This window comes from Paenarthrobacter sp. NCHU4564, assembly GCF_052156435.1.
Taxonomy (GTDB): domain Bacteria; phylum Actinomycetota; class Actinomycetes; order Actinomycetales; family Micrococcaceae; genus Arthrobacter.
Genome location: NZ_JBQLIS010000007.1, coordinates 112,740 through 218,081, shown reverse-complemented (window position 1 = coordinate 218,081; position 105,342 = coordinate 112,740). Strand labels below are relative to the sequence as shown.

Below are 105,342 nucleotides of genomic sequence, written 5' to 3'. Positions count from 1 at the left end.
AACCGATCCCTGACATGGGAAAACGCTGCATGACAGCTTTGGACGAGTTATCTCATCTACTTCTACTCGTCTCACTTTAACGCCGATAATCTACATTATGTAAAGTTGAACACTGAATCCCGGCAGCTGAATCACTTCACCGGTCCCCTGACTCCGGCGAGGAAGTTCTGGGCGCCATTTCCCCGTCGCGCTAGAATGAACCGGTCATGACAGGCAGCCCAACCCGTCTCCTTGCATGGTTCGTCGTTCTGTCGAGCCTGCTTGCAGGGTGCACTGCCGCGCCCGGCGCAGAAACACAGCCAACGCCATCAAGCACCATGACCCTGCCGGCAGCGGGGCAGATTGATCAACCGCTGCCGACCCCATCTGCGCTGCCCGCAGGCGAAAGTACCCCGGCGCCACCTCCGCCGACACAGCCGGCACCTGCCCCTCCCCCTCTCCCGGGGCCGTTTGCTCTCAACCTTTACCAAGAGGGCGACTTCGTACCGCAGTACACCTTCGACTGGTGTGTCGCTGCAAGCATTCAAATGGCACACAACCTGATGGACGACACCGGCGGTGCACAGTGGGCCGGTCGAGCCCAGCAGAACGAACTGTGGGACATGGCGCGGGCGCGGTCATCCAACTCGTTCAATGGCGCCAACCCGCTGGGCTGGGCACAGGTGCAGACAGAGGTGGGGCTGGGTCCCTACGAAGTTGTCAGCATCCCGGATTACCAGGACGCATTGCGGACGGCAGCGCGCGCCATCACCGAAACCGGGCGTCCCGTGGGCCTGGTGATGTGGAGCGGCCGCCACGCATGGGTGATGAGCGGGTTTGAATCCGTGGGCGACCCGGCCCTTTTCACCGACTTTTCCGTGACCGGCATCCACGTCCTGGATCCGCTGTACCCCCACGGCAGTGGCCAGTGGGGCCCATCCCCCGCCCCAAACAGTCTTTTGACGCCGGAACAGCTGTCCACCCAGTTTGTGGTCCGCGAGCCACGCCGATGGAGCAGCGGACTCCAGGCGGGCTATCTGCTGGTGCTCCCCCGTCAGGCCTAGGATCGCCAAGGGAATGCCCCGCCACTGGAGGGCGGGGCATCCGGGCGTTGACCCTACTGCTGGGCCTGGTGCTCCCCCGCGATATTGACCAACCATGCGATGCCGAATTTATCGACGCACATGCCAAAGCTGTCGCCCCACGGCGCCTGCTCCAGCGGCATGGTGACCGTCCCGCCGTCGGAAAGCTTGTCCCAGTAGCCGCGCAGTTCGGCTTCGTCAGCCGACTCACCGCTGAGTGAGACCGACATGTTGTTGCCAGGGTTGTAATCCATGCCGTTTGGCGTATCGGCAGCCATAATGGTCAGTCCGCTTGGAGCCACGAGCATGGAATGCATGACCTTGTCCGCTTCGGCGGGATCGTCGCTGACCTGGAAATCGCCGAACGTGCTCAGCGTGAGTTCCCCGCCGAACACCGATTCGTAAAAGTTGATGGCGTCCCTGGCATTGTCCCGGAAGGAAATGTAGGGGTTGAGCCTGGTTGTCATGACTTCTCCTTAGGGTTGTTTCGTTGTTGTACCGCCGCTGTCGTGCCAGCACGTCGAGGTGCCATGCCCCGCGAAGCCGTTAGCCGCCGTCGTAAGCCTTTTGCAAAACGTTCACGTCCAGTTTCCGCATCGTCAGCATCGCTTCCATGGCCCGCCTTGAGCCTTCGGGGTCCGGACCGTTCAACAGCTGCGGGAGGGCCGTGGGAACAATCTGCCAGGACAATCCGTATTTGTCCTTCAGCCATCCGCACTGGCTCTCCTCTCCCCCGCCCTCAAGCAGCGCATCCCAATAACGGTCAACCTCGTCCTGCGATGCGCAGTTCACTACCAGCGACACCGCTTCGGTGAAGGAGAAGGCAGGCCCGCCGTTGAGGGCCATGAACTGCCGGCCTTCGACTTCAAATTCAACGGTCATGGGAGATCCGTCCGGCCCTGGCATGGAACCGAGGATGGCCGAGTTGTCGAAAATCGATGTATAGAAGCCGGCCGCTTCAGCGGCCTGGCCGTCGAACCACAAACAGGTAGAAATCTTCTGCACGAGCCACCTTCCACAGTTTGATGGAGGGAACCAGACGTCCCCCGTCCGAGGCTAGTCGCGTGGGTTTCCGTACACAACGCCCGACGGCGGTACGCCCGGTTCCGATCGACGCTTCGCCTGCGCGGGGCGAGGGAGGATAACCTCGAAACCATGCAATCCTCACCACGCACCTGGGTCCCGGCTGCCATCGGCGACCTCGTCCTGATTCTCGTCTTCGCAGCCATAGGCCGCGACGCCCACGCGCGGGGTGACATCATCACGGGCGCCTTCGCCACAGCTTGGCCTTTCCTGGCCGGCGCGGCAGGGGCGTGGCTGCTCCTTCGCGTCTGGCGGCAGCCGTTGGCTCTGTGGCCATCCGGCGTGGGCGTATGGCTCGTCACTGTCGCTGTGGGAATGGCGCTGCGGGCGATCACCGGACAGACAGTAGTGGTGCCGTTCGTCATCGTGGCCCTCCTGAGCCTCGGCGTCTTCCTCCTGGGCTTCCGGGCCGTGGCTGCCCTGATCAGACGGGGCCGCCGGCAACGGCAACGCCGGGCGTGAAGGGCCTGCCGCCACCCCCATGCACTAGGCTAAAGAGCGTCCGCAATGACGCTATTCACGAAAGGCCCCACGTTGATCACTGCTTTCGTCCTGATCAAGACCGATGCGTCGCGCATACCGGAAACGGCCGAGCAGATCTCGGCGATCCAGGGCATCAGCGAGGTCTACTCCGTCACGGGGGAATGGGACCTCATCGCGGTGGCCAGGGTCACGCAGCACGAAGACCTGGCAGACGTCATCGCCGACCGTCTCTCAAAAGTACCTTCAGTGGTTCACACCACCACGCACATCGCCTTCCGGGCTTACTCGCAGCATGACCTGGACGCTGCCTTCGCCCTGGGCTTCGAATAAGCCGGCACCCCCACGACGCCGCCCCATGGCGACGGCCCGGCCTGCGGACGGTGGCCTACGGCCCGTTGGCTGCGCCCGGTTGGCTGCGGGCACTAGCTACGACTCAGGGCCGTCCACTTTTGAAGGACGGCAGCCGCCTTCCCGGAGTCGACGGCGTCGGCAGCCTTGGCATACGCCGCCTGCATCCTCCCCAGCAACGGGCCTTCCGCCGTGAGGTCAGCGGCCACGAGGCCTGCGGCTGCATTCAGGAGCACGGCGTCCCTCACCGGTCCGGTCTTTCCGTCGAGGATTTCCCTGACGACTGCGGCATTGGCAGCAGCATCTCCTCCCCGCAGGTCAGCCACCGTTGAGGGCGCGATGCCGAGTTCCGCGGGCGAGAACACCTGCTCGGTCACAGCGCCGTCGCGGATTTCCCAGACAGTGGAAGGTCCGGTAGGCGTCAACTCGTCCAAACCGTCATCACCACGGAACACCAGGCCCCGGCTGCCGCGGCGTGCGAGGACACCGGCCACCAAGGGAGCCATGCGTGCATTGGCCACACCCACGGCTGACGCCTGGACATGCGCGGGATTGGTCATGGGACCCAGGAAGTTGAAGGCGGTGGGAACAGCAAGCTCCCGCCGAGGCACGGCCGTATGGCGGAACGACGGGTGGAATACCTGGGCAAAGCAGAACGTGATTCCGGCCTCTTCGGCGTTCCGCGCGACCTGCTCAATGGTCAGGTCCAGGCGGACGCCAAGTGCTTCCAGCACATCGGCCGATCCGGAAGTGGACGAGGCGGCCCTGTTGCCGTGCTTGACCACCTTGGCACCGGCTCCGGCAGCAACCAGCGACGCCATGGTGGAGATGTTGACCGTATTGAGGCGGTCCCCACCCGTTCCCACGATGTCCAGCTTCTCGCCCGTGATGGAAATCTCATTGGCGTTCTGAAGCATGGCAGCCACCAGCCCGGCGAGTTCCTCCACGGTTTCACCCTTGGCCCGGAGCGCGACAAGGAAACCTGCGATCTGGGCAGGCGTCGCATCGCCGGCCATGATGGTATTCATGGCCCACTCCGTATTGGCGGCCGCGAGATCGTCGCCGTCGATGAGTGCAGAGATGAGGCCAGGCCAGGTATTGCTGGCCACAGGTGCCGATGCCGGAGAAGTCACCTCCTGATGCTATCGACCGAGCCGCGCCCCTGACCAATGTGAACCGGACCGGGAACTTTTCCGCGCGATTTCGCGTCTTTGTAGAAAAAGTCTCCCGAATCGGTGGTTTGCATTGGGAACTCTGGACTTTTACAGACATAATGTCCTTGTGACATCTGCGACCCATGCCCCCAGTACCCCGGCGCACCCGACGCTGAACCGCCCTAATCTGGTTTCTGTTGGAACCGTAGTTTGGCTGTCCAGTGAGTTGATGTTCTTCGCCGGCCTCTTTGCCATGTACTTCACCCTGCGCTCCACCTCCGGAGTGATGTGGGCCGAGGAGACGGCCAAGCTCAACTTCCCGTTTGCGCTCGTCAACACGATCGTCCTCGTGGCAAGTTCATTCACTTGCCAGATGGGCGTCTTCGCCGCCGAGAGGCTTGAACCGCGCCGCACGGGCGGTCCGCTGCAGATCAGCCGCTGGGGCATGAACGAATGGTTCATCCTTACGTTCATCATGGGCGCTTTCTTCGTAGCCGGCCAGACCACCGAATACGCGATGCTCGTCTCCGAGCACGTTTCCCTGTCGTCCAATGCGTACGGTTCTGCCTTCTACATGACCACGGGCTTCCACGGCCTCCACGTCCTCGGCGGCCTGATCGCATTCCTCTTCATCATCGGCCGCGCCTTTGCTGCCAAGAAGTTCGGGCACTTTGAAGCCACCTCCGCGATCGTCACCTCGTACTACTGGCACTTCGTCGACGTCGTGTGGATCGGCCTCTTCCTGGTCATCTACGTCCTCAAGTAGCCCGGCTTTGACTCTTTTTCTACAAGAGGCAGAATTTCAAGAAGCGGCTCACGGAGCCGACGCAGGATCGAATAAAGGAACCACCACGTGAAGGCACTCTCGCAGAAGCGACGTCACCCACTGGCAGCCATAGCGCTGCTGCTGATGGGCCTCCTCCTCACTGGTGGGCTTTACGCCGTTGCCACATCTGTCAACCAGGCCAAGGCCGACACCACCAGCTACAGCGCCAGCGACGTAGAAGAAGGCGGCAAGCTCTTTGCCGCCAACTGCGCCACTTGCCACGGCATGGGTGCCAGCGGAACCCAGGACGGGCCCTCGCTGGTCGGCGTTGGTGCCGCTGCTGTTGACTTCCAGGTTGGCACCGGCCGTATGCCCATGCAGATGAATGGCCCGCAGGCCCAGAAGAAGCCCCTCCAGTTCAACGAAGAGCAGACCACGCAACTGTCCGCCTATGTTGCATCCCTCGGCGCGGGTCCGGCCATTCCGGAAGAGCACCTCCTGGACGAAAAGGGAGATGCAGCCAACGGTGGCGAGCTCTTCCGGGTCAACTGCGCCATGTGCCACAACGCAGCAGCCGCCGGCGGTGCACTGACCCGCGGCAAGTTTGCTCCCGCCCTTGCCGATGTCACCGGCAAGCACATCTACGAAGCCATGGCCACGGGTCCGCAGAACATGCCCGTGTTCAGCGACTCCAACGTCACCCCGGAAGACAAGCGCGACATCATCACCTTCCTGAAGACGATTGAAGCGAACGGCTCTCCGGGCGGTGCCGACCTCGGCTCCCTGGGCCCTGTTGCTGAAGGCCTGTTTGTCTGGGTCGCCGGCCTCGGTGTCATCATCGCCTTCACCATCTGGCTGACGTCCCGTACGTCCTAGTCCGGACGGACAAAATTTTCTGCTGCACGGTCAGCAGTTTGGAACTGAACATTAACTCGGCGAAGGCCGAGACAACGAGAGAAGGATGAGGCGAATTATGGGCAACCATAGTGACGGCAGTCCGAACCACTCGGGCACCGTAGCTACGGCTGGTCAGAATGAGGTGGAGAAGTTCCAGGATCCTGGTCTTCCTCCGCATCGTTTGCGCCTGGCTGACACGGACCCGGTAGCCGCAAAGCGTGCCGAGCGTCAGGTAGCCATTCTGTTTGGCACTTCCGTTATCGGAACGCTGGTCTTCCTGGTGGCGTACTTCGCCATCGATCTTGGCGATGACTCGAGCATCGCCACCATCCGCACGCAGAACCTGCTTCTGGGTCTGGGAACGGCCTTCGCCATGCTGGGCATTGGTACCGGCATCGTGCACTGGGCCAAGGCCCTGATGCCCGATCACGAGGTCTCGGAAGAGCGCCACGCAATCCGTACCGAGGACGACCGCCAGGCTGCAGTCCGGATCGTGGACGACATCGTCGAGGAAACCGGTATCAAGCGCCGTCCGCTGATCCGCAACACCCTTCTCGGCGCAGTTGCCCTGGCCCCCCTGCCGGCGCTGGCCATCTTCGGTGACCTGGGTCCCCGCCCGGACGACAAGCTTGCCCACACCATGTGGGCACCCGAGGGCGGCAAGCTCAAGCGCCTGACCCGCGATCCTGATGGCACCCCCATCAAGGCCTCGGACGTCACCATCGGTTCGGCCTTCCACGTCATTCCGGAAGGCCTGAACGAGCTCCATGAAGGCAAGCTCAACGAGAAAGCCAAGGCAGTCGTGTTGTTGATGCGCCTTGACCCCAACTCGCTGAACCCTTCACCGGGCCGTGAAAACTGGGGTTACAACGGCATCGTTGCCTACTCCAAAATCTGCACCCACGTTGGTTGCCCTGTCGCTCTGTACGAGCAGCAGACGCACCACCTGCTGTGCCCGTGCCACCAGTCCACGTTCGACCTCACGCAGGAATGCAAGGTCATCTTTGGACCGGCAAGCCGTCCGCTCCCCCAGCTGCCCATCGCAGTTGACGCAGAGGGCTACCTGGTCGCCACCAGCGACTTCAAAGAACCTGTAGGACCGAGTTACTGGGAGCGTGACGAGCATGAGCGCCTCATCAACAGCTGAAGCCCCCTTCGTAGCGAAGACCAAGGTAGGACGTTTCACTGACTTTGTTGACCAGCGCGTGGGTGGCTCCGGCATCCTGCGTGAGTTCGGCCGCAAAGTCTTTCCCGACCACTGGTCATTCATGTTCGGTGAGGTGGCGCTGTACTCCTTCGTCATCCTGCTGCTGTCGGGTACATTCCTGACGTTCTTCTTCGATCCGTCGATGGCGGAAACCCACTACCAGGGTTCCTACACGCCGTTGTACAACGTCGAAATGTCCGTGGCCTACAGCTCTTCGCTGAACATCTCCTTCGATGTCCGCGGCGGCCTCTTCATGCGCCAGGTCCACCACTGGGCAGCCCTCCTGTTTGTTGCTTCCCTCGGTGTGCACATGCTGCGCGTGTTCTTCACGGGCGCATTCCGCAAGCCGCGCGAAATGAACTGGGTTGTGGGCGGTGTCCTGCTGATCCTGGCGATGGCAGCAGGCTTTACCGGCTACTCCCTCCCCGATGACCTGCTGTCCGGCAACGGCCTGCGCATCATCGACGGCGTCATCAAGTCCATCCCGGTGATCGGCACCTATATCTCGTTCTTCCTCTTTGGCGGCGAGTTCCCGGGTACGGCCATCATTGGACGCCTCTACGTGCTGCACATCCTTCTGGTGCCTGCCCTCATCCTGCTGATGATTGTCATCCACCTCTTCATGGTTGTTGTTCACAAGCACACCCAGTACCCCGGCCCGGGACGCAATGACGGCAACGTCGTCGGCTACCCCCTTGGCCCGGTCTACGCGGCGAAGGCCGGCGGCTTCTTCTTCATCGTGTTCGGTGTGGTTGCCCTCATGGCTGCAGCCTTCACCATCAACCCGATCTGGAACTACGGACCGTACGACCCCTCCCCGGTGTCTGCAGGTACCCAGCCTGACTGGTACATCGGTTTCGTCGACGGCGCCTTGCGACTCATGCCCGGTGTCATCAACGACTTCCACTTCGAGTACGTGATCTTCGGCTACACGCTGACGCTGAACGTCCTCCTGCCGGCACTGGTTCCCGCAGGCATTATCTTCACCGTCCTGTTCATGTACCCGTGGATCGAGCGCTGGGTAACCAAGGATGACCGTGAGCACCACGTGCTTGACCGTCCGCGCAACGCTCCTACGCGTACTGCGATTGGTGTAGCAGGTTTCACCTGGTACTGCGTGATGTGGGCTGCTGCAGGTTCCGACCTCATCGCGACGCACTTCCATGTATCCCTGAACGACGTCACTTACTGGCTGCGGGCTTTGTTCTTCATTGGCCCGGTCATCGCGTTCGTTGTCACCAAGCGCATTGCCCTGGCTCTCCAGCGCAAGGACCGTGAGATCGCACTCCACGGCCGTGAGACCGGTCGCATTGTCCGGCTCCCCCACGGTGAGTTCATCGAGGTCCACGCTCCGCTGGACGAGTACAAGCGCTACAAGCTTGTGGGCTTCGAGTCCCCGGCTCCGATCCCGGCACAGCCGAACGAGCACGGCGTCGTCACCCGCAAGGAGAAGCGTCGGGCCGCACTGTCCAAGTGGTTCTTCGAGGACCGCGTCGCTCCCGCCACCCCGGCGGAGCTGGAAGCGGCACACGCCCACGGACACGGCCACGACGAGGCCGTTGAGGCTGGCGAAAGCCAGAAGACCCTCAGCCACTAGGCACCGCCAGGCAGAAGAAGGGCCCGGTGTTTGGATCTCATCCAAACACCGGGCCTTTCCCGTTTAACCCGTCCAAGGGCAAGTGAGCCTGGAGCGCTGCCCCTGAGGTCCTACTGGCTCCGGTAACCCGATGAGTAGTTGCGTGTTGGCCTCACTCCTGGACGCTGCAGCGGGACCCACAACTTGTACCGGTCGGCCCGATAGTAGGACACCGAGTAGTCGACCATGGCACGGGCAACAAACGCGTGCCGCTGGATCTTGAGCAAGGGCGAGCCAACGTCAACGTTCAGCAGCCGTGCCGTCGAAGGCGAGGCGGCGGTGGCCTCGATCATGTCTTCGCCCCACTCCATGACGAGCCCGAACCGTTCGCTGAGGACGTTGTACAGCGACGTCGGCGGGGCTTCGTCCAGAAGCCCCGGAACGCGGTGGGCAGGAATGAAATTCTCATCCACGCTCATGGGTTCATTGTCGGCCAGCAGAAGCCTCCTGAAGCGGACCAATGGCGTCCCCTCATCCAACTGCAGTTCGCGCGCCAGGAAGGCACTCGCAGCGATTTGCTCGAAGCTCAGCACCTTGGCCGCAGGCACCATTCCGCGGCGTTGCATTTCCTCGCTGTAGGAGGTCAGTTTTACCTGAAGGTCCAGCTTGGGCTTACGGACGAAGGTCCCAAGCCCGACGACCCGCTCGATGACTTCTTCGCCGACCAGGGCATCAATGGCCTGGCGGACGGTCATTCGGGCGAGGCCAAAGCGGAGCGACAGGTCGCGCTCCGAGGGAAGTGACGAACCCGGAGGGCAGGACTCAGCGATGAAGGCCCGCAGGATCTCGCGGAGCTGGATGTAGATCGGAACGTTGCTGGAACGATCGATGTCCCCCACGATGCTTGTTGCTTCAGCCATGGCAGGACCCGTCATGAGGCGTGGTGGTCATACATCAAGATTAGGACAGAGCCGACCGAGGTCTAGACCAGTAGGAGCTGCTATTACGACGGAAGCTTGCAGGCCGCTACGCTTGAAGGGATTAAATCAAGGACGGCTCGACCGTCGTACTAGAGGAGCCGGTTTGCCGGAGTTGAAATCCTTTGTTGCCGCAGACATCGGACTGCATGCCCGAGCTGCGGCAGCCTTCGTCCGCGCAGTCAATGAAGCAGGGTTCGCCGTAACGATCCGGAAAGTGGACGGTGACGCGGTCGATGCAGGATCTCTGCTGGAGGTCATGACCGAAGACTTCGGCCACGGCTGCGGAGTCCTGCTGGAAGTCCCTTTGGAGGCCCTTGAAGAGCATCAAACCATCGAAGAGGCCCAGAGGGTACTCCAGCAGCTTTCAGCCGTTCTGGAAGCCCCTCAGGGGCGCTGAAGCAGCAAGCTGAATCAACAAAAGGGATGGGCCCCACCGAAAGGTGGGGCCCATCCCTTTTGATTTGACGCTGCTGCTAGTGGGCGTGGTCGCCGCGGCTGTATTCGAAAACCCAGCCAACGAGTGCAACCAGGGCCAGGCCACCGGCAACGTAGGTTACCCAGAAACCTACTGCCAGGCCCAGGAAGCCACCGGCGCAGGCAAGGCCGAGAACCAGCGGCCACCAGCTCCAGGGGCTGAAGTGTCCCTGCTCGCCGGCGCCTTCGTGAATCTCAGCGTCGGGACGGTCTTCCGGGCGCATGCCTACGCGCTTCCCGGTGAAGCCAAGGTAGGCACCGATCATGCCTGCGAGTCCACCGACCAGCAGGATGCCCAGGATGCCGACCCATTCAGCCCATTCGGTCAGGAACCCATAGGCGATGGCGACGGGGACGAAGAAGAAGACTCCGGCTCCGAAGAGCCACGATTCGATTTTCACTTGCGGACGTCCTTCTGGTCAGCGTTACCAAGCAGCACTGCTGCCGGGTCCGGGGACTGGGCGGTGTGGACCTGGGCCAGCTCCGGGTGGTGGAGGTCCAGGGCCGGCCGCTCAGAGCGGATACGGGGCAAGGAGGTGAAGTTGTGGCGCGGCGGCGGGCAGGACGTGGCCCACTCCAGCGAGGCACCGAAGCCCCACGGGTCATCCACTTCCACCTTCTTGTTGCTGCGCCACGTGATGTACACGTTCCAGAAGAACGGGAGGAGCGAAGCACCCAGGACGAAGGAGGAGATGGTGGAGAACTGGTTCATCCACGTGAAGTTGTCCTGCGGCATGTAGTCCGCGTAACGGCGGGGCATACCTTCAACGCCCAGCCAGTGCTGGATAAGGAACGTGCCGTGGAAGCCAAGGAAAAGGAGCCAGAAGTGGATCTTGCCCAAGCGCTCGTTCAGCATCTTTCCGGTCCACTTGGGCCACCAGAAGTAGAAGCCGGCGAACATGGCGAAGACAACCGTACCGAACACCACGTAGTGGAAGTGGGCCACAACGAAGTAGGAATCGGAGACGTGGAAGTCAAGCGGCGGGGATGCAAGGATGATGCCTGTGAGGCCACCGAAGAGGAAGGTCACCAGGAAGCCGATGCTCCACAGCATGGGGGTTTCGAAGGTGATCGAACCCTGCCACATGGTGCCGATCCAGTTGAAGAACTTCACGCCGGTCGGAACAGCGATCAGCATGGTCATGAAGGCGAAGAACGGCAGCAGGACAGAGCCCGTGACGTACATGTGGTGTGCCCATACCGTGACGGACAGAGCGGCGATGGCGATCGTTGCGTAGACCAGGCCCTTGTAACCGAAGATCGGCTTGCGGCTGAAGACCGGGAAGATCTCCGAGACAATACCGAAGAACGGCAGCGCGATGATGTAGACCTCGGGGTGGCCGAAGAACCAGAAGAGGTGCTGCCAGAGGACGGCTCCGCCATTTTCGGGATCGAAGATGTGGGCACCAAAGCGGCGGTCCGCACCGAGGGCGAACAGGGCTGCTGCCAGCGGCGGGAAGGCCATCAGAACCAGGATGGCCGTGACCAGCGTGTTCCAGGTGAAGATGGGCATGCGCCACATGGTCATGCCCGGGGCACGCATGCAGATGATCGTGGTGATGAAGTTCACCGCGCCAAGGATGGTGCCAAAGCCGGACAGAGCCAGGCCGAAGACCCAGAGGTCACCGCCAACGCCGGGGCTGAACGTGGTGTTTGACAGCGGTGCGTAGGCGAACCAACCGAACGAAGCAGCACCCTGCGGGGTGATGAAGCCGGAAACGGCGATGGTGGAGCCAAACAGGAAGAACCAGAATGCCAGTGCGTTCAAGCGCGGGAACGCAACGTCAGGGGCGCCGATCTGCAGCGGCATGATGACGTTCGCAAAGCCGGCAAACAACGGCGTTGCGAACATCAGCAGCATCACGGTGCCGTGCATCGTGAACATCTGGTTGTACTGTTCCTTGGTCTGCAGGATCTGCATGCCCGGTTCGAACAGTTCAGCACGGATCAGCAGCGCCATGACGCCGCCAAGGCAGAAGAAAACGAACGACGCAATCAGGTACATGTACCCGATCGTTTTGTGGTCGGTCGAGGTAATCCAGTTGACGACGATGCGCCCCTTGGATTTAGGAACTACGGGAGTCTCGAGGACTCCGGCGGTTTGAGTGTACGTAGCCACGTCGCTTCCCTTACTTGTTTTCGTTCAGGTTCGGGTTGCGGTCATATTCCGCACCGAGCAGGCCCGTGTTGCCTTCCTGGCGCAGCTTGTCCATGTGGGCCTGGAATTCAGACTCGGAGACAACCTTTACGCGGAAAAGCATTTCGGAGTGGTATTCACCGCAGAGTTCAGCACACTTGCCATCGAAGGTGCCTTCCTTGGTGGGCGTGAACCTGATGTAGTTCGTCTTGCCGGGGATCATGTCGCGCTTCTGGAGGAACGCCGGAACCCAGAAAGAGTGGATGACATCGCGGGAGTTGAGCTCAAGGTCAACCGACTTGCCGACAGGCAGGTAAAGGGTGGGGAGCTGCTCAAGGTCGACTTCGGCACCCGTCAGGTGCGCCTGGACGCCGGCCTCGTGGACGTCCTCCGTGATGACGTCGCCCTTCTTGTAGTTGAAGTCCCAGGCCCACTGCTTGCCGCGGACGTCAACAACGACGTCGGCAGGCTGCGATCGGTCATCGATCGCGCGCTGGTCCTGGTCCGTGAAGTAGAAGAACACCAGGACCATGAAGAGCGGAATGGTCAGGTAAAAGACTTCAAGCGGCAGGTTGTAGCTGAGCTGCTTGGGGAAACCCGTGGTGCCCTTGCGGCGGCGGTAGGCAATGATGCACCAGACCAGCAGGCCCCACGTGATGATACCGACTGCCAAGGCGGCGATCCATGAGTTGACCCAGAGGTCCATGATCCGGTCAGTGTGGTTGGTGGTGCCGCGCTCTGTAGGCAGCCAACCCTTCTCTACCTCTGGTGAACATCCGGTCAAAACCAACGCGCCGGCTAGTGCCAAGCCAGTGATCGAGGTGATCTTTTTGCGTCGGCTGCCGGTTCGGTTCTGCGAACTCACAGACGGCCCTTCCTCTTGTTGCTGTCTCCCGGCAGGCCAAAGGCCCACCGGGCACACTAAAAAGTTTTACTACCCGATGTAGAGCTTACCGCTATGAAGCGGTTTTCGCGCACATGTCGGCGCCGTGGCTCGGAATGCGCGGGGACGCACCGTGCCAGGCGCCGACATGAGGCGGAGGCTCCCGTCAGTGGAACGAATCGCCACAGGCGCAGGACCCGCCGGCGTTCGGGTTGTCGATGGTGAAGCCCTGCTTCGAAATGGTGTCCTCGAAGTCAATGCTTGCGCCACTGAGGTACGGGACGCTCATCTTGTCGACAACCACCTCGACGCCGTCGTAGTCACGCACGGCATCTCCGTCCAGCAGGCGCTCGTCAAAGTAGAGCTGGTAGATCAAGCCCGAGCAGCCGCCCGGCTGGACTGCAACGCGCAACCGCAGGTCGGTGCGGCCTTCCTGTTCCAGGAGGCTGCGGACCTTGCCTGCTGCGACGTCGGTCAGGTTGACCTCGTGCGTGGGAAGCTCGTCGCTGGGGGCGAGCTGGGCTCCGGTGCTGTTTTCGTTGGTTGCAGTGCTCATTGGCCTACCTTCTTATGACGCTTTCGGCAGCAGCGCCGGAACGCCGCTTACCCTGACCCAATAACGTACGGGTTATAGCTCCATGCTACGTCGCGCAGACACCCAGCTATAACTCCAGACGTAACCAGTCCCGGCTTTTGATTGTTCCCCGTAGCCGGCGTGCCCGGCAGGACCCTACCCACGGAGCGAAGTGCCTCAGGCTTCCAGTCCGTCGGCGTTGAGCCGGGCCAGCATCAGCGCCTCGGCGAGAACCGCATTCCGGAAATCGCCGATGTGCAGGGATTCGTTGGCGCTGTGGGCCCGTGAGTCCGGGTCTTCCACCCCGGTGACCAAAATACTGACGTCCGGGTAAACCTCGGTCAGGTCCGCGATAAAGGGGATGGACCCACCGATTCCCATCTCCACGGGTTTCACGCCCCATGCCTCTTCCAGCGCCCACAAGGCCACCTTGGCGGCCGCGGACGATGTATCGGTGGAGAAAGCGTCGCCCCGCTCCCCCGGCGTAAACGTTACAGCGGCACCGAAGGGCACGTTGGACTCGACATGCAGCCGCAGGGCCTCCATGGCAGCGTCAGGGTCCTGGCCGGGCGCAAGGCGCATGCTGAATTTGGCCTTGGCAGCAGGAATCAAGGTGTTCGAGGCAACCGCCACCGCAGGAACATCGATGCCAATGATCGAGAGAGCGGGTTTGGTCCAGAGCCTGGAGGCGATGGAACCGCTTCCGGCGAGCTTCACGCCGTCGAGCACTGATGCATCGGCGCGGTATTCCGCCTCGGTGAGGTCGACCGCTACGTCATCCCGGGCAACCAGCCCTGCGACTGCAACGTTGCCGTCGTCGTCGTGCAGGGTGGCAATCAGGCGTGCCAGCACGGTTGGCGCGTCCAGCACGGGACCGCCGAACATGCCTGAATGCACGGCGTGCTCGAGGACCCGGACCTCAAACGTTCCGTCCACCAAGCCACGCAGGCTGGTTGTCAGCGCCGGTACGCCGACTTTCCAGTTGCTGGAGTCGGCCACCACGATGACGTCGGATCGAAGCAGCTCCCGGTGCTCCTCGAGGAAAGCACGGAACGTCGGCGACCCGGCTTCCTCTTCACCCTCGAAGAAGAACGTCACCCCGGTTCCGAACGCATCACCGAAGACTTCAGACACCGCGCCAAACGCAGCCAGGTGGGCCATGATGCCGGCTTTGTCGTCGGCAGCTCCCCTGCCATAGAGACGCCCCTCCCGTTCTTCCGCAACGAACGGCGCCGAATGCCACAGGGAAGCATCTCCCGGGGGCTGGACGTCGTGGTGGGCGTACAGCAGGATGGTCGGCTGCCCTTCCCTGGCGGGACGGCGCGCGACGACGGCAGGTCCACCGGGGGTACCGTCCGCTTTGTTGCACCGCAGGATCCTGACGTCTTCCATACCGCTCTTGCGGGCCAGGGCAGCCACGGCCTCGGCACTACGGTCCAGGTGCGCGGGATCGAAACTGGACCAGGCAATGCCCGGTATGGCCACCAGGTCCTTCAGGGTGGCAAGCGTTGAGTCGAAGGCGCTGTCCACCGCGCGGGCAAGTTCCCCTGCACGCACAGTGTCGTGCAAGGAACCGGCCGGGGTATCGCCTGGATTCTGTTGCTGTGTATGCGGGGTATCCGCATGCTCTGGAGTCATGCCCAAAACTCTACAGCCGGCGCTGCGGTGCGGTATGCCGTGATGGCCTGCGGCCACGTGCAGCCCGCTACTCCGGGAGCGTCAGGACTTCCACCCCGTCGGATGTAATGGCCACGGTGTGCTCGCTGTGCGCCGTCCGGCAGCCGCTCGCACTGCGCAGCGTCCAACCGTCGGGATCGGTCACCAACTGGTCGGTGTCCGCCATCACCCACGGCTCCAGGGCCAGCAGCAGCCCGGGGCGGAGCTTGTAACCACGGCCCGGCCGCCCAAGGTTGGGTACGTGCGGGTCCTGGTGCATGGTGGAACCAATGCCGTGGCCGCCGTATTGGGTATTGACCGAATAGCCTGCCCGGGTAAGGACTGAGCCGATGGCGTAGGAAATGTCGCCAATGCGTGCCCCGGGTCCAGCAGCAGCTATGCCTGCGCGCAGCGCCTCTTCCGTGGCGGCGATCAGGGGATCGCCGTCCGGGGACGCCGGGTCCCCCACCACGAAGCTGATGGCCGAGTCTGCGGCGACTCCTGCCAGGGAGACCGCCAGGTCCAGCGACACGAGGTCACCAGCGGCAAGGGTGTAGTCGTGGGGCAGCCCATGCAGCACTGCGTCGTTCACGGACGTGCAGATGTAGTGCCCAAAGGGCCCCCGCCCAAAAGACGGCGCATAGTCCACATAGCAGGACACGGCACCGGCCTCTTTGATCATGGCCGCCGCCGCGCGGTCAAGGTCCAGCAGATTTGTGCCCGGAGTGCTCTGCTGCTTCAAGGCTTGCAGGATGGCGGCAACCAGGGCTCCCGTCCGCCTGGCCCGGGAAATTTCGGCAGCCGACAGTATTTCAATCATGGATGGCTTCTTCCTCGCTGGCCAATAACTATCCCGGCCATATTATCCCGGTACTATAATTGGGGCCATGGTCAGGTTGCCTTTGACACCGGATGAAGTTGAACGCGGACAACGGCTCGGAGCCCTCCTCCGCAATGCCAGGGCAGGGCGCTCCATGCTCGAAGTCGCACTCGAAGCGAACGTCTCACCGGAAACGCTCCGCAAAATCGAATCGGGCCGGGTGGCAACACCGTCGTTTCCCACGGTCGCGGCCATCGCCGACGTCCTGGGCCTTTCACTGGATGCCGTATGGACAGAGATCAGCCCAGGTCCCGCCGGGCCGCACGCAACGCATGCCCGTCTCGCTTCCTGACCCCGCGTAACCTGCGCCACCCCCTTGCGGGTATTCTGTTGTGGTGTTCGGACGCAAAAAGGAAGAGCCCAGCGCTCAATCAGCAGTAGACCAGCCCCAGGCCACGCAGCCGGTTGTCGGCAAGGGCACTCCCACGCCCAGGCGGAAGGACCAGGAAGCCGCCCGCAAGCGGCCCCTCGTTCCGACAGACCGGAAAGCTTCCAAGGAAGCCGAACGCATTGCCATTCAGGACCAGCGGCAAAAAATGCGCCAGGCCTTGGATACCGGCGACGAGAAGTACCTGCCGCTCAGGGACAAAGGGCCGCAGAAGAGGTTCACCCGGGACTACGTTGACGCCCGCTTCAGCCTCGGCGAATACCTGATGTTCGGCGCCTTGCTCTTCGTCATCATCTCCCTCGTTGTTCCCTCCACCAGCGAACAGATCACCTACGTGCTGGTGGGCTTCTGGATCATGTTCCTGGCAGTGTTCGTGGACGTTTTCATTCTCTCCCGCAAGCTTAAGAAGCGCCTGGGGGAAAAGTTCGGAGAAGTGGAGCGCGGTACGGTCTGGTACGGCTGCATGCGCGCTCTGCAGTTCCGCAAGCTCCGCCTGCCCAAGCCCCAGGTCAAGCGCGGCCAGTACCCTTCGTAGCCCCCAACCGCAAGGTTCCCAAGACCACCAAGAAAGCCCCGGACCTGGCGGTCCGGGGCTTTCTTGGTGGGCCTTAGGTCACGCGGCCCGGTTGCGACGAAGCTTCACCAGGCCCTTGTTGATGCGGGAGGCCCAAAAAGGTCCCTCGTAAAGGAAGGCCGTGTACCCCTGGACGAGCGTGGCGCCGGCATCCAGCCGGTCCTGGACATCGCGGGCAGTTTCAACACCACCTACGGCAATCAGGACCAGCTGGTCGCCAACTGCTGCCCTGAGCTGCTTCAGGACCTCCAGCGAGCGTCGCTTCAGGGGTGCTCCCGAAAGGCCTCCAGCGCCCAGCGATTCAACTTTCCCCTGATCGGAGAGCAGGCCGTCCCTGCTGATGGTTGTATTGGTGGCGATGATGCCGTCAAGCTTCAGGTCCAACGCAAGGCGCGCGACGTCGTCGATGTCCTCATCGCTGAGGTCGGGCGCTATCTTGACCAGGAGGGGCACGTGCCGCCCGGCTGCTTCGTCTGCAGCGTCCCCGACGGCCCGCAGGAGCGGCCGAAGCGTTTCAACGTTCTGGAGCAGCCGCAGACCGGGAGTGTTGGGAGAACTGACGTTGACCACCAGGTAATCCGCCGCGGGAGCGAGATTGCGTGCGCTCACCAGATAGTCCTCCACAGCGTCTTCCAGCTCGACCACCTTGGTCTTGCCGATATTCACTCCGATGACCGGCCGCACTCCCGCGTGCCGCCGCTGCAAAGCGGCCTTCGCCGACTTCAGGCGGGGAGAAACCGCAACTGCGCCGTCGTTATTGAAGCCCATCCGGTTGATGACCGCGCGGTCCTCGATCAGGCGGAACAGGCGTGGCTTTTCGTTGCCCGGCTGGGCCTGACCCGTAATGGTGCCCACCTCAACATGCCCGAACCCCAATTCTGTAAGGGCTTCGATGCCGTGGCCTTCCTTGTCGAAACCGGCAGCCAGGCCAAACGGCGATGGGAAGGTCAGGCCCAATGCTTCGGTCCGCAGCACGGGGCTCGGCGCCGTCAACCTCGCCAGCAGCCGCCCGGCACCGGTACGGTTGGCGGCCCGGATCGCCTGGAAGCCTATCTTGTGTGCTTGCTCGGCATCCATCCACGAGAAAGCCAGTTTGAAAAAGGTGGGGTAAACACGCATGGTCCTAGTTTTCCGGTTCTGCCACTGCTCGCCAAACCGGCGACCTGGCGTGCGGCTATGTGTAGGCCACGGGGAACACCATGATGACAAGGATCAGGTGGGCTGTGGCCGATTATGCCTAAGCTGATGGCATGGAGTGGTCTACTGACATCCTGGGACCCGACTTCCAGTCCTGCAGTATCGAAGCAGCGGGGCGGGACGGTACTGTGCGCCGCGCAACCCTGGTCCGCCACCGTCCGGCCGACACCGATCCGCCAGCAAGTCCGCCAGGTGACTTCCCGGCCGGAAAAGAGCGCTCACGAGGCTCGGTGCTGTTCCTCCACGGCTGGAGCGACTACTTCTTCAACGTGGACCTGGCCAGGTTCTGGACCGCCCGCGGGTACGGCTTTTATGCGCTGGATATGCACAACCACGGACGCAGCCTCACCGACGGGCATCCCGGGGGCTATGTGGCTAACCTGGATGACTACGACGCGGAAATCAGCTGCGCGCTTGAGGCCATGGAGGTGGACCGGCCGGCAGGTGCAGGAACAGGTGCAGCCCTGATGGGGCATTCGACAGGCGGGCTGGTCGCCGCGCTGTGGACCAGCCGGCATCCAGGCCGCGTGAAGCACCTGATCCTGAACAGTCCCTGGCTGGAGATGCACGGCAGTTCCTTGGTCCGCCGCGCCGCCCAGGCCATGGTGGGACCTCTGGCACGGGTGCGCCCCGAGGCGGTCCTTCGCCTGCCTGAGCGCGGCTTCTACTTCCGTTCCATCAGTAACACCGCCGAGGGTGAGTGGCCGCTGGATGAACGATACCGTCCCCCTTTAGCGTTTCCTGTCAGGGCAGGCTGGCTGAGCGCTGTGTTGGCCGGTCACACCCAGGTCGCCCGCGGACTGCGCCTGGAAATCCCCGTGCTCGTCCTGACCTCGTCCACCAGCGCCAACGGCATGGTGTGGCAGGAAGCCATGCGTCGCTCCGATGCCGTCCTGGACGTGGATGTCATTGCACTTCGGGCGATGGCCCTTGGACACAGCGTGACGCTGGAACGCATCGAGGGGGCACTGCATGATGTGTTCCTGTCCGCGCCGGACGTTCGGGCGGAGGCCTATGCACGCCTTTCGCGCTGGATCCGGGGATACATGGATGCGCCGGCGCACGGGGAGAAAGGGACGCATGACCACAACGGATGAATCAGTCAGCTGGCGGCCGGACATCCTGGGACCAGGGTTTGAATGCAGGGACCTGCCGCTGCCACCGGACGACGAGGGGGACGTCAGGGCAACCCTGATCCGCCACGCTCCCCCGCCCGTTCCACCCGCTTCAGCTACCGGGCCGGGCTTTCTTTCCACAGTCTTCCGACGCCGGAACCGCGGTTCAGCGGCGGCTCCGGCAGGACCCCCACGTGTAGTCCTCTACCTGCACGGCTGGGCGGACTACTTCCTGCAGACAGAACTGGCCGAGTACCTCACGTCATCAGGATTCCACTTTTATGCTCTGGACCTGCGGAAATTCGGGCGCAGCCTCAGGCCCGGCCAGACACCCGGATACACCTCCGACCTATCAATCTACGACCAAGACATCGCCGCGGCCCTGGCCGAAACAGGCAAGGACGTCGCGGCCAGGACCGGTAACAGTGCACCAGCCCGTGTGCATATCGTGGCCCATTCCCTCGGGGGTCTTATTGCCTCGCTTTGGGCAGACCGCCATCCCGGTCGCATCGGGACGCTCGTTCTCAACTCCCCTTGGCTGGAACTTCAGGGAAGCAGCCTGGTCCGCAGCATCGCCATGCACCTGGTAGAGCCTTTTGCCCGCACTGACCCGAAGCGGCCTTTCCGGTTCCCGGAGATGCCCGCTTACTGGGAAAGCGTCAGCAGTGAAGCGCACGGGGAATGGTTCCTGGACCCGTCGTGGCGGCCGCGCGCCTCTTTCCCTGTCCGCGCAGGCTGGACCAAAGCCGTGCTGGCCGGGCATGCTTCAGTGGAGCGCAAGCTCACCATCGATGCGCCCGTCCTGGTCCTGTTGTCCGGCCGCACCCGGATTCAGGCCGAATGGACGGAAGATCTCATGCGGGCGGACGCCGTGATCGATGTCGAAGAAACGGCCAGGCGCGCCTTGGGCTTGGGCCGGCGGACGGCAGTCTTCCGATATCCGGGTGCCCTGCACGATATTTTTCTGTCCCGGCGGACGATCAGGGAGCAGGCATACCGGGACGTTGCTGCGTGGTTGGCTGCCTATCCCGATTGAATGGCACAGGCGTGCTACGTCCCTGCAGGCGCGGCGTCCACGGCTCCACCGTAGCGTCTGTCCCGCTTGGCATAGATTTCCACAGCCTCCCAGAGGGTGCGGCGGTCGACATCCGGCCACAGGGTGTCCATGAAAACGAACTCCGCATACGCTGACTGCCACAGGAGGAAGTTGGAGAGCCGTTGTTCGCCGGAGCTCCGGAGGAAGAGGTCCACGTCTGGCAAATCGGGCTCGTCCAGATACTTCTGGATGGTCTTTTCCGTTACAGAGCCGGGCTTCAGCCGGCCGGCAGCGACGTCTTGCGCAATGGCCGACACAGCGTCGGCCAGCTCGGCCCGGCCACCGTAATTAACACACATGGTCAACGTGCAGGTGTCATTGGCGCGTGTGTAGTCTTCGGCTTCTTCCAGCTCTTTGATTACCGACCCCCAGAGGCGGGGTCTGCGCCCTGCCCAGCGGATGCGGACACCCCATTCGTCAAGCTGGTTCCGCTGGCGACGCAGCACATCTTTGTTAAATCCCATGAGGAACCGGACTTCCTCGGGAGACCGCCGCCAGTTCTCCGTGGAGAACGCATAAACGCTCACGTACTTTATCCCGAGCTCAATGGCACCGGCCATGACGTCAAGGAGCGCGGGTTCTCCGGCCTTGTGTCCTTCAATGCGCGGCAGTCCCCGCTGGTTTGCCCAACGGCCATTGCCGTCCATCACGATCGCCACGTGGCGGGGAATCAATTCACTGGGGATGCTGGGGGGCACTGCTCCGGACGAATGGGGATAAGGTGCCTGTACCGGCGCTGTCCTTGCCGGGGGTGTCTTGCTCTTCTTTCCTAGTGCCACAGTCAGCTTCGCTCCACGTGTTTGAGTGATTTCAAGGCCCGTTCAAGATGCCACTGCAGGTAGCTGGCCACCAAACCTGCAGCCTCCCGGCGATGCCGGGAATCGGACACATCCGCAACGGCCCAGTTTCCCGTGAGGAGCGCGGCCAGCAGCACGACCGTCTCCGCTGCAGGCGCCGGCGACCCCGGGGGCCGGCAGTCACCACAAACCATCCCTCCGAGGGGAGCAGCAAATGCGGTGTGCGGTCCGGGTGTGCCGCACCTGGCACAGTCCGTGAAGCTCGGCGCCCATCCTCCTGTGGCTAACGCCCTCAGCAGGTAGGAATCGAGGATAAGTTCCGGTGGATGCTCCGACCTGCTGAGCGCAGCCAAAGCGCCAACGAGCAGGTTGTACTGGGCTGTCCCCGATTCGGCGTCGGCGTCGGTGAGTTTCTCTGCAGTTTCCGTCATGGCAGCTGCCACGGTGAACCGTCCGTAATCGGAAGCGATGCTGCTGCCGTATGCCCCTTTGGCGACGGCCTGCGTCACGATGTCCAGCGTGCGGCCTGACACCAACTGCAGGTCCGCAACCATGAACGGTTCCAGCCGGGCTCCAAAGCGGCTGCTTGTACGCCGTACGCCCTTGGCTACGGCCCGCACCTGGCCATGGTGCTTGGTCAACAGCGTAATGATCCGGTCAGCTTCACCCAGCTTGTGGGTACGGAGCACCACGGCGTCATCCCGGTAGGAGCGGGCTGCAAAAGACGATGGGTTGGCCACACCTAATCTTCGCATCAAGTTGACGCCATGCATGGACAGCGCGCTGCGTGTGGTGGCCCACCGGGGGCCACCACACGCAACAGCAGTTACGCCTGGGCGTCCCGAACGGCGCGGTTGACTGCCGAGATCAGGGCCTTGAGCGAGGCAGTGGTGGTGCTGGGGTCTATTCCGACACCCCAGAGGACACGTTCGCCCACGGCGCACTCCACGTAGGCGGCTGCACTGGCGCTGCCGCCTTCAGAGAGAGCGTGTTCGCTGTAGTCCAGGACACGCACGTCCACACCGTCGTGGTGCAGGATGTCCAGCAGGGCCGCAATGGGTCCGTTGCCATGCCCGGTCCGGCGCACCTCGGTACCGTCAATGCGAAGGTTCGCGTTCATGGCCATGGCACCGGTTTCATCGGTCTCCGTGCTGACACTGCCCAGCGAATACCGGCCCCACTGGGCCTGTTCCTCGTCCGAGGGCAGGTATTCGTCCTGGAAGATCTGCCACAGCTGGGAACCGCTGACCTCGCCGCCCACCGCATCTGTCCTGCGCTGGATGACCCCGGAGAACTCGATCTGCGCACGGCGCGGCAGATCCAGGTTGTGCTCGTTCTTCAGCAGATACGCGACGCCGCCCTTGCCCGACTGGGAATTCACACGGATTACAGCCTCGTAGCTGCGGCCGAGGTCCTTCGGGTCGATGGGCAGATAGGGAACCTGCCACGTGAAGTCCTGGACGGGAACCCCGGCAGCGGCGGCATCCTTCTCCAGTGCCTCGAAGCCCTTCTTGATGGCATCCTGGTGCGAACCGGAGAAAGCCGTGAAAACGAGGTCCCCACCATAGGGAGCACGCTCGGGGACTGGCAGCTGGTTGCAGTATTCGACCGTGCGGCGTACTTCGTCGATGTCCGAGAAGTCGATCATCGGGTCGATGCCCTGCACAAACATGTTCAGGCCCAGCGTGACCAGGTCCACGTTGCCCGTCCGCTCACCGTTGCCGAACAGGCAGCCCTCGATGCGGTCCGCCCCTGCCAGGTAGCCCAGTTCAGCTGCCGCAACACCCGTGCCACGGTCATTGTGGGGGTGCAGGGAGATGATGATGCCTTCACGCGGGTGCAGGTTCCTGTGCATCCACTCAATGGAGTCCGCGTATACATTCGGCGTTGCCATCTCCACGGTCGCCGGCAGGTTGATGATGACCTGCTTGTCCGCGGATGCTTCGAAAACGTCCGCGATTGCATTGCAGACACGGGCTGCGTACTCGAGCTCGGTTCCCGTGAAGGATTCCGGCGAGTATTCGTACGTGATGTGCGTGTCCGTCAGGGTCTCTTCGTACTTCTTGCACAACCGTGCTCCCTGCAGGGCAATATCCAGGATTCCGTCCTCGTCCTGGTTAAAGACCACCCGGCGCTGCAACACGGAAGTGGAGTTGTACAGATGCACGATCGCCTGCTTGGCACCAACCAGGGACTCGTACGTCCGCTCGATGAGGTGCTCGCGCGCCTGCGTCAGCACCTGGATGGTGACGTCGTCCGGAATATGCCCGCCTTCAATCAGTTGGCGGACAAAATCGAAGTCGGTCTGCGAGGCCGAGGGGAACCCGACTTCGATTTCCTTAAAGCCCATTTTCACGAGCAGCTGGAACATCTTCAGCTTGCGGGCCGGGCTCATGGGATCGATGAGCGCCTGGTTGCCGTCGCGCAGGTCCACCGCGCACCAGCGGGGAGCCTTGGTGATGACTTTGTCCGGCCAGGTCCGGTCCGGGACCTCAACGGTGATCTGGTCCTGGAAAGGCAGGTACCGGTGGATCGGCATACCGGAGGGCTTTTGTGCATTGCGCATGTCGTGTGGCCTTTTCTCTAAGTAATCAGTGAAAGCTTAGCCGGGCACAACGAAACTCCGCGGCGAGGGTGGCCCAGCGTCAGATAGCTTTCAGGCCTCGCCGCGGCAGCTAAGAAGAAGCATTCCCGCACGCACAGATTCACCCTAGCACGGTGCGTATGATGACAGTGCAACACCATATGCAACGTCCACTATGCAGACGCCGCGACGGTGGCAACGCCGGCGGCAGCGTCCACCCAAGGAGCCACATTGCCAGAGTCGGGGATCACACTTTCCAACATCGATCACAGCGTCAGGCCGCAGGACGACCTCTACCAGCACGTCAACGGGGCCTGGCTGAACAGCACCACCATCCCTGACGACCGGCCGCTGGAAGGTACCTTCACCGCATTGCGCGACGAGGCCGAACTTGCGGTCAGGGCCATCATTGAGGAAGCCGCTGCCAAGGGACAGGACGCCTCCGGCGTCGAACAGCAGGTGGGCGGGCTGTACGCCAGCTTCATGGACGAAGCCGCTGCCGAAACCAAGGGCCTTGATCCGATCCGTGGCCGCCTGGAGGAGATCAAAGCCACCTCGTCCGTGACGGAGTTCGCCTCACTCATGGGGCGGCTGTTCCGCTCGGACGTGTCCGGCTTGTTCTCCATCTACCCTGCCCCTGATGCAGGCAACCCGGAACGGGTCCTCCTCTACATTGGCCAGGGCGGGCTGGGGCTTCCCGACGAGTCGTACTACCGTGAAGAAAAGTTCGCGCCCATTGTGGCAGCCTACGGCGGATACATCACCAAGCTCTTCGACCTGGCCGGAATTCCCGACGCCGATGCCGCCTCCGGGCGTATTGTCGCCTTGGAGACCGCACTGGCTTCCCACCACTGGGACAAGGTCACGCTCCGCGACCCGCAGAAGACGTACAACCTTAAGAGCGCGGAAGAAGCAAAGGCACTCTTCCCGCTCCTGGAAACGTGGTTTGCAGCAGCGCGGGTCGAAGCATCCAAGCGAAGCGAACTCGTAGTCAGCACTCCGGATTTCTTTACCGGCGCCACAGCCCTGCTCGAATCGGAAAGCCTGGAAACCTGGAAAGAGTGGCTTACGCTCCGCGTCCTGAACTCGGCTGCGCCCTACCTGTCCTCTGACTTCGTGGACACCAACTTCGAATTCTACGGAACCACCCTAAGCGGCACGCCCCGTAACAAGGAACGCTGGAAGCGTGGCGTCGCCGTCGTCGAAGCCGCCTTGGGCGAGGCCGTTGGGCAGATCTACGTGGAACGCCACTTCCCGGCCGGCCACAAGGCACGGATGCAGACACTGGTGGCCAATCTGATCGAGGCTTACCGCCAAAGCATCACCTCCCTTGAGTGGATGGGGGAAGAAACAAAGGCCGAAGCCCTCAAGAAGCTTGAAGCATTCCGCCCCAAGATCGGTTTCCCGGAAAAGTGGATCGACTACTCGGGCGTGAAGATCGATCCCCAGGATCTCCTGGGCAACGTCGAACGGGCCCACGATGCCGACGTTGAACGGCATTTGGATGAAGTGGGCAAGCCGGTCGATCTCGACAAGTGGCTCATGACGCCCCAGACGGTCAACGCCTACTACCATCCGATGCTCAATGAGATCGTTTTCCCGGCTGCCATCCTGCAGCCACCGTTCTTTACTGCCGACGCCGACGACGCCGTCAACTACGGCGGCATCGGTGCTGTGATTGGCCATGAGATCGGCCACGGTTTTGATGACCAGGGCTCACAGTTCGACGGCAGTGGAGCGCTTCGGAACTGGTGGACCGAGGAAGACCGCACTGCCTTCGAAGCACGCACTGCAAAGCTGGTGGAACAGTACGACGCGTTGTCTCCGTACGCTGCGCCAGACCACAAGGTCAACGGCAAGCTCACCCTCGGTGAGAACATCGGCGATCTCGGCGGCCTGACCATTGCGTACAAGGCGTACCAGCTCAGCCTGGACGGCAAAGAACCGGAAGTGATCGATGGTTTCACCGGGGAGCAGCGTTTCTTCATGTCTTGGGCCGCTGGCTGGCGTCAGGTGATCCGGACGGAGGAAGCCATCCGCCGTTTGGCCACGGACCCCCACTCCCCCAATGAATTCCGGACCAACGCAATAGCGAGGAACCTGGACGCCTTCCACCAGGCTTTTGACGTGCGCGAGGGAGATGGCATGTGGATGGACCACGGCGAACGGGTCAGCATCTGGTAACCCTGGGCAGCAAAAAGGGCCGGGAGCCTGTGAAGTGTTCACAGGTTCCCGGCCCTTTGTGGTTTCTACAGGTATGGAACCGGACTCGCTACTGCGTGATGTACAACGGATTCACCTGTTGACACACGGCGTCGTTGGCGGTCTGGTTGACGACATCCGGGGGAACCGAGGTAGCTCCGTAGGCCGTGCCGGAAGCAAAATCCGTACCTACATAGAGCTGCACACCCGAGACCCCGGCCGCCTGCTGAACCTGGGCTGCCGGAATCCCGAACAGGGTGGCTACGTCTGTAGCTACGTCGGCAAACCCTGGCCCGTAGTAGACGGCTGTTTGTTCCACGGGATTGGCGAGGTAGGAAACGGCCTGCGAGAAGCCGTTGCCCGTCAGTACGGACAGGATCTCCTGCGCCCGGGTGCCCACTCCGCTGCCGTCGGCAACGGCTACGGGCTGGATGGCCTTGTTGTAGGCGGGAGCTGCGGGGGCCGCAGGGGTGGCCGGCGCTTCGGTCCCGGCACCCGGAGCGGGTTCGGACGCGGTAGGGCTGGACGTCGCACCTGGATTCGTCAGGTCGAGGTCGGCCCGCAAGGCTGCAAACAACTGCGATGCCTGCGGTTCCACCAGTTCCAGGCGGTTGGGGTCCAGGGCGGCTGCCTGCGTGGGAACAGAAACGAACGCAACCTTGGACACATCGATGTCCTTGAGTCGACCGCCGATGGTCAACAACGTGGGGACGGATGCGAGGCCTTCGTCGACAGTAAGGTTCTGGGTAATGACGTCCGCGATCTGCAGCAGGCGTTGCGGATTGCCCAGGGTGCCCTCGGACTTTAGTTTGCGCGTAAGGGAGGACAGGAACGCCTGCTGGCCCTTAATGCGGCCAAGGTCGCCGCCATCCCCGAAGGCGTGTCGCGTCCGCAGGAACGCCAAAGCTTGCTCGCCTTCGACCTGCGAGTTGCCTTTCGCCAAACGCAGTCCCGAGTCGGGGTCGAACACCGGGTCGCTGACGCAGACGTCCACGCCGCCCACGGCCATGGACAATTCCTTGACCGCATTGAAATCAGCCATCATGAAGTGGTCGATTTCCAACCCCGTCAGCTTGTTGACAGTGTCAACAGCGCAGCCGATGCCGGCTTCGGCCATGGCTGCGTTGATCATCACACCGCTCCTGGCGGGAAACGACTGGTTGTTGGTGTGGTCGGTGCACTCGGGCACGTCCACCAGAAGGTCCCGGGGGAAACTCATGACGCTCACGCGCTTGTTGTCCGCTGAGATGTCCAGCAGCATCATGACATCCGAGTGTCCGTATCCCGTTGAGTCTTCGACGCTGCCGTACTGGGCATTCTTGCCGTCGCGGGTATCCGAACCGAGGATGAGGATCTGGAGGCGGTCGGACTTGTCGTTAACCACGGCATCGCCGGTATCCCTGGTTTCACCGGCGCTCAGGGGTGCCTTGGTGATGTTGCTTTGGAGCCTGATGTACCAAAACGCAGCAAACGCGACACCTGCGACCAAGGCCACCGACACGACACCGGTCACGATCTTCAACCACAGGGGAAGCCCCTTGGGCGCATTCATATGGCGTGGGGTGTTCAGAGCCTCCCCGCCATGGCGCGCCGCATCGGAAGCGGTGCCGGGGCCCTCTGGGCGGGCGTCACGACGTCGCACTATTCGGTTACCTTTCCTCAAACACGTGGATCTCCGCAATCATAGTGGCCGATTCTGGGAAGTTCCTTATCGACCCCCCAGCCACGCCGTTGTGGAGATACCGGTCAGAAGCCGAGCTTGACCAGCTGTTTGGGATCCCGTTGCCAGTCCTTGGCCACCTTGACGTGCAGATCAAGGTAGATCCGCGTTCCAAGCAGGGTCTCGATGCCCTTGCGGGCATTCGTGCCGACTTCCCTGAGCCGGCTGCCGCCCTTGCCGATGATGATTGCTTTTTGCGAGGGACGCTCAACATAGAGATTGACCCGGACATCGAGCAGCGGATTGTCCTCCGTGCGCCCTTCCCTGGGCACGATTTCCTCAACCACAACGGCCAATGAATGGGGCAGCTCATCGCGGACGCCTTCCAGTGCCGCCTCCCGGATCAGTTCGGCGATCATCACCGCCTCGGGTTCATCCGTCAGCTCGCCGTCGGGGTACAAAGGTGGCGACGGCGGCATGTGCTTAATGAGGACATCGGCCACCGTGCCCACCTGGAAGCCATCTGCCGCCGAAACCGGGACAATGTCGGCCCACCCCTGGCCCCCGAGGACCTCGCGGCCCAGTTCTGCAACGGCCAGCAGTTGTTCGGTCAGGGCCTGCCGGTCCACCAGGTCTGTCTTGGTGACGATTGCCACGATCGGCTTCTTCCCGACGGCGGCGAGCTGGGCTGCGATGTACTTGTCGCCCGGACCAATTTTCTCGTTGGCCGGTAGACAGAACCCGATGGCGTCAACCTCGGCGAGGGTGTCAGCCACCAACTCGTTAAGCCTCTTGCCCAGCAGGGTCCTCGGCCGGTGCAGCCCCGGAGTGTCAACCAGGATCAACTGCGCGTCCTCGCGGTGGACTATCCCGCGGATGGTGTGGCGCGTGGTCTGCGGCTTTGCGGAGGTGATGGCAACTTTTTGTCCAACCAACGCGTTGGTCAAAGTCGACTTGCCCGCATTGGGACGCCCCACCAAAACCGAGAATCCGGCGTGGAAGCCACCGTAAGGCTCTTCGGCGCCGTGCGTCTTATTTTGCTTGCTCACGTGGAACTCCCTGTTGCGTTGTATCGGCCTCATCGAAGAGGTCCTCAAAGTCAGTGTCTTCCTTTGGCATGGCCGCCGCAATGATGTGGCTGACCCTGTTGCGCCGGCCTTCCAGGCGGTCGGCCCGAAGGCTGATGCCGTGCACCTCGACGGTGCTGCCAACGATGGGGACCTGCCCCAGGGCCTTCGCCAGCAGGCCACCTACCGAGTCGACCTCGTCGTCATCAAGGTCCATGTCAAAGAGTTCCCCGAGGTCGTCGATGCTCATCCGGGCACTGACGCGGAAGCTTCCGTCGCCCAGGTCAACAGCCTCTTCGGCGGCGGCGTCGTATTCATCGACAATCTCACCCACGATTTCCTCAATGAGGTCCTCCAGGGTTACCAGGCCGGCAGTTCCGCCATATTCGTCGATAACGATGGCCACATGGGTGGACTCCTGCTGGAGCTCCTTCAGAAGATCGCTGACAGGCTTGGACTCGGGAACGTAGCGTACTTCCCTTGCCAGCGAATCGACGTCGTGTGGCGGGAGCCCGGGTTCGGTGCGGTGCATGGCCGCAGCTACATCCTTGAGGTAGAGGATGCCGCGGATCTGGTCAGTGTTCTCTCCGATGACCGGGATACGTGAGTACCCTGAGCGCAGGAAAAGTGCCATCGCGGCTTCCAGGTCCGAGCCCGTGGAAATGCTGACGATGTCCGTGCGGGGAACCATGACGGAGCGGACCAGCGTGTCGCCAAAGTCAAAGACGGACTGGATAAGCTCGGCTTCGTTGTCTTCGATCATGTCTGATTCCGCGGCACGGTCGACGAACTCGCGGAATTCCTCTTCGCTGACGAACGCATCGTCACCGGCCGGGGCACCCGGTGCCACCGCAGTTCCCAGGGCAACCAGCCAGCCGGGAATGGGACCCAGAACCCAGCAGAGGAACCTGATCAAAGGAGCGGTGAACCTCACCACCGGACCGGAGTGCGTCCTGCCCAGTTGCCGGGGCGAAACACCGACGAGGACGAAGCCGATGACTGCCATGATGCCTGTGGCTGCGAGCCCTGTGAGCCACACATTGTCCAGCAGGCTGTGAAGGACCAGCGCCACAGCAACAGCGGCAGCCATCTCGAACCACACCCGCCAAAACCGCAGCGCCCGCGTGTGCGCTACAGGGTCCTTCAGGATGCTTGCAAGGGCCCTTCCCTTGCTGCGGAGGACGGATTGCTCGGCCTCGTGCCGCGGCAGGAAATTGAAGGCTGCCTCGGCGGCAGTCAACAGGGCGACAAAGCTGAGGAAAACCAGAGCCATGCCGACCAGGATCAATAAGGTCACTGCATGGTCTCCATGGGGGCGTCCTTGCCGAGGAACCCGGAGAGAAGCTCGCGCTGCAGCCCGAACATCTCTTCCTTTTCTTCGGGCTCGGCGTGGTCAAACCCCAGCAGGTGGAGGATGCCGTGCGTCGTCAGCAGGAGCATCTCCTCCTGGGTGGGATGACCGGCATTGCGGGCCTGGACCTCTGCCACCTGGGGGCAGATGGCGATGTCTCCGAGCATGCCCTGCGGGGCAGGCTTGTCCGGCGTTCCGGGGGTCAGCTCATCCATGGGCACGGAGAGGACATCCGTGGCGCCGGGTTCGTCCATGAGTTCGATGTGCAGCTTCTCCATGGCCGGCTCATCCACCAGGAGAATCGACAGCTCCGCCTGGGGATGGATGTAGAGGCGTTCGAAGATGTAGCGGGACAGCGTCACAAGCTGCTCTTCATCCACTGCCACACCGGACTCGTTGTTGACCTCAATGCTCATTTTCGTTCTCCACGTTTGTGATGGGCGTCCCCCGAACGGTGGGCGTCGTCCCACGTGCTGTAGGCGGACACGATGTCTGCCACGAGCCGGTGGCGGACAACGTCCGAAGCTTCGAGGATCGAGAAGTTGATGCCGTCGATGCCCTTGAGGATTTCACGGACGATCCGGAGGCCCGAGGTCGCGCCGAAAGGCAGGTCTACCTGCGTGACGTCCCCGGTGACCACCATCTTGGAACCGAATCCCAGGCGGGTCAGGAACATCTTCATCTGTTCCGGGGTTGTGTTCTGGGCCTCGTCGAGGATGATGAAGGCGTCGTTCAACGTGCGTCCGCGCATGTACGCCAGCGGTGCAACTTCGATTGTTCCGGCGGCCATGAGGCGCGGTATGGACTCAGGGTCCATCATGTCGTGCAATGCGTCGTACAGGGGACGCAGGTACGGATCGATTTTGTCGCTGAGGGTTCCGGGCAGGAAGCCCAGCCGCTCCCCTGCCTCAACAGCGGGACGGGTGAGGATGATGCGGTTGACTTCCTTCAATTGCAGGGCCTGCACGGCTTTGGCCATGGCCAGGTAGGTCTTGCCGGTACCGGCCGGACCGATTCCGAAAATCACTGTGTTGTCATCGATGGCATCGACGTAGTTCTTCTGGTTCAACGTCTTGGGGCGGATGGTCCGGCCCCTGCTGGAGAGGATGTTGTGGGTCAGAACATCCACGGGGTTCTGGGCCGACTGCGACCGCAGCAGGGACACGAGCTGCTGCAAGACGTCAGGGGTGACTACGGTGCCTTTGGCGACCAGTCCGCGGACTTCCTCCAGAAGCCGCATGATCCTGGGGATAACGGTCGTAGGGCCCGTCATGGACAGCTCGTTGCCGCGGACGTGGAAGCTGACATCCGGGAACTGCTCCTCGATGTATCGCAAGGCCTCGTCGTGGCTGCCCAGCGAGTGAACCATCTGATCGGAGTTGTCGAACGTGACGATTTCCGTGCGCGTACCCGGTAAGGTGTGCGGGAACTCTGTGGAGGCCGGGTTCCCGTTGCCGGTCCGCTGCCGCCCATTCAGGGATTCACTCATAGTGGTGGCCGTGTGGCCTGTTCTCCTCGGGTTGGTTCTCAGTTGCCTTCAATCCTACGCCAGCCCGCCCTTCGGCGGACGCCTTCTGTCGCCCCGGCCGGGCAGGCAGGCGCCCTGCGACATTTTGTCTCAACTCGGCATCGGGCCGGTATCAATACTGTTTCAGTTGCGGCGCATGCCCGGAAATCCCCGGTGACCGCCGCCGCCGATGTGCCAAGCTGGCATGGCGGCAGAAACAACGCCACGTGAAAAACTTCCGGCGGACACCGCCGAAACCAAGGCAAGGACCCCCCATCAAGCAGCCGGCACACACCCAGCATGGCGCACCACAACGGAGGAAATCCGTGGTGGCCGCGCCGGCAATGCTTGCTGTCCTCCTGTTGACGGGCTGCATCGCCAACGGTGGTTCCACTCCGGAGTCCACCAGCCCCCCGGCGGCCAGTCTCCAGGAGGCCCCGGCCAGCAATGCACCGCTGGAAACAACCCAGGCTTCCACCAAGATTCCCGTGTACTGGATCGGTCGCAGCAAGGACGAGGTGTACCTCTACCGCGAGTTCCGGGACATTTCGGGTGATGGGAACCCCGTGACCACAGCCCTGCGGATCATGATGGCCGACAAGCCGCTGGACCACGACTTCTTCACGCCGTGGCAGGAGCCCGGCAGTTTGGCCACCTCGATTTCCGGCAAGAACGTCATCACGGTTGACGTTTCCCGTGATGCCTTCAACTCCAACCTCGACGCCGGCATGGCGCAGCGGGCAATCCAGCAGCTCGTCTATACGGCTACCGCGGCTGCTTCGTCGTCGGGACTGATCAATTCCGGGCAGCAGATCCAGGTAGTCATCCTGGTGGACGGACATACGGATTTCATGGCCTTCGGCCAGGTCCGCCTCGGCCAGCCCATGTCCCGGGATGCCTCCTTGGTGGCCCCCCTGTGGATTATCGATCCCCAGGAAGACAACGCCCTTCCGCCCGGAGCCGTCAAGTTCAATGGACGCACCACCAACAGCTCACTGCCCGTGGCCTGGCAGATTCTGCAGGACAATGGCAACGGGGACCGGGCCAACCTGCTGACCGGCCAGACGAAAGCTTCCGGCGAGGCCGGGCAACTCGGCGTCTTCTCCTTCAGCGCCACGCTGAAGCCCGGGAAGTACGAGGTTCGTGTTTCGCAGGTGGACGCATCCGGCCAAACCGATGAAAGCACCACCGATACCCGGCTGTTCCGCGTCCAATAACCCTGCCGGGCGGTACCCGGGCGGAGCTGTCGGCAGCGCCTACCAGCGTCCCAGGACATCGCTGGCAAGAACGACGGCGGCAGGACCCGCCGTCGACGACCGCAACACGTGGTGACCCAAGAGCGCCGTAACGGCCCCCGCGTCACTGAGCCGGGTAACTTCCCGCGGTGAGATGCCGCCTTCCGGTCCCACGATCAAAAGCACTTCAAGGGGTGCTTCTGTCCCGTCAGCCACCAGGCTTGCCGCTTCCAGGACAGACCGCAGGGAGTTCCTGGCGTCCTCATGCAGGATGATGGCCATGTCTGCTGCCGCGACCGCCTTGGACAGGCCGGCCGAGTCCGCCACAGGACGAACCTCGGGTATCCAGGACCTGCGGGCCTGCTTGGCCGCAGCTGCCACCACGGACTGCCACTTGGCATGGGCCTTGGCTGCCCGGTCGCCCTTCCACCGGACAATGGAACGTTCGGCCTGCCACGGCACCACCGCATCAATTCCAAGCTCGGTAGCCGTCTCAATGGCCAGCTCGTCGCGGTCGCCCTTGGCCAAGGCCTGGACAAGCACCAGACGGACCGCAGGGCGCTGCTCGAAGGAAACCTCACCGGCCTTAACGGACAACGACCCCTGCCCGGCTTCAACCACCGTCCCGGTGAGGCGGGTCCCGGCGCCGTCGGTGATGTCCACGGATTCACCGGCCACGATCCGCTTTACCGTGACAGCGTGCCGGGCTTCCTGTCCGTCCAGGACGAACACCGAGCCCGGCCCGACGCCATCCAGCGCACCCGGCGAGGCGAAGAAAACGGGATTGCTCACCGCTACAGGTTACCGAGCTTGTCCCGGAGCTTGGCGAACATGCCGCCGCTGGCCACCAGCTTGCCCTCCGTGAACTGTTCCCCGCGCAACTTGGCGAGCTGCCTTAGCAGGTCTTCCTGCGCCGCATCCAGCTTGCTGGGCGTCTCAACATGGAGGTGCACTTTTAGGTCGCCGCGGCCATACCCACGCAGGTGTGTCACACCGAGACCACGCAGGGTGATGATTTCACCGGATTGGGTTCCGGACTTGACGTCGATTTCCTGCGGGCCGTCAAAGGTTTCAAGGTTCAATTCGGTGCCGAGCGCGGCTGCAGTCATCGGCACGCTCAACGTTGCGTGGAGGTCGTCGCCTTCCCTGACGTACGTGGGATCGTTGTTGACCCGGATCTCCACGTACAGGTCGCCGGCCGGACCACCTGCAGGACCGGCCTCGCCCTGGCCGGAGAGCTGGATACGGGTTCCTGTGGCTACACCCGCGGGGACCTTGATGGTGAGCGAACGGCGGCTGCGGATACGTCCCTGGCCGCTGCACTCGTTGCACGGATCCTTGATGATGGTGCCGAAGCCCTCACAGGAACCACAGGGTGCCGTGGTCATCACCTGGCCGAGGATGGACCGGACCGCGCGCTGTACCTGGCCGCTTCCGCCACAGATGTCGCACCGCTCCGGATGCGTGCCCGGGCGGCAGCAACTGCCGTCACAGGTGGGGCATACGACGGCGGTATCTACTTCAAGCTTCTTATTGACACCGAAGACGGCATCCTTGAGGTCGATCCTGACGCTGATGAGGGCGTCCTGTCCGCGGCGTACACGGGAAGCCGGGCCTGCGTGGCCGCCTGCGCCACCGCCGAAGAAAGTATCGAAGATGTCCTGGAACGCGAAACCCTGGCCGGAGTAGCCGCCACCGAACCCGTTGTCGGTACCGTTCTCGTTGCCGGTTGCATCGTAGACCCGCCGCTTCTGGGGGTCGGACAGGACTTCGTAAGCATGGGTCACTGCTTTGAACTGTTCCGCGACGTCCTCGCCCGGGTTGACGTCCGGGTGAAGCTTTCGTGCCAACTTTCGGTACGCCTTTTTGATCTCTTCTCCGGTCGCTTCCGGGGAGACTCCCAAAACGTCATAGTGGCTGCTCAAAGTCGGTATCTCTTCCTTGTTGTACTGCAGTTCTTTACCCCGGGGCTGCTTCAGCCACCGAGAATTCGTGACAGGTATCTGGCCACGGCGCGTACCGCGGCCATGGTGGTGGGATAGTCCATCCTGGTGGGACCAAGGATTCCGACTTTGGCTCCCGAGCCGTACCCGGTAGCCACCACCGATGCTTCCGCCAGCCCGTCGTAGGGGTTCTCGCGCCCGATGCTGACCGTTACACCCCGTGGGTCGTCGCCCATATCCGACAACAACCGGAGCATGACCACTTGTTCCTCAAGGGCTTCAAGAACCGGGCCGATGCTCAGGGGAAAGTCGACGTTGGAGCGGGCCAGGTTGGCAGTTCCGGCCAGCAGAATCCGCTCCTCCCTGCTGGTATCGCTCAAAGTTTCGAGTCCGTGGGCAAGTCTCTGCGCCAGGCCCCGGAGCTCGGGACGGCACAGCGCGACCACCGAGGGAAGAACCTGGGGCAGGAGGGACAACTGCGTGCCGGCAATGCTGCCAAGGAACTTGGAGCGCAGAGCCATCAGGGCGTCGTTGGAGACCTCAGATCCGGTCTCGATGACTTTCTGGCCCACGCTGCCGGTGTCGGCGATGAGGACTGCCAGTACCTGGGTTGGGCCCAGGAGGACGAATTCCACGTGGCGTACCAGGGCTTGCTTGGAGTGGGGATACTGCACCACGGCCACCTGGTTGGTCAGCTGGGACAGCAGCCGTACGGTCCGCTCCAGGATGTCATCAAGATCATCCGGTCCTTCAAGCAGGGAATGGATGGCGCGCCGTTCCGCAGCAGACAGAGGCTTGACCTGTGAGATCCGGTCCACGAACAGGCGATAGCCCTTGTCCGTGGGAATGCGCCCCGCACTCGTGTGCGGCGCTGCGATGAGGCCTTCCTCTTCCAGGACCGCCATGTCGTTCCTGATGGTGGCACTGGACACGCCAAGATGGTGCCTCTCCACCAACGCCTTTGACCCCACGGGCTCCCGGGAGTGTACGTAGTCCTCAACGATGGCACGGAGCACTTCAAGCTTGCGTAGCTCACTCATTGCAACACCTCCTGACGACTTTCCCCGGTCCCGCCGACCACTGATCGCGGGACAGACGGCTCACACCGTTTTTAGCACTCAACATGCCCAAGTGCTAATAGTCTAGTATGCGCCCCGGCGTTGTTAGCATGGAAACCGCCCGCCGGGATGTCGGGCGCGGGCCGCGCACCCTTGCCGTCCTGCTAATCCCGCCCAGCTACGAGAGGCAGGCCCTTGGCCTTTGACACGTGGGGTCCCACCGATCTCTCCGCCCCGGCCAAAACCGGGCTCCCTGAGGTCGCCGTCCAGCGGGGCATGGTCCTGGAGGACGTGCAGTCCGGCTGGGTGGGAGAAGTCACGCGCGTGGAGAAATCCGGCGGAATGCATATCGTGTCGCTGGAGGACCGCCGGGGCAAGACCAAATCCTTTCAGCTCGGTTATGGCTTCCTTCTGGAAGGCCAAGCCATCCGGCTCATGCCGCCCGCGGCGAAAGCGCCCGCCTCGCCGGCAGGTGGCCGTACAGCATCCGGCTCGGTGCGGGTGGAGGGCCAGCGGGCCCAGGTAGCCAAGGCGAGCCGCATCTGGGTTGAGGGCAAGCACGATGCCGAACTCGTGGAAAAAGTCTGGGGTGACGACTTGCGGGCCGAGGGGATCGTGGTGGAACCACTGCACGGCGTGGATGACCTTAAGGCCGCGATTGCCGCCTTCAAGCCTGGTCCCGGGCGTCGGCTTGGCATCCTGGTGGACCACCTTGTGGCCGGCTCCAAGGAATCCCGGATCGCTGCGGAGGCGATGACGTTTCCCGGTGCCACGGGAAACGTACTGATTGTCGGGCACCCTTATGTGGACGTATGGCAGGCGATCAGACCCAAAGTCCTCGGCATCGAGCAGTGGCCCTCAGTTCCCAGGGGCATGGACTGGAAAACGGGAATCCTGAAGGCTTTTGGGTGGCCGCACACCACCGCCGAGGACATCGGCCTGGGCTGGCAGCGGCTCCTGGGGGCGGTACGTACCTACGCCGATCTCGAGGCCTCGCTGTTGGGGAGGGTGGAAGAAGTCATCGACTTCCTCACGGTCCCTTAGCGGAAATTCCCGGCGCGGGTCACGGCACCGTGGTCCCGGAACCCGGCCGGGACACAGTATTCTGGGACAGCAAGACCGCAGCACCTCGAAGCAAAGGGAACACACCGTGGCAGACAACGCACCTGATGAGCCGGGCCGGGCCGCTGGTCAGCCCCAGTACCATGGCGCACCTGCGAACGCACTCCCCCTGACCGCAGGCGAAGACCGCCAGTGGGCCACCTTGGCGCACTTCGGCGGCATCCTGGGCTGCATTCCCTCCCTGCTGATCTACCTGATCTTCAAGGACCGCGGGCCCTTCACGGCCCAGGAATCCAAGGAAGCACTGAATTTCACGCTTCCTCCCACCATTGCCGCCGCAGTGGCGAACATCCTGGTGCTCCTGCCGGTGGTGGGCAACATCTTCGCGGTCATTGCCACAGCCATCTGGGTGGCCCTGACCTGCTTCTCCGTCTCAGCCGGTATCCGCGTCAACCACGGGCAGCCGCACCGCTACCGGTTCAACCTCCGCTGGATCAAGTAGCTCACTCCGGCAAGATCCTGCGGACAACAGCATCGGCAAGCAGCCGCCCCTTGAGGGTGAGCTGCAGACTGCCCCGGAAGGCAGCCGCCGGGTCCACCAAACCATCGGCGATCAGCCCGGCCATGGCGTGCCGGCCGGAGCCACCCAGGGCATCAACGAGCAGACCCGAGGCGAGCCTCGCCTCCAGCATGATGCGCTCCACTTCCCGGGTTCCGGCGTCGAGCGTTTCGCGCCCGGCGGCCGGTGAGCTCCCAGCGGCCAGCCGCGAGGCGTAGGCCACAGGGTGCTTGACGTTCCACCAACGGACGCCGCCCACATGTGAGTGGGCGCCGGGGCCGATTCCCCACCAGTCGTCGCCGCGCCAGTACGCGAGGTTATGGCGGCAAGCCTGGTCCGGGGTCCGCGCCCAGTTACTGACCTCGTACCACTCCAGGCCGGCCTGGGAGATCAGGGCGTCGGCGAGTTCGTACTTGGCCGCGTGATCGTCGTCGTCAATACCCGGCACCTCACCGCGGCGGATTTGGGCGGCAAGCTTGGTGCCGTCTTCAACAATCAGCGCGTAGGCACTGATGTGGTCGGGTTCGTAGGAGAGGGCAGTTTCCAACGAGGTCTGCCAGTCCTCCATCGATTCCCCCGGTGTGCCGTAAATGAGGTCAAGGCTGACCGCCAGGCCTGCTTCCCTGGCCCATTGCACCACCTGGGGGACTTTACTGGGAGTATGTGTGCGGTCGAGGACCTTGAGCACATGCGGCACGGCCGACTGCATTCCGAAAGAAACCCTGGTGAACCCCGCGTCGGCCAGCACCTGCAGGGACTCCGGAGTAACGGAATCCGGGTTGGCCTCAGTGGTGACTTCGGCACCGGGCGCAAGGCCCCACTCCGCGACTGCGGCACGCAGTATCCGGGCGAGGTCCCCGGCAGGCAGCAGCGTGGGCGTTCCGCCGCCGAAGAACACAGTGCTCAGCGGGCGGCGCGGCACTCCGGAAGCGTCCAGTGCCGATGCCGCGAAAGCGACTTCGGCAACCGCGGTGCCGGCGTACGCATCCTGAGACGCGCCTCCACCCAGTTCCGTGGCAGTGTACGTGTTGAAATCGCAGTACCCGCACCTGACGGCGCAGAACGGGATGTGGACATACAGCCCGAACCTGCGGTGTTCGACGCCGGACTGCACCTGCGGGGGCAGCAGGCCGTCCGCAGGTGCCGGGTCGCCCAAAGGAAGGACGCTGGGCATGACTACTTCTTGGCCTTGTCCTTGGACTCGTCGGTGGTCAGCGCCGCGATGAACGCCTCCTGCGGCACCTCCACGCGCCCAACCATCTTCATGCGCTTCTTGCCTTCCTTCTGCTTTTCCAGCAGCTTGCGCTTACGGGTGATGTCGCCGCCGTAGCACTTGGCAAGAACATCCTTGCGGATGGCCCGGATGTTTTCACGGGCGATGATGCGGGAACCGATCGCAGCCTGGATGGGAACTTCGAACTGCTGGCGCGGGATCAGCTCGCGCAGCTTGGACGTCATCATCACACCGTAGGCGTATGCCTTGTCGCGGTGCGTAATGGCGCTGAAGGCATCCACCTGTTCGCCCTGGAGAAGGATGTCCACCTTGACAAGGTCGGCCACCTGCTCGCCGTCGGCCTTCCAGTCCAGCGAGGCGTAGCCCCGGGTCTTGGATTTGAGCTGGTCAAAGAAGTCGAACACGATTTCCGCCAGCGGAATCCAGTAGCGCATCTCGACGCGGTCCTCGGACAGGTAGTCCATGCCCCGCATTTGACCCCGCCGGTTCTGGCAGAGTTCCATGATCGCGCCCACGAACTCGTTCGGCGCAAGGATGGTCGCCGCCACCATGGGTTCGCGGACTTCGTTCACCTTGCCCGTGGGGAACTCGGACGGATTGGTCACAGTGGCGATCGACTTGTCCTCGAGGGTGACCTCGTACACCACGTTGGGAGCGGTGGAAATGAGGTCCAGGTTGAATTCGCGTTCCAGCCGTTCGCGGACGATCTCCAAGTGGAGGAGGCCGAGGAAGCCGACACGGAAGCCGAAGCCGAGGGCCGCGGAGGTTTCCGGCTCGTAGACCAGCGCAGCGTCATTGAGCTTCAGCTTGTCCAAGGCCTCGCGGAGGTTGGGGTAGTCCGTGCCGTCCAACGGGTAGAGGCCCGAGAAGACCATGGGCTTGGGATCCTGGTAGCCCCCAAGGATCTCCTGCGCAGGCTTGGCGTGGTTGGTCACGGTGTCGCCTACCTTGGACTGGCGCACGTCCTTCACGCCGGTGATCAGGTAGCCGACCTCGCCGACGCCCAGCCCCTTGGACGGGACCGGCTCCGGCGAGCTGACGCCGATCTCCAGCAGCTCATGGCTCGCCTTGGTGGACATCATCTGGATCCGCTCCCTCGGCGAGAGCTGGCCATCCACGACACGCACATAGGTGACGACACCGCGGTAGGTGTCGTAGACGGAGTCGAAGATCATGGCACGCGCAGGAGCATCGGCGTTGCCCACCGGGGCGGGAATGTCACGGACAATCCTGTCCAGCAGGGCCTCGACCCCCACTCCGGTCTTGCCGGAGACCTTCAGGACTTCCTCCGGGTCGCCGCCAATGAGGTTGGCAAGCTCCTCCGCGTATTTTTCGGGCTGTGCTGCCGGAAGGTCGATCTTGTTCAGGACCGGGATAATCGTGAGGTCGTTCTCCATGGCCAGGTACAGGTTAGCCAGGGTCTGGGCCTCGATGCCCTGCGCGGCGTCCACCAGCAGCACGGCACCCTCGCACGCGGCCAGTGACCGGGAGACCTCGTAGGTGAAGTCGACGTGCCCGGGAGTGTCGATCATATTGAGGGCGTAGGGCGTGCCCTCAACCTCCCATGGCATGCGGACTGCCTGGGACTTGATGGTGATTCCACGCTCCCGCTCGATGTCCATGCGGTCCAGGTACTGGGCCTTCATGTCGCGCTGTTGTACGACGCCGGTGAACTGCAGCATGCGGTCGGCCAGGGTCGACTTGCCGTGGTCGATGTGGGCAATGATGCAGAAGTTCCGGATGATGGCCGGATCTGTTGCGGCGGGCACCGGTGCGGTGCGGGCCATGGGAGACACGCAGGATCCTTACTGTCGACACTCACACGGCTTTTCCACCGGCTTTGCTATGGCTGGCCGGGACGCGCCGTATCTCTGATCCTCTAGTCTCCCATGAACCAGTGCTCCGCCGTACATCCGGGACCGGACAGGTGCTATGCAAGGTAGCTTTGGTGCATGGCTTTTGACTTGCGCCCTCTTGGCAGACTGGTATTGCGTTCACTCAAAGCACTGGGTGCCGGGTCAAAGCCGGGCACCCCCGCACCTTCCGCCCAAAGGCATGGCCGGGCGCCCGGCGCCGGAAAACAATCCATCGCCTATCCGGGCGACTTCACCGGCACGGCCCGCATGAACTATGCGCCAAAGCCGGACGGGCAACCGGATCCCGGGGAGATTGTCTGGAGCTGGGTCCCTTACGAAGAGGACCACTCGCGGGGCAAGGACCGTCCGGTCCTGGTGGTGGGACGCGACGGAGGCTGGCTGCTGGGCCTCATGCTGACGTCCAAGGACCACGACAACGGATACCGTGCGGGCGACTACGTTGATATTGGAAGCGGACCATGGGACCGCCAAGGACGACCCAGCGAGGTGAAACTGGACAGGGTCATCCGCCTGGATCCACAGACTGTCCGGCGTGAGGGTGCGGTCCTGGGCCAGTCGCGGTTCAATGCCGTGTCCAAGGCCATGAAGGAACGGCATCAGTGGAACTGACCACGGCTCGCAACGCCGCCGGTCTTTCTGCTAGTATTTGTAGCTGTGTGTCCGTGCAGGTCGACGGTCACGCATGGTTGGCTGCCATAGGCATCCCCACGCCGCTCAGTCGATGGCCAACCTGATAACCCTCTAGACCATTTCCGCATTAAAAAGAGAGTTCATACGTGGCTAATATCAAGTCCCAGAAGAAGCGCATCCTCACCAACGAGAAGGCTCGCCTGCGTAACAACGCCGTCAAGTCCGAGCTGAAGACTGCCATCCGCGCCGTCAACACCGCCGTTGCGTCTGCTGACAAGGATGCTGCTGCAACTGCACTTGTTGCTGCCAGCCGTAAGCTGGACAAGGCTGTCAGCAAGGGCGTTATTCACAAGAACAACGCTGCAAACCGCAAGTCGGCGATCTCCAAGAAGGTCAACGCACTCTAAGGTTTTCCAGTTCGACTGAGCTGATGAGAGGCCGGTACCCCGCGGGGTACCGGCCTCTCGCCGTCTGCCGCGCCAACGGGGCTGCCTCGCGCGTCAACGGCGCTGCCTCGCGGGTCAACGGCGCTGCGCGGACGTGGCAATCACTGTGACCGCATGTTCCACTGCATAGACAGGGTCCCTGGACAGCCCCTTCACCTGGGCATCAGCCTCGGCAACAACCTGGATTGACCGGATGAGCCCCTCGGGGGTCCATCGACGCACATCGCGCTGGGCCTGTTCAACAAGCCACGGCTGCATGCCGAGGTTCCTGGCGATGGACGCAGCAGAACCCTGTGCGCCCGCTACCTTGGCCAAGGTCCTCAGCTTTGCGGCCAGCGCTGCAACAAGCGGGACAGGGTCGACGCCCGTGGACAAGGCGTGGCGCAGCGTCGACAGGGCCAGCGGCCCGTTGCCGGCCATTGCAGCGTCCGCCACCTTGAAAGCGGTCGCCTCCACCCTGCCGCCGTAGTACCGCTCCACTGTCGCCGCGTCCACCGTAGTGGTGGCGTCAGCAATGAGCTGGTTGCATGCGGCCGCCAGTTCGGAAAGGTTGGCCCCCACGGCATTGACCAGCGCCTGGACGGCTTCTCCCTCTATCCGGCGGCCTCCGGCCTTGAATTCCGAGACGACGAAGGCCGTCTTGTCCGAGTCCTTCTTCAGTGGCTGACAATCGACGAGGGGCCAACCCGCTGATTTGACCGCGTCCAGCAGCTTCTTTCCCCGGGTTCCGCCCGCGTGCCTCAGCACCAGGACGACGTCCTCTTCAGGGTTGGAAAGGTATGCGAGTCCGTCGGCCAGGAAAGCATCGTTCATGGCTTCCAGGCCGTCCACCTCGATGAGCTTCCCTTCGCCGAAGAGCGAAGGGGCTACAGCCATGGCCAACGATCCGGCCTCGTAGGAGCCCGCGGACAGCCTGGTGAGCTCAACATCGGGAGACGAGGATCGTACCTGCGCCCGGATACTGTCCATGGCACGGATCCCGAGGTACTCTTCCGGGCCGCTAACCAGCACTACCGGAGCCGGCGATGCGTCCCGCCAGGTGATCTGGTTCGCTGCTGCGCTCCTGGCCCGCGTGTTTTGGGCAGCCACTGGTACTTCCTTCCGGACGTTTTGGTGCAGATACCAAGTTTGCCATGCCCAGGGCGCGCATCGCGCCGGTTCGCGGGGGCAGCTCTGCGTGACGGCCGGTTGCCTCCGGCCCTCTCCAGGGCAACCACCAGCCGGTGATGAAGGGCAAGAACTCCGGTCCGGACACCACGCGGATGCAGCACGGCCCACACCACCATGACGGTCATTACGGACAACGTACACATCGCCAGGACACCCACCGGCCCTTCAGCCCAGGGCAGCGCGGCCCCAGGAAGCGCTGCAAAGAACCTGGCGATCCCGGCCACCACACCGGCGCACGCTCCCGCGACAGCCAGCGGCACAACCGCCAGTCCGGGATGGACGGCGCTCAGGGGAACGGCAATGGTTCCAAGGATGGTTATGGGAGCTACGAAAAGACCGGCAAGAAGATTCGCAGGCAGCGCGTAGGGAGACAACTGGGGCTGGAGCATGACGATGACCGGTCCGCACAGAACCTGTGCGGACAGCGGAACAGCGAACCCTGTGGCCAGCCATGCAGGCAAGCGTCCCGGGAGCCACGAACCGATCCGGGTGGCGAGGAGCACGATACCCAGGGTGGCGAGGACCGATAAGAGGAAGCCTGGGCTGCCGGCCAGGGCAGGCTCTGCAGTGAGGAGGACAATGATGGCCGCGAAGAGAAAAGACAGTGACGTTCCCCGGTGTCCACCCATGAGCGGCACCAGCCCCGCACAGCCCATAAAGGCGGCCCGAAGGACACTGGGTTCCGTCCCCACCAGCACGACGAACGCCGCCAGCCCGCCGGCAGCGAAAGCGGCGGCCGGTGGCCTGGGGAGGCGAAGGGTCCTGGCCAGAACGATGAAACCGCCAAGAACCAACGAACAATTAGCGCCGGAAACGGCCGTCAGATGCGTCATGCCTGTGGTTTGCATGTCGAGTTCCAGAGGTGCCGGCAAGGACGTGGTGTCTCCCGTGACCATTCCCGGCAGCAACCCGGCGGCATCGGGGGGCAGCCACGCCGCCGACGTGCGGAACTGCGCCCTGAGCCGGGCAGCTGCGTTCACAAGGCTCCACTCCTGTCCCACCAGTTGCGGCTTGGTGGAAGCAGACAGGACCATGGCCCCGGCGCTGCCCGGCCCCGGCTCTTTGAGCCTGCCTATGGTGCGGACGCGCGTGCCGGGCCGGACACTGCTCCACTCCCCGGTCCCCAGCACCACCAGCTGCGCGGCTCCTTGAACCACCTGCCCCTTGGCGGTCATCCTGACCATGGTTGCCGGCACCCGCCATAGTCCTCCGTCTCCCCGCCCCGGAAACGGCAGGGCCGTGGGTACGCCCGAGATCTCCACCTCGGCCACGACTGCGCCGCCATCCTGCGGTGCAGCTGCCAGTGGTCCGTCCTGCCGCTGGACAGCATCCGCGGCAGCGTGCCCGGTAGCTGCAGCTGACACGGCACAGGCCAACGCCATCGTGGCCCACATGGTCCGGCGGCGGTGTCCGCCCCTGCGCCGCAGGCCTGCCGTACCCCAGAGAACAAGCGCCAGCACCAACAGGGCAGCACACATCACAAATGCCTGCATGGCGGGAACGGCAGTGGCCACAAGTACTGAAAGCCACGTGGTGGTAACGGCAGGCAGCAAGCGCAGATCAAGGCGGCGCGGAGAATCTGCGGACTGCACGACTTCACCCACCCTGCACCGTCACCAGGTCCCGCAACTGCTCCATGAGTTTGGGACCGACCCCGCTGATGGCATCCAGCTCGTCCACGGAAGAGAACGGGCCGTGTTCCTTGCGCCAGTCAACGATCCTCCGGGCCATGACAGGCCCCACTCCGGGCAGGGTTCCCAACTCCTCAGCTGATGCGGAATTAAGATTGATGCCGTTTCCCGGACCGTCCGCAGGCGTCGGACCTGTTGATCCGTCCTGTACACCAGCAGGAGGAGCTTCCCCGGCCACCGGAACGTGGATTTTGGCACCGTCCGCCACGGTTGCCGCGAGGTTGAGCTGGTCCAACCGGGCACCGGGCGCCGGTCCTCCCGCGGCCTCAATGGCCTGGAATACCCTGCTGCCCTGGGGCAGGGACACGACTCCCGGCTTCGGCACGGCACCTGAAACATGGACCAGAAGCTGGGCGGTGGGCGTGGTGGTGCCGGGCGTGGTGGTGCCGGGCCTCTCCCCTTCCGGCCCGGAGACTTCCGTTGCAGCGGGCGGTTGGCTGACTGGCTCTGTGACCATCTGCCCGGCACGCGCCTGCCAGAAGAACCAAACCAGAAGCAGTACTCCACCCAGCAGGACCACCACGACGGCCCGCCATGGAGTCCGCCAGCGCAACCGGGGAGGCGAGGCGGCATGATCCCCTGCCATGCGGTCCTCTTCCGGAAGGTCCAGAAGCGGTGGACTCCCTTCAGGGGCCAGTCGGGAGGCAAAGCGCTGCCGGACAGCCTGGGCTGCGGCGTCCTGGGACGCATCCGGATTCCAGCGGGGCATGGATCGAGCCTATGCGGGATCGACGGCGCGCCGTGCGGCCGTATTTGCCTATGTGGAAAAGCAGGATCAGGGTTCCTGCGCCGTGCTGCCTTCCCCCACGATGACTGCCAGGACACCCAGCCCTGCGTGGGCTGCCAGAACGGCCGGCAATGCGCTGATTTGCGGAGCAGGACAACCAGGCAAAGCCTCCTGCAACCTTGCCACCAGGGTTTCCGCTTCCCCCGGGTTTCCAAAATGATGCACCGCGAGCCGGGACCGGCCGTCCGGCCGGGAACGGACCTCAGCAGCGACGATTTCCTCGAGCCGCGCGACTGCCCGTACCGCGGACCGGACCTTTTCCAGCGGCACGATCCTGCCGCCGTCGACCGCCAGGATCGGTTTGATGGACAGGACGGTCCCCAACAGCGACGCGGCGGCGCCGATCCGGCCACCGCGCCGGAGCTGTTCGAGGCTCGGCACGTAGAAGTAGACCTTGGTCTTGTCCATTTGCTGCTGCGCATAGTCACGGACTTCAGGCGCAGCCTGTCCGGCCGCCGCGGCGACCACGGCCCCTTGGACACCCATCCCCTGCGCCATCCCCACGGTGCGGGAATCAACGACTTCCACCGGAATCGTCACGCGGGCAGCAGCGAGGCGGGCGGCGTCGGCGGTTCCGGAAAGTTCAGACGAGATATGGATGGAGACGACGGCCTCAAATCCACGGCGTTGGGCGGCCAGGTACGCCTGTTCAAATTGCCCGGGTGAGGGACGCGATGTCTTCACCGAGGCGCCGGAAGCGAGTGCCAGCGACAACGTCCGGGTGATGTCGTCTTCACCTTCGCCATAGATCTCGTTCCCCACCATCACGGGCATGGGAACAACGGCCAAACGACCGTCGGCTGTAAAAGCGGATACCCACTCAGCGGGCAGTGCCGCGGCCGAATCGGTGACCACAGCAGTCTTGACGACGGCGGCAAGCGGCTCGTCAGCGACAGGAACCGGCGCCGCTGGTTGCCGGAGGCGCGCCACCCTTTCCTTGAGCCACATCCAGGCGGGTGGTTCTCGCTCAGGCACGCAACCTCCAAAGACGATGGCCGGCCGCCGGCACAGTGCCGGCGGCCGTGCAATCCCTGCTAGGCAGGGACGATGTTCACCAGTTTAGGTGCCCGCACGATCACGGTGCGGATGCCACGGCCGTCCAGGGCGCGCTGGACGTTCTCCGAAGCCAAAGCGAGTTCGCGGAGCTCGTCTTCGGCGATGTCCGGGGACACCTCCAAGCGATCACGGACCTTGCCCTGGACCTGGACAACGGCGGTCACCGTCTCCTGGACCAGGAGCGCTTCGTCGTGCGACGGCCATCCTGCGTTGGCCACCGATGCGGGATGGCCCAGGGCGCTCCAAAGGTCCTCTGCCGTGTACGGCGCGAAGAGGCTCAGGATCACTGCCACGGCTTCGACGGCCTCGCGCACAGCGGGGTCGGCTGCCCCCGCACCGGAGTCGATGGCCTTGCGCGTGGCGTTGACGAGTTCCATCAGTCTGGCCACAACGACGTTGAACTTGTTGTTGTCCAGCAGTTCGGCAGAGTCGGCGATGGTCTTGTGCGTGACCGTCCGCAGCGCCCGGTCACCGGTGGCCGGATCAGTACCGGGTTCGCTGGTGACGTCCTGGCCCAGGCGCCACGCCCGCGCCAGGAACTTGGCGGATCCGGACGGCGATACATCCGCCCAGTCGACGTCGTCTTCCGGCGGGGAGGCAAAGACCATGGTGAGGCGGACGGCGTCGACGCCGAACTTGTCCAGCTGCTCGCCGAGGTCCACACCGTTGCCGAGGGACTTGCTCATGGCCTTGCCGCCATTGAGGACCTGGCCTTGGTTGAGGAGCGCGCTGAACGGCTCGTTGGCCTCGATCAGGCCGAGGTCCTTGATGACCTTGGTAAAGAAGCGGGCGTAGAGCAGGTGCAGGATGGCGTGTTCCACGCCGCCAACATACTGGCCGACGGGCATCCAGTCGTTGATCTTCTCCGGATCGAACGGTCCCTCCGTGTAGTCCGGGGAAACGAAGCGCAGGAAATACCACGATGAGTCGACGAAGGTGTCCATGGTGTCGGTGTCGCGCTGTGCAGCGCGCCCGCAGTTGGGGCACTCGACGTTGACCCACTCGACGGCCGCCGCCAGCGGTGAGGTGCCCTTGGGAGCCAGGGCTTCGCCCCGCAGGTCGTCCGGGAGCCGGACAGGCAGTTGCTCATCAGGAACCGGAACTTCACCGCATTCGGCGCAGTGGATGATGGGGATGGGCGTGCCCCAGAACCTCTGGCGGCTCAGCAGCCAGTCGCGGAGCCGGAAATTGACGAACTTTTCGCCCGTGCCCAGCTTCTCCAGGATGCTGATGGCTGCGGGAATTGCCTCGGCCTTGCTGAGGCCATCCAGTTCGCCGGAGTTCTTGAGGATGCCCTCGCCTGCGGTGGCGGTGCCGCTTTCTGCCGGGTCGTCGTCGCCGGTTTCGAGTACGGCACGCACGGGAAGCCCGAATGCCTTCGCAAAGTCGAGGTCGCGCTGGTCATGGGCCGGAACGGCCATGATGGCGCCCGTCCCGTAGTCGGCCAGGACATAGTCAGCAGCCCACACCGGCAGTTTTTCGCCATTGAGCGGGTTGATGGCGTAGCGACCGGTGAAGACACCGGTCTTTTCACGTTCCGTGGACTGGCGCTCGATCTCGGAGAGCGCCTTGACCTTTTCCCGGTATGCCATGAGTTGGTGATGCTGTTCGGGCGTCACCAGGTCAAGGGCCAGGTGTGCGTCGGCGGCCACCACGAAGAACGTTGCACCGTACAGGGTGTCGGGGCGGGTGGTGAAGACGGTGACTTCGCGCTCGGGGCGGTCTTCCGTTGCCTCGATGACGAACCTGACGTGGGCACCTTCGGAGCGACCGATCCAGTTCCGTTGCATGGCCAGGACACGTTCCGGCCAGTGTCCCTGCAGCTGGTCCATGTCATCCAGCAGGCGATCCGCGTAGTCGGTGATCTTGAAGTACCACTGGTTCAGGGACTTCTTGGTCACAGCGGTGCCACAGCGTTCACAGGCGCCGTTGACTACCTGCTCGTTGGCCAGGACGGTGAGGTCCTTGGGGCACCAGTTGACGGGCGAGTCCTTGCGGTAGGCCAGGCCGCGCTCGTAGAAGCGCTTGAACAGCCACTGTGTCCAGCGGTAATACTCCGGGTCGGAGGTGTGGAGCCGGCGCGACCAGTCGGCGGAGATGGCATAGCGCTTGAAGGATGCGGCCTGGGTGTCGATGTTTGCGTAAGTCCACTCACTGGGGTGGGCGTTGCGCTTGATGGCCGCGTTTTCTGCGGGCAGGCCAAACGAGTCCCAGCCGATGGGATGCAGGACATCAAAGCCCTTCTGGCGGAGGTACCGCGCAACAACATCGCCCATGGCGAAGGCCTCGGCGTGGCCCATGTGAAGGTCGCCGGAAGGGTAGGGAAACATGTCCAGCACGTAGCGGCGCTCCCGGGAGCCGTCATCCGCAGGGGTGAAGACCTTGAGGTCTTCCCAGACCTGCGGCCACTTCGCTTCCAACGCAGCAAAACTGTAGACGCCTTCTTCAGGCGCTCCAGCTGCGGCTGCCTGTGCTGTTCCGGTCTCTGTCTCCGGCTGAACGCTCACTGCTGCCCTCTTCTGTTCTCTGATGGCGGTTGCTCCTGCTATGGCCCGGTACACCCCGGACACACAAAAGCCCCTCGACAATGGAGGGGCGGCCGCACGGCTGTAGGTGCCGGGCGGCTAGCTAAGCAGAAGGATCGCACGCATAGATCTACAATAGCGCACCTTACTAACTCTCCAGTCGCCACGAGCGGCTTGAGCAGGCCGGCAAACAGAGATGCCGTGCCGATAAGGGGGCCCGGGAGCGGCTGCGGGCGTCCGCGAAGCGGGCGGGGCCCCCTTATCGGCTAAGGCATGGTTACCCTGGACTACTTAACGTCCTCGTCCACCCAGTCCATGGACTTGGTCACGGCCTTCTTCCAGAGCCGCAGTTGCCGGTCCTGCTCTTCTGCAGGCAATTGCGGTTCCCAGCGCTTGTCCTCGCCCCAGTTGGCGCTGAGCTCGCCGAGGTCGTTCCAGAATCCTACGGCGAGGCCGGCCGCATAGGCGGCACCCAGCGCCGTCGTTTCGATGACTTTGGGCCGGACCACGGGTACGCCGAGGATGTCAGCCTGGAACTGCATGAGCGCATCGTTGGCGACCATGCCGCCGTCGACCTTCAACTCGGTGAGCGGGACGCCGGAGTCGGCGTTGACGGCGTCCAGCACCTCGCGGGTCTGGAACGCCGTTGCCTCGAGCGCGGCACGGGCAATGTGGCCCTTGTTGGCATACCGGGTGAGGCCAACGATCGCACCGCGGGCATCGGCACGCCAGTACGGTGCAAAGAGGCCGGAGAAGGCCGGAACGATGTACACGCCGCCGTTGTCCTCCACACTGGCTGCGAGTTCCTCCACCTGGGGCGCGGAGCTGATCATTCCCAGGTTGTCACGCAGCCACTGGATCAACGAGCCGGTGACGGCGATGGAACCCTCCAGTGCGTAGTGCGGCTTGTCGTCGCCCAGCTTGTACCCGAGGGTGGTCAGCAGCCCGTTCTTCGAGTGGACGATTTCTTCGCCGGTGTTGAAGATCAGGAAGCAGCCGGTGCCGTAGGTGTTCTTTGCCTCACCCGGCTGGAAGGCAGCCTGGCCGAAGGTTGCTGCCTGCTGGTCACCCAGGATGCCGGCCACGGGAGTTTCACGCAACAACTGCGACGTATGCACGTTTCCATAAACCTCCGAGGAGGACTTGATGGCGGGCATCATGGACGCAGGAACGCCAAAGATGTCAAGGATTTCCTGGTCCCACTGCAGGGTTTCGAGGTCCATGAACAGCGTGCGGGAGGCGTTGGTGACGTCCGTGGCGTGGACACCGCCGTCGGTACCGCCGGTGAGGTTCCAGAGAACCCAGGCGTCGGTGTTGCCGAACAGGAGGTCACCTGCCTCGGCACGTTCGCGGGCCCCGTCCACGTTGTCCAGGATCCACTTGATCTTGGTGCCGGAGAAATAGGTGGCCAGGGGGAGCCCGACTTTTTGTTTGAACCGGTCTCCCCCGCCGTCCCTGGCGAGTTCATCGACGATGGGCTGGGTACGGGTGTCCTGCCAGACGATCGCGTTGTAGACCGGCTCGCCGGTGTTCTTGTCCCACACCACGGCCGTTTCACGCTGGTTGGTGATGCCGACGGCGGCAATATCGTGGCGCGTCAGGTTCGCCTTGGACAGGGCGGAGGCGATGACCTCGCGGGTGTTGTCCCAAATTTCGACGGCGTTGTGTTCCACCCAGCCGGCCTGCGGGAAGATCTGCTCATGTTCCATCTGGCCCGAGGAGACAATGCTCCCGGAGTGGTCGAACACGATGGCGCGCGTGCTGGTGGTGCCTTGGTCGATGGCGATGACGTATTGGTTCACGGTGACGTCCTTGTCTTTGTCCTGGATGTTTTGCTGTTGAGATTTGTTGTGCTGGAAAGGGTGGTGCGTGTCAGCCCGCAATGGCGGGCATGATGTCCGGGACCCACAGGGCGATGAGACCGGCGAGGGCGCCGCCCACCAGGGGCCCGACGACAGGAATCCACGAGTATGCCCAGTCGCTGGAGCCCTTGCCCTTGATGGGCAGGACTGCGTGGGCGATGCGCGGCCCGAGGTCGCGGGCCGGGTTGATGGCGTAACCGGTGGGACCACCGAGCGAAACGCCGATGCCGACCACCAGAAGGGCTACAGCCAACGGCCCCAGACCGGAAGGGGTGCCGCCGAAGGTCAGGATCACGAAAACCAGGACGAAGGTGCCGATGACTTCGGTGACCAGGTTCCAGGGGGTGGACCGGATGGCGGGACCGGTGGAGAAGGTACCCAGTTTGTTGGCGGCCAGGGGCTCGGCATCGAAGTGCTGCTTGTAAGCGAGCCAGCAGGCAACGGCGCCAAGGAATGCACCGAGGAGTTCGCCGCCGAAATAGACCAGGGTGGAAGCGAAGTCCACAGCTACTCCGGGTGCGTATTCAGGCTTCCCGTTGACGAGCAGGCCCAGCGTCACGGCCGGGTTGAGGTGTGCGCCTGACTTGGCAGCCACGAAAACGCCCGCGAAAACTGCAACGCCCCAGCCCCACGTCACCATCAGGAACCCACCGTTGTTGCCCTTGGTGCCTTTGAGCGCAACGTTGGCCACGACGCCGCAGCCCAAAAGGGTCAGCATCGCGGTTCCGAATACTTCGGAAAGGAAAACTATTCCAAGAGACATCTTTGACTCCTCATTGTTCTGTTGTCAGTTCCCTCCTGCGTGAAGGAACCGTCGGAACGGCACCGGGCGCCGGTGCCGTTCCTGGTGGCCGGTCCGGTGGGGACCGGCCATCCCCTTGTCCTCCCGTTGCCGGGACGAACGGGTTCAGGGTCGCCGGGTCAGGCGACGAGGCTGTGGACCTCAACCTTGTGGAACCGCTTCAGCACCTCCTCGGCGTGACGGATCTCGGCTTCCGTTGCCGCGGCGTCCCAGCCCATTGGGCCGGCCAGAACGGCTGCGGCCTCATTGAGCAGTTCACCGGTCACCAGTCCCCGGAACGCCAGTGACGTGCGGCGGATCAGGACGTCCACCAGGTGTCCAACCTGCTCATGTGCGGCCATGAACTGGAGTTCCCTGACGCTGAGTTCACGGGTGGAACGCAGCGGACTGTCCGTTCCTGCGTTGAGGTACTCGATAACGGCACCGGCCCTTGTCCCATATCGGGTCAGGAGACCAGCGACGCGGTCAGCATCCAGGCCGGGACCCATGTGCTTCTTGATCCATTCCTGTTCACCGTGCGGGGTAGCAGGGAAGCCGGCGCCGCCCCCGATGGCGAGCTTCGCCGTCGAGACCTTGCGTTCCTTGCCGAGCTCGCGCAGGATGTCGTTGGTCATGTGTTCAGCCAGCGCCCGGAACGTGGTCCACTTGCCGCCCACCAGGCTGAGCACGACGGCGGCCTTGCCGCCGGGGGTCGCAACCGCACCTTCACCGGTGCGGACACTGCGTTCGATCCTGTAGTCCCTGGATACAAAGCCAGGTTGGGTAGCGTCGTGGCGCGGCAGCGGACGGACACCGGAGAAGGTGTAGACGATGTGGTCCCGGTTCACGCTGACCGTGGGAAAGACATGTCCAACCAGGTCGAAGAAGTAATCGATCTCAGCCTCGGTGCAGACTGCATCTTCTGCCATGTCGGCATCCACATCCGTGGTGCCTACCAGGACCCTGTCGCCCATCGGGTAGATCAGCACGATCCGGCCGTCTGTGTGCTCAAAAAAGATTTCGCGTCCATTGCAGGCGGCCAGGAGTTCGGGGTGGTCGAGGACGATGTGGGAACCCTTGGTGCCGCCCATGAAGCGGCTGGCGGAGCCCATGGCCTGGTTGGTGAGGTCGACCCATGCACCGGTGGTGTTGACGATGACATCGGCGGCAAAATCGAATTCTTCACCCGTCAGTTCATCCCGGAGGCGCGCACCGTTGGGCCCCATGGAGACCAGGGAGACGTAGTTGCTGGCACGGGCACTGCCGCCCGGAAGGCTGCCGCTGCGTCCGGCCTTTTCACCGTCCTGGAGTACGTCAAGGGTCAGCCGCTCCGGATTGTGGACCGAGGCGTCGAAGTAGGTTGCGGCGTACTTGATTCCGGGATGCAGGCGCGGAAGTTCGGCCAGGGCCTTGTCACGCCTGCGGAATTGGTGCCGTGGCACGGTGCCGCCGTCACGCGAGAAGAAGTCGTACATGGTCAGGCCGGCCTTGATGAGGAAGGCGCCGCGTTCCTTGGGCTTGCCCTGCTTGTGGGTCAGGAAACGCATCGGTGCGGACAGGATCCCGGAGAACGTGCTGAAAATCGGAATCGTGGTCTGCAGGGGCTTGACGTAGTGCGGGGCTATGCGCAGGAGGCGGTTGCGTTCAACCACCGACTCCTGGACGAGCCGGAATTCTCCATTTTCCAAATAGCGGATACCGCCGTGGATCATGTGGGAGGAAGCGCCGCTGGCACCTTGGCAGTAATCTCCACGCTCCACGAGGGCGACGTCGATGCCCTGCAGTGCGAGGTCGCGGAAGGTCCCGACACCGTTGATCCCGCCCCCGATGATCAGCACCTGCGCTGAAGGCCGGTTGCGCAAAGCAGCCGCGGATTCACGCGGTTGTGCAGCACCTGGATTAACGGAATGCCTGTTGTGTCCCAAAACTGCTCCTTTGGGCTTGGTTTGTGCGCGGCGCTGGCCGCCGGTGCACCTTTCACCACCTAATCTGGCGAAGGTGGAAAATGGAGTCAAGCTATTTGCACAAACGTGCAGGAAGGAAGTGAGATGGGACGCTCACGTCACTCAGACGCGCTCAGGGCCGCACAAATGTATTACTTGCAGGACCTGACCATGGATGCCATCGCCCGCGAACTCAGGACCTCGCGCTCAACGGTTTCGCGTCTCCTGTCCTCTGCAAGGGAGACCGGACTGGTCCAGGTACAAATCCGAAGTCCACTGGATACTGCTCCTGAGTTGGAAGGCCAGATCCGGGACAAGTTCGGCGTCGACGTCCATGTGGTTCCCGTGCTGGATACCCTCAACGAAGCCGAAACGCTGGACCGTGTGGCCATGCAGGCGGCCCGGACCATCGCCCCGCTGGTCGACTCGAATGCCATTATCGGGGTCGCCTGGGGCGCCACGCTCAGCGCCGTGAGCCGGCACCTCACCCGGAAACTGACGCACGACAGCATCGTTGTCCAGCTCAACGGAGCAGGGAACATGCAGACCACCGGCATCACCTATGCCAGCGACATCATGCGGCGTTTCGGCAATGCCTACGGGGCGAGGGTTGAACAGTTTCCCGTGCCGGCGTTCTTCGACCATGCCTCCACCAAGACGGCCATGTGGAAGGAACGCAGTGTGCAACGCATTCTGGACCTGCAGGCCAGGATGAGCATCGCCATCTTCGGCGTCGGGTCGGTCGACTCGGACTATCCCAGCCACGTCTATGCAGGCGGGTACCTCGATGAGCACGACCTCAGCCTGCTGGCGGCCGACGATGTGGTGGGCGACGTTGCGACAGTCTTCTTCCGCAGCGACGGATCCTCCGACGGCATCACCCTGAACGAAAGGTCCACCGGTCCCAGCCACGAGCAGCTGCGCCAGGTACGCCGGCGGATCTGCGTGGTCTCCGGCGCCTCCAAAATCAATGGACTCCAGGGTGCCTTGGCCGCGGGGTTGGCCACCGACCTCATCCTCGACGAGGCTTCGGCACGCCGCCTGGTGAGTTTCACCAGCCAACCCTGAAAGATTCTGCCGGGGAATGGGTAGAGTCGTTGCTATGACTTTCCCAGCCCGGCTGACCCTGAACAACGGCGTATTAATGGACCAACTGGGGTTTGGACTCTATAAGGTGCCGCCCCGGGACGCAGAGGCCCTGGTCCGCACAGCGCTGGGCGAAGGCTACCGGCGGTTCGACACCGCAGCCATGTACGGCAACGAGACCGGCGTGGGGCGGGCCATCGGAGGAGCAATCGGGGACGCCAGCGAGGCCAATGCGGGTACCGGCGGATCCGGTGAATCCTCGCATGTACTGACCCGCGAAGACGTCTTTGTCACCACCAAGGTCTGGAATGACGACCACGGCTACGACGCCACCCTCCGCGCGTTCGACTCGTCCATGGCCAACCTCGGCCTGGATTATCTGGACCTCTACCTCATCCACTGGCCTTGCGCCGGGCGGGGCCTCTTCCTGGAAACGTACAAAGCCATGGAAACGCTCTACCGGGAGGGCAAGGTGCGTGCGATCGGCGTGTCCAACTTCCAGCCCGGCCACCTGGAGCAGCTCATGGAGAAAGCCGAGGTTGTCCCTGCCGTCAACCAGATCGAACTGCACCCCTGGCTGCAGCAGACCAGGCTGCGGACCTTGCACGACCAGCTCGGTATCCGCACCGAGGCATGGAGCCCCCTGGGGCGCGGACAGGTTCTGGCGGACCCTGCGATAGCCCTGATCGCGGAAAAGCATGGGCGCACACCTGCCCAGGTCATCCTGCGTTGGCACCTCCAGCTGGGCAACCTGGTCATTCCCAAGGCCAGCTCACCCGGGCGCATCAAGGAAAACTTCGGCGTCTCAGGCTTCCAGCTCACCCCGGAAGACATGGACGGCCTGGCCGCCCTGGAACGCCACCACCGTACGGGTTCGCACCCTGACAACGTGAACTAGGAGTTGTGGATGGAAACCGTGGACACCACGCACAATCCCGGCGCCGAGTCCGGCGGACGATTCTTCAGCCCGGGCCTTGCCGCAAGAACCTCTGCGTCCACCGTGGAAATCAACGGCGGCGCAGTTGCGTACTGGACCTACGAACCCGTCAAAGCAACCGCGGACACGCGGACCATCCTGGTCATCCACGGGTTCCGTGGTGACCACCACGGGTTGCTGCGCGTTGCGGACCAGCTACCGGACATGCGCATCATCATGCCGGACCTGCCCGGGTTCGGGAGCTCAGAACCTTTCACGGACCACGAGCACTCCGTTGCCGGTTACGGCCGGTTCATCTCCGGGTTCATGGAAGCCCTGGACCTCGGCCCAAGCACGGTCCTGTTGGGTCATTCCTTCGGATCCATCGTGGCGAGCCACTTTGCCGCCGCGAACCCAGGGAAGGTCTTCCCGCTGATCCTCATCAACCCCATCGCGGCACCGGCGTTGGAGGGCCCCAAGGGCATCATGACCAAACTGGCCGTCTTCTACTACCAGGCATCTGCCCGGTTGCCCAGGGCACTGGGGCTGGCCATCCTCAGGAACCGGCTGATCGTCCGCGTCATGAGCGTCACCATGGCAAAGACCAAGGACAGGGAGCTGCGCCGCTTCATCCACGGCCAGCACGATGCCTACTTCAGCGCCTTCGCCAACAGGAACAGCCTCCTGGAATCCTTCAAAGCCTCCGTTTCAGGGACCGTGGCCGACGTTGCCGGGGAACTCCGGCTGCCTGTGCTTCTGGTGGCCGGTGAAAAGGACGAAATCGCGACCCTTCCCAACCAATACAAACTCATGCAGCGCCTGCCGGACGCGAGGCTGGAAGTGATTTCCGGCGTCGGACACCTCATCCATTACGAGACACCGGCACCGGCCGCTGCCGCCATCCGCACCTTCCTGGAGGACCACCCGGCGTGAAAATTGTCATCGATGCCCGCTTTACCCGAACGGACCACCACGATGGCATCAGCCGCTATGGTTCGAGCCTCATTGCTGCGACGGCAAAGATTGCCGACGTCACCATGCTCATCAACGACAAGAGGCAGCTCGCCCTGCTCCCCGATGTCCCTTGGGTGATGGTCAACAGTCCCTTGTCCCCGCTGGAACTCTTTGTGGCCCGGAAGGTCAACTCATTGGGTGCCGACGTGGTGGTTTGCCCCATGCAGACCATGGGAACCATCGGACGCAAGTACGGCTTGATCCTGACCCTCCATGACCTCATCTACTACGAACACCCCACTCCCCCGGGCTTTTTGCCGGCTCCGGTGCGGTTGCTCTGGCGCCTGTACCACAAGGCTTTCTGGCCGCAAAGGGTGCTCCTGAACCGTGCGGACGTGGTGGCCACCATCAGCCGGACCACTGAAGCGCTCATGGCCAAGTACCGACTGACCCGCCGCCCGGTGCGGATTGTGGGCAATGCACCACAGCCGGGTCAAACTCCGCGCGATCCTGCAAGCGGTACCGACAAGACGCTGTTGTACATGGGATCCTTCATGCCCTACAAGAATGTGGAAACCATGATCCGGGGCATGGACGGTTTGCCGGACCACACGCTGCACCTGCTGAGCAGGATTACGCCGGAGCGCCGGGCTGAACTCGAAGCACTGGTGCCCCCCGGCGCCAGGGTGGAGTTCCACAACGGCGTCTCCGATGAGGAGTACGAAAAGCTCCTCAACCGCGCCACCGCGCTGATCAGTCTCTCCCGGGCCGAAGGCTACGGTCTTCCCCTGGTGGAAGCCATGGCACTCGGAACCCCCGTCATCGCCAGCGACATCCCCATCTTCCGGGAGGTCGGCGGTGATGCCGTGAGTTACGTCGATCCCGGCTCGCCGGAAGCGTTCGCCGCAGCCGTCATGGAACTGAGCGACGAGGCGCTGTGGCAGGAACGGAGCCGCCGTTCGGTGGAACGGGCCTCAGGCTTCGATTGGAATGAATCTGCCCGGCAACTCCTTGCCGCAGCCGAAGAAGCCGTGGCCCTCCACAGCAGGCAGCGCTAGAGGACGTCCACGCCGTCCAGCCGCAGTTGCACGGGACCGGACAACCGCTTGGCCGCTTGGGCTGCCTTGACCGCACGCATGGTCCTGGTAGCGTCCGCAGCTTCTGCATACGGAAGGAAGAAGAGCGTGCGGGCCTCGGTGTCAGCTTCGGGAGAAGCGGCGGAGGCGGGTGCGGCAGCACTCGGCACGGCAGCAAGCTGCAGCGGAGCCGGACCCACGCTGCGCAGCCTCCGATCGGAGGGGACTGCCGCCTCCAAGGCCGCCGTGAAGGCCACGACGTCGGCCCGCGGACCTGTGACCGAAGCTACCCGGACCGCGGGTGGCAACTGCAACTCTTTGCGAAGCGCCAGTTCGCGGGATGCGTAGCCTGGCGCATCCCAGCGGACAAGGGCTCCAGTGGCCGTGGTGTCGTCCGCTGTGACGACCACCAGCCCTCCCTGGCCGGAAGGGCGGACCAGTGCGGCGGCATTGAACCAGCGTCTGAGGGTGTCCTCCCCCGCCCGCAGGTTTTCCCGCCGCAGCAGTGAATTCCCATCCAGCAGCAGTGCCGCAGCGTAACCGCCGTCGGCCACCGGCTCAGCACCTACGGTGGCCACCACCAGGGCCGGGGCATCGGTGACCGACGCTTTGATGTTGTCCCCGGATGACGTGATCACCGCGGTACCGGGAAACGCACGCCCAAGCTCTTCAGCGGTACGTACCGCCCCCGCTGTTCCCCGGCCGAGACGTGTGCCACGGCAGTTCCGGCACCGCCACTGCGGCGCCGGTGTGGAACACCACCGGCAGGCAGGAATCGCAGAGCTGGCTGCCAACGCCAAGGGACCTTGGCAGGCACTGCACCGGGCCGGTTCCCTGCACGTCCCGCACACCAGGGACGGGGCGTATCCGGCTCGTGCCACCTGTACGAGGACCGGGCCACGCTCCAGCCCCTCTTTGGCTGCACGCCAGGCTACGCCGGGCAAGCGGGCGATGCCGGCCAGGGGATCACGTTCCTGCTCATAGCTGTCCGCTGAGTTCACCACCCGGGGCATGGTGGATCGGATCACTTGCCGCGGCGCTTCGATCGGCACGGCCCACTGCACCTCCACGAGCCGCTGCAGCTCGGTGCTGCGGCTGTGCGATGCCAAAAGGCAGGCAGCATTCTCCTGCGATGCGCGCAGCAGCAGAACCTCCCGGGAGTGGGCATAGGGTGCACGTTGGTCCAGATGCAGGTCATCGGCGTCGTCCCAGCAAACCACCAACCCCAGGTTCCTGACGGGTGCGAACGCTGCGGAGCGGGTTCCGATAGCCACCGACGCTTCGCCCGTGAGCAACCGCATGAAGCTCCGGTACCGCGGTGTCTGGCCGTCGTCTGCTGTCAGCCGGGCGATGTCACTGGCGGGCAGGAGTTCGCCAAGCGCCGCCTCCAGGCGTGCAAGGTCGCGGTAGTCGGGAACCACCACCACGGCTCCGCGGCCTGATGCCCGTACTGCGGCAACCGCCGCGGCGACGACCGCGGGCCAGCCCTCCGACCCAAAGCCCTGCAAGGCGGTCAGGACTGCCTTGGGTGCTCCTCCCCCTGCCACGTGCTGCAGGAATGCCGGACCGTTGACATAGGACGACCATGCCGTGGGATCCAAGGCTCCGTCCGTTGTGCCCGGACGGCCGGCCAGGCCGGTGGCCTCGCTGGAAGCGAACTCCTTCTCCACTTTGGCCACCCGGGGCGGAACGGCTGTCCTGAGGACATCGCTGAGTGTTCCTGCGTACCGTGCGGCCACGGCACCAGCAAGTTCCAACACCGCGGGCGTTAAGACCGGAACAGCGGAAACGACCTTGTGCAGGGGGATCAGTGGATGTCCGGCATCGGAGTCTGCCTGCCGGCCGATCACAAAACCGTTGAGGTCCTGGCCATTGAACTTCACCTTGACCCGGACGCCCGGCACGGCGAGGTCTTCCAGGTCCCGGGGCACGCTGTAGTCAAACGGCCTGTCCAGATGCGGCAAGGGAGAGTCCAGCACCACCCTTGCTACGGGGTCGGAAGCCGCAAGCGGCGGCCCGCCGGTAGCCGGCTTGGCCGGAAATCCCTGAAGCAGGGAGGGCTGAAGCAACGCAGGCTGCGTCTCGTGTGCTGCCACTGCTCCACCTCCGACTCGTACTGATGGTCCCGGCGCCTCACCGGCCGGCAGGCGCCAACAAACGAAAGGTGCCCGCAGCGGCACCAAACCGCTGCGGGCACCTCCGGAACAAGTAGACCGTGCGCCACTGACAATATTGCCCGGTCGCCGGCGGTCAGGCGTTGAAGAATTCCTTCAGGTCGGCGACCCGGTCAAGCCGTTCCCAGGTGAAGTCGGGCTCGTCCCGGCCAAAGTGCCCGTGGGCTGCGGTCTTGGCGTAGATCGGGCGCTTCAGGTCCAGGGCATCGATGATGGCACGGGGGCGGAGGTCGAAGATCTCGTTGATGGCCTCGCTGATGCGGGCTGGATCCACGGTTTCCGTACCGAAAGTCTCCACGTACGTGCCCACGGGGCGGGCCTGTCCGATGGCGTAGGCGATCTGGATTTCAGCACGCTTGGCAAGCCCTGCTGCTACCACGTTCTTGGCCACCCAGCGCATGGCGTAGGCCGCCGAACGGTCCACCTTGGACGGATCCTTGCCGGAGAACGCACCGCCGCCGTGGCGGGAGAACCCACCGTAGGTGTCGACAATAATCTTGCGGCCGGTGAGTCCGGCGTCACCTACCGGACCACCGATCACGAAGGCACCGGCAGGGTTGAGGATGTTGGAAACCTTGGAAATATCCAGGTTGGAAGCCGCGAGGACCGGATCGATCACGTGGCTGGCAAGATCCGCCCGCAACTGCTCCAAGCCGGTTTCTTCTGCGTGCTGGCTGGAAATGACGACCGTCTGGACGGAAACCGGGCGATCGCCGTCGTACCCGACCGTGACCTGGGTCTTGCCGTCCGGACGCAGGTACGCAAGCTCGCCGTTCTTCCGCACCTCGGTGAGCCGCTCCGACAAGCGGTGGGCCAACCAGATGGGCGTGGGCATGTAAGACGGCGTCTCATCACTGGCATAGCCGAACATGATGCCCTGGTCACCGGCGCCCTGGAGGTCGTAATCGTCCTCCTGGCGGCCTTCACGGGCTTCCAGGGAATTGAAGACGCCCCCGGCGATGTCATTCGACTGCTGGCCGATGGACACGGAAACGCCACAGCGGGCGCCATCGAATCCGTTGGCTGACGAGTCATAGCCGATACCCAGGATCGTTTCGCGCACAATCTGCGGGATTTCAACGTAGGCGTCCGTGGTGACTTCACCGGCCACGTGCACCAGACCCGTGGTGGCCATGGTTTCGACCGCGACCCGGGATTCGGGGTCGGCAGCCAGCAGGGCATCAAGGATGGCATCGCTGATTTGGTCGCAGATCTTGTCCGGATGCCCCTCAGTCACCGACTCGGAGGTGAAGAGCCGGAGCTTGGACGGGGTGCCGTGGTGTTCATGGTGCAGCGGTAAAGTCACTAGACCACCTTACTGTGTTGCGGGACGGCGGCTTTCGCCGTGTGTCCGATTGCTAAGAATTCCAACCGCCACGCGGCTACGGGGCCGGGGAAACCAACGGCAGTTCGCTGGCCACCCGAACGATCACCGCAGCGGCAACCTCCGCCTTTGATCCCGAAGCCTGCTCAGGTTCAGCTCCGCGCCCGGACAGGATCACCACGGAATTTTCGTCCTGGCCGAAGACCCTGCCGACACCCACATGGTTGACCACCAGCAGGTCGCAGCCTTTGCGCTTCAGCTTGGCGGCCGCGTGCTCCAGGACGTCTCCCTGCTCATCGCCTGTTTCGGCAGCGAATCCCACAATCAACTGTTGGGCCCCACCGGCATCGCGCTGTTCAACCAACTCCCGCAGGATGTCCGGGTTGCGGACCAGGTGCACGACGGGAGCGTCTTCGCCGTCGACCTTCTTGATTTTGGTGTCGGAAACCTCCGCCGGACGGAAATCGGCAACGGCGGCGGCCATAATCACGACGTCGGAGTCCACTGCCGCTTTCAGCGCAGCTTCCCGCAGTTCCAGCGCAGATTCGACACGGACGAGTTCGACGCCGGCCGGCGGCTCGACGTCCATATGGGCTGCCAGGAAACGGACCTCGGCACCCGCCGCCAACGCGGCAGCAGCCAGGGCGGCGCCTTGCTTGCCGGAGGAGCGGTTTCCGAGGAACCTCACTGGATCCAGGGCTTCGCGCGTGCCGCCAGCTGAAATCGTGACGGTACGGCCGGCCAAAGGGCGTTCCCGGCCGGCTCCGGTTACCAGAGCCATGGCGGCCTCGAAGATCTCCTCGGGGTCGGGAAGGCGGCCGGGGCCTGAGTCGGCGCCGGTGAGGCGGCCCGAAGCCGGTTCCAGCACTGCCACTCCCCGCTCGCGAAGGGTGGCCACGTTGGCCCGCGTGGCGGCGTGCTGCCACATCTCCGTGTGCATGGCAGGTGCGAACAGCACCGGCCCGTGAGCCATCAGGAGGGTGTTCGTGAGCAAATCCCCGGCCTGTCCCGTAGCCGCTTTGGCCAGGAGGTCCGCAGTGGCCGGAGCTACGACAATGAGGTTGGCCTCGTGCCCCAGACGGACATGGTTGACCTTCTCAACGTCATCGAAAACGCTGTTGCTCACGGGGTTCCCCGACAGGGCTTCCCACGTGGCTACACCGACAAAACGGGTGGCGGCCTCAGTGGGAATGACCGTGACCTGGTGTCCGGCTTCAGTAAAAAGCCGGAGGAGCGATGCAACCTTGTAGGCTGCGATCCCTCCCCCGACTCCGAGGACTATGCGCACGTGACCTCCGTCAACAGGCAGTCGTGTTTTATTCTGCAGGCTCGATCGGCGTGGAAACGAGCAGGCCTTCGTTGATCTCGCGCAGGGCGATGGAAAGGGACTTCTCGTTCAGCTTGGTGTCGACGAGCGGTCCGACATATTCGAAAAGGCCCTCGTGCAGCTGGGCGTAGTACGCGTTGATCTGGCGGGCACGCTTGGCGCCGAAGATCACCAGGCCGTACTTGGAATCGGCAGCCTCAAGCAGCGAATCGATCGGCGGGTTGATGATGCCTTCAAGGTTGGTGGACACGAATTCTCCAAATTCTAGCGGGCCGACAATGCAAGCGCTTAGCGCCCGTGCGGGGTAAGCCCCATGAGTGAAACAAGCTCGTCCGCTGCCCGGCGAACGTCGTCATTGATGACGGTGTGGTCAAACTCCGGTTCAGCAGCAAGTTCAAGTTTAGCGGTTTCCAGCCTCCGCTGCTGTTCCTCGGCAGTTTCCGTGCCGCGGCCCACCAGCCTCCGCACCATTTCGTCCCAGCTCGGCGGGGCGAGGAAGACGAACTGGGCATCCGGAACGGCTTCCTTGACCTGGCGGGCTCCCTGCAGGTCGATTTCCAGCAGGACGGACTTTCCCTCGGCAATCGCGGCATTGACCGTACTGCGGAGTGTCCCGTAACGGTTGTGGCCGTGGACAACAGCCCATTCCAGAAGTTCGCCGTCCTCAACCAGGGAATCGAATTCCTCGGCGGACTTGAAGAAGTAGTGGACGCCGTCCTTCTCCCCTGGCCGGGCGGCACGGGTGGTGGCGGAAACTGAAAGCCAAACCTCCGGATAGTTGTCCCTGATGTAGGTGGATACGGTTCCCTTGCCTACAGCAGTAGGGCCTGCAAGGACAGTCAGTCCAGGTTTCTTGCTCACGGATTCCTTAGGAGAGTTGCTTTTATGCGCTTGGCTGGTTTCCCATAAAATCTACCAGCGCCTTGGCCTGGTGTACGCCCAGGCCGCGGATACGGCGGGAACCGGCGATGCCGATTTCCGCCATGATCCCGGCAGCACGCACCGGACCAATGCCCGGAAGCGCTTCCAGCAACTCGACGACGCGCATGCGGGCTATCGCGTCATCCGAGCCGCCACTGGCTATGAGTTCGGCGACGCTGACCTCGCCACGCTTCAGCTTTTCCTTGGCCGCGGCCCTGACGGCACGCGCCTTGGCGGCCTTCTCCAATGCGTCGGACCGCTCCTTCGGTGTCAGCTCTTTAAGGCCCACTGCCAAACCCCTGTCAGCTCCGATGTGTGATCCAGATCATGAGAGAACTGTTCCTGAACCTACCTGCAGCCACTGCGGAGCGCAATGCGCTTGCGTAATCAGTCAGCCAGCAGTCCGTCCAGCGTTTGGCGCGTTGCCTCACGCAGACCTGCCACAGTGGGACCTGCGGCCAGGATGCCACGGCTGGAGGTCGCCAGGACAGTCGGATAAGCAGCACCAAAAGTAGCCCGAAGGTCGGCCGGAGTAGCGCCCTGGGCGCCCAGGCCCGGGGCCAGGATCGCACCCCGCACCGGGGCGAGGTCAATGGCCAGGTCCTCCAGTGCCGAACCGATGGTGGCCCCAACAACCAGGCCCACCGATCCCAAGGCACCGGAATACCGCTCGTTTTCCCTGGCGGTTGCCGCGACAATCTGCCGGGCCACTGAATCGTCGCCGCCAACGTGCTGGACGCTTTTGCCCTCAGGGTTGGATGTCAGCGCGAGGACAAATACTCCCCTGCCATACTCCGCGGCAAGGTCCAGGGCAGGACGCAGGGACTCAAAACCGAGATAGGGGCTCAGTGTCACCGAATCGGCCGCCAACGCCGAACCGTCCCTGAGCCATGCATCTGCGTAGGCGGCCATCGTTGAACCAATGTCTCCTCGCTTGGCGTCTGCGATGCTCAGCACGCCTGCATCCGCAGCAGCAGCCAAAGTGCGCTCCAGGACAGCCATGCCGGCAGACCCGTGACGCTCGTAGAGGGCCACCTGCGGCTTGACGGCGGCAGCGAGGGAAGCCACCGTCTCGACCACGGTGAGGGAAAAGCGCTCCAACCCGGCGGCGTCGTCGTTCAGTCCCCAGTCCGCCAGCAACTGCGGGTGCGGGTCGATCCCAACGCACAGCGGACCCCTGTCAGCCATGGCCGCAACCAGCCGGGAGCCGAAAGACTCCCGGACCGGCTGCTGGACTTCCTGTGCCTCAGGCATTCGCTGCTTCCAGCGATGCAGTCAGGTTTGCTGAATGCTCCTGCAGGCTGGTGACCGACCATTCGTAGGTCCGCAGGGCCTCGATGGCCTGCACTGCGGCATTGAACTCGGCCACGGTGGTGATGCAGGGGATGCCGATCGATGTCGCGGCAGCGCGCAGTTCGTAACCGTCGCTGCGGGCCTCGCCACCGGACGGGGTGTTGAACACCATGTCGATTTCACCCGCGACCACGAGGTCGGCAATGGTGCCTTCGCCTTCGGCGCTGCTGCCCTCGGCAACCTTCCGAACGGGAGTTGCCTGGATGCCGTTGCGGCGCAGGACATCCGCCGTGCCGCCGGTGGAGACAATCTCGAAGCCGAGGTCGGACAGGCGCTTGACGCCCATGATGACAGAACGCTTGTCCCGGTTGGCTACCGAGACGAAGATTTTGCCACCGGTGGGCAGCGCGTTGTTGGCCCCGGACTGGCTCTTGGCGAACGCGGTATCGAAGTGCTTGTCGATGCCCATGACCTCACCCGTGGAGCGCATCTCCGGGCCGAGCAGCGAGTCCACCACCTTGCCTTCCGGAGTACGGAACCGGCTGAACGGCAGGACTGCTTCCTTCACGGCCACAGGAGCATCCAGCGGAAGAGTGGAGCCGTCACCGGTTTCCGGCAGCATCTTGTAGGCAGTGCGGAGTTGGTTGATGGTCACGCCAGTGCCGATCAGCGCGGCAGCCTTGGCCATCTGGACGCCCGTTGCCTTGGAGACGAACGGGACGGTGCGGGAGGCACGCGGGTTGGCTTCCAGGACGTACAGGACGTCGGAGGCCAAGGCGAACTGGATGTTGATGAGCCCTCGAACGCCCACGCCCTCGGCGATGGCACGGGTAGCCGTGCGCACGCGTTCGATCACGTTGTTGCCCAGCGTGATCGGCGGCAGGACACAGGCCGAGTCACCGGAGTGGATACCGGCCTCCTCGATGTGCTCCATGATGCCGCCCAGGTACATGTCGTTGCCGTCGAACAGCGCGTCAACATCGATCTCCACCGCATCTTCGAGGAAGCGGTCGATCAGCACCGGGTGGTCCGGCGTGATTTCCGTCGCGTTGGCGATGTACCGGGAAAGGTTGGCCTCGTCATAAACGATCTCCATGCCGCGACCGCCCAGCACGTAGGACGGGCGGACCAGGACCGGGTAACCGATCTCGTCGGCAATCTTCTTGGCGTCCTCGAAGGAAACGGCCGTACCGTTCTTGGGCGAGGTCAGGCCGGCTTCATCCAGCACGCGGGCGAACGCACCACGGTGTTCGGCGAGGTCGATGGCTTCCGGCGAGGTACCGAGGATCGGAACACCGGCATCGGCCAGCTGCTGGGCGAGCTTGAGCGGAGTCTGGCCGCCCAGCTGTACGAAGACACCCATCACGCCACCGGTGCGCTCTTCGGCAGCGATGACTTCCAGGACGTCTTCGAGGGTCAGCGGCTCGAAGTAGAGGCGCGTGGAGATGTCGTAGTCGGTGGAAACCGTCTCCGGGTTGCAGTTGACCATGACGGTCTCGTAGCCGGCCTTGCGGAGCGCCATGGAGGCGTGGACGCAGGAGTAATCGAACTCGATGCCCTGGCCGATGCGGTTGGGGCCGGATCCGAGGATGATGACCGACGGCTTGGCGTGCAGGCCCACTTCGTCTTCCTCGTCGTAGGCCGAGTAGTGGTACGGCGTGTAGGCCGCGAACTCGGCAGCGCAGGTGTCCACGGTCTTGTACACGGGGCGGATGCCCAGTGCCTGGCGGACACCGCGCACCACGGCTTCGGAATTATGGGTCAGGGCACCGATCTGCTCATCCGAGAAGCCATGGCGCTTGGCGTTGCGCAGCATGTCTTCGCTCAGGACGCCGGCCTTGCGGATTTCCTGGGCGGTTTCGTTCAGCAGCTGGAGCTGGTCCAGGAACCACGGATCGATCTTGGTGGCTTCGTAGAGGTCCTCCACGGTGGCACCTCCGAGGAGGGCGCGCTGCACCTGGTACAGGCGTTCCGTGGTGGGACGCTTGGCCTTTTCGATGAGGCCGGCAACGTCGTATTCCGGCACCGGCGTGAAGTCCAGCTGCGAACCCTTCTGTTCCAGGGAGCGCAGGGCTTTCTGCAGGGCTTCGGTGAAGTTGCGGCCCATCGCCATGGCCTCGCCCACCGACTTCATGGTGGTGGTCAGGGTGTTGTCGGCTGCGGGGAACTTCTCGAAGGCGAAGCGCGGGACCTTGACCACCACGTAGTCGAGGGTCGGCTCGAAGGATGCCGGCGTCTTCTGCGTGATGTCGTTGGGGATTTCGTCCAGCGTGTAGCCCAGGGACAGCTTGGTGGCGATCTTGGCGATCGCGAAGCCGGTGGCCTTGGATGCCAATGCCGATGACCGGGAGACGCGCGGGTTCATCTCGATGACCACCACGCGTCCGGTGTCCGGGTTGATGGCGAACTGGATGTTGCAACCGCCCGTGTCCACGCCGACTTCGCGGATGACGGCGATGGCGACGTCACGCAGCTTCTGGTATTCGCGGTCCGTCAGGGTCAGGGCCGGCGCAACGGTGATGGAGTCGCCGGTGTGCACACCCACGGGGTCGAAGTTCTCGATGGAGCAGACAACAACGACGTTGTCGTTCTTGTCGCGCATCATCTCGAGTTCGTATTCCTTCCAGCCGAGGATGCTTTCCTCGAGAAGGACCTCGGTGGTGGGGCTGTATTGCAGGCCCTGGCCGACAATACGGCGCAGGTCGTCCTCGTTGTACGCCAGGCCGGAGCCCAGGCCACCCATGGTGAAGGACGGACGGACCACCATGGGGTAGCCCAGGTCCTCGGCAGCCTTGAAGGCCTCGTCCATGGTGTGGATGATGTGGCTGCGTGCCGACTCCGCACCGCAGCGTTCCACCACGCCCTTGAACTTCTCCCGGTCTTCACCAAGTTCGATCGCAGCGATGTTGGCGCCGATGAGCTCGACGTTGTACTTCTCCAGCACACCGTTCTTGTCCAGGGCGATCGCCGTGTTCAGCGCCGTCTGTCCGCCCAGGGTGGGCAGCACGGCGTCAGGACGCTCCTTGGCGATGATCTTTTCGACCACTTCCGGCGTGATGGGTTCGACGTAAGTGGCATCGGCGAATTCGGGATCCGTCATGATGGTGGCCGGGTTGGAGTTCACCAGGATGACGCGCAGGCCTTCGTCCTTGAGGACGCGCAGCGCCTGGGTCCCGGAGTAGTCGAACTCGGCCGCCTGGCCAATGACGATCGGACCCGAACCGATGACAAGGACGCTCTTGAGATCTGTACGCTTGGGCATTACTTCTTGTCCTCAGTCTTGGATTCGGTGGAGTTGTGGTTGGCTGCCTTGGCATCGGCCATGAGGTCGATGAAGCGGTCGAAGAGGTAGGCAGCGTCGTGCGGGCCCGCGGCAGCCTCCGGGTGGTACTGGACCGAGAAGGCAGGGATGTCGAGGCACGCAAGGCCTTCGACGACGTCGTCGTTCAACGAAACGTGGCTGACCTCGACGCGTCCGTAACGTTCCTCCGGCGCCACAGTGGCACCGTTCAGCGGCGCGTCGACGGCGAAGCCGTGGTTCTGGGAGGTGATTTCCACCTTGCCGGTGCGGCGGTCCATGACCGGCTGGTTGATGCCGCGGTGGCCGTAGCGCAGCTTGTACGTGCCGAAGCCGAGGGCACGGCCCAGGATCTGGTTGCCGAAGCAGATACCGAAGTACGGCAGCTTCTCGTCCAGTACGGAGCGCAGCAGCGTCACCTGGTGGTCAGCCGTGGCAGGGTCGCCCGGTCCGTTGGACATGAAGAAACCGTCCGGCTTCACGGCGTTGACGTCCTCGACCGTGGAGGTAGCCGGAAGGACGTGGACCCGAACGCCGCGCTCGGCGAAACGGACAGGCGTCATGGCCTTGATGCCGAGGTCGACGGCGGCGATGGAGAACCGCGGTTCGCCCTCCCAACCGTGGTCCTTGGGATCCACGACATAGGCTTCGTCGATGCTGACCTCTTCGGCCAGTGCTGCGCCTTCCATTGGTGCGCTGGCCAGGACGATGTCCAGAAGTTCCTTATCGGATGCTTGGGCAGCCTCGCCGGAGAAGATCCCGGCGCGCATGGTCTTGTGTTCACGCAGGTGCCGGGTAATGGCGCGGGTGTCCACGCCCTGGATGCCCACGATGCCCTGTTCGACCAGTTCGTCGTCGAGGCTTCGTTCCGAGCGCCAGTTGGAGGGGCGGCGTGCGGCGTCGCGGACGATGTAGCCTGCCACCCAGATGCGGCGGGACTCAGCGTCTTCGCTGTTGACGCCCGTGTTGCCGATGTGCGGAGCGGTCTGAACCACGAGCTGGCGGGCGTAGGAGGGGTCGGTGATGGTCTCCTGGTAACCGGTCATGCCGGTAGCGAAGACGGCCTCACCAAGGGCAGTTCCCTGGGCGCCGTAGCTGCGGCCGCGGAACATGCGGCCGTCTTCGAGCACCAGTACTGCTGCTGAGGATGAGGTTGCGGTGGCTGCGTTACTGTCCGTCACTTTATTTCTTTCCACTATCGGCATCTGCCTGGGGGGCTGCGGAGATCAATTCCTGGATGGCTTGGAGCAAGGGCTGTCTGTCGGCGCTGTGCCTGGACCGGAAGCCGGTGTCGAGTTCCTGTTGGCCCAGCTTCCAGCTGATGACCAAAAGGCCGTCCTTTTCGACGAACTTTCCTGCCATGCCGCTGGTTTCCCGGGTTTCCACCAAGGCTTCCCGGGGGATGAACACCGGCGCAACACCTGCCCTGTCGAACAGGATGCCTTCGGCGTGGACGCTCAGCTCCGCGGTGGTCCTGATGCCCAGTCCCTGCACGGCGATGCGGTCCAGCCAGTCACCGGCGGTTGTGGTGGCGACATACTGGCCGTCGGCCACCAGTGAGGCCGGAGTCAGTTCGCCCGGCACCTGCGGAAGGCGTTCGACGCCGGCCTGCCGCCTCAGCCTGCTGCGCCAACCAAACCAGATCATCGCCAGGACGGCGATGACCAGCACGGCCGTGATGACAGCCGTCAATGTTTGGGTGCTGTCCATCACGTACCGCTGACTGCCCCGGCGGCCGGGGTTGCGTCGTCGGTGTATCGGTATGGGGTGTTCAGCTGGCCGTTGAGCACTGTGGGGTGTCCCTTGAAGAAGGTAGCCACCACAGATCCGGGCAGGTCTTTGCCCTTGAACGGTGAATTGCGGCCCATGGTGGCCATCTTATGGGGGTCCACGGTCCAGCGCGCAGCCGGGTCGACCAGGATGACGTTGGCGGGCTCTCCTGTTTCGAGGGGACGTCCCTGGTCGGCCAGCCGGCCGATCGTTGCCGGGCTGAAGGACGTGACCCTTGCGAAGTCGGCCCACGTCATGAGGCCCGTCTCGATCATGGTCTCCTGGACCACGGACAAGGCGGTCTCAAGGCCGGTCATGCCCATGGCCGCCTGTGCCCACTCGCATTCCTTGTGCTCGCTCGGGTGCGGCGCATGGTCCGTTCCAACGACGTCGATCGTGCCGTCGGCAAGCCCTTCGCGGAGTGCCTGGACATCGTGGTTGGTGCGCAGGGGCGGGTTGACTTTGTAGACGGGGTCGTAGCTGCGGACCAGTTCGTCGGTCAGGATCAGGTGGTGCGGGGTCACCTCTGCCGTGACGTTGATGCCCCTGGCCTTGGCCCAGCGGATGATCTCCACCGAACCTGCCGTGGAGACGTGGCAGACGTGCAGGCGGGAACCGACATGCTGTGCCAGCAACACGTCCCGGGCAATAATGCTTTCTTCGGCGACCGCCGGCCAACCGGCGAGGCCCAATACCGCGGAGACAGCGCCTTCGTTCATCTGTGCCCCGGCAGTCAGGCGCGGTTCCTGCGCGTGCTGGGCCACCACGCCGTCGAACGCTTTGACGTATTCCAAGGCACGGCGCATGAGGACCGGGTCGTGGACGCAGATACCGTCGTCGGAGAACATCCGGACCTGGGCGCGTGAATCAGCCATGGCGCCCAGCTCGGCGAGCTGCTCGCCTGCGAGCCCCACGGTCACTGCCCCAACCGGCCGGACATCCACCCACCCGGAAGCACGGCCCAGGCTGTGGACCTGCTCCACAACGCCGGCGGTGTCCGCCACCGGGTTGCTGTTGGCCATGGCGTGGACGGCAGTGAATCCGCCCAAGGCGGCGGCACGGGTTCCGGTCTCCACCGTTTCTGCGTCTTCGCGACCCGGTTCACGCAGGTGGGTGTGCACATCAACCATGCCCGGAAGGGCAACCAGGCCGGCAGCGTCGATAACGGTAGCGTCGTCGTCCCTAAGGTCCTTTCCCCGCCCGGCGATGATGCCGTCACGGATCAGCAGGTCCTCGGAGTCGCCACCAAGAATGGCGGCGCCACGGATCAGGTACGTGTTTTCGGCCATCAGTTGCTCTCCTTGGTGGACTGGTGCGAAGCGGTGGATGCGGTGTCGCGGGTGTCGCCGGACAGCAGCAGGTAGAGGGCCGCCATCCGCACGGAGACACCGTTCCGGACCTGTGCCAGGACGGTGGACCGCGGTGAATCGGCGGCAGCAGACGAAATTTCCAGGCCGCGGTTCATGGGGCCCGGGTGCATGATGATCGTGTCCTTCATGCCGAGGTCGTCCAGTGTCCGCAGGCGGGCATCGTCAAAGCCCCAGCGGCGGGAATACTCCCGGGTGGACGGGAAGAAGGAAGCGTTCATGCGCTCACCCTGGACGCGCAGCATCATCATGGCGTCAACTCCCGATTCGAGGGTCTCGTCCAGGTTGTAGCTGACCTTGCAGGGCCAGTGTTCGACGCCGATCGGCAGCAAGGTGGGAGGCGCCACCAGGGTGACTTCCGCCCCGAGGGTCCGGAGAAGCCACACATTGGAACGGGCCACGCGGGAGTGCAGGACGTCCCCTGCGATCGCCACCCGCATGCCACTCAGGTTGGCGCCGGTGGAGGCGGTTCCGTTGACCCGCGACCAGTGCCGGCGCATGGTGAAGGCGTCCAGCAGGGCCTGGGTGGGGTGCTCATGGGTTCCGTCTCCGGCGTTGACCACTGCGGCATCGATCCAGTCCGTGGCCGCCAACCGATGGGGAGCCCCCGAAGCCCAGTGCCGGATCACCACAGCGTCGGCGCCCATGGCGGCCAGCGTCTGGGCAGTGTCTTTGAGCGACTCACCCTTGGACACCGAGGAGCCCTTGGCGGCAAAGTTGATGACATCGGCCGACAAGCGCTTGGCCGCGGCTTCGAAGGAGATGCGGGTCCTCGTGGAGTCCTCGAAGAAGAGGTTCACCACGGTGCGGCCGCGGAGGGCCGGCAGCTTCTTGACCTCGCGGTCCCCCACCGCTGACATTTCCTCGGCGGTATCAAGGATGCGGATAGCGTCCGCGGCGCTGAGGTTTTCGGTGGAAAGTAGGTGCTTCACTTACCCGCCTCGATCACTACTTCGTTGATGGGTTCACCGTTCACTGCATCTGTCTCTTCAAGGCGCACGCGGACTTTTTCGGCCGAGGACGTGGGCAGGTTCTTTCCTACGTGGTCTGCACGGATGGGGAGCTCACGGTGGCCCCTGTCCACCAGGACCGCCAGCCGGACGATACGGGGACGGCCCAGATCCACCAAGGCATCGAGGGCGGCGCGGATGGTGCGGCCGGAGTAAAGGACATCGTCAATCAGGACGACCACTTTGTTGTCGATGCCGGACAACGGAAGGCGTGTGTGGTGGGGAGGGCGCGTGGGCTGGTGGGAAAGATCGTCACGGAACATGGTGACGTCCAGCTGGCCGACTATGGTCTCGGCGTTGACTGCGGGATCGGCGGCAGCGATCTTGTTGGCGAGGCGCACTGCCAGAGGATAGCCGCGACTGGGGATGCCCAGCAGGACCAGGTCCTGGGAGCCCTTGTTGGCCTCGAGGATCTCGTGGGCGATACGAGTGAGCGCACGGTCAATGTCCGCCTGGTTGAGGACAACCCGCGGAGGAACCTGTGCTGAAGCAATATCAGACATTCGCTCGTCTCCCCTTTCCCCGCCTCACAGGACGGAATTAAAAAAGGAATATTTGCGCTTCAAAACTACCACAGGCCCTCGCCCCGGCCTCACCGGCCAGGCAGGACACCGGTGAGTTTAAGCTCACATTCCGGCCGGTGGAATAGGGTCTTATCCATGAGCAGCAACCATCCTGGCAGTCCCGGCGGCCACAACCCCTACCATCGCCCCTCCTTGGACCCGGCGACGAATCCCACGTGGATCGGGCGCGTCCAGCCAGTGAACTACCAGCCCGCCCCGGGGAACCCCGGCCGGCACCCGCAGCAGGACTGGATGCTCCCGCCGGTGTCCCGCCCACGACGCTCCCCGGGCCTGCTGCCCCTCCTGCTCACAGGAGCCGTACTGGTCATGGGCAGCCTGTTGCTGGTGGTGCCTTTCCTGCTGGGGAACACCGGTGTCACCGGCTTCGTGGTGGGATTCATCGCGTCCTTGATCCCCCTGGGTGTGGTCCTGTTGACGGTCCGCCTCATAGACCGCTGGGAACCGGAACCGCCACGCCTGCTGTGGTTCGCCTTTACCTGGGGTGCCGCCGTCTCCATCGCCGGCACACTGCTGATCCAACCGCTGTTCGCCGTGGCCGCACCGACCACCAGCGAGGAGGCCTTCACCTATTTCATGGCCACGGTCCAAGCCCCGATTGTTGAGGAATTCACCAAATCGCTGGGCCTCCTGGTGCTGCTGCTGGCCGCGCGAAAGTACTTTGACGGACCGGTGGATGGCGTGGTTTTCGCCTTCACCATCGCTGCGGGCTTCGCATTCACGGAAAACATCCTGTACTTCGGCCGTGAGATTGCCTCTTCCACGGATCCGGGGGCGGACTTCGTGCGGATCTTCATCCTTCGCGGCCTCATGTCGCCGTTCGCCCATGCCATCTTCACGGGCACCACAGGCTTGGTCATGGGATTCGCGGCACGCAAGTGGCACGCGGGCTACGCAGTCCTTGCTTTCATCATTGGGCTGCTCCCCGCGATGTTCCTCCACAACCGCTGGAACAGCATGGGACAGGACTTCCTGGTGGAGTACTTCGTTGTCCAGGTGCCCATCTTCATCCTGGCCGCGGTCGGAATCATCCTCCTGCGCGTCGCGGAAGGGAAGCTCACGCGCCAGCGGCTCATGGAATATGCCCGTGCGGGGTGGTTCACCCCCGCCGAGGTCGACATGCTGGCCACGTCCGCGGGCCGCCGCCAGGCTATCCGGTGGGCGGGGTCCCGTGGCAGGGCTGCCCAGATGCGTGCTCTCATCAAGGAGGCAACGGCACTGGCCTTTTCGCGCCAACGGATCCTCAGCGGGCGGGACGTCCAGCATCACCAGCATGACGAGCTGGAACACCTCAGGACCATCCCTGCCCTTCGAGCAGCAGTACTGCAGTAGGCCCGGAGACAGAAAATGCCCCGGGAACTTGAACACGTCAAGCTCCCGGGGGCATTTCCACGATCTGCGCGCTAGGCCAGAAGCGACGGCTTCAGCTTCTGCAACCTGCCCAACAGTCCGTTGACGAAGGCGGGTGATTCGTCAGTGGACATCGTCTTGGCCAGGGCCACAGCCTCGCTCACCGCAACACCATCCGGGACGTCGTCGTTGTACAGCAGTTCCCACGCCCCGATCCGCAGGATAATCCGGTCCACGGCCGGCATCCGTTCCAGGGTCCACCCTTGGGCGTACGTCTGCAGGAATTCATCGATGGTGGGCTGCATGGAAACTACGCCCTCAACGATTTCCACCGTGTAGGGGTTGACGACCAGGTCAGTCTTCTCACGACGGGCTGACAGGGCATCGAAAGCCGAAACCGAACGCTGTTCAGCTTCGAAAAGAACTTCAAGGGCCCTGTTACGGGCCTTACCGCGGGCACTCACTAGTCGTTGACCCGGCCCAGGTAGCTGCCGTCGCGGGTGTCGACCTTGACCTTCGTGCCCTGCTCGACAAAGAGCGGCACCTGGATTTCGTAACCGGTCTCCACGGTTGCAGGCTTGGTGCCGGCAGAAGAGCGGTCGCCCTGCAGGCCCGGCTCAGTGTAGGTGATTTCGAGGACAACGCTCGGCGGCAGTTCGATGTAGAGCGGAGTGCCCTCGTGGATCGCGATGTTGACCATCTGGTTCTCAAGCATGAAGTTGGTTGCGTCGCCAACAGTGGCACCGGAGACGTGGATCTGGTCGTAGTCCGTGGTGTCCATGAAGACGAAATCCTCGCCGTCCTGGTACAGGTACTGGTAGTCGCGGCGGTCCACCGTGGCGGTTTCGATCTTCAGGCCGGCGTTGAAGGTCTTGTCGACAACCTTGCCGGACATGACGTTGCGCATCTTGGTGCGAACGAATGCTCCGCCCTTGCCCGGCTTGACGTGCTGGAACTCAAGGACGTTCCAGAGCTGGCCTTCGAGCTTCAGTACGGTGCCGTTCTTGATGTCGTTTGTGGTTGCCACTTGTATCCTCTGGTTTCTCTCACTGGGTCCGGCTGCGGTGTGCAGCGTCCAGCCGTGTATGCCGAGCCGGCGGGCCGGCTGTCTTTATCAAAAATCCAACAACCATTCTACCGGCAAACCGGCAGTGGCCCGTCCCCGGTCCCGGAGCCGGGATCAGGAAGCCAGTTCCAGGACGTTCCGGGCACGCTGGAGAGCCACTGCCGAGGAGTAGATCAAAGCGGCATCGGCGGCCATGGCCACCCGGAGGTCGAGCGCCTTGGCGAACTCTTCCGAGGCGGCCAGGGCGTTCCCGCTGACGAAGTAGGCGCGACCCAGGTATTGGTGGACCACTGCTTCCTTGGAGCTTCCCTGCACCTCCTGCAGGAGCTGGCGGAACAACTGCACCGCCCGGTCAGTACGGTTGGTGGCCCGGTGGACCTCTGCCTCAAAAATCCTGAGCCGGAACGACTCCGGATCCTTATAGCGTGCCTCGGCCAGGAGCTCCGCGGCCTCCTTGGGCTGGTTGTCCAGGAGAAGGGCCATGATGCGGTCGGCGGGGTCCTCCGATGCCTCCAGGGCGTTCTCCATGGCGTCTTCGTTGACGATGACCGGAAGGAGGGTATCCGGGTTCATGCGCACGCCCGGGAAACCCGCAGTTGGCCAGTCGCTGATGCCTTCGGTCATGGTGGCCGTCATGATGCGATCTCCTGGTAAGCGGCGAACAGCAATGAGGTATCCGGCACATCGAGGATGCCCGGCTTGGCAATTCCGTCCAGGACGACGAAGCGCAGCAGGTCGCCCCTGGATTTCTTGTCCCTGCGCATGCCGTCAAGCAGCCCCTGCCAACGGTCATTGCGGTAGGTAGTGGGAAGTCCAAGGCTTTCAAGGATTGCCCGGTGCCGGTCGGCGTCGGCGTCCGCGAGGCGTCCAACGCTGCGTGAGAGCTCTGCCGCAAACATCATGCCCACCGAGATTGCCGCGCCATGGCGCCAGGAGTATCGCTCCACCAACTCGATCGCGTGGCCCAGCGTGTGACCGTAGTTCAGGATCTCCCTGAGCCCGGATTCCTTGAGGTCCTGGGAGACTACGTTGGCTTTGACGCTGATGGCGCGTTCGATGAGTTCCCGCACCACAGCGGAACCGGGATCCGTAACAGCGTCGGTGTTCTTCTCGATCAGGTCCAGGATGGCCGGATCGGCGATGAATCCGCACTTGATGACTTCGGCCATGCCGGAAACGAGTTCGTTCCGGGGCAGGGTCTGCAAGGTATCCAGGTCCGCGAGCACCGCTGCCGGCGGGTGGAAGGCGCCCACGAGGTTCTTGCCCTCGGCAGTGTTGATGCCTGTCTTGCCGCCCACTGACGCATCAACCATGCCCAGGAGGCTGGTGGGCATATGGATGACCTTGACTCCCCGGAGCCAGGTGGCGGCGACGAATCCGGCGAGGTCGGTCACGGCACCACCGCCAACGGCCACAATGGCGTCGGACCGGGTGAAGTCGTTCTGGCCCAGGACCTGCCAACAGAAGGCGGCGACCTGGATGTGCTTGCCTTCTTCGGCGTCGGGAATTTCCGCCGTCAGGGCCGTGAAACCGGCCGTTTCGAGCTCATCCCGGACGGTGTCGCCGGTCAACCGCAGGGCACGGGGATGGATCACCAGGACCCGGCGGACCCGCTCACCCAGCCGGGCCGGGAGGCTCTCGAGAAGACCCCGTCCCACCACGACGTCGTAGTTTTCAGCAGCGGACTGCCCGGTCACCTTGATGACAGTTGCTTCGGTGCTCACTTTTCAACTTCCTCTTTCAGGGCTGCATGCTCGCGCAGCCGCTCCTCCAGGAGGAGCCCGATTTCTGCCACAGACCCGGACCGCACGTCCAGGACAATGTCAGCCAGACGTTCGTAGATGGGTCGCCTGGCGGCGAACAAGGTCTCCCAGCGGGACATTGCGTCGCCCTGCAGCAACGGCCTGCCGGTGTTCCGGGCAATGCGTTCAGCCACGGTCCCGGCATCACATTCGAGGTAAACCACGGTGCACTCCCCCAGCAACTGCTGGGTGCCGGAGTCCAGTACGGCGCCCCCGCCCAGCGAGATCACGCTGGCCTGGGTCCTTGCTGCCTCAATGGCCTGGGCCACTGCCCTCGCTTCGATTTCCCGGAAAGCATGCTCTCCCCTGCCGGCGAAGATATCGGCGATACTGCCGTGCGCTGCCACGACCATGGCATCCGTATCAACGAATGCCAGGCCGAGTTGCTGCGACAGCTGCTGGCCAATGGCGGACTTGCCCACTGCCATCGGCCCGACAAGCACAACGGGACGGCCCGGCAGGCCGCCCATGTCTGCGCGGGCCACTACCGGCCGACCGTGTCCAAAGCAGCCGGGATGTTGTCCAGATAGGTTTGCAGGTTCCGTGCAGTTTCCTGGACGGAGTCGCCGCCAAATTTTTCGGTGATCGCTTCGGCCAGGACCAAGGCAACCATGGCTTCTGCAACAACGCCCGCTGCCGGAACGGCACAGACATCCGAACGCTGGTGGTGGGCTTTGGCAGGTTCGCCCGTGCTGACGTCGATCGTCTGCAGGGCCCGTGGCACCGTGGCGATGGGCTTCATGGCGGCACGGACGCGGAGCACCTCACCAATGCTCATGCCGCCTTCGATACCACCGGCGCGGTTGGTCCTGCGGATGATCCGGCCGTCTTCGTCCTTGACGATCTCGTCATGGGCAGCCGACCCGCGGCGTGCCGCGGTCAGGAATCCGTCGCCGACCTCCACGCCCTTGATGGCCTGGATGCCCATGAGTGCCGCGGCAAGCCGTGAGTCAAGGCGGCGGTCCCAATGGACGTAGCTGCCAAGGCCGGGAGGAAGCCCGTACGCGAGCACCTCGACGACCCCGCCCAGGGTTTCACCTTCTTTGTGGGCCGCGTCAACTTCGGCCACCATGGCATCGGATGTTTCGCGGTCAAAGCAACGCAGCGGGTCTGCATCGAGGGCGATTACATCGGCGGGACCCGGCAGCGGACGACCCTCCGGCACGGACACGCTGGCAATGGAGACGGTGTGGCTCACGAGTTCCACACCCAAGTGCCTAAGGAGCTGCGCGGCAACGGTGCCAAGGGCAACGCGGGTGGCCGTTTCACGCGCGCTTGCCCGCTCGAGAACGGGGCGCGCCTCATCAAAGCCGTATTTCTGCATGCCGGTGAAGTCAGCATGGCCGGGACGCGGCCGGGTGAGCGGGGCATTGCGGGCCTGGTCAGCCAGCAGCTCCTCGTCCACCGGATCGGCGGCCATGATCTGCTCCCACTTAGGCCATTCGGTATTGCCCACCTGGATGGCAACGGGTCCACCCTGGGTGATTCCGTGGCGCACACCCCCAAGGATGGTGACCTGGTCCTGCTCGAACTTCATGCGGGCTCCACGGCCATAGCCCAGGCGCCGGCGCGCCAGGGCGTCGCGGATCTGCCCGGTGGTGAGTTCAACACCGGCGGGCACGCCTTCAAGTATTCCAACCAGTGCCGGACCGTGGGATTCACCGGCTGTCAACCAACGCAACATATAACCAATCCTGCCATGTAAGGCTTCTAGAAGACCCGTCGGGGAAGCCCGACTGAGTCGCACATCACATCTATGACGGCGGCATCCACGTCACAGCCAGTAAAGAGGCGGATCTGTTCGGCAGCCTGGTACATCAGCATTTCAAGGCCGGGAACCACCGCCCCACCGCGTCCTGCCCAGACATCGGCAATCCGGCTTGGCCAAGGATCGTACGCAACGTCCAAGAGGACGCCACCGGTGCCGGAAACGGGGATCGACTCCAGTTCATCGGCCAGGGCATCGGCGGCACGGGGCGGGAAAGTGGAGATCACGAGGTCGGAACCGGCAATCGTCCGGGCCGCCTCCCCCAGCGGGCGAACCTGCAGGTCAATCCCGACGGCGGCAGCGGCAGCTGTGGCTTCAGCGGCGCGGGCCGTATCCCGGACGAAAACGTCAGCGCGGCGCGCACCGAGGGCGGCCGCGGCAGCCAGTGCAGCAGCCGACGTACCTCCGCCACCAAGAATCGCTGCCGCAGGAGTGGAATCAAGGCCCGCGTACCGGACGGCTTCGACGATACCGGCCACATCGGTGTTGTAACCCACCCGGCGCACAGCGCCCTGCTGCCCTTCAAAGGCCACGGTATTGATGACACCCAGTGGTTCGGCGGCGCCACGGACTTCGTCAACCTCAGCCACCATGGCGGACTTCAGGGGCATGGTGACGGACAGGCCGCACCAGCTGCCATCGGCGCGCACGGCCTCCATGAAGGCCGGCAGCGTGCCAACCGTGACATCGATCGCTGTGTACTGGATGTCCACGCCGAGCTTGGCATACGCGGCGGTGTGCATCGCAGGAGACTTCGAGTGCGAGATGGGATGCCCCAGGACCGCCGCGCGGCGGCTCACACGCACCGCCCTGCATTGGCCTGGCACCAGGCGTTGTACTGCTCCACGTAGGTGCTGTGCTCAGCCAGCGTCTTGGAGAACTTGGTCTCCTTGGTGTCCAGGTTGATGGTGACCCAGTACAGATAGTCGTTTTGCGTCGGCTTGGCTGCGGCGTCGATGGCTGTCTTGCCCGGTGAGCCAATGGGTCCGGCGGGGAGGCCGACGTTGGCGTAGGTGTTGTAGGTGTTGGACTTGTCGGCCTTCTCTTCCTCCGTGAGGTGGAAGGACTTCTTCCCCAACCCGTACGTCACCGTGGCATCGGACTGGATCAGCCCGTTGGTTTCGGTGTTGTTGGGCTTGAGCCGGTTGTAGATGGCACCGGCCACGTTGCCGTAGTCCGCCTGGCCACCCTCTGCCTGAACGATGCTGGCAATGGTGACGGTGTCGTACTGTTTTGCAGGATCAGTGATGCCTTGGGCCTTGAGTTCATCCAGGGTGGTGGTCACCAGCTTCTGGATAATGTCCTGGCCGGAGGTACCCAGGGGGAAGCGGTACTCACCGGGCGCCAGGAAGCCTTCAAGGTTCTTGGCCTTGGAGGGAACCCCGAATTGGGCCGGGTTCTGGTTGAAGCTGTTCAACTGGGCCATCGGGATGCCTGAGCCCTTGGAAATCGCATCCAGTGATTCGTTGATGCGCAGCCCTGCGCTCAGGGCGAAGTAAATGACCTTGGATGCATCCTTATTGACCAGGACGGCCACCGCATCCGAGTTCTTCATTTCCTTCTTGAAGGTGAACTCGCCGGGCGACAGTTCACCGCCCTGGCTGAGGAACTCCTTGACGAAGGAATCGGCATCGGCGACGACCTTGTTGTCCACCAGCGCCGTTGCCACAGCCTTGGGACCGGTACCTTCGGGAACCGTGATACTCACCGAACCGCTGCCCGGGCCCGGGTAATCGCTGACTTTATCCATACCCAGCAACGGTTTGAGGAATTGCGCACCCACCGCTACCGCGGCAACAAAAACACCCAGCGTGATCAGCAATGCAAGCACACGACGGCGGCGCCTCGCCTTCCGCGCGGCCGCCTTGGCGGCCTTCGATTCAGGCCCGGCCAGCAGCGGGTGGGGCCCGTCATGGAATTCCGTGTGGTCGTCCTCGTGGTGGGGATGCCCGTCATAACCAAGGTGGTCGTCATGGTGGTCATCGTGGTGCTGCACCAGGCCTGCGTGGGAATCACCGGCATCAGCGAAGGATTGGTGGTGTCCGTGGTCTGCGTGGCCATGCCCGGCAAGGACGGGGACGGCGGCAGTGGCAGGAGCGATCGGCTCATCCGGTGTTGCTGCATCTTCCCTGGCTTTTGCTGTTTCCGCAGCCTCTGCCGGTTCGGGCGTGGCGGGATTGCCTGAGTCTGCTGGAGCATGCTCCTGCTTTTGCGTCGTCGAACCGGCGTCCGGCACCACGGAGGGGGCCGCTGCGGGAACAGGCGGGACAGGCACTGACGGTGCCTGGACAGGCGCCGCGGGCACGGCCGGCACAGGACGGGGCAGCGCCGGCCCGGCGTCGGGCGCGGGAGGCGTCTCACCGGGGGTGGCCTCAGGAACGGGTACGACGTTCTGGTTCTGTGTGGCGAGGAACCGCTCGCGCGCCCGCAGCTCTTTGCGGGTCAGCGGCATACCGCCTCCAGCGGTTCCACCGGAGGGGTCGTTGTTGACCGGGCTCACAGTTGCAGTCCCCTCGTAGAAGAATCTGGTTCACTGCCAGAGGCGTCCTGCAGCGTTGGGGCACTGCTTGGCATCCCGGACGGCGCCGGTGCCTGCACGCGGCGGCCTGCGTCCGTTCCTCTGGCTTTTTGCATGTCGATCGCTTGCTGCAGTATTCCAGCAGCAGCAACCTGATCAACCACTTTACGGTGGTTCTTGCTGCTCATGCCAGCTTCGCGGAGGTTGCGGTGCGCCGAAACGGTGGAAAGCCGCTCGTCCACGAGGTTGACGGGAACGTCCACGCCCTTGGCGGCCAGCTCCGCCGCCAGGAGCCGGGCGTACTCTCCTGCCATCTGCGCGGAGGCGCGCTCTTCACCCTTCATGGTGCGTGGCAAGCCCACGAAGACCTGCACAACCCCGAGCTCCAGGACCAGTTTCGCCAAGGCGCGGACATCGGAGTTCTTTTTGGGGTTCCTGCCGAGCGTTTTCAGTGGCGTGGCAAGGATGCCGTCCGGGTCGCAGACGGCCAGGCCCACGCGGACCGTGCCAACGTCTACCCCCAGTTTAATTCCCTGGGGGTAGACGCCGCTGTTTGTTTCCGAAGCCACCGTCAGCGCTTGGCGATCGCGTCCACTACCGCTGTGAGGGCCTCGGCGACCTTCCCAGCGTCCGTACCGCCACCCTGGGCGACGTCGTCCTTCCCGCCGCCACCACCGCCGAGGATGCCGGCAGCCAGGCGGACGAGGGCGCCTGCCTTGACGCCCATACCGCGCGCAGCGTCGTTGGTGGCGATGAGGATGATCGGCCGCTCATTGCTGACACCTGCCACGGCGACTGTGGCAGCTTCCGAGCCGAGGCGGTTGCGCAGGTCCAGGGCAAGGTTGCGGAGGTCGTCTGCGCCACCCACCTGGCCGGCGTCGTGGGCTATGACGCGCACGCCTCCAGCATCGCGGGCCGTGCCCACCAGGTTCGCTGCTGCGGCGGCGAGCTGTTCCTTGCGGAGGCGGTCGAGTTCCTTCTCAGCAGCCTTGAGCTTGTTCAAGGTGCTGGAAATGCGGTCGGCCAGCTGGCCCGAGGGGACCTTCAGCATCTCGGTCAACTCGGTCACGAGCGCCCGTTCGGCGGCCAGGTGCCGGAATGCGTCGAGGCCGACAAAGGCTTCCACGCGCCGGTTGCCCGAGCCAACGGACTGCTCGCCGAGCAGCGACAGGCTGCCAATCAGCGAGGTATTGGCCACGTGGGTTCCGCCGCACAGTTCACGGGACCACGCGCCGTCGATCTCCACGACGCGCACTTCGCTGCCGTAGTTCTCGCCGAACAGTGCCATGGCGCCCAGGGCCTTCGCTTCGGCGAGTCCCATGACCTTGGTGTCTACCCGGAAGTTGTTGCGGATGGCGATGTTGGAGACTTCCTCGATCTCCGAACGGGTGGCGGAGCTCAACCCCTCACCCCAGGCGAAGTCGAAGCGCAGGTAGCCGGCCTTGTTGAAGGAGCCCCTCTGCGTTGCCTCCGGTCCGAGGATCTGGTGCAGTGCGGCGTGCACGATATGCGTGCCGGTATGCGCCTGCTCGGCAGCATGGCGCCGTTCACGGTCGACGGCGGCGCGCACCAAAGCGTCGGAAGCAATCTCGCCTTCACGGACGATCGCCTTGTGCACGCTCAGTCCCTTGAGGGGACGCTGAACGTCCAGGACCTCGACGACGAATCCGTCACCGGTGATGAGCCCGGTGTCGGCGGACTGGCCACCGGCTTCGGCGTAGAAGGGGGTTTCGTTCAGGACGATTTCGATTTCGTAACCTGTAGAGGCGTGGGCAACCCGGTGGCCGCCGCTGACGATCCCGCGGACCCGGGACTCCCCTTCGAGCTCGTCGTAGCCGGTGAACACAGTCTCCCCGTCGCCCAGCAGTTCCTGGTAGGCCGTGACGTCCGCATGGCCGCCCTTCTTGCCTTTGGCGTCTGCCTGGGCGCGCTGGCGCTGTTCCTGCATGAGGGCACGGAAACCCGCCTCGTCAACCTTCAGGCCGGCCTCTTCGGCCATCTCCAGCGTGAGGTCGATGGGGAAGCCGTAGGTGTCGTGAAGAGTGAAGGCATCCGCGCCGGACAGCGGAACACCGGCTGCCTTGGATTCCGCCACAGCGTCCTCCAGGCGGGCAGTGCCGGAGGCGATGGTCCGGAGGAATGCCTTCTCTTCGGCATAGGCGATCCGGCTGATCCGGGCGAAGTCTGTCTCCACCACCGGGTAGACACCCTTCATGGCGTCACGGGACACGGGCAGCAGATCAGGCAGGCAGGCCTTTTCCACGCCAAGCAGCCGCATCGCTCTGACAGCGCGGCGGATCAGGCGGCGAAGGACGTAACCCCGGCCTTCGTTGGAGGGGGCCACGCCGTCGGCAATCAGCATGAGTGCGGACCGGATGTGGTCGGCCACCACGCGCATCCGCACGTCGTCCGTGTGGTGGGGGTCGTCGTCGGACTCCGCGGACGTGTATTCCTTGCCGGACAGCTCCGCGGCTCTGTCGATCACTGGACGGACCTGGTCGGTCTCGTACATGTTTTCCACACCCTGGAGGATCATCGCCAGGCGCTCCATGCCGAGGCCGGTGTCGATGTTCTTGTTGGGCAGCTCACCCACGATGTCGAAGTCCACCTTGGACCGGACGTTCTCGATCTGGTACTGCATGAACACAAGGTTCCAGATCTCGATGTAGCGGGTTTCGTCGGCAAGGGGACCGCCCTCGATACCGTACGCCGGACCGCGGTCATAGTAGATCTCCGAGCAAGGCCCGGCCGGACCCGGCTGGCCGGTGTGCCAGTAGTTGTCCGACTTGCCCATGCGCTGGATGCGCTCTTCGGGGATGCCGGTGTTCTTGAGCCAGAGTTCCTTGGCTTCGTCGTCTTCCTCATAGACCGTCACCCAGAGGCGTTCGGCTGGAAGTCCGTAACCGCCGTCGTCCACGCTGCGGGTCAGCAGTTCGAAGGCGAACTTGATGGCATCTTCCTTGAAGTAGTCCCCAAAGGAGAAGTTGCCGCACATCTGGAAGAAGGTGCCGTGCCGGGCGGTCTTGCCGACTTCCTCGATATCCCCTGTGCGGATGCACTTCTGGACGCTCGTGGCGCGGCTGTACGGCGGCTCTTCGCGCGCGGTCAGGTACGGAATGAACGGCACCATGCCGGCCACAGTGAAAAGGAGCGACGGGTCGCTGGAAACGAGCGACGCGGAGGGGACGGCGGTGTGGCCCTTGCTGACAAAAAAGTCCACCCAGCGCTTGGTGATCTCCTGCGACTTCATTAGCTGATTACTTACCCTTCCAATTCACTGCACACGGTGTGCACGGAACCTGCTGATGCCGTTCCGCAGCTTTCTATTCTGCCCTGTCACGGGCACGGGGGCGAACCTGGTCCGCTATTTCCGACCGGCATCGGGGGCCTCGACGCCCAGCGCGGAGCGCAGGTCGGCCTCGCGCTCGTGCATCCCGGCACGGACGGCATCGGCAAAATCGAAGAGGCCGTCAGCGAGGCGCCCTACAGCACGGTTCAGGCCGTCAGGTCCGATGTTCGCCTGCGCCTCGGTGAATTTGCGGAACGCGATGACCCCGATGGCCACGCCGATTCCCATCCATACAATTCTCTTCATAACGGGCTTCTCCAGTAAGTCAGCGGCTGCGGCGGCCGGATGAGGGGGCGCGGTGGCCTGCGAAGGCCGAACGTACGCCATAGCTGAAGGCCGCCACCTTGATCAGCGGAGATCCCACCGTCGCGGCCACCAGGGAAGACAAAGCCGAAATGTTGGCCGACGCGTCTGAGACGTTGGACGCGATGCCGTCCACCTTCTTCAATTGCTGGTTGGTGGTGGAGACCGTTGCCGTGACCTCGTCCATGAGGGGCGTGGCGCCGTCGCTGAGGGACTTGATGGTGGTCCGCACTTCATCGAACACCCCGCCAAGCTTCAGGATCGGCACGGCCAGCAGCAGGACCAGGAGTGCGAACACTCCTGCTGCGATCAGGCCTGCGATGTCGCCACCGGACATAAGACTCATCTCCTAGGGTTGATTCGGCGCCTTGCACGCACTGCTTTTCCGGCAGCGGCCAAGGCCTCCCCAAGTACCTTATCGGGAAACAAAGAAGCCCGTGGCAGGTGCCACGGGCTTCTTGTAACGCTGCTGAGATTTAGCGTGCGTAGAATTCGACGACGAGCTGCTCTTCGCAGATCACGGGGACCTCGGAGCGCTTCGGGCGGCGAACCAGCTTTGCCTGCAGGGCGTCGATCTTGACGTCCAGGTACGGCGGGGTGGTGGCGAGGACGTGTGCACCGGCAGCTGCTGCCTGGAACGGTGCCATGACCTCGGAACGGCTGTGGACGTGGATGAGCTGGCCTTCGCCGACGCGGAAGGACGGGCGGTCCACGCGGACACCGTCAACCAGGATGTGGCGGTGCACAACCAGCTGGCGGGCCTGGGCGATGGTGCGGGCAAAGCCTGCACGGAGAACCAGGGCGTCCAGACGCATTTCGAGCAGTTCAACCAGGTTTTCACCGGTCAGGCCCTTGGTGCGGCGTGCTTCTTCGAAGGCACGGGTCATCTGGGCTTCGCGGATGCCGTACTGGGCGCGCAGACGCTGCTTTTCGCGCAGACGAACGGCGTAGTCGGAGTCCTGCTTCTTGCGGGCACGGCCATGCTCACCGGGGCCGTACGGGCGGCGCTCCATGTACTTGGCGGCCTTGGGAGTCAGAGCAATGCCGAGTGCACGCGAAAGGCGTGCGGTACGGCGAGCACGAGTGTTGTTAGCCACTTGTGTCCTTCCAAATTACTGCGGTGTGTCAGTTTTACTGGCCTCCATCAGGGAGAGCATCGGCCAACCGCTGCCACTTGCTACTGGCCCGGCGCATGGCCCATGAAGGAAAACCTTTAAGGGAGGGTGCGTCGGGTCATGCCAGACAAGGAACCATCTTAGCACGGGACCATGCCGCACCGGCGTGCTGGAGCAAGCCGGTACCCTACTGCCCCCGCACAATCCTGCGGAGGCGTTCCAACCGGGGGGCGATGTCACGCTCCGCGCCGTTGCCCGTGGGCAGGTAGTAGTCCTTGCCGACCAGGTCATCCGGCGGGTACTGCTGCGTGGCCACACCGTGCGGCTCGTCGTGGGCGTATTTGTAGCTCTTTCCGTGGCCCAACTGCTTGGCCCCCGGATAGTGGGAGTCACGCAAATGCATCGGAATGCTCCCGCCGTACCCTGCCCGCACGTCGGCGATGGCGCTGTTGATGCCCATGTAGGCCGCGTTCGACTTGGGGGCTGTAGCCAGATGGACCACAGCCTCGGCCAGGATGATCCGCCCTTCCGGCATGCCGATCAACTGCACTGCCTGTGCTGCCGCCACGGCTGTCTGCAAGGCCGTAGGGTCGGCCATTCCGATGTCTTCGGCTGCCGAGATGACAATCCGCCGGGCCACGAACCGCGGGTCCTCCCCCGCCTCCAGCATCCGCGCCAGGTAATGCAGGGACGCGTCCACGTCCGAGCCCCTGATGGATTTGATGAAGGCGCTGGCCACGTCGTAATGCTGGTCGCCGGCGCGGTCGTACCGGACCGCGGCAGCGTCAAGGGCCCTTTCGGTGTGCCGCAGTTCCACCAGTACCGGAGCGTCCGGTGCGCCGTCGTCCGCAAGGCCGGGCTCGCCGTCGTCGGTAACGTTGCCTTCGGTTTCGACGGCGGTGCTGTCGCCGAAAGCGACACCCGCGGCCGCTTCCAGTGCCGTCAGCGCCCGGCGGGCATCGCCGCCGGAGAGCCGCACCAGGTGGTCCAAGGCCTCCGGGGCGAGTTCCACCCTCCCGGCGAGCCCCCGGGTATCGGCAACGGCACGCTGCAGCAGACCGGCGATGTCGTCGTCTGTCAGCGGCTTCAGCGTCAAGAGCAAGGACCGCGACAGCAAGGGCGAAACCACCGAAAAGGAGGGGTTTTCCGTGGTCGCTGCAACAAGGACGACCCAACGGTTCTCCACCCCGGGCAACAAAGCATCCTGCTGTGCTTTGTTGAACCGGTGGATCTCGTCGAGGAACAGCACGGTGGTCTTCTTGTAGAGGTCCCTCGCGGTCAGGGCCTCGTCCATCACGCGGCGGACGTCCTTCACGCCGGCAGTAATGGCGGACAACTCAACGAACTTCCGCCCCGGCCCGCGGGCAATCACGTGCGCGAGCGTCGTCTTGCCGGTCCCCGGAGGGCCCCACAGAATGACCGAACTCGGCCCGGCAGGCCCCGCGGCCTCGACCCCCGCAGCCAGTTGGCGCAACGGAGACCCGTAACCGAGCAGATGCTGCTGGCCCACCACGTCGTCGAGGGTGCGCGGACGCATGCGTACTGCCAAGGGACTGCGCTGGGACGCCAGCCACGCAGCGTCCGCACCGGCATCCGGAGCATTTACCTCCTCCGACTCGTCGTCGACTGCCCCGGCACCAAAGAGATCTTCCACATGGATAGGCTACTCATAGATTCAACAAAGGAGGCATTGCCGTGGACCGCCCCACCACCAATCCGCAGCGGAGGGCCGCCAAACCGGGCAGCCGCAACGCCCTGGTGGCGGCCTCCCGCCTGCATGGCTGGGTGGAACGCTTTGCGACAAGTCACGGGGGGCTGTCCGAAGAGCAGTGGACAGGGGACGGCGCGCTGCTTCTCTGCGCCAACGACGGCGCGACTGCCGCGCTGCGGGCACCATGGCCCGAGGATGGCAGGCCCGGCCGCGGCAAGACCAGCCTTGACCGCCTGGCCTCCGCGGCCAGGCAGGAGCGTGGGCTGGGGATCCTCCTGGTCCGCCGCGGCGGGTATGCAGTGGCAGCAGCCACAGGATCGACGGTGCTGGAATCCAAGAGCGGCAACCGCTACGTCCAGTCCCGGTCCGCGGCGGGAGGCCAATCCCAGCAACGTTTCGCCAGGAGGCGCACACACCAGGCCGATGCCCTGGTGGACACTGCGGCCGAACATGCTGCCAGGATCTTCGCGGCCCACACCGTCGAATACATCGTGCCAGGCGGTGACCGTGCCTTGGTGGAGCAGGTTTTGGACCATCCGGCGATGCGTTCCATGGCCAGGCGGCCCCGGCTTGCGTTGCTTGACGTTCAGGAGCCCAAAACTGCCGTCCTGGCCAAGGCCGCCGCCGACGCCTGCGCTGTCCGCATCACCGTCACCGACGCACCTGCGTAGCGGCTACGTAACCACTAACAACCCGACAACGCCCTTTGCAGCGGTGCCTGACGGTAGACGTAGCTGCCGGAATCGGTGAAACCGGCCCTCCGGTACAGCCCCTGCGCGCCGTGGTTTGCGGCCGTGACAAGCAGCCAGAAGCCCTGAAGGTCCAAGCGACGGCCTTCAGTGAGCAAGGCCGCCAACACCCGGGAAGCATATCCCTGCCTCCGGTGCGCGGCCGACGTCGCCATGCTGTAGATGCCACCCCAGCCAGCTGCCAGGGCAAGACGCCCGACGGCGGCCGGTTGCCCGTCGTCGTCCCTCACCAGCGCGTACACGGACGGACAGCCGGAAAGGATCGCCCGTGCGGTTTCAAGCTCACGGTCGCCGCCGCGGCCGTCGATTGACCACCACAGGTGAAGCCACTCCTTGGACGGTTCCGGTGCCAGTTCCACTGGCGTGACCGGTGGCGCCCCTTGCAGGTCCCGGGTCCCCCGGACCATGATCAGGGTCTCGGACTGGCGCGTGAACCGCGCGCGGTCCAGCACGGCGTTCAAGTCCGCGCTCCGGGCGTCGTCGAACACTTGGAAGATCAGGGGCAACCGCCGGCGCCGGTACCACTCAGAGGCTGCCCTGACGGCCGCGGAAACATCCCCATCAGCTCCGGAAGGATCCCTGGGCCACACCGAATTTGCCCGTTGGGTGACACCATGGGAAGCCCGCAGGACCCAGGTTCCCGTGTCCTCCCGGTCACATGCAGGCCAGGCCCGGTCCATCAGGCCCTCCAACAACTGCCGGTCCACCCGGACCCCTCCTTTCCCAAAGACCGAAGGCCCTCCGCTTGACGCGGAGGGCCTTCGGTAACGCACTTACTCGGACTCTGGCTTGACGGCCGGCTTGGCTTCCGGCTTGAAGTCGACACCGGCTTCCTTGCGCTGCTGCGGAGTAATGGGAGCCGGCGCAGCCGTCAGCGGATCGAAACCACCGCCGGACTTCGGGAAGGCGATGACATCCCGGATGGAGTCCACGCCCGCAAGCAACGAGACCACGCGGTCCCAGCCAAGCGCGATGCCGCCATGTGGAGGTGCGCCGTACTTGAAGCCTTCAAGCAGGAAGCCGAACTTGGTCCGGGCATCTTCCTTGTCCAGGCCCATGAGCTGGAAGACACGCTCCTGCACGTCACGCTGGTGGATACGGATTGAACCACCACCGATTTCATTGCCGTTGCACACGATGTCATAGGCATAGGACAACGCAGACTCCGGATCCTGGTCGAACGTGTCCAGGAATTCAGGCTTGGGCGAGGTGAAGGCGTGGTGCACGGCAGTCCACTGGCCCGAACCAACCGCTACATCGCCGGACGCCACGGCAGCGGCGGCGGGCTCGAACATTGGAGCGTCGACAATCCAAACGAAAGCCCAGTCCTTGGGATCGATCAGGCCAGTGCGGTGACCGATCTCTACACGGGCAGCACCCAGCAGCGAACGGGAGGCGTTCTTCTCGCCGGCGGCGAAGAAGATGCAGTCACCGGGCTTGGCACCGACAGCGTCGGCCAGTCCGGCACGTTCCTGTTCCGTGAGGTTCTTGGCGACAGGGCCTGCAAGTTCGCCGTCCTCCTTGTACAGGACGTACGCCAGCCCCTTGGCGCCACGCTGCTTGGCCCATTCCTGCCAGGCGTCAAGGGCGCGGCGGGCCTGGGAAGCACCGCCGGGCATGACAACCGCGCCAACGTAGGGGGCCTTGAAAACGCCGAAGTTGGTGTCCTTGAAGAACTCCGTCAGTTCCGTCAGCTCCAGGCCGAACCGCAGGTCCGGCTTGTCCGAACCGTACTTGGCCATGGCGTCCAAGTAGGTCATGCGGCGGATCGGCGTCGGAACCTCGACGTCAATCAGCTGCCACAGAGCCTTGACGATCGCTTCACCCAGTTCAATGATGTCGTCCTGGTCCACGAAGCTGGCTTCAATATCCAACTGAGTGAACTCGGGCTGGCGGTCTGCGCGGAAGTCTTCATCGCGGTAACAGCGGGCAATCTGGTAGTACTTCTCGAAGCCGCCGACCTGGAGAAGCTGCTTGAAGAGCTGCGGCGACTGCGGCAGCGCGTACCAGGAACCGGGGGCCAGGCGTGCCGGGACCAGGAAGTCACGGGCGCCTTCCGGTGTGGACCGCGTCAGCGTGGGTGTTTCGATCTCGACGTAGCCACGCTGGTGCAGCAGGTCGCGGGCCACGCGGTTGGCCTCGGAGCGAAGGCGGATGTTACGGGCCGGGCCCGGGCGTCGCAGGTCAAGGTAACGGTGCTTGAGGCGCGCTTCCTCCCCCACCTCCACGTGCTCGTCGATCTGGAACGGCAGCGGATCGGACGTGTTGAGAATGACCACCTTGTCCGCGATGACCTCGATGTCGCCCGTGGCCAGCGCAGGATTCTCATTGCCTTCGGGGCGCTTGTTGACAGTTCCCGTTACCTGCAGGACGTATTCGTTCCGCAGGCCGTGGAAGACCTCTTCCTCACGGACGACCACCTGTGCGACACCGGACGCGTCACGCAGGTCGACGAATGCCACGCCACCGTGATCACGGCGGCGGCCCACCCAGCCGGCCAGGGTAACGGTCTGTCCAATGTGCTCGGAGCGAAGTGATCCGAGGTCATGTGTGCGCAGCACAGCATTCCTTTCAGCATGAATTTTCGAGGGATCTCTGCAAAGACGATCCCGTCCGAGTTTACCCGCCCCGGCCGCGGCTCCCATGACGGGAGGTCAGGCAGTGACGACCCGCACGTGGAGGTCTTCTTCTGCCGGAGTCCAGGTTTCCGGATCAGCATCCACCTGGACGCCCGACCTGATGTCCTTGACCTGGTGCTTGCCGTCCTCGTCCGTGAACCAGACAAACGGAATTCCGCGGCGGTCCGCGAACTTGATCTGCTTGCCGAATTTCTCGGCTTTGGCGGCGACTTCCGTGGCAATTCCGCGACCGCGCAGCCGGGCCGCTATGTCCTGGGCTGCCGACCAGCTGTCGTCATGGTTCAGGGCCACGAGGACAGCCGTGGGAACGGAGCGTGTTGCCGTGGCGAGTTCCTGGCTGAGGATGCGGGAAACGAGGCGGGTGACGCCGATGGAAAGTCCCACGCCCGGGAACTTCCGGTTGCCCTTGCTGGCCAGTGCGTCGTAACGGCCGCCCGAGCAAATGGATCCAAGCTGCTCATGGCCAACAAGCACTGTTTCCACGACGGTCCCGGTGTAGTAATCCAGCCCCCGGGCGATGCTGAGGTCGGCGATGACCTTGCCCGGAGCCCGCTGGACTGCGGCCTCGATGACCTGCCGCAGCTCATCAAGCCCCTCCTCCAGATGCTCATGGGTGACGCCCAGCTCCCGGACCTTTTCCACGAACGATGTGTCCTCGGTCCGGATCGTAGCCAGCCGCAGCGCCAGGTCCGCCTGAGCATCGCTTGCTCCGAGTTCGCTCTTCAAGAGCCCGGCGACCTTTTCAGGTCCGATCTTCTCGAGCTTGTCGATGCTGCGAAGGACGCCCGCCGTGTCATCCAGCCCGATACCGCGGTAGAAGCCCTCGGCGAGCTTGCGGTTGTTGACCCTCAGCCGGAAGTCAGGAATGGGAAGGGCACTGAGGGCCTCGGCGATCACCAGCGCGATTTCCACGTCATAGCGGAACGGCAATTCACCGTCGCCCACCACGTCGATGTCAGCCTGGGTGAATTCCCGGGCGCGTCCCTCCTGCGGGCGTTCACCGCGCCACACCTTCTGGATCTGGTAGCGCCTGAAGGGGAAGGAAAGATACCCGGCGTTCTCGACGACGTAACGGGCAAACGGCACAGTGAGGTCAAAGTGCAGGGCAAGGGCGTTCGGATCCGACTTGCCGGAAGCTGCGTCGTCGTCATCTTCCTGGAGCCTGCTCAGGCCATAGACTTCCTTGTCGATTTCACCCTTGCGGAGGAGCTGCCCGACGGTCTCCACGGCGCGCGTCTCAATGGAAGAGAACCCGTGGAGCTCGAAGGTCTTCCGCAGGGTGTCCAGGACATGGAGCTCCACCAACCGTTCCTGGGGAAGCCACTCGGGGAATCCGGACAGGGAGGCGGTACGTGCCATGGTGGATGAACTCCTTGAAGAAAGCAGACCGGAAACGGCACCAGACTCAAACCGGCCATTCGGCGTTTGGGGAGCGGGCGTCCAACAGGTCATGCATAAACTATGTGCGGCAGCCAGTTTATGCTTTCCGCGCGTGCACATCTAATACAGCACGCCGGTCCTGCAGGCAGCCGTGGACGTGGACACTTTCAGGAGGACTCTTGGCAACAAGGTCGCGGGATGACCGCGAAGCAAGACGGCGTATCCGGCAGATGGAAGCCAAGCGGGCACTCCGGCAGGAGCAAGGCAAGCGCCGGAAGCGCGACAACGTCCTTGCAGCCAGTGCAGCCGGCGTGGCAGTGGTTCTCGCGGTGGTGCTGCAACTGACCGTTTTCAGTTCCAACCCCACGGAGGCTGAGTTTGCCGCCGCCGAAGCCGGCCTGAACACCACATCCGCGTCCCCTTCAGCGTCCAACAGCGCCGGAATTCCCGGGCCGGAAACAGCAGCCGGCAAGACCTTCACGGGAGAACTCTCCCTGAACGGTGGCGCAGTGGGAGTAGAGCTGAACGGCACCGCAGCTCCCCAGGCCGCCGCAGTCTTCAAGTCATTGGCAGACAGCAACTACTACAGCGGGGCGTTGTGCCACCGGCTGACCACGGCAGAGACCTTTGGGCTTCTGCAATGCGGGGCAAAAGATGCCAGCGGCGCCGACGACCCCGGCTATCGTTGGGGCCCCCTCGAGAACACCCCTGCAGACAATCTCTACCCCGCGGGGACCATTGCCGTAGCCCGCACCGGCAACGACGCATACGGTAACGGGCACCAGTTCTTTATTGTCTACAAAGACACCACGATCCCGGCTGACAACGCCGGCGGCTATACCGTGGTCGGCAAGGTCACCAGCGGCCTTGACGTGGTCACAGCGATTGCTGCCGCAGGGCTCACGCCGGGCGAAAACACCACGGACGGCGCCCCTGTGGCACCTGTCACGATAGACTCGTTTTCTCTGAAGTAACCAGCTCAGGGCCCCGGCCCGGGGCGTATTACCTTAGCAGTCCCTCCAAGCGAAAGACTTTTAGCGGTGACAGACAGTCAGAAATCCGACGAATCAGCAGTAGTGGCCAACGAGGAAGCTGCCTCGGCAAACGGCAGCGCCGGCACCGAGGCAGCAACCGCTGCCGGGTCCGGCAAGCCCTCCGCGCCCCGCCCGGCTCCTTCCCCCGCAGCTTTCGCTGCCCGTCCCAAAACTCCTGCCGCCGTCGTGCCGGCAGCGCCGGCAGTGTCTGCTTCCTCACTCGCGGAAGCCGCAAAGTGGGGCCGCGCCGAGGGCGATGGACACGTTTTCCTCACCTTGGACGGGGAAGAGATTGCCGTGGGCCAATACCCCGGCGTAACGCCTGACGAGGCCCTGGGCTACTTCGCGCGCAAGTTCGACGACGTCATCGCCCAGGTTGTCTTGTTGGAGCACCGCGTGGAATCCAAGGCGCCTGCCACCGACATGCAGAAGACCGTCAACCACCTGCGCGAGCAACTGGCAGAGCGGAACATGGTGGGAGACATCCGTTCCGCCGAAGCCCGGCTGGACACCCTCTCCGGGCAGATCGTTGAACTCGAGAAGTCGGAGAAGGCCGCCCATGACGCGATCCGGGCGAACGAGCTTGCAGCCCGGGAAGCAATCGTGGCTGAAGCCGAGTCCATCGCCGGCCAGGATCCTGCCCAGATCCAGTGGAAGACTTCCAGCGCCCGGATGAACGAGCTCTTCGAGAGCTGGAAAGCCGCGCAGAAGAGCGGCGTCCGTTTGGGTCGCAGCAACGAGGATGCCCTCTGGAAGCGGTTCCGTTCCGCGCGTACGGTCTTTGATCGCCACCGCCGCGCCTACTTCTCCCAGCTGGACAGCAACAACTCCGCTGCGAAGGCCGCCAAGGAAGCCCTGATCGCCGAAGCCGAGGCCCTGTCCTCGTCCACGGAGTGGGGCTACGCAGCCGGAGAATACCGCCGGCTCATGGACCAGTGGAAGGCCACCCCGCGCGCCAGCCGCAAGGACGACGACGCGCTGTGGGCACGCTTCCGCGCCGCCCAGGATGTCTTCTTCACCAACCGCCAGGCCGCCAACGAGCAAATTGACCAGGAGTACGCTGCGAACCTGACGGTGAAGGAGCAATTGGTCGCCGAGGCACAGGCGCTCCTGCCTGTCACGGATCTCAACGCCGCCAAGAAGGCCCTGCAGTCCATCCGCGACCGCTGGGAGGACGCAGGCAAGGTTCCCCGCGCCGACATGGGCCGCATCGAAGCCGGCCTCCGCAAGGTCGAGGATGCTGTCCGCGAGGCCGAAGACGATCAGTGGCGCCGCAGCAACCCGGAAACCAAGGCCCGGACCAACAGCGCCTTGTCCCAGCTTGAGTCTGCCATCGCGGGACTCAAGGACGATCTCGCCAAGGCTGAGAAGGCCGGCGACCAGCGACGCATCAAGGCAGCACGCGAGGCACTGGAGGCACGCGAGGCTTGGCTGGACCAGATCCAGCGCTCAGCCAGCGACCTCGCCTGATCCCCGCCGATCCAGCAACACCCGCAGGCCCCGTAACGGTTTTCCACATAGCCGCTGCGGGGCCTGTACCCGTTCTGCGCGCTCAGGGAATGATCATTGAATGGCTCTTCCCCGCATCTCCCCGTCTCCTCCGGCGTACCCCGCTTCGGCCACGGTGCAAATCCTGCAGGAACCGACTCTTCAGGAGCTCTATTCGCCCGGCCGCATCTTTACGTGGCATGAGCTCCAGGGCATGTCGGTGGACGGTGTCCTCCGGCCGGTCTACGGCAAAAGCTATGCCGCCCCCGGCGTTGACGTAACAGCCCGGCTGCGCGCCCGCGCAGCGTCGCTGACTGTCCCCGGGAAAATACGTACCAAGGTGGTCGCCGGGAGACTCACGGCCGCATGGATCTATGGCTGCGCGAGCCCCCCAAAGGACCTGTCGCTGCTTGTCGATGCCAAACACCGCATCTCCAGCCTCCGGGGCGCCAAGGGATGCAATCTCCATGAAGTCCGGCTGGGTCAGATGGACGTCGTCAGCATCGGGGGGATGCTGGTCAGCAGCCCGTTGAGGACAGCTGCGGACATAGCCCTGCACGTGGACCAGCGGGAGGCGATTCCGGCCTTGAGGGGCCTGCTGCAGGACCCGGAGCTTGGGGTCCGGCTGAGGCTGCTCCTCCTTGCCGTCGAGTCCGCGCCACGGGTTCCGCACAAAAAGCGCGCCCTGGCTACCCTTGGCAGGCTTGCCTCCTCCGGGGCGGGCCGGCCGTCCCCCTAGTTGCTGGTTGCGAGTTGCTAGTTGCGCCGCCGGTTGCCTGTAGTGCGGTACACGTCAAAGACACCATCGATCCGGCGAACCGCGTTCAGGACATGGTGCAGATACTTGGGGTCGCCCATCTCAAACGCGAACTTCGAGATAGCCACGCGGTCGCTGGACGTGTGCACCGAGGCGGCGAGAATGTTCACGTGGTTGTCGGACAAAACGCGGGTAACGTCGGAGAGCAGTGACTTGCGGTCCAGTGCCTCGACCTGGATTTCCACCAGGAACACACTGGATTGCGTAGGAGCCCACTCAACCTCCACGATCCTGTCAGGCTGGTCGCGAAGCCCGGAAACGTTGGTGCAGTCAGTCCGGTGGATCGACACACCGGAGCCCCGGGTGACGAAGCCAAGGATCGGATCCGGTGGCACGGGCGTACAGCATCGGGCGAGCTTGACCCACACATCACCTACACCGCGCACAATGACACCGGAGTCGGAGAACTTGGTCTTGGCCACCTGGGTAGGAATGCTGACCTCATCGAGGTCCTCATCAGGCGTCTCATGGCCGCTCAATTGCTCCATGAGCTTTTCCATGACCGACTGGGCCGAGGTATGGCCATCGCCCACGCCGGCATACAGTCCGGAGATGTCGACGTAGTGGAAGTCCTCGGCCACTGTCGACAAGGCGTCGTGGGTCATGAGCCGCTGAAGGGGCAGGTTCTGCTTCCGCATGGCGCGGGTCAGCATGTCCTTGCCGCGGTCGATCGCTTCCTCGCGGCGTTCCTTGGAGAACCACTGGCGGATCTTGTTCCTGGCCCGGGCGGACTTAACGAAATGCTGCCAGTCCTGGCTGGGACCTGCACCTTCGGCCTTGGACGTGAAAATCTCCACCCAGTCGCCGTGATTCAGCTCGCTGTTGAGCGGGACGAGCTTGCCGTTGACGCGGGCGCCAATGGTCCGGTGCCCCACTTCCGTGTGCACGGCATAGGCAAAGTCCACCGGGGTGGAACCCGCCGGGAGGGCCATGACCTCCCCCTTGGGCGTGAAGACGAAGACTTCCCGGGCGTTGATCTCGTAGCGGAGGGAATCGAGGAACTCGCCGGGATCGGAGGTCTCCTGCTGCCAGTCCACCAGCGACCGCAGCCAGCCCATGTCGCCGTCGCGGGGACTGCCCGGACCCACGGCCGTACGGTTGGGCTGGTCCTTGTACTTCCAGTGCGCAGCCACGCCGTACTCGGCACGGCGATGCATCTCGTGGGTGCGGATCTGGATTTCCACCGGTTTACCGCCAGGGCCAATCACTGTCGTGTGCAGCGATTGGTACATGTTGAACTTGGGCATGGCGATGTAATCCTTGAACCGCCCTGGCAGGGGGTTCCATCGCGAATGGAGGGTACCGAGCGCCGCGTAACAGTCCCTGACCGAATCGACCAGGACGCGGACACCCATGAGGTCGTTGATGTCGTCGAAGTCTTTGTCCCGGACGATCATCTTCTGGTAGATGGAGTAGTAGTGCTTGGGCCGGCCCGTAATGGTGGCCTTGATCCGCGCGGTCCGGAGGTCGTCCGCGATCTGGTTGCGGATGACGCTGAGGCTCTTCTCGCGCTCCGGGGTGCGGTCCCCCACCATCCGCACGATTTCCTCGTAGACCTTGGGATAGAGCGCAGCGAAGGACAGGTCTTCCAGTTCCCACTTGATGGTGTTCATGCCCAGCCTGTGCGCGAGGGGTGCGAAAATCTCCAGCGTCTCCCGCGCTTTCCGCGAGGACGACTCTGCCGAGACAAAACGCCAGGTCCGGGCGTTGTGGAGCCGGTCCGCGAGCTTGATCATGAGGACCCGGATGTCCTTGGCCATGGCCACGACCATCTTGCGCACGGTCTCGGACTGGGCGGCCTCGCCGAAGCTCACCTTGTCCAGCTTGGTGACACCGTCCACCAGCATGGCCACTTCGGGGCCGAAATCCCGGGTGAGGTCAGCCAAGGTGTACGGCGTATCCTCCACCGTGTCATGGAGCAAAGCGGCAGCCAGCGTGGTGCCGGTCATGCCGAGTTCGGCAAGAATCGTGGCAACCGCTACCGGATGGGTGATGTATGGGTCACCGCTCTTGCGCTTCTGTCCCTGGTGGCTGCGCTCGGCGACGGTAAACGCCCGCTGGATGAGGTCGAAGTCCTCTTTGGGATTATTGGCTCGGACGGTGCGCAGCAAGGGTTCAAGAATGGGCGAGTACGGTGCGACACCGCGTCCCGTCAGGCGGGCCAGGCGGGACCTGGTCCGCTCGCGCCGCCCCGGGAAGGTGGGCCGCGAGCCCGCAGCGTCCACGGGGACAGCACCAAGAGCCCGCCCGGCAACGCTGGTTGCCGGAACCGTCACGCTGCCGTGACCGTCTTCCCCGCCCGCCGGTGGTGCCGACGTCGCACGTTCTTCCACAGAAGTACCCCTCACGACCGATTTAATTATCCCAGTCTATTCCTGTCACCGAATGCTTCTCCAACCGGGGAGCACACCAGCGGCAACCGGGCAAGTCAAAGAGCCGGCCTCCGCGTGATGACAGAGGCCGGCCCAAGGGACGCTGAATGCTGCGGAACCGCTTTAGACAGCGGCCGCGGAACGACGGTGGTGGACCCTCTTGGCCTGCTTGACCAGTTCCGGTTCTCCTTGCCGCAGCCAGGCATACAGCGGCGCAGCAATAAAGATCGTGGCGGCCGTACCGATGAGGATGCCGACGAACAGCGCCAGGGAAAGGTCGCGGAGTGTTCCGGCACCGAGGAGCCCGGCACCGATGAAGAGAATCGCGGCCACCGGCAGCACGGCAACCATCATGGTGTTGATGGAGCGGACCAGGGTTTGGTTCACTGCCAGATTCACTTCCTCGCCGAACGTGCGGCGGGTGGACGTAGCGATGTCCGAGGTGTTTTCCCTGATCTTGTCGAACACCACCACAGTGTCGTACAGGGAATAGCTGAGGACCGTCAGGAAGCCGATGATGGCCGACGGCGTCACTTCAAAATCGCTCAGGGCGTAGACACCCGCCGTGGTGAACATGGTGACCACCATTCCCACCAGGGCTGACAGCGACATTTTCCAGGTCCGGAAGTACAAGGCCATCAGTACTGCCGCAAGGCCCACGAACACAGCCAGGCCGATCAGCGCCTGGCGGGTTACGTCCTGGCCCCACGTGGGGCCAACAAAGGTGGACGTCACCTCGTTGTCGGAGACACCGTACGCACTGGTCAAGCCCTCTTTGATCCGGAGAGTTTCCTCGTCAGTGAGTTGGTCGGTCTGGATGCGCATGGTGTTACCGGCTACATTCGCCACACGGGGTACCGCGCCGGCAACCACATCATGGACTGCCTTCTCCCCCAGCGAGGCGTCCGTGGTCTTGACATTGGAGACGGTGAATTCGGAACCGCCGCGGAACTCGATGCCCAGGTTGAATCCACCCTTGAGCAGGGGAATCAGGATGGACAGCGCCACGGCAGCAGCGGCGACGACAAACCAGATCTTCTTGGCGCCGACAAAGTTGTAGGACCGCTTGCCTGTGTAAAGCTCGTAACCGAAGGTGGCAAAGCTCGTGGTCATTACTTCTCCTCCTTGGTGCCCTGGGAAGTACCGGTCAGTTGGCCCTTCGCAGCAAGGCGCCGTTCGGCAATGGTCATGCGCCGCTCGGCCTCGGCGGAGGCACCGGCATTTCGTGTCCGCACGGGAACGGGCTTTTCGTCAGGAGTACGCAGCCGACCTGCCCCGCGGTAGAGCGGAACGGCGCCGAGCCGGTCAGGTGAAAGACCAGAGAACCTGTGGCCTTCGCCAAAGAACTTGGTCCGGGCAAGGAGCTGGAGCGTGGGGTGCGTGAACATGAAGACGACGATCAGGTCCGCCACGGCCGTCAGGCCCAAGGTGAAGGCGAAGCCACGCACGTTGCCCACTGCCACGAAGTACAACACCAACGCAGCCAGGAGGTTCACGGCCTTGGACGCAAGGACCGTCCGCTTGGCGCGCTTCCAGCCATTCTCCACGGCCGAGACCAGTCCACGTCCTTCGCGAAGCTCATCGCGGATGCGTTCGAAGTAGACAATGAAGGAGTCGGCGGTCTGGCCGATGGCCACGATCAAGCCGGCCACACCTGCCAGGGACAGGCGGTAGTTCTCGGTCCAGCCCAGAATGGCGATTGCCAAGTACGTCAAAACACCTGCCACCACGAGGGAGGCGATGGTGACCAGCCCCAGGGCACGGTACTGGAACAACGAGTACACCACTACCAGCAGGAGGCCGATCACGCCGGCAAGGAGGCCCAGCCGGAGCTGGTCGCTGCCGAGCGTTGCCGAGATTTGCTCCTGCGACTGGATCTCGAAGGAAATCGGCAAGGCGCCGTAGCGGAGCTGGTCGGACAATGCCTTGGCAGATGCCTGCGTGAAGTTGCCGGTGATCTGGGGACGTCCGTCCGTGATCACTGCCAGGGAGCGGGGAGCTGAAATTACCTGGTCGTCAAGGACAATTGCGAACTGCGCCTTGGGATCCTCGGTGCCCTGTGCCTGGGCCGCTACGTAGTACTGGTTGAGGCGTTCGGTGACCTGCTTGAACTTCTCGGTGGCATTGCCGTTGAAGACGATGTTCACGCCCCAGGAGTTCGTGACGGAACCCTGGGCACCCTGGACCTGCGTGAAGTCGGAGTCGGCGATGTCCTGGCCTTTGACTTCCACCGGGCCAAGAATGTACTTGATGGCCGGTGTCTGGGCAGTGGCAGCCTCGCACGTCACCAGGGGCTTGGCGGGGTCGGACCGTTCCCGCCTTTCCGTGGACGGGTTGACGCAGTCCAGCGCCTCGAATTCCTTGTAGACCTCCGGTGTTACCCAGTTGGTGTCACTGGCATTGGCCGGCTCAGCCGTTGGCTTGGGCAGTTGGTCATCCGGCGTGCGGGATTCCTCAGGAATCGCCGAGGGGTCCGCCGCGGCAATGACAGGACGGAAGTTCATGTCGGCAGAGGCCTGGATCAGGTCCCGGGTCTCCTTGGACGGAGTTCCGGGAAGGCTGACCACCACGTTGCGTCCGGACTGGGTGCTGATCTCGGCTTCGGCAACACCGGAGCCGTCCACGCGCTGGCGGATGATGGCAACAGCCTGGTTCAGCTGCTCCTCATTGATTTCGCTGGAGCCCTCAACCCGGGGCGCCAGGATCATCTGGGTACCGCCTTCGAGGTCCAGTGCAAGCTTTGGCGCCCAGCTGGCGTTGCCGGTCAGGACGCCGCCACCGAGGACGGCGGTGAGTACAACGAATATTGCGCCTAGCCAGGTCAGCACCCTGCGGGCTGAGTTTTTAGGGCCGGTCCGTGCCATGTTCGATCTTCCTGTTATCGCCGGACAGCCGCCGGCGGACGCCTGTAAGCGCCTGCCGGCGGCTCTCCGCTGCCGTAGAAGTTTTCTTGCGCGGTGTTGCCGCGACTGACGGTGCTAGTTGTCCTTCTTGTCCTCTTTGTTGAGGCGCGCGATGGTTTCCTCCGGCGTCTCGTTCGCTGCAGGAGCGTCGGCATCCGCGGCCGTGAGGGAAGAAGCATCGTTCGGAACCACCGGGGCTTCTTCTTCGACCTTGTCAAGGATCTTGGTGACGGCCTGGCGGTGAACCGTGGCCTCGTTGCCGGGAGAAAGCTCAAGAACAACCTTGTTCTCGGCGTCATCGATGGACACGATGCGGCCGAAGAGACCGAAGCTGGTCATGACGTCGACACCAGGAGCAAACTTCGACTGCATCTCAGCCTGCTGCTGCTGGGTCTTCTTGTTTTTGCGGAACATCATGAAGACAAAGAGTCCAAGCATGACGAACAGCAATATGGTCATTGGATCCACAGGGAAGTTCCGTTCTGTACTTACGTTCTGGTCCACGGCAACGTCCCCGACGATCCAGCAAGCACGCATGGATCAAGGACTCGAACGTGCCGAGCGTCATACCAGTCTAGAGGGTAAAGCTGAACGCATCATGTCAACCGGAGCGATTCAAACGATCGGCGTGGTCTGGTCCTCGTCAAAAAGGCTGAGGGTTTCCTGTCCGAAGACCCCGGCCGGCACAGCGTAGCCCAAGTGGGTCCAGGCAGAAGCCATGGCAATGCGGCCCCTTGGAGTCCTCCCCAGCAGGCCCTCCCTGACCAAATAGGGCTCTGCCACAGTCTCCACGGTCTCGGGCTCCTCCCCCACCGCAATCGCCAGGGTGGAAAGGCCGACCGGTCCACCATTGAATTTGGTGATGAGGGCTTCCAGCACAGAACGGTCCAAACGGTCCAGGCCGCGTTCGTCGACTTCGTACATATCCAGTGCCGCCGATGCGGAACGGGCGTCGATCTGGTCGATGCCGTGAACCAGTGCCCAGTCCCTCACCCGCCGAAGCAGCCGGTTGGCAATACGCGGCGTCCCCCGGGAACGCCCGGCGATCTCCGTAAAACCTGCCGAGTTCACCTTCAGGTCCAAAAGTCCGGCAGAGCGCCGAAGAACCAGTTCCAGTTCCTCCACGGCATAGAACTCGAGGTGGCCCGTGAATCCGAAACGGTCCCGCAGCGGCCCGGGGAGCAACCCTGCCCTGGTGGTGGCACCCACAAGGGTGAACGGCGGAAGTTCCAGTGGAATGGCTGTGGCCCCGGCACCCTTGCCGACCACGATGTCCACCCGGAAATCTTCCATGGCCATGTACAGCATTTCTTCCGCAGGCCGTGACATACGGTGGATCTCGTCCAGGAAAAGCACTTCGCCCTCGGACAATGAGGACAGAATGGCCGCAAGGTCTCCGGCGTGCTGGATGGCCGGCCCGCTGCTGATCCGCAGCGGTGCGTTCATTTCCGCCGCGATGATCATGGCCAGTGTGGTCTTGCCCAGACCCGGCGGACCGGACAGGAGCACATGGTCGGCGCTCCGCCCACGCAAGCGGGAGGCCTCCAGAACCAGGGAGAGTTGCTTCCTGACCCGGTGCTGCCCCACGAAATCATGAAGATTCTTGGGTCGGAGGGCCGCCTCGATGACCCGTTCTTCCGGCTCCTCGCCTCCCGCGACGAGTGACTGCTCAGCCACGGCTGCCTACGCGGTTGCCCGCACGCGCGCCATCCTGCCCAAGCCAGCGCAATGTTGCGCGGAGGATCTGCGCGACGTTTCCGGAGTCCACCAACTCCGGGGAATCCGCCATGGCTTTGTCGATGCTTCCCGTGGCGTCTTTTTCCGACCAGCCAAGGCTGGTCATGGCGGCCACTACCTGGGGCTTCCAGTCCGGTCCCGCCGCCACGGCGGGAGACGCAACGGCACCGGTGCCATGTGGGACCAGCTTTCCGGCAAGTTCGAGGACGATCCTGCTCGCGACCTTGGGCCCGATTCCCGGCACTTTGGTGAACGCCTTGTTGTCACCAGTGTGCGCTGCCATGCGGATGGCCTCAGGCTCATGGACGGCCAGGACGGCCAAGGCCAGTCGAGGTCCGACGCCACTGACGCTGAGCAGGACCTCGAACACCTCGCGTTCGTCGTCGTCGGCGAAACCAAACAGGGTCAGGGAATCTTCACGCACGATCATCGACGTGAAGAGCTTTGCTTCGGAGCCGACTTTGAGGTGGCTCAAGGTCTGCGGCGTGGCATACACGCTCATCCCCGCACCGTTGAGGTCGATCACGGCGGTGGACAGACCAACATGGGCTACTGTCCCGCGGAGAAAACTGATCAAAACCCGGCTCCTGACATTTATTGCGCCGGCCCGTGGGACTGGACCGCCACATTATCCGAACATATCTACGAATACCCTAGCAAGGGCGCCGGACAATCACCGCGACCGCCGCGCTTTTGCCTCAGCCTCCGCCCAGGCACGTTGGGCGGGGGTGAGCGTCCCTTGGCCGCCCGTTCCCGGTGCAGCCACACTGCCTGCCCGCCACGCGTGCGTCAGGGCCAAGGCCAGGGCGTCGGCGGCATCGGCCGGTTTTGGCGGCGCATCCAACCGAAGAATCTTGGTCACGAGCTTGGTCACGGCCTCCTTGTTGGCACCGCCGCTTCCCGTCACAGCCGCCTTGACCTCGGAGGGGGTATGCAGGGCTACGGGGATATTCCTGCGCGCCGCGGCTGCGATCACCACACCCGAGGCCTGGGCGACTCCCATCACGGTGCTCACGTTCATCTGCGAGAAGACCCGCTCCACCGCCACAACGTCCGGCTTGTGAAGGTCGAGCCATTCGTCGATCGCCTGCGCAATGGCGAGCAGCCGCTTGTCCAGGGAAAGATCCGCGGACGTTCCCACGACACCGACAGCAACCATGGTGGCGCGGCGGTTCCGTTCGATATCCACCACACCAATGCCGCAACGGGTAAGGCCCGGATCGACTCCCAATACACGAAGAGTCAATTCCGGGCCTTCCTGTCAGCGGTAGAGATTCCTTGGTGCCTACTCGGCGTCGAGCGCGGCCTGGACGTCGTCGCTGAAGTCCGCGTTGCTGTAGACATTCTGCACGTCATCGAGGTCTTCCAGGGCGTCCACGAGCTTCATGAACTTCTTGGCGCCGTCCAGGTCCAGGTCCACCTGCATGGAGGGGACGAACTCGACTTCATCGGAGTCGTACTCGATGCCGGCGTCCTTCAGGGCGTCGCGGATGGCCTGGATGTCCGACGGTTCGGAGTGGATCTCCCAGTTGTCGCCACTGTCCTTGACTTCCTCGGCTCCTGCTTCCAGGACCGCCATCAGGATGTCGTCTTCGCTGAGCCCGTTCTTGGGAAGGACCACCACGCCCTTGCGGGTGAAGAGGTAGCTGACCGACCCGGGGTCGGCAATGGTTCCACCGTTGCGTGAAATGGCGAGGCGGACTTCGGAGGCCGCGCGGTTCTTGTTGTCCGTGAGGCATTCGATCAGCAGCGCCGAGCCCTGCGGGCCGCGGGCTTCGTACATGATTTCGGTGTAGTCGACCACTTCGCCGGTCAACCCGGCGCCACGCTTGATGGCACGGTCGATGTTGTCGTTGGGGACCGAGGTCTTCTTGGCCTTGGTAACGGCAAGCTCGAGGCCGGGGTTGCCCGAAAGGTCGGGACCACCCATACGGGCGGCAACTTCGATGTTCTTGATCAGCTTGGCGAACGACTTTGCACGGCGGGCGTCAATGACGGCTTTCTTGTGCTTGGTGGTCGCCCATTTGGAGTGGCCTGACATGCTTTACGCTTCTCCTCTGATCATTCGAATAAAGAGTTCATGCACGCGCTTCTCGCCCGTCACTTCCGGATGGAAGGAGGTGGCCAGCAGGTGGCCGGAGCGCACTGCAACAATTCTAGCCAATCCGTGCAAAGTGGCCGTGTGGGTGGCATGGTCCGGATCGACCTGGGCGAGTACTTCAACGCCAGGTCCCACCCGCTCTACCCACGGACCGCGGATGAAGACGGCGTGGACAGGATCCACGGTTCCGCCCTCCGCCGCGCTGAATTCCAGTCCTTTGAAGTCGAGGTCGGTTTCGAAGGATTCGCGCTGGCGTCCAAAGGCGTTGCGGCGGACCGTGATGTCCAGGCCACCGAAGGTCTGCTGGGGATTGCCCTCGAGGTCGGTGGCGGGATCGGCAATCTGGTCCGCCAGCAGGATCATGCCTGCGCAGGATCCGTACACCGGAAGGCCGTCGGCAATCCGTTTCCGAAGGGGCTCCGCGATCTCGAAGATCCGGGAAAGTTTATCGATGGTGGTCGACTCGCCGCCCGGGATGATCAGGCCA

General features: G+C 63.7%; 98 protein-coding genes (1 of these 98 cut by a window edge). 27 read left to right on the top strand and 71 right to left on the bottom strand.

Going from position 1 to position 105,342, the window contains the following annotated elements:
* Window positions 1-206 precede the first annotated feature (206 nt).
* On the top strand, window positions 207-1,043 hold the full coding sequence (locus ACSVIE_RS10135; RefSeq protein ID WP_442423709.1) for a hypothetical protein: 837 nt from the start codon (window positions 207-209) through the stop codon (window positions 1,041-1,043).
* A 53-nt stretch (window positions 1,044-1,096) separates the two neighbouring features.
* Here the strand turns inward: ACSVIE_RS10135 and ACSVIE_RS10130 are convergent, their stop codons facing one another.
* Entirely contained in the window at window positions 1,097-1,528 is a 432-nt protein-coding gene (locus ACSVIE_RS10130; RefSeq protein WP_442423708.1) for a VOC family protein, read from the bottom strand.
* A gap of 79 nt (window positions 1,529-1,607) precedes the next feature.
* On the bottom strand, window positions 1,608-2,066 hold the full coding sequence (locus ACSVIE_RS10125; RefSeq protein WP_426002741.1) for a VOC family protein: 459 nt from the start codon (window positions 2,064-2,066) through the stop codon (window positions 1,608-1,610).
* A 150-nt stretch (window positions 2,067-2,216) separates the two neighbouring features.
* Between ACSVIE_RS10125 and ACSVIE_RS10120 the strand changes: the two genes are divergently transcribed.
* The gene (locus ACSVIE_RS10120; protein ID WP_442423707.1) at window positions 2,217-2,606 is read left to right on the top strand and encodes a DUF3054 domain-containing protein; all 390 of its coding nucleotides are present in this window, start codon (window positions 2,217-2,219) and stop codon (window positions 2,604-2,606) included.
* A 72-nt stretch (window positions 2,607-2,678) separates the two neighbouring features.
* Complete coding sequence (locus ACSVIE_RS10115; RefSeq protein ID WP_426007537.1) at window positions 2,679-2,957, top strand: Lrp/AsnC family transcriptional regulator; 279 nt, start codon at window positions 2,679-2,681, stop codon at window positions 2,955-2,957.
* A 92-nt stretch (window positions 2,958-3,049) separates the two neighbouring features.
* Here ACSVIE_RS10115 and trpD read toward each other — a convergent pair whose 3' ends face one another.
* Window positions 3,050-4,108: an anthranilate phosphoribosyltransferase gene (gene trpD, locus ACSVIE_RS10110; RefSeq protein WP_442423706.1), complete on the bottom strand. Its 1,059-nt coding sequence runs from the start codon at window positions 4,106-4,108 to the stop codon at window positions 3,050-3,052.
* A gap of 148 nt (window positions 4,109-4,256) precedes the next feature.
* Between trpD and ctaE the strand changes: the two genes are divergently transcribed.
* From ctaE to qcrB, 4 genes are all read left to right on the top strand, one after another.
* On the top strand, window positions 4,257-4,895 hold the full coding sequence (gene ctaE, locus ACSVIE_RS10105) for an aa3-type cytochrome oxidase subunit III (protein ID WP_442423705.1): 639 nt from the start codon (window positions 4,257-4,259) through the stop codon (window positions 4,893-4,895).
* 87 nt (window positions 4,896-4,982) lie between these two features.
* Window positions 4,983-5,771 carry a cytochrome bc1 complex diheme cytochrome c subunit gene (gene qcrC, locus ACSVIE_RS10100; RefSeq protein WP_426002745.1) on the top strand — a complete coding sequence of 263 codons (789 nt, stop codon included), beginning with the start codon at window positions 4,983-4,985 and terminating at the stop codon, window positions 5,769-5,771.
* 97 nt (window positions 5,772-5,868) lie between these two features.
* Complete coding sequence (qcrA, locus tag ACSVIE_RS10095) at window positions 5,869-6,939, top strand: cytochrome bc1 complex Rieske iron-sulfur subunit (protein ID WP_426002746.1); 1,071 nt, start codon at window positions 5,869-5,871, stop codon at window positions 6,937-6,939.
* Window positions 6,917-8,596, top strand: coding sequence for a cytochrome bc1 complex cytochrome b subunit (qcrB, locus tag ACSVIE_RS10090; RefSeq protein WP_442423704.1), 1,680 nt, complete (start codon window positions 6,917-6,919; stop codon window positions 8,594-8,596). The genes qcrA and qcrB overlap by 23 nt, the downstream gene beginning before the upstream one ends.
* Before the next feature lie 110 nt (window positions 8,597-8,706).
* Here the strand turns inward: qcrB and ACSVIE_RS10085 are convergent, their stop codons facing one another.
* The gene (locus tag ACSVIE_RS10085; protein ID WP_426002748.1) at window positions 8,707-9,495 is read right to left on the bottom strand and encodes a GntR family transcriptional regulator; all 789 of its coding nucleotides are present in this window, start codon (window positions 9,493-9,495) and stop codon (window positions 8,707-8,709) included.
* 163 nt (window positions 9,496-9,658) lie between these two features.
* On the opposite strand from ACSVIE_RS10085, the gene ACSVIE_RS10080 reads away from it, so the two are divergent.
* Window positions 9,659-9,952, top strand: a complete 294-nt coding sequence (locus ACSVIE_RS10080) for an HPr family phosphocarrier protein (RefSeq protein ID WP_426002750.1) — start codon at window positions 9,659-9,661, stop codon at window positions 9,950-9,952.
* Between the two features lie 76 nt (window positions 9,953-10,028).
* Here ACSVIE_RS10080 and ACSVIE_RS10075 read toward each other — a convergent pair whose 3' ends face one another.
* The 6 genes from ACSVIE_RS10075 to map form a co-directional block, all read right to left on the bottom strand.
* Window positions 10,029-10,430 carry a cytochrome c oxidase subunit 4 gene (locus ACSVIE_RS10075; RefSeq protein ID WP_426002751.1) on the bottom strand — a complete coding sequence of 134 codons (402 nt, stop codon included), beginning with the start codon at window positions 10,428-10,430 and terminating at the stop codon, window positions 10,029-10,031.
* Window positions 10,427-12,148, bottom strand: a complete 1,722-nt coding sequence (gene ctaD, locus ACSVIE_RS10070) for an aa3-type cytochrome oxidase subunit I (RefSeq protein WP_426002752.1) — start codon at window positions 12,146-12,148, stop codon at window positions 10,427-10,429. The genes ACSVIE_RS10075 and ctaD overlap by 4 nt, the downstream gene beginning before the upstream one ends.
* Before the next feature lie 10 nt (window positions 12,149-12,158).
* Entirely contained in the window at window positions 12,159-13,031 is an 873-nt protein-coding gene (gene ctaC, locus ACSVIE_RS10065; protein WP_426002753.1) for an aa3-type cytochrome oxidase subunit II, read from the bottom strand.
* A 184-nt stretch (window positions 13,032-13,215) separates the two neighbouring features.
* Window positions 13,216-13,605 carry a HesB/IscA family protein gene (locus ACSVIE_RS10060; protein ID WP_347107546.1) on the bottom strand — a complete coding sequence of 130 codons (390 nt, stop codon included), beginning with the start codon at window positions 13,603-13,605 and terminating at the stop codon, window positions 13,216-13,218.
* A gap of 195 nt (window positions 13,606-13,800) precedes the next feature.
* Window positions 13,801-15,261, bottom strand: coding sequence for a dipeptidase (locus ACSVIE_RS10055; RefSeq protein ID WP_442423703.1), 1,461 nt, complete (start codon window positions 15,259-15,261; stop codon window positions 13,801-13,803).
* 67 nt (window positions 15,262-15,328) lie between these two features.
* Entirely contained in the window at window positions 15,329-16,099 is a 771-nt protein-coding gene (gene map, locus ACSVIE_RS10050; RefSeq protein WP_442423702.1) for a type I methionyl aminopeptidase, read from the bottom strand.
* A 67-nt stretch (window positions 16,100-16,166) separates the two neighbouring features.
* On the opposite strand from map, the gene ACSVIE_RS10045 reads away from it, so the two are divergent.
* Window positions 16,167-16,451 carry a helix-turn-helix domain-containing protein gene (locus ACSVIE_RS10045; RefSeq protein ID WP_426002756.1) on the top strand — a complete coding sequence of 95 codons (285 nt, stop codon included), beginning with the start codon at window positions 16,167-16,169 and terminating at the stop codon, window positions 16,449-16,451.
* 43 nt (window positions 16,452-16,494) lie between these two features.
* Window positions 16,495-17,082, top strand: a complete 588-nt coding sequence (locus tag ACSVIE_RS10040; RefSeq protein WP_426002758.1) for a DUF3043 domain-containing protein — start codon at window positions 16,495-16,497, stop codon at window positions 17,080-17,082.
* 78 nt (window positions 17,083-17,160) lie between these two features.
* Here ACSVIE_RS10040 and ACSVIE_RS10035 read toward each other — a convergent pair whose 3' ends face one another.
* Window positions 17,161-18,240 carry a quinone-dependent dihydroorotate dehydrogenase gene (locus ACSVIE_RS10035; RefSeq protein ID WP_426002760.1) on the bottom strand — a complete coding sequence of 360 codons (1,080 nt, stop codon included), beginning with the start codon at window positions 18,238-18,240 and terminating at the stop codon, window positions 17,161-17,163.
* Between the two features lie 131 nt (window positions 18,241-18,371).
* Here ACSVIE_RS10035 and ACSVIE_RS10030 point away from each other — a divergent pair, with 131 nt between their 5' ends.
* Window positions 18,372-19,415 (top strand): alpha/beta hydrolase, encoded by a 1,044-nt coding sequence (locus ACSVIE_RS10030; RefSeq protein ID WP_442423701.1) that lies wholly within the window; start codon window positions 18,372-18,374, stop codon window positions 19,413-19,415.
* Window positions 19,399-20,469, top strand: coding sequence for an alpha/beta hydrolase (locus ACSVIE_RS10025; protein WP_442423700.1), 1,071 nt, complete (start codon window positions 19,399-19,401; stop codon window positions 20,467-20,469). Before ACSVIE_RS10030 ends, ACSVIE_RS10025 begins: the two co-directional genes overlap by 17 nt.
* Before the next feature lie 14 nt (window positions 20,470-20,483).
* Here the strand turns inward: ACSVIE_RS10025 and ACSVIE_RS10020 are convergent, their stop codons facing one another.
* From ACSVIE_RS10020 to leuA, 3 genes are all read right to left on the bottom strand, one after another.
* Entirely contained in the window at window positions 20,484-21,308 is an 825-nt protein-coding gene (locus ACSVIE_RS10020; protein WP_426002765.1) for an isoprenyl transferase, read from the bottom strand.
* Window positions 21,309-21,310: 2 nt separating this feature from the next.
* Window positions 21,311-22,081, bottom strand: coding sequence for a DNA repair protein RecO (recO, locus tag ACSVIE_RS10015; protein WP_426007539.1), 771 nt, complete (start codon window positions 22,079-22,081; stop codon window positions 21,311-21,313).
* A gap of 71 nt (window positions 22,082-22,152) precedes the next feature.
* A complete protein-coding gene (gene leuA / locus ACSVIE_RS10010) occupies window positions 22,153-23,892 on the bottom strand; it encodes a 2-isopropylmalate synthase (RefSeq protein WP_442423699.1) in 1,740 nt (579 codons plus the stop codon).
* A 249-nt stretch (window positions 23,893-24,141) separates the two neighbouring features.
* Between leuA and ACSVIE_RS10005 the strand changes: the two genes are divergently transcribed.
* Complete coding sequence (locus tag ACSVIE_RS10005; protein ID WP_442423698.1) at window positions 24,142-26,094, top strand: M13 family metallopeptidase; 1,953 nt, start codon at window positions 24,142-24,144, stop codon at window positions 26,092-26,094.
* 88 nt (window positions 26,095-26,182) lie between these two features.
* Here the strand turns inward: ACSVIE_RS10005 and ACSVIE_RS10000 are convergent, their stop codons facing one another.
* From ACSVIE_RS10000 to ACSVIE_RS09980, 5 genes are all read right to left on the bottom strand, one after another.
* On the bottom strand, window positions 26,183-27,664 hold the full coding sequence (locus tag ACSVIE_RS10000; protein ID WP_426002769.1) for an LCP family protein: 1,482 nt from the start codon (window positions 27,662-27,664) through the stop codon (window positions 26,183-26,185).
* A gap of 194 nt (window positions 27,665-27,858) precedes the next feature.
* Window positions 27,859-28,821 (bottom strand): GTPase Era, encoded by a 963-nt coding sequence (gene era, locus ACSVIE_RS09995; RefSeq protein WP_442423697.1) that lies wholly within the window; start codon window positions 28,819-28,821, stop codon window positions 27,859-27,861.
* Window positions 28,805-30,136: a hemolysin family protein gene (locus ACSVIE_RS09990; RefSeq protein WP_442423696.1), complete on the bottom strand. Its 1,332-nt coding sequence runs from the start codon at window positions 30,134-30,136 to the stop codon at window positions 28,805-28,807. The genes era and ACSVIE_RS09990 overlap by 17 nt, the downstream gene beginning before the upstream one ends.
* Window positions 30,133-30,606, bottom strand: coding sequence for an rRNA maturation RNase YbeY (ybeY, locus tag ACSVIE_RS09985; RefSeq protein ID WP_426002774.1), 474 nt, complete (start codon window positions 30,604-30,606; stop codon window positions 30,133-30,135). The genes ACSVIE_RS09990 and ybeY overlap by 4 nt, the downstream gene beginning before the upstream one ends.
* Window positions 30,603-31,679 carry a PhoH family protein gene (locus ACSVIE_RS09980; protein WP_426002776.1) on the bottom strand — a complete coding sequence of 359 codons (1,077 nt, stop codon included), beginning with the start codon at window positions 31,677-31,679 and terminating at the stop codon, window positions 30,603-30,605. The genes ybeY and ACSVIE_RS09980 overlap by 4 nt, the downstream gene beginning before the upstream one ends.
* Window positions 31,680-32,041: 362 nt before the next feature.
* Here ACSVIE_RS09980 and ACSVIE_RS09975 point away from each other — a divergent pair, with 362 nt between their 5' ends.
* A complete protein-coding gene (locus ACSVIE_RS09975) occupies window positions 32,042-32,914 on the top strand; it encodes a GerMN domain-containing protein (RefSeq protein WP_442423716.1) in 873 nt (290 codons plus the stop codon).
* A gap of 39 nt (window positions 32,915-32,953) precedes the next feature.
* On the opposite strand, the gene ACSVIE_RS09970 is transcribed toward ACSVIE_RS09975, so the two are convergent.
* From ACSVIE_RS09970 to hrcA, 3 genes are read right to left on the bottom strand one after another with little or no spacing between them, the layout of a single operon-like run.
* Window positions 32,954-33,724: a 16S rRNA (uracil(1498)-N(3))-methyltransferase gene (locus ACSVIE_RS09970; RefSeq protein WP_442423695.1), complete on the bottom strand. Its 771-nt coding sequence runs from the start codon at window positions 33,722-33,724 to the stop codon at window positions 32,954-32,956.
* Between the two features lie 2 nt (window positions 33,725-33,726).
* On the bottom strand, window positions 33,727-34,857 hold the full coding sequence (gene dnaJ, locus ACSVIE_RS09965) for a molecular chaperone DnaJ (protein WP_426002779.1): 1,131 nt from the start codon (window positions 34,855-34,857) through the stop codon (window positions 33,727-33,729).
* A gap of 50 nt (window positions 34,858-34,907) precedes the next feature.
* A complete protein-coding gene (hrcA, locus tag ACSVIE_RS09960; protein ID WP_442423694.1) occupies window positions 34,908-35,915 on the bottom strand; it encodes a heat-inducible transcriptional repressor HrcA in 1,008 nt (335 codons plus the stop codon).
* Between the two features lie 213 nt (window positions 35,916-36,128).
* Here hrcA and ACSVIE_RS09955 point away from each other — a divergent pair, with 213 nt between their 5' ends.
* Together ACSVIE_RS09955 and ACSVIE_RS09950 are read left to right on the top strand one after the other, a co-directional pair.
* Complete coding sequence (locus ACSVIE_RS09955) at window positions 36,129-36,977, top strand: DUF3097 domain-containing protein (protein WP_442423693.1); 849 nt, start codon at window positions 36,129-36,131, stop codon at window positions 36,975-36,977.
* A 106-nt stretch (window positions 36,978-37,083) separates the two neighbouring features.
* On the top strand, window positions 37,084-37,497 hold the full coding sequence (locus ACSVIE_RS09950) for a DUF4870 domain-containing protein (RefSeq protein WP_426002785.1): 414 nt from the start codon (window positions 37,084-37,086) through the stop codon (window positions 37,495-37,497).
* Between the two features lies 1 nt (window position 37,498).
* On the opposite strand, the gene hemW is transcribed toward ACSVIE_RS09950, so the two are convergent.
* Together hemW and lepA are read right to left on the bottom strand one after the other, a co-directional pair.
* On the bottom strand, window positions 37,499-38,728 hold the full coding sequence (gene hemW / locus ACSVIE_RS09945; protein WP_442423692.1) for a radical SAM family heme chaperone HemW: 1,230 nt from the start codon (window positions 38,726-38,728) through the stop codon (window positions 37,499-37,501).
* Window positions 38,729-38,730: 2 nt separating this feature from the next.
* Entirely contained in the window at window positions 38,731-40,584 is a 1,854-nt protein-coding gene (gene lepA, locus ACSVIE_RS09940) for a translation elongation factor 4 (RefSeq protein ID WP_426002788.1), read from the bottom strand.
* A gap of 156 nt (window positions 40,585-40,740) precedes the next feature.
* On the opposite strand from lepA, the gene ACSVIE_RS09935 reads away from it, so the two are divergent.
* Both ACSVIE_RS09935 and rpsT read left to right on the top strand, forming a co-directional pair.
* A complete protein-coding gene (locus tag ACSVIE_RS09935) occupies window positions 40,741-41,274 on the top strand; it encodes a type II toxin-antitoxin system PemK/MazF family toxin (protein ID WP_442423691.1) in 534 nt (177 codons plus the stop codon).
* Between the two features lie 167 nt (window positions 41,275-41,441).
* A complete protein-coding gene (rpsT, locus tag ACSVIE_RS09930; protein ID WP_021470575.1) occupies window positions 41,442-41,702 on the top strand; it encodes a 30S ribosomal protein S20 in 261 nt (86 codons plus the stop codon).
* A 114-nt stretch (window positions 41,703-41,816) separates the two neighbouring features.
* Here rpsT and holA read toward each other — a convergent pair whose 3' ends face one another.
* From holA to ACSVIE_RS09890, 8 genes are all read right to left on the bottom strand, one after another.
* Window positions 41,817-42,830, bottom strand: coding sequence for a DNA polymerase III subunit delta (holA, locus tag ACSVIE_RS09925; protein ID WP_426002792.1), 1,014 nt, complete (start codon window positions 42,828-42,830; stop codon window positions 41,817-41,819).
* Window positions 42,752-44,503, bottom strand: coding sequence for a ComEC/Rec2 family competence protein (locus ACSVIE_RS09920; protein WP_442423690.1), 1,752 nt, complete (start codon window positions 44,501-44,503; stop codon window positions 42,752-42,754). The genes holA and ACSVIE_RS09920 overlap by 79 nt, the downstream gene beginning before the upstream one ends.
* A gap of 4 nt (window positions 44,504-44,507) precedes the next feature.
* Entirely contained in the window at window positions 44,508-45,311 is an 804-nt protein-coding gene (locus tag ACSVIE_RS09915) for a helix-hairpin-helix domain-containing protein (protein WP_442423689.1), read from the bottom strand.
* A gap of 66 nt (window positions 45,312-45,377) precedes the next feature.
* A complete protein-coding gene (locus ACSVIE_RS09910) occupies window positions 45,378-46,364 on the bottom strand; it encodes a DegV family protein (protein ID WP_442423688.1) in 987 nt (328 codons plus the stop codon).
* A 59-nt stretch (window positions 46,365-46,423) separates the two neighbouring features.
* Window positions 46,424-48,952: a leucine--tRNA ligase gene (gene leuS, locus ACSVIE_RS09905; RefSeq protein WP_442423687.1), complete on the bottom strand. Its 2,529-nt coding sequence runs from the start codon at window positions 48,950-48,952 to the stop codon at window positions 46,424-46,426.
* Window positions 48,953-49,257: 305 nt separating this feature from the next.
* Window positions 49,258-50,772, bottom strand: coding sequence for a glycerol kinase GlpK (gene glpK, locus ACSVIE_RS09900; protein WP_442423686.1), 1,515 nt, complete (start codon window positions 50,770-50,772; stop codon window positions 49,258-49,260).
* 70 nt (window positions 50,773-50,842) lie between these two features.
* The gene (locus tag ACSVIE_RS09895) at window positions 50,843-51,595 is read right to left on the bottom strand and encodes an MIP/aquaporin family protein (protein WP_426002802.1); all 753 of its coding nucleotides are present in this window, start codon (window positions 51,593-51,595) and stop codon (window positions 50,843-50,845) included.
* A 158-nt stretch (window positions 51,596-51,753) separates the two neighbouring features.
* The gene (locus ACSVIE_RS09890) at window positions 51,754-53,538 is read right to left on the bottom strand and encodes a glycerol-3-phosphate dehydrogenase/oxidase (RefSeq protein WP_442423685.1); all 1,785 of its coding nucleotides are present in this window, start codon (window positions 53,536-53,538) and stop codon (window positions 51,754-51,756) included.
* A gap of 123 nt (window positions 53,539-53,661) precedes the next feature.
* Here ACSVIE_RS09890 and ACSVIE_RS09885 point away from each other — a divergent pair, with 123 nt between their 5' ends.
* Genes ACSVIE_RS09885 through ACSVIE_RS09870 form a run of 4 tightly spaced genes read left to right on the top strand, consistent with a single transcriptional unit; the run spans window position 53,662 to window position 57,570 of the window.
* On the top strand, window positions 53,662-54,624 hold the full coding sequence (locus tag ACSVIE_RS09885; RefSeq protein ID WP_426002805.1) for a sugar-binding transcriptional regulator: 963 nt from the start codon (window positions 53,662-53,664) through the stop codon (window positions 54,622-54,624).
* A gap of 34 nt (window positions 54,625-54,658) precedes the next feature.
* Window positions 54,659-55,540: an aldo/keto reductase gene (locus ACSVIE_RS09880; protein WP_426002807.1), complete on the top strand. Its 882-nt coding sequence runs from the start codon at window positions 54,659-54,661 to the stop codon at window positions 55,538-55,540.
* A gap of 9 nt (window positions 55,541-55,549) precedes the next feature.
* Window positions 55,550-56,491: an alpha/beta fold hydrolase gene (locus tag ACSVIE_RS09875; RefSeq protein WP_426002809.1), complete on the top strand. Its 942-nt coding sequence runs from the start codon at window positions 55,550-55,552 to the stop codon at window positions 56,489-56,491.
* Complete coding sequence (locus ACSVIE_RS09870) at window positions 56,488-57,570, top strand: glycosyltransferase family 4 protein (RefSeq protein WP_426002810.1); 1,083 nt, start codon at window positions 56,488-56,490, stop codon at window positions 57,568-57,570. The genes ACSVIE_RS09875 and ACSVIE_RS09870 overlap by 4 nt, the downstream gene beginning before the upstream one ends.
* Here ACSVIE_RS09870 and ACSVIE_RS09865 read toward each other — a convergent pair.
* From ACSVIE_RS09865 to pyrR, 13 genes are all read right to left on the bottom strand, one after another.
* Window positions 57,567-59,684, bottom strand: a complete 2,118-nt coding sequence (locus tag ACSVIE_RS09865; RefSeq protein ID WP_442423684.1) for a primosomal protein N' — start codon at window positions 59,682-59,684, stop codon at window positions 57,567-57,569. The two genes, ACSVIE_RS09870 and ACSVIE_RS09865, sit on opposite strands and share 4 nt — an antisense overlap.
* 154 nt (window positions 59,685-59,838) lie before the next feature.
* Window positions 59,839-61,068 carry a methionine adenosyltransferase gene (gene metK / locus ACSVIE_RS09860; RefSeq protein ID WP_442423683.1) on the bottom strand — a complete coding sequence of 410 codons (1,230 nt, stop codon included), beginning with the start codon at window positions 61,066-61,068 and terminating at the stop codon, window positions 59,839-59,841.
* Window positions 61,069-61,144: 76 nt separating this feature from the next.
* The gene (coaBC, locus tag ACSVIE_RS09855) at window positions 61,145-62,374 is read right to left on the bottom strand and encodes a bifunctional phosphopantothenoylcysteine decarboxylase/phosphopantothenate--cysteine ligase CoaBC (protein WP_442423682.1); all 1,230 of its coding nucleotides are present in this window, start codon (window positions 62,372-62,374) and stop codon (window positions 61,145-61,147) included.
* A gap of 28 nt (window positions 62,375-62,402) precedes the next feature.
* Window positions 62,403-62,663 carry a DNA-directed RNA polymerase subunit omega gene (gene rpoZ, locus ACSVIE_RS09850; RefSeq protein WP_017197559.1) on the bottom strand — a complete coding sequence of 87 codons (261 nt, stop codon included), beginning with the start codon at window positions 62,661-62,663 and terminating at the stop codon, window positions 62,403-62,405.
* Between the two features lie 38 nt (window positions 62,664-62,701).
* A complete protein-coding gene (gene gmk / locus ACSVIE_RS09845) occupies window positions 62,702-63,274 on the bottom strand; it encodes a guanylate kinase (RefSeq protein WP_442423681.1) in 573 nt (190 codons plus the stop codon).
* A 22-nt stretch (window positions 63,275-63,296) separates the two neighbouring features.
* A complete protein-coding gene (mihF, locus tag ACSVIE_RS09840) occupies window positions 63,297-63,623 on the bottom strand; it encodes an integration host factor, actinobacterial type (RefSeq protein WP_426002819.1) in 327 nt (108 codons plus the stop codon).
* 98 nt (window positions 63,624-63,721) lie between these two features.
* Window positions 63,722-64,588, bottom strand: a complete 867-nt coding sequence (gene pyrF / locus ACSVIE_RS09835; protein ID WP_442423680.1) for an orotidine-5'-phosphate decarboxylase — start codon at window positions 64,586-64,588, stop codon at window positions 63,722-63,724.
* Entirely contained in the window at window positions 64,581-67,889 is a 3,309-nt protein-coding gene (gene carB / locus ACSVIE_RS09830) for a carbamoyl-phosphate synthase large subunit (RefSeq protein ID WP_426002821.1), read from the bottom strand. The genes pyrF and carB overlap by 8 nt, the downstream gene beginning before the upstream one ends.
* A complete protein-coding gene (gene carA, locus ACSVIE_RS09825; RefSeq protein ID WP_426002822.1) occupies window positions 67,889-69,130 on the bottom strand; it encodes a glutamine-hydrolyzing carbamoyl-phosphate synthase small subunit in 1,242 nt (413 codons plus the stop codon). The genes carB and carA overlap by 1 nt, the downstream gene beginning before the upstream one ends.
* On the bottom strand, window positions 69,108-69,635 hold the full coding sequence (locus ACSVIE_RS09820; protein ID WP_426002824.1) for a PH-like domain-containing protein: 528 nt from the start codon (window positions 69,633-69,635) through the stop codon (window positions 69,108-69,110). Before ACSVIE_RS09820 ends, carA begins: the two co-directional genes overlap by 23 nt.
* Window positions 69,635-70,984: a dihydroorotase gene (locus ACSVIE_RS09815; protein WP_442423679.1), complete on the bottom strand. Its 1,350-nt coding sequence runs from the start codon at window positions 70,982-70,984 to the stop codon at window positions 69,635-69,637. Before ACSVIE_RS09815 ends, ACSVIE_RS09820 begins: the two co-directional genes overlap by 1 nt.
* A complete protein-coding gene (locus ACSVIE_RS09810; protein WP_442423678.1) occupies window positions 70,984-71,994 on the bottom strand; it encodes an aspartate carbamoyltransferase catalytic subunit in 1,011 nt (336 codons plus the stop codon). The genes ACSVIE_RS09815 and ACSVIE_RS09810 overlap by 1 nt, the downstream gene beginning before the upstream one ends.
* Complete coding sequence (gene pyrR, locus ACSVIE_RS09805; protein ID WP_426002827.1) at window positions 71,991-72,575, bottom strand: bifunctional pyr operon transcriptional regulator/uracil phosphoribosyltransferase PyrR; 585 nt, start codon at window positions 72,573-72,575, stop codon at window positions 71,991-71,993. Before pyrR ends, ACSVIE_RS09810 begins: the two co-directional genes overlap by 4 nt.
* 156 nt (window positions 72,576-72,731) lie before the next feature.
* Here pyrR and ACSVIE_RS09800 point away from each other — a divergent pair, with 156 nt between their 5' ends.
* A complete protein-coding gene (locus tag ACSVIE_RS09800; protein ID WP_426002829.1) occupies window positions 72,732-73,985 on the top strand; it encodes a PrsW family intramembrane metalloprotease in 1,254 nt (417 codons plus the stop codon).
* Between the two features lie 71 nt (window positions 73,986-74,056).
* Here ACSVIE_RS09800 and nusB read toward each other — a convergent pair whose 3' ends face one another.
* The 14 genes from nusB to ACSVIE_RS09730 form a co-directional block, all read right to left on the bottom strand.
* Entirely contained in the window at window positions 74,057-74,467 is a 411-nt protein-coding gene (nusB, locus tag ACSVIE_RS09795; protein ID WP_426002830.1) for a transcription antitermination factor NusB, read from the bottom strand.
* Window positions 74,467-75,030 (bottom strand): elongation factor P, encoded by a 564-nt coding sequence (gene efp, locus ACSVIE_RS09790; RefSeq protein WP_364157627.1) that lies wholly within the window; start codon window positions 75,028-75,030, stop codon window positions 74,467-74,469. Before efp ends, nusB begins: the two co-directional genes overlap by 1 nt.
* Before the next feature lie 153 nt (window positions 75,031-75,183).
* The gene (locus ACSVIE_RS09785; RefSeq protein ID WP_442423677.1) at window positions 75,184-75,705 is read right to left on the bottom strand and encodes a tetratricopeptide repeat protein; all 522 of its coding nucleotides are present in this window, start codon (window positions 75,703-75,705) and stop codon (window positions 75,184-75,186) included.
* Window positions 75,702-76,793 carry a 3-dehydroquinate synthase gene (gene aroB, locus ACSVIE_RS09780; protein ID WP_426002833.1) on the bottom strand — a complete coding sequence of 364 codons (1,092 nt, stop codon included), beginning with the start codon at window positions 76,791-76,793 and terminating at the stop codon, window positions 75,702-75,704. The genes ACSVIE_RS09785 and aroB overlap by 4 nt, the downstream gene beginning before the upstream one ends.
* A complete protein-coding gene (locus tag ACSVIE_RS09775) occupies window positions 76,790-77,341 on the bottom strand; it encodes a shikimate kinase (RefSeq protein WP_426007541.1) in 552 nt (183 codons plus the stop codon). The genes aroB and ACSVIE_RS09775 overlap by 4 nt, the downstream gene beginning before the upstream one ends.
* 14 nt (window positions 77,342-77,355) lie before the next feature.
* Window positions 77,356-78,555, bottom strand: a complete 1,200-nt coding sequence (aroC, locus tag ACSVIE_RS09770) for a chorismate synthase (RefSeq protein WP_426002835.1) — start codon at window positions 78,553-78,555, stop codon at window positions 77,356-77,358.
* A 26-nt stretch (window positions 78,556-78,581) separates the two neighbouring features.
* Window positions 78,582-79,439, bottom strand: coding sequence for a shikimate dehydrogenase family protein (locus ACSVIE_RS09765; RefSeq protein ID WP_426002837.1), 858 nt, complete (start codon window positions 79,437-79,439; stop codon window positions 78,582-78,584).
* On the bottom strand, window positions 79,436-81,139 hold the full coding sequence (mltG, locus tag ACSVIE_RS09760; RefSeq protein ID WP_442423676.1) for an endolytic transglycosylase MltG: 1,704 nt from the start codon (window positions 81,137-81,139) through the stop codon (window positions 79,436-79,438). Before mltG ends, ACSVIE_RS09765 begins: the two co-directional genes overlap by 4 nt.
* A complete protein-coding gene (gene ruvX / locus ACSVIE_RS09755; RefSeq protein ID WP_442423675.1) occupies window positions 81,136-81,726 on the bottom strand; it encodes a Holliday junction resolvase RuvX in 591 nt (196 codons plus the stop codon). The genes mltG and ruvX overlap by 4 nt, the downstream gene beginning before the upstream one ends.
* 2 nt (window positions 81,727-81,728) lie before the next feature.
* Window positions 81,729-84,407, bottom strand: a complete 2,679-nt coding sequence (gene alaS / locus ACSVIE_RS09750) for an alanine--tRNA ligase (RefSeq protein WP_442423674.1) — start codon at window positions 84,405-84,407, stop codon at window positions 81,729-81,731.
* 114 nt (window positions 84,408-84,521) lie between these two features.
* Window positions 84,522-84,752: a DUF6167 family protein gene (locus ACSVIE_RS09745; protein WP_426002842.1), complete on the bottom strand. Its 231-nt coding sequence runs from the start codon at window positions 84,750-84,752 to the stop codon at window positions 84,522-84,524.
* 19 nt (window positions 84,753-84,771) lie between these two features.
* Window positions 84,772-85,146, bottom strand: coding sequence for a DUF948 domain-containing protein (locus tag ACSVIE_RS09740; protein ID WP_442423715.1), 375 nt, complete (start codon window positions 85,144-85,146; stop codon window positions 84,772-84,774).
* A gap of 139 nt (window positions 85,147-85,285) precedes the next feature.
* Entirely contained in the window at window positions 85,286-85,906 is a 621-nt protein-coding gene (gene rpsD / locus ACSVIE_RS09735; RefSeq protein ID WP_426002844.1) for a 30S ribosomal protein S4, read from the bottom strand.
* 205 nt (window positions 85,907-86,111) lie between these two features.
* Complete coding sequence (locus tag ACSVIE_RS09730) at window positions 86,112-87,578, bottom strand: replication-associated recombination protein A (protein WP_442423673.1); 1,467 nt, start codon at window positions 87,576-87,578, stop codon at window positions 86,112-86,114.
* Between the two features lie 41 nt (window positions 87,579-87,619).
* Here ACSVIE_RS09730 and ACSVIE_RS09725 point away from each other — a divergent pair, with 41 nt between their 5' ends.
* Complete coding sequence (locus tag ACSVIE_RS09725) at window positions 87,620-88,306, top strand: acVLRF1 family peptidyl-tRNA hydrolase (protein WP_442423672.1); 687 nt, start codon at window positions 87,620-87,622, stop codon at window positions 88,304-88,306.
* Window positions 88,307-88,320: 14 nt separating this feature from the next.
* Here ACSVIE_RS09725 and ACSVIE_RS09720 read toward each other — a convergent pair whose 3' ends face one another.
* From ACSVIE_RS09720 to hisS, 3 genes are all read right to left on the bottom strand, one after another.
* Window positions 88,321-89,064: a GNAT family N-acetyltransferase gene (locus ACSVIE_RS09720; RefSeq protein WP_442423714.1), complete on the bottom strand. Its 744-nt coding sequence runs from the start codon at window positions 89,062-89,064 to the stop codon at window positions 88,321-88,323.
* Window positions 89,065-89,157: 93 nt separating this feature from the next.
* Complete coding sequence (gene aspS, locus ACSVIE_RS09715; protein WP_426002848.1) at window positions 89,158-90,945, bottom strand: aspartate--tRNA ligase; 1,788 nt, start codon at window positions 90,943-90,945, stop codon at window positions 89,158-89,160.
* Window positions 90,946-91,038: 93 nt separating this feature from the next.
* A complete protein-coding gene (hisS, locus tag ACSVIE_RS09710; protein ID WP_442423671.1) occupies window positions 91,039-92,382 on the bottom strand; it encodes a histidine--tRNA ligase in 1,344 nt (447 codons plus the stop codon).
* Between the two features lie 200 nt (window positions 92,383-92,582).
* Between hisS and ACSVIE_RS09705 the strand changes: the two genes are divergently transcribed.
* The 3 genes from ACSVIE_RS09705 to ACSVIE_RS09695 all read left to right on the top strand — a co-directional run bounded on the left by ACSVIE_RS09705 (window position 92,583) and on the right by ACSVIE_RS09695 (window position 95,664).
* Window positions 92,583-93,377: a peptidylprolyl isomerase gene (locus ACSVIE_RS09705; protein ID WP_426002850.1), complete on the top strand. Its 795-nt coding sequence runs from the start codon at window positions 92,583-92,585 to the stop codon at window positions 93,375-93,377.
* A 66-nt stretch (window positions 93,378-93,443) separates the two neighbouring features.
* Window positions 93,444-94,907, top strand: a complete 1,464-nt coding sequence (locus ACSVIE_RS09700; protein ID WP_426002851.1) for a DUF349 domain-containing protein — start codon at window positions 93,444-93,446, stop codon at window positions 94,905-94,907.
* A 100-nt stretch (window positions 94,908-95,007) separates the two neighbouring features.
* Window positions 95,008-95,664 carry a hypothetical protein gene (locus ACSVIE_RS09695; protein WP_442423670.1) on the top strand — a complete coding sequence of 219 codons (657 nt, stop codon included), beginning with the start codon at window positions 95,008-95,010 and terminating at the stop codon, window positions 95,662-95,664.
* A gap of 17 nt (window positions 95,665-95,681) precedes the next feature.
* Here the strand turns inward: ACSVIE_RS09695 and ACSVIE_RS09690 are convergent, their stop codons facing one another.
* The 9 genes from ACSVIE_RS09690 to pdxT all read right to left on the bottom strand — a co-directional run.
* Window positions 95,682-98,075, bottom strand: a complete 2,394-nt coding sequence (locus ACSVIE_RS09690; RefSeq protein ID WP_426002854.1) for a RelA/SpoT family protein — start codon at window positions 98,073-98,075, stop codon at window positions 95,682-95,684.
* A gap of 162 nt (window positions 98,076-98,237) precedes the next feature.
* Window positions 98,238-99,227, bottom strand: coding sequence for a protein translocase subunit SecF (gene secF / locus ACSVIE_RS09685; protein ID WP_442423669.1), 990 nt, complete (start codon window positions 99,225-99,227; stop codon window positions 98,238-98,240).
* Window positions 99,227-100,978: a protein translocase subunit SecD gene (secD, locus tag ACSVIE_RS09680; RefSeq protein ID WP_426002857.1), complete on the bottom strand. Its 1,752-nt coding sequence runs from the start codon at window positions 100,976-100,978 to the stop codon at window positions 99,227-99,229. Before secD ends, secF begins: the two co-directional genes overlap by 1 nt.
* 114 nt (window positions 100,979-101,092) lie before the next feature.
* Window positions 101,093-101,476, bottom strand: a complete 384-nt coding sequence (gene yajC, locus ACSVIE_RS09675; protein WP_442423668.1) for a preprotein translocase subunit YajC — start codon at window positions 101,474-101,476, stop codon at window positions 101,093-101,095.
* Window positions 101,477-101,632: 156 nt separating this feature from the next.
* Entirely contained in the window at window positions 101,633-102,694 is a 1,062-nt protein-coding gene (gene ruvB / locus ACSVIE_RS09670) for a Holliday junction branch migration DNA helicase RuvB (protein WP_426002861.1), read from the bottom strand.
* Entirely contained in the window at window positions 102,687-103,331 is a 645-nt protein-coding gene (ruvA, locus tag ACSVIE_RS09665) for a Holliday junction branch migration protein RuvA (RefSeq protein WP_442423667.1), read from the bottom strand. The genes ruvB and ruvA overlap by 8 nt, the downstream gene beginning before the upstream one ends.
* A gap of 96 nt (window positions 103,332-103,427) precedes the next feature.
* Window positions 103,428-104,000, bottom strand: coding sequence for a crossover junction endodeoxyribonuclease RuvC (gene ruvC / locus ACSVIE_RS09660; protein ID WP_426002864.1), 573 nt, complete (start codon window positions 103,998-104,000; stop codon window positions 103,428-103,430).
* Between the two features lie 39 nt (window positions 104,001-104,039).
* Complete coding sequence (locus ACSVIE_RS09655) at window positions 104,040-104,795, bottom strand: YebC/PmpR family DNA-binding transcriptional regulator (protein WP_426002865.1); 756 nt, start codon at window positions 104,793-104,795, stop codon at window positions 104,040-104,042.
* Window positions 104,796-104,798: 3 nt separating this feature from the next.
* A protein-coding gene (pdxT, locus tag ACSVIE_RS09650; RefSeq protein ID WP_426002867.1) for a pyridoxal 5'-phosphate synthase glutaminase subunit PdxT crosses the window boundary here: on the bottom strand, window positions 104,799-105,342 show its 3' portion. The gene runs 161 nt beyond the window's last position; only the last 544 of its 705 coding nucleotides appear in the window; its start codon lies beyond the right edge, outside the window; the stop codon is at window positions 104,799-104,801.

Coding starts and splice junctions, on each gene's coding strand:
- ACSVIE_RS10135 (WP_442423709.1), top strand. CDS start 207: ATGACAGGCAGCCCAACCCGTCTCCTTGCATGGTTCGTCGTTCTGTCG.
- ACSVIE_RS10130 (WP_442423708.1), bottom strand. CDS start 1,528: ATGACAACCAGGCTCAACCCCTACATTTCCTTCCGGGACAATGCCAGG.
- ACSVIE_RS10120 (WP_442423707.1), top strand. CDS start 2,217: ATGCAATCCTCACCACGCACCTGGGTCCCGGCTGCCATCGGCGACCTC.
- qcrA (WP_426002746.1), top strand. CDS start 5,869: ATGGGCAACCATAGTGACGGCAGTCCGAACCACTCGGGCACCGTAGCT.
- qcrB (WP_442423704.1), top strand. CDS start 6,917: ATGAGCGCCTCATCAACAGCTGAAGCCCCCTTCGTAGCGAAGACCAAG.
- ACSVIE_RS10085 (WP_426002748.1), bottom strand. CDS start 9,495: ATGGCTGAAGCAACAAGCATCGTGGGGGACATCGATCGTTCCAGCAAC.
- ACSVIE_RS10060 (WP_347107546.1), bottom strand. CDS start 13,605: ATGAGCACTGCAACCAACGAAAACAGCACCGGAGCCCAGCTCGCCCCC.
- ACSVIE_RS10055 (WP_442423703.1), bottom strand. CDS start 15,261: ATGACTCCAGAGCATGCGGATACCCCGCATACACAGCAACAGAATCCA.
- map (WP_442423702.1), bottom strand. CDS start 16,099: ATGATTGAAATACTGTCGGCTGCCGAAATTTCCCGGGCCAGGCGGACG.
- ACSVIE_RS10045 (WP_426002756.1), top strand. CDS start 16,167: ATGGTCAGGTTGCCTTTGACACCGGATGAAGTTGAACGCGGACAACGG.
- ACSVIE_RS10035 (WP_426002760.1), bottom strand. CDS start 18,240: ATGCGTGTTTACCCCACCTTTTTCAAACTGGCTTTCTCGTGGATGGAT.
- ACSVIE_RS10030 (WP_442423701.1), top strand. CDS start 18,372: ATGGAGTGGTCTACTGACATCCTGGGACCCGACTTCCAGTCCTGCAGT.
- ACSVIE_RS10025 (WP_442423700.1), top strand. CDS start 19,399: ATGACCACAACGGATGAATCAGTCAGCTGGCGGCCGGACATCCTGGGA.
- recO (WP_426007539.1), bottom strand. CDS start 22,081: ATGCGAAGATTAGGTGTGGCCAACCCATCGTCTTTTGCAGCCCGCTCC.
- leuA (WP_442423699.1), bottom strand. CDS start 23,892: ATGCGCAATGCACAAAAGCCCTCCGGTATGCCGATCCACCGGTACCTG.
- ACSVIE_RS10000 (WP_426002769.1), bottom strand. CDS start 27,664: ATGAATGCGCCCAAGGGGCTTCCCCTGTGGTTGAAGATCGTGACCGGT.
- ybeY (WP_426002774.1), bottom strand. CDS start 30,606: ATGAGCATTGAGGTCAACAACGAGTCCGGTGTGGCAGTGGATGAAGAG.
- ACSVIE_RS09980 (WP_426002776.1), bottom strand. CDS start 31,679: ATGAGTGAATCCCTGAATGGGCGGCAGCGGACCGGCAACGGGAACCCG.
- ACSVIE_RS09975 (WP_442423716.1), top strand. CDS start 32,042: ATGCTTGCTGTCCTCCTGTTGACGGGCTGCATCGCCAACGGTGGTTCC.
- hrcA (WP_442423694.1), bottom strand. CDS start 35,915: ATGAGTGAGCTACGCAAGCTTGAAGTGCTCCGTGCCATCGTTGAGGAC.
- hemW (WP_442423692.1), bottom strand. CDS start 38,728: ATGCCCAGCGTCCTTCCTTTGGGCGACCCGGCACCTGCGGACGGCCTG.
- ACSVIE_RS09935 (WP_442423691.1), top strand. CDS start 40,741: ATGGCTTTTGACTTGCGCCCTCTTGGCAGACTGGTATTGCGTTCACTC.
- ACSVIE_RS09915 (WP_442423689.1), bottom strand. CDS start 45,311: ATGCCCCGCTGGAATCCGGATGCGTCCCAGGACGCCGCAGCCCAGGCT.
- ACSVIE_RS09895 (WP_426002802.1), bottom strand. CDS start 51,595: ATGTCTCTTGGAATAGTTTTCCTTTCCGAAGTATTCGGAACCGCGATG.
- ACSVIE_RS09885 (WP_426002805.1), top strand. CDS start 53,662: ATGGGACGCTCACGTCACTCAGACGCGCTCAGGGCCGCACAAATGTAT.
- ACSVIE_RS09880 (WP_426002807.1), top strand. CDS start 54,659: ATGACTTTCCCAGCCCGGCTGACCCTGAACAACGGCGTATTAATGGAC.
- ACSVIE_RS09875 (WP_426002809.1), top strand. CDS start 55,550: ATGGAAACCGTGGACACCACGCACAATCCCGGCGCCGAGTCCGGCGGA.
- pyrF (WP_442423680.1), bottom strand. CDS start 64,588: ATGCCTGAGGCACAGGAAGTCCAGCAGCCGGTCCGGGAGTCTTTCGGC.
- carB (WP_426002821.1), bottom strand. CDS start 67,889: ATGCCCAAGCGTACAGATCTCAAGAGCGTCCTTGTCATCGGTTCGGGT.
- carA (WP_426002822.1), bottom strand. CDS start 69,130: ATGCCGATAGTGGAAAGAAATAAAGTGACGGACAGTAACGCAGCCACC.
- ACSVIE_RS09820 (WP_426002824.1), bottom strand. CDS start 69,635: ATGGACAGCACCCAAACATTGACGGCTGTCATCACGGCCGTGCTGGTC.
- ACSVIE_RS09815 (WP_442423679.1), bottom strand. CDS start 70,984: ATGGCCGAAAACACGTACCTGATCCGTGGCGCCGCCATTCTTGGTGGC.
- pyrR (WP_426002827.1), bottom strand. CDS start 72,575: ATGTCTGATATTGCTTCAGCACAGGTTCCTCCGCGGGTTGTCCTCAAC.
- ACSVIE_RS09800 (WP_426002829.1), top strand. CDS start 72,732: ATGAGCAGCAACCATCCTGGCAGTCCCGGCGGCCACAACCCCTACCAT.
- ACSVIE_RS09785 (WP_442423677.1), bottom strand. CDS start 75,705: ATGACGGCCACCATGACCGAAGGCATCAGCGACTGGCCAACTGCGGGT.
- ACSVIE_RS09775 (WP_426007541.1), bottom strand. CDS start 77,341: ATGGGCGGCCTGCCGGGCCGTCCCGTTGTGCTTGTCGGGCCGATGGCA.
- aroC (WP_426002835.1), bottom strand. CDS start 78,555: ATGTTGCGTTGGTTGACAGCCGGTGAATCCCACGGTCCGGCACTGGTT.
- alaS (WP_442423674.1), bottom strand. CDS start 84,407: ATGAAGTCGCAGGAGATCACCAAGCGCTGGGTGGACTTTTTTGTCAGC.
- ACSVIE_RS09745 (WP_426002842.1), bottom strand. CDS start 84,752: ATGAAGAGAATTGTATGGATGGGAATCGGCGTGGCCATCGGGGTCATC.
- ACSVIE_RS09740 (WP_442423715.1), bottom strand. CDS start 85,146: ATGTCCGGTGGCGACATCGCAGGCCTGATCGCAGCAGGAGTGTTCGCA.
- ACSVIE_RS09720 (WP_442423714.1), bottom strand. CDS start 89,064: ATGGACCGGGCCTGGCCTGCATGTGACCGGGAGGACACGGGAACCTGG.
- hisS (WP_442423671.1), bottom strand. CDS start 92,382: ATGGCACGTACCGCCTCCCTGTCCGGATTCCCCGAGTGGCTTCCCCAG.
- ACSVIE_RS09695 (WP_442423670.1), top strand. CDS start 95,008: ATGGCTCTTCCCCGCATCTCCCCGTCTCCTCCGGCGTACCCCGCTTCG.
- secF (WP_442423669.1), bottom strand. CDS start 99,227: ATGACCACGAGCTTTGCCACCTTCGGTTACGAGCTTTACACAGGCAAG.
- secD (WP_426002857.1), bottom strand. CDS start 100,978: ATGGCACGGACCGGCCCTAAAAACTCAGCCCGCAGGGTGCTGACCTGG.
- yajC (WP_442423668.1), bottom strand. CDS start 101,476: ATGACCATATTGCTGTTCGTCATGCTTGGACTCTTTGTCTTCATGATG.
- ACSVIE_RS09655 (WP_426002865.1), bottom strand. CDS start 104,795: ATGTCAGGCCACTCCAAATGGGCGACCACCAAGCACAAGAAAGCCGTC.